Below are 115,343 nucleotides of genomic sequence, written 5' to 3'. Positions count from 1 at the left end.
ACTCGGTGGGCACTCGACCCTGTCACAGGCAGCTGACCGGACCACCGGACCGCAGGAGCGACTGGCCATCGAGTACGTCGCATCGCTCCCAGGACTCGAGATCGTTGCGGCACTCACCGGCACCGACAACAACCCCGCGGACATCGAACTGATCGCCGGCCAGATCCGGCAGACCCATCCCGAAGCCATCAACCTGGCGGCCGCCAATTACTGGCAGCACCAGTACACCCAGGCGATGACCGGCGAGCTGCAACAGGCTGGCTACCCGGCAGAGGTTGCGGCGACGGTGGTCGCCGCCTCCGCGGAATCCACCGTCGACTGGATGGACTACGCACGCGCGGTGAACAGCCCCGAAATTCGCCTCACCTTGCTCCCGGCGCTCGGCCGCGCCGCCCTGGCCAGCGGCGGAGCCGAACCCGTCCCAGGCACCAACGCCCGTTGGCAGCTCGCCGCCGAAATCATGACCGGCGGCACCCTCCCGCTCAGCCGAGCCCAGGCCGAGGCCGCCGCCGACCAACACACCCAGCAGCGGCCACACGCCGCCCACCTGGACACCTCACCGCCGCAAACCACCATGACCATCAATACATCACCCACCGGCGTCCGACTCACCGTCGCGCCCAACCACCCAGGCTATGCCGAGCTGGCAGAACACCTGGATGCCAACCACTTCCAACCCGTCATCGACGAACTCGGCACCTGGACGATGCCGACACCGGAGGCCAACCGGACCCGCACCAACTTCCGGCTATCCGCCGTCAAAGCCATCGGCCCGCACCTGGGCTTCTCGCTCCTGGAAACCGCCGGGGCGGCACCGGCCGGCCCCAGTTACGCAGCCACCACCGCCCCGAGCATCACCGAATCGATTCACCGCGCCTTCCCGCAACGCTGACCCCAACCCCGGAGCAGCGACCAACCGAAAGGAACCCGTCATGACCTCACGGATCACCGCCACCGGCCACATCGCCGGCGACATCAACTTCGGCTATAGCGCCAACGGACGCGCCTGGGCCAACGCCCGCCTCGCCGTCAACCAGGGCTACACCGACCGCACAAACAACAAGTGGGTCGACACCGGCACCGACTTCTACCCCCTCGCCGCCTTCGGACCCAACGCCGAACGGCTGATGGAACACCACAAGTCCGGCGACCGCATCACCATCGCCGGCCGACCCGAACTGGAAGTGTTCACCCGCCGCGACAACACCGCCGGAGCCGAAATCAAAGTCACCGTCGACACTCTCAAAGCCGCACCGCTGCGCCCGAGCACACCGGACAGCACCGTCGAACGCGCGCTGACCGCCGAAACCCCCGAACCAGCGGCCCTCCGAGCCGAGGAACCCCACGTCATCCACGGCCCCGACACCATCCGCGTTGCCGGCGTCTCCAAAGACGACACCGACCTGCATGCCCTGCTCAAAGCCGACGGCTTCAAGTACGCCGCCGCCACCAAGTCCTGGAACCTGCCCGCCGACCTCGGAGCCGAACGCAGCCAGTTCAAGGTCAACCACCTGATCGCCGCCGCCGGCGAAGTCGGCATCTCCATCCCCGAACACATCACCCCCACGACGGCGGCCGCCGCGACTGCCGGTCCCGCCCCGTCCGTCGACCAGGCCCGCGCAGCAGAGCAGACACTCACCCGTTGACCCGCTCCAGCCCCAACTCCGGCCCGGCACCGCTGCACCACAGGTGCCGGGCCGGTCGCGTTTTCCACCCAAGCGCGTAGCACACCGCCCACCCGCGCATTCCGACGTGAGCACAATCCGAAGGAGGAACAGTTGTGACCGAGCCGATCGAAGATGCCGCACCAACCCCGATGCCAACCCCGATCCTCTGGGACACCCTGGACGCCTTCGACTACCAGAGTCAGATCACCGACCTCGCGACGTGGATCCGGTGGCTCGTCACCACCTACATCGTCCCGGAAGGGACCATCCCGCCCTGCTGGTTCTCCCACCCCAACCTCCGGGAAGAACTCACCCACCTCTGGCTCGGCTGGCAACAGGCCCATCACCCCAGCATGGGACTGGGCCGCACCGGGATGGACTGGGACGCCGGCCGCGAACAGGCATTCGACCGGCTACGCCAGATGAGCGGAAACTGCAACACCAGCCGTGGCCACACCCCAATCGACACACCGCGCCTACCGGAATGGTCCATCACCCTTTTCCACGAAGCCCTCCAGCAGGAGCGAACGACCCGCACCGGACGCGCCGTACACGCCGCCCGCCAGGCAGCAGCGGCTGAAGTACTCCAAGACCACGTCGACGCCGTCCACCAGCACATCGACGAAGCACTCACCGCTGGCGGTGACGACCCCGCCAACCCATCCCCAGAAGCCGTCACCCGCGCAGTGCACGCAGTCACTGACGCTCTGCACGATGTTGCCGCCGCCGCCGGCGAAGCCGCCGACACCGCCACCGACTCGCTCATCGGGGAAGACCAACGGATCCTGGACACCCAGCAGCTCACCGCCGCCGAAACGATGCTCGCCGCCCACATCAGCAACCGCAACCCGGAGACCCCGAACGCCCAAGCCCACTGGATTCGCACCCTGCTGCGCCTGGAAGACCCGGCCACCACGGTGAAAAGGGTCATCACCAAAGCAAAACGAGCGGCCAGAGCGGCGGCGAAGACACCGCCGGATCTCAACCCACCCGACTGACTACGCCGATCCGGCAGGCGACGGCGAGCGCCGCGTCACTGCTCGTCGGCCTCGTCCGCGGCGAAGGCCGGTCGCCGAAGCCGGCGCATCTCAGCGGCCATGGTCGCCACCAACGCCGGCGACCCGACCGCCCGTGGCAGCCGCCGCCACTGCGGTGAACTATCCCAGATCAGATGCAGCCGTTCATGATCGGATTTGCACAACGCCACCAGATCACTGTGCCGCTCCGCACCCATCCGAACATAGTCGTGGTGATGCAGCTGCAATCGTTCCGTGGAACCGCAGACAGCGCAACGGCTTTCACCGTTGCGCTCGGCGTCGGTTTCAAACCACTGCGACCGCCGGTCCTGCCACGCCCGCGACCGCATGTACCGGTCGTACTCGGCCCGGATTCCCGGCCGCTCCGCTGTCCACTTCGATCCCTGCCGCGGCGGTCTCACCACCCCCGATCACTCCTCGCGGACGACACGGGACACCGCCCCGATCGCCGTCTGCACGGCCAGGAAATACGGCATCCCCGGCATCCGCGCCTCCATCGACTGCAGCTCCGCCGCGATCAAAGCTCGGCAGCGCCCGCACACCGCGACCACTTCATTCACCTGCTCGAATCGGAAGTTCTGGAAGTCCACATGCAGCAGGTCGACATCATCGGTGGTGAAACAACAGGTACATCTCGGCAGTCCGCCGAACTGTTCGTCGTACCACTCCAGCCACCAACCGCGCCGCTCGTGCCAGGCAGCCGATGCCAGGTACTGCGCCACCACATCGTCACCGGGGTGACCTGACATCGGCACGTTCCTTCGCAGCCTCAATGATCTTGTCCTCCCAGAAGTCCTGGGACGCACGCCATTCTCCCAAGTAATCCTTCCGCTGGTAATACGGCTCCATCGTCACGATGATCGGTGCGGCGCTGCCCACCATCATCAGCGCCACCCCCTCAGGGAGCTGCACGATCTCCGACGCCAGCAGCACCGGCACCGACCGGACCGAGGACGACACCGAAAACGACGACCCACCACCACCGGAATCACTGCGCGACTGCGACCACGTTTCCTCATCGCGGACCCCGACCAGCGTCTCCAGATCCTTCAAGTCCGACGCGACCGCGCCGCCCCGCAAGAACACCTTCACCGTCGCCGACCCGAGCATCGAAGCGGCTCGTTGATCACCCCACTTGTCCCGACCCTGCGCCAACGACTGCAGGTACGCCCTAGTGATGATCCCCGACCCGCCGTAGGCCGACAGATACTCCGGGAGTTTCGGCAACGGCGAGAAGTTGGCGATCTCATCCAGCACCAACGTCAACGGCGGGTCCAGCCTCGACTTCAGCGACCCATCAGCTTCCCGCCGCGCTACCCGCACCACATCAGCGATCAACGCCGACAACAACTTCGACGCCGGATGCCCCTCATCAGCCAACAGATACAACGTCCCCTTGGCGTACAGGAACGCCTTGACGTCGAATTCTTCGCCCGGACCCGGGTTGAACCGCTCCCGCACAGCAGCAATGTCCAAGCCCTCCAAGGCGGAAACCACACCGCCCCACTCGTTTTCCAGCTTCGTGTGGTTGCCCTCCAACTTTTCCCGCAGAATCTGCGCCCAGCCCATCTCTGCCCGCTCCGGCATGCTGTCCAAGATCCGGACGGCCTCCATCGCCGCCAGCGGCGACTTCGTCCACATCCACAGGTCGTGGATCGACCTGCGGCCCAAGGCCGCCGCGTGCAGCAGTGTCTTCAACGTCTCCTTCGTCTTCCCCTCCCAGTACGAGGCGTTTTCCACTCCCTTCCCGCTGTCGGCCGCCAGCACCTCCGCACGGATCTGAGCGGTCTCGCCGTCCTCGCACCCCCGAATCACCGACCAGCGGAACGAATTCGGCAGGCCGCTCACCGCGCCGTCGGCCGACAACACCGCCACCGGCCCGACCTCTCGCCGCGCCTCGAACGTGGGAGTCAACGCATCCGGACGGGTCGAAGTGACAATGACCGCGCCCGGCGCATCCAAAATGGCGTTGATCACCGTGAAGACGCCCTTGCCCGCCCCGGACGGCGCACACACCAAAACCGAATCACGGACCGAGGTCCACACACCCTCCCCCCGCGAGAATCCCCACCGCCACCCCAGATCGGTGGGCTGCACCTTCCCGGTGCCCAGCAGGTACCGGACCATCGCCGATGTCTCCTGCGGCATCAACGGCGGGTCGAACCGCCGCGGCAACCCCACCGACTCACGCGCATCAGCCAACAGCTTCGGCCGCAACGACTCCGCCTTCTTCACCAACGTCATCGGTCCGACCTCACGACGCAGATCCGCGGTCGTCGCGACACCTTCACGGTCCAAGAGCTTCTGCGTCCGCTTCTCCGGCGTCTCCTCGCTGACCCGGGCCCGCCACCACCGGACCACCCGGACCACCCCGTACGCCGCGGCGCTCACCACCACGATCTGAACTGGCCAATAGACAGCGGGCCCAGCAACCTGGGAAGTCCAATCCCACCCGGGCCGACCCGGTTTCAACAACCCCGCAAAGCCGGACAGGAACCCTCCGGAGGCGAAACCGTGCCCGGCCAGCAGCGCCGCGACCTGCCCACCGAGCCACATCAGCGCGACAAAGCTGAACAACGACGCACCAACCACGCAGGCCAGCACCGCCTTCGGCGACAGCACCGGCTCCTTCGTGAACGACTTCGCCATGTTCACAGCAGACCCTTCGCATGCTTGCCCGTCGCCGCCGGCCGGTCATGATGACTCGGGCGATGTCGGGGTATCCGAATCGGCCAGCCGCCGCCGGAGTGCGTCGAGGCCAAACCGCCCAGCACCAACGCCGCCGCCGCCCGCACCCGTTCCGCATTCACGATCGGGTCGCCCCACGGCACGGCCGGCGGCGACCAACTCAAACCGTGCGCCGACCGCACCGCGGCCGTCACCGAATCCACCAACGCCGAGTCGCCGATCGCTCTGCCCTCCAGCTGCAACGCCCGCCGACACACCGCAGCCAACAGGTCACCAGAGCCCGACTCCAACTCGATGTCCCACAGCTGCGCCAGCACGTCAACGCTGGACACGAACCGCTGCCCCACCCGCGCCGGAGCCCGCTGCTCGCTCACCAACACCGGCATAACAGCGTCCGCACCGCCGTGCGGCAGCGGCAGCCCAGCAGCGGCAAGAACGGACGGTCGCCACACCCACACCGCGGACGGATCGCCGGCACCAACGCCTCCGCCTGCGATCCTCCACTGGGCGACGCTGCCCACCGTGGCCGGCGGAGCCGGCGCACGCTGCGCGCACACCAGCAGCACGTTCACGCAGTGCAAACCGTGGAAATGGCCCAGAGCACCCACCAACGTCGACCACGTCGCCGGATCGCCCGCGGAATCCACGCAAGTCCGAGTCAGCTCACCAAGCCAAATCGACGTACCGACCTCTGCCGCACCGAACACCTCAGTCACGCTGCCCACCTCCACACCACCGGCCGGCCGCTGCTGGCCACCGTCCACCACTGGTGCAGACACAACGATGCGAGCTAGCACAGCCGAACCCCGTTTCACCGCAACATGAACCAACAACGTTCACACCCCGTCACCGGTCAATCACCTACCACCTCACAAGCACCGGCAACAGCGGTCAACCCGGACCCCGATTCCCACCCCTAACGTCCCGGGAACCCACCGCCGCCTTCACCAGGACACCCCCGAATCGCCACACCGGACCGCCGACCACTCGGCGGAGCCGGCTCCGCCGACGCATCCCCACAACAAGCACTTTTCTTCCCCGCTGGCCCCCGATTGTCGGGCCGCGGCAATTCTGTCAACCCACACTCCGTTCTCCGGGGCTGACAGAACCGCCTTCCACGGCCCAACCTTCGGTCTCTTGCCAGCGGGAAAGAAAAACGGTCAGCCAAGGACCACCCGCAACACACCAGGAGGCCACCATGAACCGCATCGCCCTCACCACCGAACAGACCACCACCATCCTGGACGCAATGGACCTGCTGGCCGCCGACCAGCACAACGCCCTCACCGCCATCACCGCCGCCTTCGGAGCCGACCACCCCTACACCCGACGCCTGTCCACCACCCTCGACAACACCTGGGCCACCGCCACTCTCATCGCCATACAAACCAACGACCCCACCCCGAACCCGACGCTCTCACCCGGCACCCGCGATGACGCCCACGCCTACAACGAAGGCTGGAACGCCCACCACAACGGCCGCACCCGCGCCGCAGCACTCAACCCCGCCGTCATGGCCATGATCGGCGACGCCCCCGTCGGCGACCCCCGCACCACCCGCCTCATGAAGGCATTCAGCAGCGGCTACAACGACCGCCAGCAGCTCACCGACAACACCCCAGCCGATCTCCAAATCTGATTCCACGGAATCACCACCCGACACCCGCCCACACCGAACGGAACCGACCATGACCCCCCGCATCACCCCCACCGGAAACAAGATCATCGACCCCGCCGAACTCGCCGACGCCATCAGCCACCTCATCAACACCTGGACCGACAGCGCCCTCGCCGACAGCATCGGAACCCAACTCACCTGCACCGAACTCGAAGCCCTCACCCAACTCTTCGACGCCGCCGGAGCCGACGAACCCGCCGCGATCTGGCGGACCCACCACGCCACCGGGGACGACGAAGGCGACGACCACAACCCCGACGGGACCGTCCGCCTTCATTGAGACCGACCGGTTCACCGCCACGGACCTACCTAGTCCGAGCATCCACAACGCAACTCGGCAGCCGTTTCGGCATGCACCTCGAGGTGCCCTTCGCCGTGATTCCACCGAATCAGCCGTGCGAGGTCGACCGGTCGGTTGATCATCGGCAGCGACTCCGGAGCATCTCCCGAATGACCAGCATCGTAGGGCCCACCGTCCCCGAGCAGTGTCCGATAAACGATCGATTCTGAGACGTCCACGACAGGACCTCGACACGCCGCCGCGAAACGTCCACAACCCATCTCACAACACAGCGATCACTACTGGCGTTGTGAGATGGGTTGTGCGACAGTGCGTGCGTGGCAATCCGGAAAGACAGCAAACTGATCGGGTACTGCCGCGTCTCCACCGCCCCGCAGACCGTCGCCCTGCAACGCGACGCCCTCGAGGAGGTTGGCTGCCAGCGAATCTTCCAAGACAAGGTCTCGAGCCGCGTCAAGGACCGCACCGGGCTGCTCGCCGCCCTGGACTACCTCCGCGCTGGCGACACCCTGTGCGTGTGGAAACTGGACCGCCTCGGACGGTCCGTCAAGGAAGTACTCACCATGGCCGACGACCTGCACAGCCGCGGCGTCGGCCTGCGCATCCTCACCGGTCGGCTCGCCGGCACCTACACACCCACCGGCGAAGGCAAATTCTTCTTCACCATGATGGCCGCCTTCGCCGAACTCGAACGAGATATGCTGCAGGAACGGACCTTCGCCGGTCTCGCCGCCGCCCGCGAACAGGGCCGCACCGGCGGCCGACCCACCGTCATGACCCCCGACGCCCTCGCTGCTGCCCGAGCCCGCCGCGCCAACGGCCAAACACCCACCCAAATCGCCAAAGCGCTCGGCGTCTCACGAGCCAGCATCTACCGGCATCTCAACTCTCAGTAACGCGCTGCTACACACGGCTACTCTGCACTTCGTCGGACGTTCCCGAGTCCTGGGCCATGTTGGCGCGCCGATTTCGCGTTCCGAGCACCGGCGCACCGACGGGCACAACGCATTCACGCACCCTCCGCGCTACCGTGCCAGCAGCTTCAGCAGAATCAGAACGCACGTCGCGGCCGACACGCCTTTTTGCCAGCCCTTCGGCAGCAAACCGACCGACACCGCCGCCCCAACCACCACCAGCAACTTGCCGGCCAGCTGAAGGTCCGTTGCCTTCGCCATAACAATCACCTCCCTCCCACTCGAATCTGTCCTTCAGTCTCACCGAACCTCGCCGCCCACGCCACGACCCAGACCGATCAATATCGTGTAACTTCCAAACCATGGACTGGATCACCGGACCCGGCACGATCGAAGACCTTGTCGCCGACTCCAAACGAGTGGGCTACCTCGCAACCGTCCGACTCGTCCGCGACTGGACCGAAGCCGGACTGCTCGATGTCCCGCAGCGGCGGCCGGCCGGCAAAGGCCACGGATCCCACCGCGCCCTCTACCCGGCGAACCAGCGCCGCCTGCTCCTGACCCTGCTGCACCACCGTCAGACACACCGCATCCGTACCCTCGCCCGGATACCCGTCTCCCTGTGGACCTACTGGGGCAACGACTACGTACCCACGCGGCAGGCCATCCGTGCCCTTCGCACCTGGCTCGGCGACGCCCGCAGCACGCAGAAGAACGCCCGCATCTCAGCCGGTCAGATCCTCGGCACCTTGGACCACCCCGACGCCACCGACGAAGCCCGGCAAGAACTACGCGACGCGCTGACCAACGTCGCCTGGACCGGCCGAATGGACCCCGAACTGGACCGCAAGATCCGCAGCGTCTTCGAACCGCACACGGTCAAGATCCGCCGCGCCCTCGGCCACCCCTCAGCCCCGCTGACCAGCGACACGATCATCGGCCTCATCGACGCACGCCTCAAAGCCGTCACGCTCCTGAACGACCCGGCGGCCGATCCCGAACCCCTACTCGAGGAGGCCAGGCAACACCACCTGCAGTCCCTCGCCGAATACGCCGGCCAGCAGAAACAGATGGCCCGAGTCGCCCCCAGCAGCAACCCAGACATGTACGCGCCGCTGACCTTGCCCGGAATGATCGACACCGTCTGCATCGACCTGCTGACCGTCCTCGGACTCACCGTGGCCCGTCGTCACGCTCACGAAACGCGGTCCGCGACTCCCGATCAGTCCGTGATCTGAATGACCGCCGTACGAGATGCGACCGGATGAAGCGTCGTCCCGGGCGGATAGGTCGTCAAGAACCGGCCATCGGGCAATAGTTGATGCACCATCAGCTCCGGGAACAACTCTGGACTGAGCGAGCTTTCGCACCAGGGGTTGATGAACAGATGTAACCCCTCCGCGAACGTCTCCAGATCAGTCGCCGGACGCTCCCCAACCCGGTACGTGAACCCCTTTGGCGTCGAAGCGTTCGGATCGAGGTCGTACTCGAAACCCACCCGCATCGCCAGCACTCGATCATCGCCGTAGCCGCGCTCAAGGCCGATCCGCAGGAACTTCGGAGCCGTGTGCTCGTTGCTGAACAGCACTCCTGCCAAGCGCTGGGCTTCCGGCTGCCTGAAAAGACCACTGGGTATCGGATTCTTGTCCCCGCAGTGATGCTCGATCAGCGGCTCCGGAGTGAGAATCAGCTTCCCGTCGACGTAATCGACCCGATCGGTCTGGCCGTACAGGTACTCCGCGATCGCGTTGCCGCTAAGCCATAAGGCCGCGGAGTCGTGGAAGGCGCCGTACGCGACGACGAAAGGCAGATCCCGCGTGTGCGGGAGCTCCCAGTAGCGCTGCCCGACCCCGTTGCTCCACTGCAGCTTCGCCCGCACGACCTTGCCGAATTGGAACACCAGCCGGCGGCGCGCCTCCATCGCATCCGATGGCATCAGGTCCGCCAGGTCCGCCGGCACCTTCGAACCGACCGCCGGCGAACCGTGGGTCGGGTTCGACGTCGTCACCTCGACGGCCACATCCCGTCCGCCGCCGATGATGAAGTCCGGATGGTGGTCGCGCCGGCCGGCCGGCGGAACCAAGCCGAACTCGTCCAGGTAGGCGAACATAGCCAGCTCGAAAAGCCGCGGAGAGAACCCGGTCGTGGCGAAATCCCGACCGAAATTGCCGTCGACATCGACCATCGTCTGAAACGTCGCGTCCAGCAGTCGACGCGCCGCGGCGTACGCCGGAGCGTGAAGATGTGCGAACTGCGGATCCCACTTGTCCTTCGGCCACCGCGGATCGAACAGTGACGGCTTCACTTCACACCCCCGAAGGTCAACGCCAAGCCGGCTAGCAAGTATGTCCGGCTCCGGCAACTCTAGTTCTGCGGAATCAGGCTACGGCTGTCCCTCGGTGGCGTGTCAGGTCGCGACCGGTAGCCCCGCAGAGTGGCCTGGTAGACGATGTGGGACTTGAATCGCCCGAGGTCAGACACAGTGTAGAGGCGGTTGATCTGGTCGGTGTCCCACAGATCCCAGAGCCGTGAGATCCGCCTGACGGGAATGCCGACCCATCCCATCGATGACCGCACGGGACTGCCGACCGCCAGGAGCTCACCGACAATGCCCAGGCCGAGCTCCACCGCTGATTCTACGGAATCAACACCGACACCCACGCTCCTACCGAACGGAACCCACCATGAACCCGCGAACCACCACCATCGGACACAAGATCATCGCCACCAACGCACTGGCCCACACCATCTCACCTCGTCGACGCGTGGAACGACGTCGAACTCGCCGACAGCATCGGAACCCACCTCACCTGCACGCAACTCGAAGCCCTCACCCAACTGTTCGACTCCGCCGGAGCCGACGCGACCGCCACGATCTGGCGCGCCCACCACGCCGCAGGCGACGACCACCCCCGAGATTGCGCATAACTGGCCATCTCATTTCCCGCACCGCGATTCCTACGTTCAGAAAGGCCGTCGCGTGGACACGGCGCGCCACGGTTACCGATTCGCGGCACCGCGCCAGTTCTCACCTCACGCTGCGCGGTTGCCGTACGGCCGTGTCCGAATCCGTCGTGCTTCTGTTGCGCGCCCCGGCCATGAAGGAAGCGGTGCTGCCGTGCGTCTACTAGTCGCGAGTCAGTGCTTCGACCAGTTCGGCGAGCGAATCGAAGTGCTTCGCCTTCAACTTGCCTTCGTCATTGAGGCCCCAGCGGGTGTACCCGTCGGGGCCTTGGTTGACCAGGTCGTGGTCCCAGAAACCGTCGGTGACGAACTGGATATCGAGTCGCCGGGCCGCCTCAGGGTGCGGTTGGATGTGCAGCAATTTTCGGCCCGCCGTCTCTCGAACGAGATGGCCGCCCTTCGTATCTACGCAGATCACGCGCGTGTCCGTCCAGATCAAGAAGTCCGGGTAGAAGTTCGACGTCGCGCCGATAGCAACCAGAGGTAGTCCGTAGCCCACCCGTGACGGGTTCCTGCACCAGGTCAGCCCCGTCTGGTCGACGGCCCGCGCGAACGGCAACTCCAAGCTGTTCAACCCGGCGTACCCGGAATGAATGGCGTTGATGAATGTTGTCACCTCATCTGGCCGGGCCTGGTCGGTCTTGGGAACGTACGGGTTTGAGAGACGCTGCTTGATCCGTACTTCGTCTATGTACACATTGACAATCTTCTCCGCAAGCTCGCGGACCTGTTGGAACGCGGGGCTATTGACGCCAACCTGCGCGTTGAGCTTCCCGTCTTTCAGATCCACGACGTCCAACGCCTCCCGGAACCTACGCTGAACCTCGCGGTGAAGCACCCACCGGGCTGAAACCTTGGAAGCCTGCTCAAACGTCTCCCATACACCATCGACGGCGTCGCCGCCAATGACTTGACGCGACACCTTCCGACTGCCGGTTCCCGTGGTGTTCACAGACGGCTCCCTGTAATCCGCGAAGGTTGCGGTCAATTTATGGATCGGCTTCTGCGCGTCAACGCTATTGAGCCCGGTATAAGGGACCTCCATCATGACCTTCACCGGAAAATCGATAGGCTTCTTCTTACCCGGCGGAGTGGTCGTAATTTTGATAGCGCCTCCGCTGGCTGCGCCCAGCTCTTTCTCGACCTCGTCCGCGACTTCGGCGAAGACCTCGTTTCGATCCACGCGCACGTAGAAGTACGCGGTGTTCAGGTGCGCGCCGGCGTAGCGCATAGCGTTAGGCTGTCGAAGCACCCGTCCGATCACCTGAGCAATCTGGATCCGCGAATCCATCGACTTGTCGATGTACGCGAAATACACTTCCGGATCATCCCAGCCCTCTTGGAGCCCCAAGTTAAAAATGATGTGCTTGTAGTTACCCTCGGTGAATGTCTCGTAGTCTTTATCGGCACCCCTATATAGAATAAATTCGTCAGGTAGCGGGTACTCAGCGTGGACCTTAAGACTGGCGTACACGGCGACCGTCGCCGGATCGACTCCAAGCTGCTCGACAAGATAGCGCCAGATCAGAATGGGCGGCGCTTGCCGCTGCTCGAACAGTTGCTTTGGATCATCGGCGACGTAGGCGTCGTCGGCAGTCATGTTGGTATTGCAAACGTACATTGCCTTTGGCTGGAACGGGTTGGGAAGTGCTGCGGCCTCCACAGTTGCCTCGCGCCAAGCCTCGATCAGTTGAGACACTGTCTCCTCCATAGGAGTGTTGTAGCCGGCCAAATCCACGGCAGCCTTGATCAGGCCCGACTCCACCACCGCCTTCGAGGACATACGCGTGACCAAACGGTCATCCGTCCAGCCCGCGCGGCCTAGCGCTTCGTACTCCCGGGCCAAACGCGACGGGAGCTTCATCGTTGCGCTGGCCAACAGAAAGGCGTCAGGTTCGAGCTCCAACAGTAGCTCGGTCTGGGGGTCCGTAAGTCGATGGCCCTCGTCGTAGACGATGAATAGCGGTCGTCGGACACCGTCACTGCTGACCCTGACCTTCAGTTCTTCCCATATAGACGTACCAATCTGGTCGACATCGGATTTGAAAATCGACAGTGTCGAATTTTCCTTCTCAGACCGATTGAATGTTCCAACGGTTGCGAAGCACAGGAGCGCAGATGTCGCATCCAGAGCCTCGCTGGGGGTGAAGTCGGCAAGCGTTACCACTCGTGTGTTGTCCAAGAGCGTGTGGTACTTCCCTCCCGGCGAGAGATTCGCGAAGGCCTGCCGAACGACCACCTTTCCAACGGACAACCAGATGATGATCGGTCGCACCGCCATCGTGGACGCAACCTGGGACACCGCCTCCGCTAGTACAACGGTCTTCCCGGCGCCTGTCAGCGCGGAAAGAGCCTGAAAGAACGGGGTGAATTTCGGATACTTCTTAGTGCCCCCACCCTGCGGCGGGTCTTCGAGGTATTCGAGGAAGCGATCGGCGACCGTCGCCGCTGCTTCCTCTTGAAACTGAAAGAGCGTCGTCACTGATCTTCCTCCGAATCGAACGACTCCGTACGAACATCGAGGCCAAAGTCTGCGAGGATGCGGTCAGGAATCTGATAGAAGCGAACTCCTTCGGTGGCGAACAGGTTGTATCGGGCGTACACGTGGTAGTGCGGCCTCAGCTGAGCTTTAACACCTTCCGCTACGATCTCTTCGTAAACGTCCTCGGTCATGTCGGTGTTCTTATCTGGGCCACCCCAGATCAAGTAAAAACCCTCTTCGTCCTTGTTCTTGGCGACGAGGTGAACGTAGTCGGCAGTAAGCCGCTCCAAACTTCCGGATCGCCTGCGGCCCGCGTCGAAGTAGGAAGCAATGACCGTATCGACCATCTCGTCCCGTTCCATCTGAAGTAATGCAGTCGCATCGACGGTCTTGGTGAGCTGCTGAAAGGAGAACCCGCCGCCGGTCGGGACGCCTTCTCCGTTTTTCCAATCCCCATTGATGACTCTAGTCAGCCGGTCTGCAGTCAGGGTCCGTGCGTATGAATCACCGCGCTGGGGGGCACCCTGCTCGATAAGAATGAATCGCCGGTCCGCTCCCGTCTGATGGTTCAGACCGAGAACCGCATGACCCGTCGTCCCTGAGCCTGCGAATGGGTCAAGGACCAGCCCATCGGGAGGACACCAAATCTGGATGATCTTCTCCATCAAGCGGACGGGTTTCGCCGTTCGGAATGCGTGGTCCCTGCCGACTACGGCACTCAATTCGTTGATCCCCGTCTGTGAGTGACCAGACTGGGCATGCGGCCAAGATATGACGCCCAATGCTTCGGGGAACTTGTGGTCATCGTCGGCCCAGTAGGTCATTGGTACCAACCCCGCCTTGACGTCCTCCAGGTAACGCTTGTGAGCGGGTCGCCCGGCTCCACCAATCCCGAAATAGACAACTGGCCAAGGACCTACCTTCAAGACCGCTGTTGCCGCCGTCTTGGCTGCCTTCGGGCTCCCCTTGACCATAAGAGCTTTGACCCCGCGTTTGACCTCGGACACGGGAACACCGGCAATCCTTGCTCGTTCTGAGGCATCATTCAGGTCCCGTTCGACATATTCAACGCCCCACTGTTCAAGAACTTTCCTCAGCGCTGCCCGACCCATGGACCAGCACCGGTTCTCCGGCGGGTAGTGAAGCTCCCCCGTAAAGGGAGACTGGATGGCATAGACCATCGGTTGATGCGAGGCAGCTTCACCAGCGGACAGATCACCGGATTTCCAACGGCGCCGATCTCCATCACGCGCCTGATACCTGGAATCCATCAGATCCGTACGGTCGAGGAGGTTCGTCTTGGCGCGGTCTTCTTCCTTCGCGTAGACCAGGACGTACTCCGTTGCAGTACTCACGTGGTCTGAGTCGCTTTTGGGAGAGTACGACTTTTGCCAGTTGATGATGGCCAATCGGTTTTTCTCGTGAAACAGCTCGTCCAACATCCCGCCTAGATGAAACAGCTCACGTTGATCGATGCAGATCGCCAGGACTCCCCCTGGCTTGAGCATTGCCCGCATCATCTGCAGCCGGGGCCACATGAATTTCATCCACTTCGTGTGCTTAGCCTTGTCGTCGGCGGCGACGAATTCGCCCAGGCCAGGGTCGTTGGGGTCCGTATCCCACTTGTCGTTGTACCGGAAGTCGTTCCCGGTGTTGTAGGGAGGATCAGTCACGATCAAGTCCGCGTGACCGCGCTCCTTGAACAACGTGACCAGCGCCTGAAGGTTGTCGCCTTCAATGAGATGGTTCCGCGCCTGCTGCTCAGGTGGGCCTACCGACAACTTCGCGATGGTTCGCTGAATCCGAGGACGCACCCTACGCGCCATCCGCCGGGTGACGGCCTTGCCGGGGAAGGTGATGTTGACTCCGGCGTCGGCACGCTCGCTTAGCATCTCGATCAGCTCGTCCTTGCTCAGCAGTTCGAGATCGTCCAGGTCGTCCACGCTTGTTGCCCTACCCTCGGTCGCAGAAGAGAACCCCCAACCTAGCGGAGGGGCTCGGCGGTAGCACAGCAGACGGCACCGACAGCGACTGGTTCGGCGCAGTCAGCGGCTCGCGCCTACCAGACGCTCGCCCGGTCTATCTGTCCGGTGTTGCCTGGTGCGGGGGCATTGCGTGATTCCGTGGAATCAGCCGGGACGTCCCCTGTCAAGTAGGGCGAGGACTGCCAAAGAGGCACGGTCCACACATCTTGCGGTGTCGGAAAACGGTCGTTGCTTGACACGGGCAGCGGACACAACGAGCCAAGCAGGAGAACTATGTCGGGACCCCGTGTCGAGAACCAACGTCGACATATTCGGCGACTCGCCTAACACTGAGCCTGAAATCAGTGGCGATCCCATATAGAGCCGGCGGCGAACCCGTTGGCGTAGCCACGGCGCTTGGCTGCGGCCAGGTCGCCGTTGACGGCGTCTTCGGCGTTGGCCTGTCGGTTGACTGCCGCGACGGCGGCCTGCCAGAACTGGTCGTTCGGGCCGCGCAGTTCGGCGGGCGGGACCGGGTACGCCCCGTAACCGCGGCCGTACCAGTCCTGGTTGAGCAGGGTGCGGTAGGCCGCTTCGTACCGAGGGGTGCGGGCGATCCGGCGCTCATTGCGCCTGCCCCAGACGTTCAAGGCGATCCAGCAGGCGACCAGGAAGAAGACGACGTAGCCGAACACCATGCCGGTCAGGTTGTGCGGGGACGACGGAGGGTAGCCGGAGTCCTGAACGGTCGCTGCGGCCGGGTGGGTGGTGACCATGTTGTAGATCATGTTGGCCACGCCGTTCGGCGAGTTCACCGGATCGGTCGGATCGGTCGGAGTGTCGGTGAGGTAGGTGACAATCATGGATTGGTTCTCCACTTTTTTCAGTATCGGCAGGCGTTCACGTTCGGCCTAACGCCGACTGTAGCGACCAGCCCACGCCCTGTCCATGCATACCGGAACACTTGTTCGACGACAGTTGTCATGCGGCGGCGACACCGGCCCAATATCGGTACGCGGCGTTGTCGGGTGTCTCGGCATTCCCGACCGGGGTGATCTGGATGAAGTGGTGTGAGTCGGGTGCTTCCAGTTGCATCCGGATGCCGTCGTACACGCCGATGAAGGTGGTGACGTGACCGGAGTACCCGACGAGGTCACCGGGTTGCGCCGCGGTCCAGGCGACCGCCTTGGACGGGTCGCGCTGGTCTCCGGAGATCTGCGGTATCGCGACTCCGTACTTTCCCGCGATGTACCGGGTGAGACCGGAGCAGTCGAATCCGACGATGTTGCAGTCGTTCTCGGCTCCGTTCGGTCCGCAGATGCCCAGGCTCGGACCGGCCGCTCCGCCGCCGCCCCAGCTGTAGGGGGTGCCCAGCCAGGTCAGGCCGGCGGCCAGCGCCGAGGCGACCTTCGCATTGGGTGCCACGATTACCCGGCCGACCAGGTTCGCAGGTACGTGCGGGTTCGCCGGGATGGTCACCGAGTTGCCGCTGAACGTCACCGGGACCGGACCGATCGCCGCGCCGGTCGCCGTTTGCACCGGGCCGGTCAACGCGACCTGTTGGGCTCCGCCGGCAGGTTGGGCGGCCACCAGGCCGCCGCCGGTGTCGCCGAAGTACTTCTGGAACATGCGGAAGAAGTTGCGGTTGCCATAGGAGCTGCACGTGTCGCCGGCACCGGGGTAGGCGGCTAGCGACGCGGCGTTCGGCTGGTACGGGGTGTACACGTACAGCGAAGCGGTCGCGATGTTGGCGATGTTCACCGATCCGCTGCCACAGCCGGTGTTCTCGGTGTTCCACAGGATGTTGTAGGTGCCGACCCCGTAGTTCCATTGGTGCAGCGGGATCGTCGCTTTCAGTTTCGCCCAGGTGTTGCTCATCCCCTGCAGCTGGTTGACGAACCCGGCATGGGCGGGGTCGCAGTTCGCGGAGCCGTTGGCCGCGTCGGGGCAGTTCCAGCCCCACGCGGCCGCGTAGTTACCCTCCGTCGGATCGGCGCGGTCCAGTCCCTGCGATTCGGTTTGCAACTTCACCAGCATTACCTGCGGGTTGATCCCGCACGCTTGCGCCGCATCCCAGATCGCCTGCGCCGCTGAGGCTCCAGCCCCGGCCGGGATCGGTTTGCAATACGCCGACGCCGGTTGCACCGGATACGTCAGTTTCAGGTTCTTCAAACACCACGGATTCGTCCCGGAACAGGCGGCGTCCTGGGTGGTGACGAATGCGCCGATCTGGGCGACGGTCATGGCGGCGGTGTTGTAGAACGTGGCGTCGGAGATGATGTTGCCCGGGTCCCACCCTGCGGTCGCACCGCCGGTGCGGTTCCCGGTCGAGACCGTGTAGGCGGCGGTGCAGGCAACGCCAGTCCCGGCCGCGGTGGCGGCGGCCGGCTGGGCCAGTACGGTGCCGGCGGTCGTGGAACCGGTCCACAGGGTAGGGACCAGCGCTGCGGCCATGCTCTGCCACTGGATCACGTTTTGGCCGACGCCCGATTCCTGGACGACTTCGCCGACCTGGTAGTCCTGGCGGCTGTCGGTGTCATAGCCCGGGACCCGGGTGACCAGCTGCGTGAGGAACATCCACGCGGCCCCGGCCGGGTCGGTGCGGCTGTACTGGGTGTAGATGCCGGCACCTGGTGGCGACTGCTGGAACAGGCCGACGAACTGTTGGTTGACGGCGTTCGGGTTGAGCGTCGATTCCTGCATCGAGACGGCCACCGCGATCCGCGCGGCCCGTACCGTCAGCTTCATTCCCTGCGCGACCGCGACGATGGTCTGCGCCATCTTCATCTGATCCGCGGTGAGGGTGACGCCGGCGAACGTTCCGCCGGCCGCCGGGGTGAACGTCACCGCATCAGGGTTGAACGCCGCCGCGCCGGCGATGGTTGGGACTGGGATGGTCGGGACGGGTTGGGTTGCCGAGGCCGCGCCGCGCAGTGCTTGCACCGTGGTGGGTGCGGCCGGCGGGATGGTGACGTCGGCCGGCTGCGCGGCGGTGGTGCCGACGGCTTGGGCTCCGCACGCGGTGGCGGTGGCCTGGGTGTTCCCGGTCATGGCCTGGACGCTGAGCATGAGCAGTCCGACCACCAGGGCCGCGACGAGCCCGGCGAGCCGTAGTTTCCATTTGAATGTCCTCATCCGGCGTTCACCGAGATGTCGACGAACCACTGTCCGTTGCTGGCTCGAAGGACCCGCCGGGTTTGTGCGAGGTTCTGCTGGCCGACGATCTTTCCGTTGCCGGCGACGTAGGCGCGGCGGGTGAGCAGGGACACCCATCGCATTCCGTCGGCGGTCGGCGCGTCCGTCGATTCCGTGGCCTGCACGGGCCCGCAGATCGATGTGAGGCCGGCTTTCACGGTCTGCTCCCACATGTCCCCGGTGATGCCCCGGCTCTTGTCCTGCGCCCAGCCGAGCGCGGTCATCCACGGCATCACCTGCGCGATGTTCTGGTTCGCCGGTTTCGTCAGCGGTTGGTAGCACCACGCCGCCAGGTAGGCCGCCGCCACCGCTGTCGGGGACAGGAAGTCCGAAGGGTTCGGGGTGGTCCTGGGCGGGCGCGGTGCCGCGGTCAGCACCTGAACACCGCCACGGGCGACAGGAGTTGTACTGGACAGACTTCGAATGCTCACCCCACCGGGGGTCGCCGCCGACGTGGACGCCGTTGTGCCCGGCGATTCCGTGGAATCACCGGTGCTGCTTGATTCCGTGGAATCAGCGGCGCTGCCGGCCGGTGACGACACTGCCGCCCGGGTTTGGATCAGCGGCGTTGGTGTGATGGTCACACCTGGCTTCCCCGCCGAAGTTTGCGGCGAGCTGGTCCACGTGCAGCCGACCAGCACCGCCACAGCGACCACCAAGCCGCCGAGCGCGGCGATTGTGCGGTTCACGTCCGCAGATCCCGCAGGTCAGTGCCGGAGGCATCGGCGAACAACGCCGACTCCGAGACCGAGGCCAGCGACCGGTAACTGTCATCTAGTACCTGGTCGGTTTCGATCACGTCCCATTCGGTCCACGGTCGGTCGACGCCGGGGGTGCCCCGCAGTTTCGGGGCCATCAGGTGATCGACCAGGTACGCATCGCCGTCGACGACGTGGACGGCGCGGCCACGGGGCAGTGTCGGCAACTGAGCGGCCACCGTGTTGGACATCGGCACCATCGCGCGGGTCGCCTCGATCGCATCGGCCCGCTGCCGATAGATGATCTTCGTTGCACAGTCGGTGATCATGTCGAGCATTGCCCGTTGGGCGACCTCACCGCCCATCAGCGAGTCGGTCACCCGGTGAGAGATCAACACCGTGCCGGCACCGGTGGCGCGGGAACGTCGTTGACCGGAGTTCATCCGCTGCAGCAGCGGCCCGAACCGCGACATCCGCCACACCTCGTCGTAGGCGATCCACCACTGCTGCACCTGATACAGGAAGGCCAGTTCGATGATCGACTGGGTGCAGGCCATCGACATGGCCACTGCGGCGTCGTTCTGCTGAACCCGGGACATGTCCACACACATCGCCGGCTTGGACAGATCGATGCGATTGGCGTTGCCGACGCCGTCGACCAGCCCTTTCATGGACCCTTCGGTGAGGCGGCGCAGACACAGCCCGACGTCGCGGATCTGATCCTGCAGCCGGTCTCGGTCCATCCGGACGGTGGTGGCCATCTCCTGCGTGGGTGCCAGCAGCAGCTCCACCACCGGGTGCAGGCTGATCGGCTTCACCCGGGCCAGCTGCCCGGACGCCTCGTTGTATCCGGAAGCGGCCATCAGTGCCGCCTCAATGGCGGTGGTCTCGACCGGGGTGAGTTCACGCTGGTTGGGCATCAACGTCTCGCAGAGCGATTTGAGCAGCTCCTGCCAGTGGGAGAACACCACGCCCCACCACAGCTCGTCGGTCATCCCTTCGACATTCGGGCGGGGCGGCATGGCCAGTGCGTTGAGCCGATCGGGCATACCCGGGCCCAGCCGCAACACCAGCCCGTCCATCGCCTCGACCACCGGCACCCACTCACCGCGGATGTCCGCGGGCACGACGAAGGGCCGGCCGAAGCCGTTGTGCCGGATCAGCAGACACTTCCCGCCGGCGGACTTACCAGATCCGATGACCCCGGAAATGAAGATCCCCGAGTCGCCGACGCGGCCGAGTTTGCGGTGTTCCCACGGGTCGATGTGCCACAGTCCACCGGAGATCACTTCCCGCCCGAAGATCGGACCTCGCTGCGGCAGCGGCTTCCCGGACAACCACGGATACAGCCCGCGCAACGCTTCGGTGGACTCGGTGTGCTTGGGAATGGAGATCTCCCACGGCACCCGGCCCGGGAACCGCCCGGATGGACCGGACCCGATGTACCCGAGCCGCCGGGTCAACCCGGTACTTGTGCCCAGGGTCCGGTCCTTCTTTTCCTTACCGCCGGCCAGCGCCTCCAACTGCCGCCGATCGGCGCGGTTGACCGCTTCGGAAATCGGGATGATCGGGCCGGTCTCGGTAGGAACGTCAGGTTTCTTCACTGTGGCGGTCATCAGCTGATCCCCCGCGCCAAGGGCAACGCGCCGATGTAGAACGCCTGGTCGGTTTCCACCGTCCACACCGAACCTTCCATGTTCGACCCGTTCAGCGCCGCCTCGATCTGCGCCGACGCGTCCTCCAGTTCCGGCACCGACCCGGCGGTCACCGTCACCACCACTTTCACGTGGAAGTTCGCGAACCCTTCCACCAATGCCGCTTCGTTCCGGTCGGTGTCGTGCACTTCCCGCTCGGCGGCCCGAGTACTGCGCCGCCCGATCCGCTGGTTGATCTTCTTCGCCGCGTCCTGGGTGGAGACCGCCTCTTCGATGCGGCGGGCAGCAGCGCGAGAATCCAACGGCTCCAACAGAATGGACACGGTGTGACGGCACGGGACGTTGAGCAACAACGGTTGCATGAACCCGACGATGACTCCGGATGCCGCCCGCGGGAATTCCTCGATCCACCACGTCCGAGACACCTGATTGTTGTGGTCGTAGTAGGTCCGCGCCGGCCGGCCCGTCATCGGCCCGGCCGTGGCCGGGGAAACTCCTGAGGGCAACCCGCCGTCGCCGCCGGCGGAGTCGCCCGCGCCGCCGCCCCTGCGGGCGACCATCGCATCGGCTGACGGGTCGAATGCGGATCGCAGCACAGCCGACAGGCCACGCGGCGGGAGCCACCCGACAACCTTCACCCCGGCGGCTTCCAGGTCCGATCGCACACCCGCGCCGAACCGGAACGCCACCGACGCTTTCCCCAGGTCCCCTCTGCCTGATTCGCGGACCAGCCGCCGCGCCTTCCCAGGGTTGATGCGGATGGCGATGTAGGACTCGTGGACGATGCCCCGTCCGGCTTCGGAGGCCAGCAGCGATTCGTTCGCATTTTGGGAGAACTCCGAGCCGCGGCCGCCGCGCCGGTTCCACTCTCGAGCGGCTTCCTCCCCCAGGTCGGGAATGATCCGTTCCAGACACTGGATCGCCACGATCGGGTTCTGCCGCGCCGACAGAGCATCGAGTAGCCGTTGGAACCCGACGGCGTAGGAGTTTGCCAACACCGTGTCCAGCAGCGGGTACGTCTGACCGGTCACCTCCATCACCACCACCACCGACCCGTCGGCGCGGTCGAACGCCACACCGACCTCGCCGCCGTCAACATCGCTATCACCGACGGTGAAACCCAGGATCTCCACCTTCGCCAGCGGCCCCGGCAGCCGAGGTTCCGTCCGCGGCGTGTTCGCGGTGTCCGAGGCCAACCGGCGGTGCACACCATTGCGGTACTCCCGCTGACCGGTCAGCCCGACCACCGCATTCGCGATCGCCGCGGGAGCTACCTCGGAAATGGCGCGGCCACCGAATCGGATGAAGCCGATCGGAGCGGTGAACACCGCCGCGACCAGCCACCACCACAACGGATGCGGACCGGACCGGAAAGACCGCACGAAGATAATCAGCAGCCCGATAGCCAGCGCGATGAACGCAGCCTGGCCCACCGTGCGTCCCGCGATGATCCCTCGATCACGGCGCTTACCGAAGATCACCCGCAACTCCGGCACAGAATCGCCGCTCATCGGAGCTCCTCGTCATCGTGGTCGACCGCCGACGTCGCTGTGCAGATGCCGGATGCGTCCCTGCGTGGTGAGCTGAACGGATCCAAACTCACCCACGACTTCCCTTCGCCGAGGGCACCAATCACCACCGGGCAGGCTTCGCCCGAGATGGTCCATGGGTACAACAGTGCTTGGGTGCTCATTTGCCCTCATTCCGATTGGTGGTGCCGTTGTCCGGACGGCGCGGCTGCCGCGGCGGCGGACCGGGCGGTGTCCGTCCCCCGCCGCCTGGCGGCGGGGTGAACCGCGGCGGCGCGGACGGGTTGTTGCCCGGTGGCTGCGGCGCAGCCGATGGTGGCCGCGGCGGCTGCTGCGGCGTCGGCGCAGCAGGCCGGCCCGCCGGCGCGGCCGGGGCTGGCGCTGCCGGTGGCGTTGCTGGTGGACGCGGAGCCGCTGACGGTGGCACTGCCGGCGCGGAAGGACCACCATCACCACCACCGCCGCCAGGTGAATGTGTCCCCGCTCCCGGCCGCTCTGCCGGCGGTTGACCCGAAGGTGCCGCACCAGGTGGCAGCAGCGCGGCCGGCGGGACCGCTGCCGCCGCCGGCGTTCGCACCGGTGCCGCGCCGGACCCGTCCGGAGCCGACCCCGAGGAGCTGCCCGCGGGCCGGCCCGGGGAGGCAGCACCGGACGCGGCGGGCCTGGCACCGGGAGCGCCGGCTGCCTGGCTTCTGCCGGCTGTCTGCGGGGCGTAGTTGCCCGCTCCGGCCGGCTTACCGCCGGGTTTGCCGGCATCAGCTGGGGAAGTCGAGCCGACGCCGGTGGTGCCAGCGACGCGAGGCGCTGAGGCGACATCAGTGGGGTTGCCGACCTGCGGAGCCGCACCGCCTGGTGGTTCCCTCCACTGTGCTGCCGGGTCGGGTCCGGGTGGACGATCTACGCCGCCGACACCGACCAAGGCCGCCGGCGCTGTGCTGTGCCCGACACCGCCATCGGTCGACGCGGAATCGGGGCCGGCACTTCCGCCGGCCTCCGCCGGTGAGGGTGTATTGCCCACCATGGACTTTCCTGGCCGGGTCGCCGCGACCACGGGGACGATCCCCGTTCCGCTGCTTGACCCAGCCGAATCGCCTCCGAACTTGCCGCGCCCGGTATTCCCGCCAGTGCCTGCGCCGGCACTGCCGGAACTGCCGGAACTGCCCGCGCTGCCGGAGCCGCCGCCGGGTGCCGCTTTCGGCGGCGGGCTGGGAACTTTGCTGCCGGCGCTGCCGGACAGCGTCTGCGCCAGCGATGTCGCCCGGGAGACACCGCCTTTCGCGGCAGCGCCGATACTTTTCCCGAGGCCGCCGGCGGCCTGCAGACCCTGCGCGGCGGAGAACAGTCCGCGCATCACGCCCAGGCCGCCGGCGGCGACGACGGGGAACATCTGCACGACCAGCCACGGCGCGACTGCCGCCAGCAGCAGCAATGAGACCGCACCGATGAATCCGCCCAGGGTGCCCTGGTTGGCAGCGTTGGAGGCGTTTTTCGCGATCAAGGTGATCGCCGGGCGCAGCAGAATGATCATCCACAACATGCCCCAGCCGCGGTGAATCCACTTCTGGAACGCTGCCGGGCCGGTGAACCCCGACGCCTGCAGGATCATCAGACTGATCGCCAACGGGATGAACTCATTGGAGATGGACACCACCACGAAAACGATCACCGCGGAGACCATCCCGACCAGGCACACGAACGCGACCAGCAACCATCCCAGAACGGGATCGCCGCCCAGGTTCATCGCCCCGGTCGACAGCGAATCGGCCAAGCCGCCGAGCGAGTCGTTCGACGAGGAACCTGCACCGGCGATGGAATCGGCCACCGACCCCGACAATCCGAAGATCAGCGTCAAAATGGTGGACCCGGCCCCGATGGTCACACCCCACTTCCCGAGCCCCACCGTCGCGGGAATGATCAGTCCCAGCTTCCCGGTGACGGCCGCGAACAACAGCGCCAGCAGGAACAGGATGATCGTCAGGACCGCCGAAATCCCCGCCAGTGAATTGAATGTCGCAGACGAGGTGGCCAGGTCCGGTTCGCTGGCACCTTTGGCCGCCTTCGACACCAGCCCGGTGGACACCGCCATACCTTTGGCTGCCTCTTCGGCCATGCATTTGCCGAAATCGGCGGCGCAGGACACGACACCCCAGACTTTGTCCCAGTTCCCTGACACGGTGACCGCGTAGGCGGCGGTGATCCCCAAAGCGAGCAACAGGCCGGCTCCCAGGGCCAACGAACCGGCGAAAACCGCCACACCGAGAGCGACGAGCCCGAGCACGATCGTGACGTGCAATGCGGTGGCCTGCTGCCGGCCGGCGACCATCAGCACCGCCCACTCGTGCAGCGCCGAACCCGCCGCCTTGCCCTGCTCTTCCACCTGCGCCTTCAGCATGGCGTTGAGGACCAGCATGTTCTCATTCCAGATGCGGCAGTTGTAAATGGCCGCCGCGGCCGCGCTGGTGGTGTCCTTCGGCAAGCTCGCCGGGCAGTGCAGGAACATCGCCGTCGCGCAGAACGGATTGAGGTTGTCGGTGCAGTAGTGCTGCGTGTCGGTGACTTTGAAGTCATCTGCGGACTCCCAGTCAGCGCCGCCGGACCAGAAGTCGGCAGCCGACTTGTTCGCCGGGGCCCGCATCAGGGTCTTGCCCTTGGCGATCAAGTCGTCCACCGACGCCTGGTCGGGGTTCGGGTAGAAACTGAACCCGAACGCCGATGACGTGCTCGCGGTGCCGTACGGCTTGAAATCCTTGGCGCACGGCGCGATATGGGACGTCGCCGGCTGATCCGCCGCGGCGGTGGACAGGTACGGCTGGATCTCCCCCGGGTCGTAGGTAGTGCTGTCGTGCGAGAGCACGAAACCCTTCGAGGCGTCGAACGCGGCGAACGGCACTGTCGCCGGTCCCCCGCCGCTGGTCGAGCCGGTGAAGTCGGCGAACACCCCTTGGGTGGTGATCTTGGCGACCGCCCCGAAAATCGACCCCGCGTTTTCCATGAAATTCTGCTCGTAACTGGCCACGTCGGTGCCAACTCCGCAGCCAGGCCGCGCCGTCGCTGGGTACTTCGCCTTGTACTGCGCGGTGTTCGGGATCGCCCACATCAGCTCGGCGGGCCAACCCTTGGAAGCGGCGACATCAACGGTCACCGGGTAACTGCCGCCCGCACCGAGCGGTCCGTCCGCTGCCAACGCGGCCGCCGCTGCAGCCATCGGGCTGCCCCGATCCGGTTGCGCCGCACCGGCCGACCCAGCGCAGGTCAACGTCACCCCGACGGTGACCAGCAGAGCCAGGAACACCCTCGCCGACCGGCGCAGGTTCACAGCAGCCAGCCCGGAGCAGGCAGGGTCGTCAACGCCGATCCGATCTGCTTGCCGACCAGCGAGGCTCGATCGAAGCCGGCGACCTTCCAGTCGCCCTGCCACACCAACGTCACGGTGACCACCGCGACGGTGGTACCCGGCTGGCTCGCGCCGATGTAGCCGGTCTGCTCCCACAGCACCTGCGCCGCCGCGGTCGGCACACCACCGCTGCTGTCCATGGTGACCCGCACGCCCAGCACCGCCCCGCCGAACGTCCCAGCGTTGAACGTCGAGGGCGGCGCGGCCGTGCCCGCCGTGTTGGACAGGACCTCCACGTACTGAGGACCCAGCAACCACGCCACCTGCGACTGCCCGGCAGTGATCAGCGCTGTCAGCTCGGCGTTACCCTGCGCCTTGGCGGGATCAGCTGCCAAAAAACCCATCTCCGACCACGGGTCGGACATCGTGGTGTTGAACCACAGCCCTCCGATCACCGCATTCGCCGCCGCCACCGCGGCTCCGGCCGAATCCTGCGTATACCCCGACGGCACACCCTGCGCCGACACCGCCCTGGGACCGTGGCCGGCACCGACCGGCGGAGCCGTCCACCCGCCGCCGCCGTCCGGGGTCACCGACCGCAGCTGCGGCCGAGCGACCGATCCGGTGGGCACCCCCTGCTGATACGGCGGCACCGACCCGGCACCCGTCCCAGCCGAAGCCGCAGCCGCGCCGGCCACTCCACTCGCCGGAGCTGTGACCCGGCCGATGAACACCAACACCGCCGCCACCACCAGCACACCGACGACCGTCAACGCCGAGCGGAGCCCGAACCGACGCCGTGACCAATCAGACATGCGTTGCCTCCAAAGATTGTGCGCACCACGAACTCGCCGCGATGCACCTACACCGCGCCGCCGACAAAACCCAGACTCAGTGGGCGAACCAGCCGTAGATGGTCGAAACACCGGTGGTGGACAGGGCGACCAGGCCGCCGATAGTGAAACCGCCGATGATGCCGCCCATCCCCATCGCTTTGGCCTGCGAGAAGGACAGCCGCGGCCCGAGAACGACCATCAGACCGCCGATGATGATCGCCGCCACACCGGCGACGATCGTGTACGCCGCCAGCGTGTTCGTCGCGTGCTGCATCCCGGCCACCCCCGGGGAGTTGAAGTCCGGGACGACCGCCGGAATGTTCAGCCCCTTGGCGGGGGTGGTGGCAGGCGGCGGCGGCGGCGTCGTCGTTCCCGCGGCCAGCGCGGTGCCGGGCAGGATTCGAGCAAGCGTGTTGATCATGTGCATTTCTCCTTATTGACAAAAGCTGATCCGGGCCGCGCGGCTGCGGCCGGCATTTTCACGGTGCAATGAGAACCCCTGTGTCTCAGGTGGTTCCGGGGAATTCTTAGGTCGCCACCACCACCGCCGCGGCCAATGCGAGCGCCGCGGACCCGCCGTCCCCGGGTCGTACCGGGGCGGACCGAGCGACCAGACCGGAGGTCCAACCCAGCGGCACCACCGCCGCCGAGACATCAGCGACGGCCGCCAGCGCTGCCTTGACCTGGCGGGTCCGCCGCGAATCAGCTCCGACGGCGACAACGACCGCGTTGCGGCGGCAGTTCATCGCGCCGCCCCGCGCCACTTCGCGGAGAAAGTCCGCGGTCGTCCGCAGTTCCTCGGCCGACAACCGGCACACCAACACCAGCAGATCCGGACGGATCTGCTCGGCCTGGGCCAGCATCGACTCATCGCCGCTACCACCGTCGACCAGCACCAGCGGCGCGAAACCGGCCGCGCCGCCGAGTATTCCGATATCGGACTCCGACGGCACCGGTGTCGTGCCGGGCCCGACGTCGACCAATACGCCGCCGCTGCCGGCGGACGGAGCGTTCCAGCTCTGCCCGATCTGCACGGCCAACGCCGCCACGTCCGATTCCCACGGCCGCCGGGTGATCCGATCGCCCAGCCGCGCCGCCAACCCCGGCGACCGTTGCCGGTTGCCGTCCAACAGCAGCGCCGGCACTCGCCGGTCAGCCCACACCTGATGGATCAGCGCCGTCACCGTGGAGACCCCCACGCCGGCGAACACCGATCCGACGAGCACCTTGCGGCGTGCACCGGCCGGCAACCCGGCTGACATCAACTGGGTGGCCGCTTTGCGCCGGGCCAACCCTCGCAAGGCCAGCAGGTCACCGACAGGGCAGGCCGGCGCGCCGGGCAACCGCACCGCGGCCACCGGAACGGCCGGGCGGGTCTGCGAGAGCCGCTGGTGCCAGGCAGACATCTCCACCGGCACCCCGCCCCAGCCCGCTTCCGCAGGAGAAGACCACGGGTACACCGCCGCCGCACCCGCTGCAACCGGCGACGACGCCGGCGGTTCCGGGACCTGCCGGTCCGATTCCGTGGTGGTTGCCGGCGCGGTGTCGCTGGTCGGTGCGAGGTCGTGCGCCTCCGGCGCGCCCGCCCGAAGCTGCTGCGCCTCGGTGGTTTTCACCAGCACCGGGATCGGCGCGGTGATCGGGTCACCGGTGAAAGGTGGTCCGTACCGAACGAATGGGTTCCACCCCGCCTCGTCCGGTCCGGGCGGGGTGAGCGGGGCAGCGGGTGCGGGCACCAGAGCTGCGAACAGGTCACCCTCGGCCAGCACCTGCCCCCAGGCGGTTTCCGCCGGCGACGGCGGCAGCTGAGTGCCGGCCCGTTCATACAGCCGCTCGATTTCCTGGCGGCTCGGATACTGCACGCCGGGGACCTGCACTTCCGGTGTGTCGGCGTGCCGCCCGCCCCACCTGAACCGCTTCACGGGTCTCGGGGCGTCCGACTCGGGCGGTCCCGGCGCAGCCGGACCCGCACCTGAGACCTCCCGGACGAGCGGCTCGGCGGCGATGGGCGACGGCGGCGGCGGCGGGGCGTAGGAGGGTTCCTCGCCGAGGAAGTCCAACTGTGCGGCGACGTCGGCCTTTTTGCGGGCCATCATGCCGGCACCACCAAAGAGTTGGCGCTGGAGGTATTGGACAGCGACCCGGCAGTGGTCTCCAGCCACCAGGTCACCGAGCCCCTGACCGAGGCCGAACCGCTGAAGCTGCCGCCCCCGGAAGCGCCGGATACCAACGTCACGTGCTGCGTTCCGGCCGTGCTGCGGACCGCGAGCACCACGGTCACCGGGCCACCGTCGGTTTCGACATTCGCGGTGACCTGGAGCCGCCCGGAACTGGGCGTCGCCGATCCGCCGACCGACAGGTACGTCGGGCCGGCCGGCGCGTGCGTCACCGGCTGCGGGGCAGGAGCCGGCGCCGGCGCCGGTGCCGGTGCCGGCGGGGTGGTCTCGGCGATGTGGGTGGTCACCGCCACCGTCACCGGTGCCGGCCGCGGCGCAGCGATGACCGTTGTCGTCGTCGGCTGCTCCTGCTGCTGCTGGCTGTAGGTGGTGGTCACCGGCGCGGGCGTGTCCACCGATGGTTGCTGGTGCGTGACCGGCACGGTGGTGGTCCGCGGCGTCGGCCGCGGAGTAGGCCGCGGAGTGGGCCGCGTCGTCTTGATCGCCGACGGGTGGGTCGACTTCGCGGTGGTCTTGGGTGCAGCGGTCACCGTCACCGTCGCTTTGGTGGTTGCCGGTGATGCTGTCGCGGTGCTCACCGTGGTCACCATCGAGGTACTGACCACCGGGCTGGCCAAGATGACGCTCGCCGGCGTGGGGGCGGCCTGCGCCGCCGGGGTGTGCAGCCCACCGACAGTCAGGACCCCGCCGATGGTGCACGCCACGACGGCCACCCCTACCGCGGTCCAGGTCGCGGCACGCCGTCGCGGGCGGGCCCGTTCCCGCCGCTGGATGGCTTCGACCTCGGCGTCGGTGAACCAGTCACCCAATGGGTCGCTCATCCCAGTGCTCCCCGCAACGCCGCGAGGGTGAGCCGGCCGAACGCCACCTGGGTCCGCGGCCGCAGCTGCTCCCAGTTGATCGCCCCCTGAGCGGCGGCCTTGTCGAATTCGACCACCTGCACGTGCCCGCACAGTCGACCGAAGCTGTCGATCACCTTCGTGTAGTCGCGGACCCGTACCGCGGTGCTCCGGGCGGTCAGCATCACCGTCGCCCGCGACACCAGGTCACCGAATCCTCGTGCCTGCAGCGCCTCGGTCGCCTCTTTACCCAATTTCAGGCCCAGCGGGTCCAAGTCGTAGGCCAGTACCAGCTGATCAGCCAGCGGCAGCGCCGCCGAGAAGCTCTGGTGACCGCTGGACGTGCCGCCGTCGGCGATGGTCAGCTGCACCGACCGACGCAGCAGCTTGAAAACCTGACTGACCTGCTCAAAACTGACCTCTTGAACGACATTCTCCGGGACATCGTCGTTGTGGGTGATGAAAAACCTGCCGACCGCGTCGAAGTACCGGTCCAGTTCGATCGGTGAACCGATCTCGGCCGCCACTTGCGCCAGCTGCACCAGCCGGCCCGTCGTCGCCGCCGACCGCCCACCGGCTCGACGCAGCAAAGTCCCACCGTCTGGGTTCAGGTCCACTCCGACGGTCTTGCCCGCCAGCAGCGGAGCCGCGGTCATCCCGATCGCCGACGCCGCAGTAGTTTTCGTGCCACCGCCTTTACGGCCGCCGCACAAGATGAACCGCGACCCCAGCGAAGGGGCCCACGTCGCCGCCAACGCGGTCAGCTCCGCGCGGACCGCGGCCAGTTCCTTTTCCGAAGCGCTCAAACCGAGCATGACAACCCCTCGCCCGCAACCACAATGCACCGACCATCACCGGCAGGAGCCGCGCACACGGCAACGCCGGACCCGACACCCCCACTCACAGTGACCTTCACGTCACAGGGGTGATCGCGGACGCTGCGAGCTAGGAACTCACCACGCAAACCCGCGGAGTACGCCCGCACCGAGCACCGACCAGGTACAGAAGGCCCGCCACAGGGAAACCCGAACAACCCACAACTCGGCGGAGCCGGCTCCGCCGGCACATCCCCACAACAAGCACTTTTCTTCCCCGCTGGCCCCCGATTGTCGGGCCGCGGCAATTCTGTCAACCCACACTCCGTTCTCCGGGGCTGACAGAACCGCCTTCCACGGCCCAACCTTCGGTCTCTTGCCAGCGGGAAAGAAAAACGGTCAGCAACCACGACCACCCGCCACCACCAAACAAGGGAGACCACCGTGACCGAGTCCAGCGAAGCCACCGTCAACGATTTGTACGCCGCAACCCTCAATGCCCCTGTGCTGGAGCGCACCAGCGACGACCACCGCTGCCACACCAGGTACTTCACGCTCCCCGACGCCACACCCGACACCCGCGGATTCACCGCAACAGCGGAACTGCGCATCACCCACAACAAGGACCGCAAGCAGTACCGCGCCACCCTGAGCGCCACCGAGATCCGCCTCTACCCCTCCGGCGGTTTCAGCCAATCGTTTTCCTTGCTCGGGCCACGCCTAGACGTGGGGATCCTGGTAGTCGCGACCGCCCGGTTCAACGCCGCAAAGTTCACCGACTTCATCAACGACGCAACGGCCATCGTGCAACGCACAGCCACCGACAACACCCAGCACCACGCATCCCACTGATTCCACGGAATCACCCACCCACCTATTGCGGGAGTTATCGACATGGCCAGTAACCGACACCGCACCGTTCACCCTGACTACACCGAGCAGGTCATGACCGCGATGATCCGGGAACAGACACCGCAGCCACTGCCCGGCAGTCCCGAACCGGTTGTCATCGGCCCGATCACAGCCATGCCCGGCACCGGGAACGCCGCCCGCTACGGGGAAGGGACGTTGATCGCCCACATCATCGTCACCGGCGACAGCGGAAGCAGCTGCACCACGCTGGTTGTCGAGTCCGATCCGACCGGTTGGCGACCCCGTCCGGCCTTCGAAGTGCTCGCCCGCGAAGTCGCGCAGGTGCTCACCGTCGACCCTGACGAGCAGGTCGGCGACATGTACGTCCTCCAACTGCGCCCCGACCAGGCGGAGCGGATCACCGCCCACACCATCGGCCACCGCAACCACTGAGCATCCAGTCCGGCTGTAGCTCGAACCCCCTGAACACCAACCCGAACCGTCAACGCAAACCCCACCACCCCATCAAGGAGCAGCACATGTCCGCCAACACCACCTTCGCCGGTCACCTCGCCGCCGACCCCGAGCACGGTATGTCCCCCAACGGCATCCCCTACACCCGGTTCGTTGTCATCTCCAACGACCGATACACCGACCGCAACGGCGAATGGGTCAGCGGCCCCGCCGTTGCCACCCGCGTCAGCACCTTCCGGCAGCTGGCCGTCAACATCGCCGACTGCCTGCACACCGGCTCCCCCGTCGTCGTCTCCGGCACCCTGACCACCAAGTTCTACCGCGACAAGAACACCGGGGAGCAGCGTCCCAGCCGCGACCTGACCGCCGACTACGTCGCAGCCAACCTGGCCAACGCCACCGTCACCATCACCAAGAACACCCGCACCGCCACCGACGGCCAGGGACAGGACCCGTACCCCGAAGAGCCGGCCGACCCCTGGGACAACGGCCGCTGACCACTCCAAAACCCCGCCGGTAGCGGTCAACCCTTTTCAACCAGGCACCGCTACCGGCCACCACCTCCTGCCACACCACCAAAAAACCTGCGCCAAGGAGCCCTGCCATGACCGCCCTCACCCGATCGTTCGCCTACATCGGCCATCTCACCGGAGCTGTCCCGTGCCTGATCACCAACTTCGACCAGTACATGGTGTGGGACAACAGCCGCCAACAGGTTCTGCTCGAGCGAGTGCATCTGGACCAACTCCTGGAACAGGCCAGCCGCAACGGATTGGGCACCGCCGTCGCCGGCGCGGTCAGCGACGAAATACTCGTCATCACCGGTGAGAACGGCACGCAGGGCGAGATCACCAAGCACCAGCTGCCCGGACGAAAGACGTTGCTGTCCTTCGACGCCCGCATCCTGGCACCGATCGCCGACCCGCTCTTCTCGGCCCAGAGCGCCTGGTGCCAGTGGGTTCCGGTGCACACCGAACTCATCGGCTACCTCGACGCGTTCACCCGCGAATTCCCCGACGGCGCGGTCCGGCTCAACCGCGGATACGACGCGTGCACCACAGTGCAGTTCCAATACGGCGGAATCGGTTGGGACGCAGCAGTTGACGCCGGCGACGGCGAGGACTACCACCTGTGGAACACCCCGGACGGCGACACCGACACACCGATCGAGGCGGTCTTCGCACTTCCCGGCGGAGCAGCGCTCGGCCCGACCGACGCCGCAGCCTGGGCGAAAGCCACCCTCACCGCCATCATCTGAATCAGCCAGCCCCCTGGCCACCGGGTGAGCGCCGAGCCCGCCGACGGCTGACTCCGGTGATTCCTCGGAATCAAAACCGTGCGGCCCGATAGCTCACCGGTGTGCGTCCCCTTCGCACAACACGCGGGTGACACGTTGCCCGGCCACGCCGCTACCGGCCCAACCACTTTCCCGCCAATCTCCTCGCTCACGAAAGGCCACCGCCATGCCGCCCCGTGCCCGCCCTAACCTGACAGCCGCCGCCATCGGACCGATCGACACCACCGACCAGGAAGACCCCAACGGCATCGTCGCCTCCCTCACCGGCACCACCACCGTCACCGGACCGCCCACCAAACCCGTCACCGTGCCCCTGGTCACCGTCGTACCGCACCCGGAGAACGCCCGCACCGGGCTGGGCGACCTGACCGACCTCGCCGCCTCCATGCAGACCCTCGGCGTCATCACCCCGCTCACCGTCGTGTCGATCGAATCTTTCAAAGCGGCCAACCCGAAACCCCCCCGGTTCGACCCGCAAACGCAATGGGTCATCATCGCCGGGCACCGACGCCACGCCGCCGCCGCGCAGGCCGGACTCACCGAGCTGCCCATCTCCGTCCGCAACGACCTGGCCGGCGACGAGAACGCCGTCGCCGCCATGCTGATCGAGAACATCCACCGGGCCGCGCTCGACCCCATGGACGAAGCCGCCGCCCTGCAACGCCTATCCGAGGGAGGCATGAAGCAACGCGACATCGCCACCCGCACCGGGATCAGCCAGAGCCAGGTATCCAAACGTCTCGCCCTGCTCAAACTCCCCACCGACGCGCAGGACGCCGTCCGCGCCGGCACGCTGCAACTACAGGACGCCGCCCGGCTGATGGACCTCCCGCCGGCCAACCGCCTCACCGCCTACGACAACCACATCAAATACCGGTGGAGCATCGACGTCGCCGTGAAAGAAGCGCTCCGCGCACTGGAAGTCGCCTCCGAAACATCACGGTCCAAAAGCACTCTGGCCGCCGACAAGATCCGGATCATCGACCCCCGCACCGAATTCGGCCGCGACTCGTGGTCGCACTCCCTGCGCACACCCGCCGACATCGAAGGTGCCCGCCGCCACAAGTCCCTCCTAGGCTCCATCACCGAGCGGACCGGCGAAATCGAATACTGGACGACCGCCGACAAACCCTGGCCATGGAACGCACCCACCCCCGGACCGATCACCCCCCGTGATTCCACGGAATCAAAACCCGACGACCAGCCCATCGACCCAGACGACGTCAGCAACGCCCCCACCGACCCGGAACCAAGCGACGCCGACAAGGTCGCCGCCGAACTGGCCTGGAAGATCGAGCAGGACACCGCCCGCGAAGCGCACGCCACCCGCCGCGCCGACCGAATCCGCGACATCACCAGCTATCTCGCCTCCAGCCCCTCCCCCGAGCAGACCCTGGAATACCTCACCCTTTTCGTCCTGTCGATCGCCTTCGACTACTCCGACGCCCGCACCCAGCAGTTCGCCGGACTCGACGCCGACACCTGGAATACCTTCCAGGACTGGCTCGGCAACGTCGCCCACCGCGACCCGGCCGCTCGCACCGCAGCCGCGCTCGCAGTGGCCATGAGCGGCATGGAACAAAACGTGGCCCACGAACTCGCCGACCAGCCGTTCGACGCCACCGGCCAAGCCCACCTCGCCGCCCTCATCGACTACCTGGACGACGACCAGTAGCGCCCACCGCAATCACCTAACAGCCGACGCCCGCCAACCAGAAGGAATCCCGCCGTGATCACCGAGATCCGCCCATACACAACCGGAACCAACGAACTGTTCGCCGCGATCAAACGCGAATTCACCGAGGCCGAATTGCTCGGCTGCTGCGCCACCGACACCGGCGAGGAGTGGTACGACTCAAACATCGGGTGGTGGCACCCATACAAACCGTGCGACCTCGCAGCAACCCCGACCTTCGGCCAGATCCTGTTCCCGCCGAACGACAATCCGACGATCGACCAAATCCGCGCCCAAATGCTCTCCACCCCGCCACCCGATGGCTGGACCGACTGCCTGGTATTTCAGTCGCACAGCGAAATCTGGAGCCTCTACGGCAGGGACGGTCAACTGGATCTGCACTCAGAAGGCTCCTGGGGTCGCCTCTCCTGCACCGTCACCGTTGAGGCGACCACCGCCGGCGACATCACCGCGGAAGTCCGCCGCTACATCGACGCCGTCTCCGACCAAGACGCAGCCGCCGGCCACTACGTGACCCGGCCGAACGACGGTGGGGACCACCGGCCACCAACTCACCCGACGGGTTGGTGTACCGACTCCTCAAGCCGCTCCACGGAGAACCTGCCCCAGCCGACCGACCCAACGTCAGCCTGAAAGGCCCCCCTTGTCATGACCGTGATCTCCATTGCCAACGCTTCCGGCTCCGCCGGCAAAACCACCCTCGGTGTCACCCTCGCCGCATTGATCGCCCAATCCGGGATCACCTGCGACCTGGTCGATTTCGACCCGCAGGGCAACGCCACCCATTGGGCAGGCGTCGATGTGACCGCCGGTCAACCGACCATCGCTGACGTTCTGGAAGCCGAGATCGGCACGGTGAACCTCACCGCCGCCCGGCACACCACCGCCATCCCTGGGCTTCGGGTCGTCCCGGTCAACCGGGACCGGATGGAAGGAATCGAACTTCGGCTCTCCCGTCTCACCGGAGCCGAGCAGCTGCTGCGCATCGCGTTGGAATCCGACGACGACCCAGCCCAGGTGACGATCATCGACTGCCCCGGATCCCTGGGCCTGTTAACCGTTTCCGCGTTGGTCGCCTCCGAGAAGATGCTGACCGTCACAGCACCCGGCATGAAGGAACTCGGCGGTCTCCCACTGATCGCCAAAACCTTGGACAAGGTCCGCAAGGTGTACCGGCCGGGCCTGACCCTCGCCGGCGTCGTCCCCTCGATCATTCCGCCCCGCTCCGCCGGCCGGCACTACACCGACGCCCTGGAACAGCTGCAAGGCCAATGGACCGACAAGGTCGCCCCCGCAGTCCGCCGCGCCGTCCGAGTCCCGGAGTCCTACGCCGCCCGCGAACCACTACCGCTCTACGACCCGACCGCCCCGGTCACCGACGACTACCGCCAGGTCCTCACCTGGCTCACCGCCCAAGGAGCGCTCGCATGACCCCCAAGACAACACCATCGAGCACCACGCCGAACTACGAGCTTGGGCGAACGGCATGTACACCACGGTGGCAGCCACCGAGCTGCTCATCCGCGGGTTCGGCGGCCGATTCGCCGGAGCCGAGCAGCCCTGGATCCATGCCAGTTCGTCCGAAGACGGACAGCCCCACGGTGCCTGGATCGACTTCGACGTGGTCCCCGATCGTGCCGGGCCGCTGTCCAGCGGGGAACGGGCGTACCTGCTCATCGCCGCCTCGATCGGCAGCGAACAAGTGCAGGTCAACCTCTCCGACGAGATCAGCCGACTCGGCCGGGAACACCTCGACCTCGTCCTCGCCGCCATCGCACACGCCGCCGGCAGCCACCAACACTCCGGCTTGACCTTCGACCGGGACGGCCACCCGACCGGATTCACCAAGCTGCCCAGCCTGTATCCATGGCCGACCGCGCCGGCACCCCAGTGAACATCACCAGCGTCGCGGCTGCATCCTTGGCCACAGGCGGACCGATCGACGCCGCCCGGCAGCACTATGCGCTGCTCCCGCAATGGCAGGCCATCGGCATCGCCGTCGCCCTGGCCGGATTGGGGATCTACCTGGTGCTCCGGTTCGTCCGGAAAACCCTCTGGCGGGTCGTCTGCCTGCTGCTGACCTTCGCCGGATCCACGACCGTGCACGACCTGCTGCGCACCACCTCAGGGCACATCACCCAGCTGTTCTCCTAAAGCCGCAGAAAGATTGACCATGACCACACCACCGCTAGGCGAACCCGACTCGCCCATGCCGACACCGACGGCAACAACAACCGACCCGGCGGCCTACCGGCAACTGTCGCATCTCATCGACTGCGTCGGGCCGGGCGACATGGCCTCCTACGCCTACCGGCACCACGACTACCAGCCGCCGAAGCCCGAACCCGGGACACCGCTGGCCGCCGCCTACGACCGGCAAGCCGCCGTCGGCCAGCGCATCGGCAATGTGCTGGCCGTCGTTGCCCTGCTCTTCGTCGGCGGGCTGATCGGCTACATGTTCACCGACACCCCGACCGGATGGACGTTGCGGCCCGGATGGACGTTCATCCCCGCCGCCGTCGGTGCCGTAGCCACCCTGTACTTCTGCATGACGTGGGTGCAGGCGACGGTGCAGGTACGCCGGTGTGAACGCTCCGAATGGGCGGCCCAGCGGATCTCCGGGAACCCTGCGCTGGCAGCCTTTGTCGGCGACCCCACACAGCAGCATGTGTGGGAGGCGAAACTGATTGTCGCCACCGACACCATCGCGCGACAAATCATCGAGCACCCCGCCTGGCGGACCGACTGGCTGGACACGCATCGCCTGCGACTGAACCCCCTCGAGGAATCCGAGCAGATCGCCGCCCGTGCCCTGGAGTTGCACCGGATCCGAACCGAACTCGGTCCCCGCCCCAGCGTCGAGCTCGACCACGGCCGCCCCGCCGCCGTGATCTACCGGTACGCCGCCGAACTCAACCTCGTCGCGGACGCTCTGCTTGGCCGGGCCGTAGCGCTCAAGACCTACCTCGGCCACCTGGACCTCCTCGGCGCGCTGATGCGGGGCGCGCAATCGCTGGAACGTGCCGATGGGTTGACCGGACGGATCAGCGAACTGGTCGCGAAGACTGGACTGGACACCGTCGCCACCACCGCCCTTGACGGACTGACCGAGGAACTTGCGACCGTCAGCGAAGGGCTCAGAGCTGCCATCGCATACCTGGCCGGCCCCGACGCAGCCGCCTGAACCGACGTCCCCCTTACCTCACCGGTGGCCGGCCCAATCCCTGCTGATTCCACGGAATCACCGATCCGGCGTACCCGCGCGAGTTGATTCCACGAAATCACGCCGCCACCAACCCCGCGCAGCATTCGACAAGGAGAACGAAACCCGATGGCCATCACCACGATCACCCATTCCTGCGGCCACACCGGCACGCGCGACCTCACCGCACTCAAACCGTTCGCCCGGACCGACCGGGTCAAATTTCTCAGCACCATCCCGTGCGACGACTGCGACCCGCACGCAGACAAGAAGAAGCCAAGTACACCGCCGGCAAACGCGCCGCCGAACTGAAAACAGCCCGCGAAGTGGAGGCGAAGTTCGCGTTGGACCCGCTGGTCGGCGCGCCAACGATCCTGGACTGGGCCACCCGTGTCCGCGCCGAACTCATCCAGGCCGCCTACGACGAACTCGGACTGGACGACGAAGAATTCGCCGAGGCCATCGCCGACCCCGCCTCGGAGATCAACTCCGCCGGCTGGTGGCTGGACAACCGGGAAACCGACATCACCGCTCTGCCCGACCTTTTCACCGAGGCCCTCACCGAGGCAACCCCGAGCGGCGGCAGCGAGAACCCATTCTGATCAACCCAGCACGACACCTGCCCCTGTCGTATCCCGGTTCAACAAAACACCGAGGGCCCGCCAGCTCCATCAGGAGCCGCGGGTCCTTTGTGCTTCACTTTTCCCGAGCGCTTCGCGCTGGTTCAGGTTCCGGCCCAGGCGGTTGCCGGGTTCCTGGAGCTCGCGGTCACGGTATCTCTGCTTCCCGCGCGGACCGGTCATGCGCGGCCACCGCGCGATGCCGCCTACGTTGCCTCATCAGCACCCATATCGCCACGCTCGACAGCAGCAGCGCAGCAACGCTTTCGGCGACAAAGGCACCCAGCGGGGCCGGCCACACCCCGTACGGGGACGTGTTCTGCCAGATCAGGCAGTCGGTCAACATCCACGCCGCGGCCACCTGCGCGACCACTGCCGCGAGCACCCGCACCCACCGCACCGCCCGCAACGCCACCGGAATAACCAGGACCACATGCCCGGTCGACATCCACAGCCACACCGACCGGACGTACACCGACACCAGCGGGAACCCCACCGCCACCCAGACCGCCACCACCGCGAAGGCATCCACCACCGCCACCACGGCCACCAGAAAAGTCCGGGCGATGACATCTGCAACGACGCCGCCGATCGGCAACGTCACCGCCGTCACGGCTCCCACCAGCATCGCGCTCACTGCCCCTGCCCCGCCCTCGCGGTGGCGGTGCGAAGAGCAGCATCGACCGCGGCCCGGAAAACCTCACGCCGGGCCCGTCCCTCAGCGGACGTGTCAATCCACGCCGCCGGTCGCAGCGGCACCGGCGACTCGTCCGGCACCGTCTGCAAGGCGGCGTCGCATGCCTTGGAGCGGTAGCCCATCGGCACCCGCCAGGACGGCTCGGTCGGGAACCGAGCCAAGAATGTCCGCACATTCTCGGTGCGTCGTTGCCTGGCTGTCTCGTCATCGCCGCACCCGATTCGCTCGAAGTACTCATCAGAGAGCACTTCGCCTTTCACCCAGCGGGCACTGCGGCCCAGTTTCCGGGCGATCAGCGCCCACGGAACCTCCGCAATCCGCAGCACCTGCGCCGCGAAACCCATCACGTTCTGATGGGCTCTCCCAGCAGCGGAGAAACCAGTGAATGTCAACCGCAGCAACTGATATGCATCCCACTCCCGCCCCTGGCGGTCGTCGGCCGCAGCGACATGCGGAGCCTCTGGTGCCCGGCCGGGTTGTTGCCGCTCCACTCGGTGGCCCAGCGCGGCGATGCGCGCCGCGACCTGCTCGACCGGCAAATCAATCTCCGTCTGCGGCAGGTCACCGGACCGCCACCGCCTGACCCGACCCGCGACCAGAGCACGATTCAACTGCCCCGGAGACCAGGCGGCCAGCGTCCCGTCGCCGGTGGCCAACCAGATGGTGACCTGCTCCCATACAGCGACCGCGTACCGGACCTGCGCCGCGGCCGCCGCGGCAGCCAGACACGGACCGACCACGTCACCGGTGATCTGCAAATCACCGAAATCAACGTCATCGAGCTCGGACATTTCGCTGGACCTCTGTCCTTCTCAGGCGGGGATGGCAGTGACGGCGACGTTGTCTGCGTAGCTGTGTGATCCGTTCGGTTCGGTGATCAACGGTCCGCCGCAGGTGACCAAGTGCAGTTCACGGGCTCCCGTGGACCCGGCGAACCAGTCCGGATGGTTGGCGTCCTTGCCGAACACCTGCAGGGCAGTCACTTTCCATCGGGTGAGCACGCCACCGCGAGTGAGGTAGACCAGGTCGCCGGCTTGCACCTGGTACAGGTCGTGCAGCGCGCCCGGGCCCTGGTCGATGTTGTCGATGTGCCCGTCGATGAGGATTGATCCGGTTGTGCCGGACAGCGGCGCGGAGCCGGTCCACTGGCCGACGGTGCTGACCTGCTCCGGGACGCAGAGGTTGCCGATCGGATCTGAGCTGCCGGTGCACGGAGTACTGGAGGTGATCAGGTCGACGTTGACTACCGGCGCGGTGACGTTCAGCGCGGGGATAGCCAGCTCGTCGGCGGCCGCGGGTCCGGTGGATGTCTGCGGACGCGGCCCGACCGCTACGGGTGCCGCGATGGCACCGCCGTCCGGGTTGGTGGTGGACGGGTCGGCGGTGGTCGTTGACGTTCCTTTCCCAGCAGCACCGGATTCGATACCGATGCCCGGGGCGGCTGTTCGGTGTTCGCCGGTCGCCGTGGGGGCGTTCCCGGCGGTGCCAGCGGCCCCGGCGGTGCCGATGTTCGGCTGGTTGAACTGCGCGGCGGGAAGCGGCGCGTCACGGGGTGTCTCACTGATTCCGGTACTGATCTGCCCGATCGACCAGATGGTGACCGCGATCAGCACCAGGCCAACAAGGCCGAGAAGCCAGAGGCGGCCACCGCGTATGCGCGGCGGACGCCGGTGACTCCCGCGCGTCGGGGCCTTGCGCTCGACTGGTTCGGCAGCCTTGCCGACTGGTTCTGCGGCCGCGCCGGGTGACTCGGATGGCGGTGACGTTGTTTCCGAGCGTTGCCCCGCGGCACTGTCGGCGACCTGGTTGTCGCGGCCGTGGATCAGGTCACCGAACACGGCCAATTCGCTGGCTGTCGGTTTCGACATTGTCACGATCGGATTCGCCTTCCAAGTCTTACGTTCATGAGGACCGACATCGTGTGTGGTGTGAAGCGTTCGGTCGGGGTGAGACAGGTGTGGGGACGGACCCAGTGACGAAGGTCCGTCCCCACACCGATGAAGCGGGTTTGCGTGTGTTATCTACTGCTCGCTGATGTCACCAGCCGTAACAACACGTCGACGACGCATCCACACGTACGCTCCGGCGACCAGCAGCAGCACAACGGCACCCAGACCCAGTGCGCCGGCGACGATGTCACCTGTGCTGCTGGTGTTGTCCGCACCCAACCCTGTGTTGACGCCGCCGCCCACGACGCCGCCGCCGACCGTGCCGCCACCCGGGTGGGTCACGGTCAACGCCTGCGCGGAGTCTTTGATCTGGGTGTGCGAGGCGATCAACGCGCCGTTCCCCGAGTGCAGGTATTCGAACGCGACGACGGTGGCGGAGCTACCGGCCGGGAGCAGGGTGCCGGTCAGCCGGAAGGTCACCGTCGTGCACAACGCCGAGGTCATGGCGGTGAACTCGGGGCTCGCCCCGGTGACACCGGTGGCTTTGCCCATCACTGTGCCGTCGTCGATCTGCAAGGTTCCGTCGACCCAGTACTTGTCACCGACGATGACGTTGAAGCAGGACACCTGGTCGACCAGCTTCGTGGAGCTCGCGTCGATGACGGTTGCCTTGCCGCCGCCCGGGCCGACCAGGGTGGTCTTCAAGGTCGGCATCAGTCCCTGCTCGGTGGTGTTCAGCCCGTTCAAATTGTGGCTGGCTGCGACGTGGCCGCCGATGAGCAGCTGCTCGTGAATGGTGATGGTGCACGGCGTTCCGAGTTGGTTCGGGATCTTGATGTCCACCTTGACCACACCCGACCCGGAAGCGGCCGCAGTGAACGTCGACGACCCGGTCGCGCCGGGGATCGGCGACTGCGAGCCATCACTGTTCAGGCAGAACGCCGTCCCGTTGGCGGTGGCTGTGGTGCCGGCAGGCAGCCCCGAGTAGGAGACCGCATCGACCCCGGTGTCACCCCAGGCGAAGAACTTCCCGCCGTCCTTCTTGTTCGTCAAAGTCGTTGCCAGACCGGGCATGTGGCCTTGTTCGCTGTGGTCCAACCCGTTCTTGTTGTGGTCGCTGCGGACCACACCGCCCACGATCAGCTGGTCGTAGATGGTGATGGTGCACGGCGTCATCGACGCCGGCAGCGGGATCGTGACGTTCACGGTCCCTGACCCGACCGCGGCGGCGGTGAAGTCGGTGGACCCGACCGCACCCGGAATCGGCGTGAGACTACCGTCGCTATTCAGGCAGGACGCCGACCCCTTGACAGTGGCCTTAGTGCCGGCGGGCAGCAGGTAGGCGACCGCGTCGACCCCGGTGTCACCAGGAGTGAAGAAACCGCTGCCGTCCTTCTGGTTGCTCAGCGACGTGGACAGCGCCGTCATGTGACCCTGCTCAGAAACATCGGTGCCGGCCTTGTTGTTATCCGATGCGACCGAGCCATTGACCACCAGCTGCTCGTAGATGGTGATCGTGCACGGAGCCAACGACGCCGGAAGCGGAATCGAAACGTCGACCGTGCCAGCACCCGTGGCCGAGGCCGTGAAGCTGGCAGTGCCCGCGGCAGTCGGAATCGGAGTCAGGCTGCCATCAGAGTTCAAGCACGAGGCGGAGCCCTTGACGGTCGCGGTGCTGCCAGCGGGCAGGCCGGTGTAGGCAACCGCGTCGGTACCGGTGTCGCCCGGCTTGAAGAACCCAGACCCATCCCGGGCATTAGTGAGAGTTGTTGCCAGCGTGGGCATATGGCCTTGTTCGGCGATGTCGGACCCGGTTTTGTTGTGGTCGGCTTGGACCGAGCCGTTGACTAGGAGCTGCTCGTAGACGGTGATGGTGCACGGGGTCATCGACGCCGGCAGCGTGATCGGGACGTTGACGGTTCCGGATCCGGTGGCCGAGGCGGTGAACGGGGTGCTTCCGACTGCTCCGGGGATCGGGCTGAGCGTCCCATCGCTGTTCAGGCACGAAGCCGACCCCTTCGCGGTCGCGGTGCTGCCCGGGTACAGACCGGTGTAGGCAACAGCGTCGACACCGGTGTCACCCGCGGCGAAGTAACCGGTGCCGTCCTTCTTGTTGGTCAGTGTGGTCGCCAGCGTCGGGATCGCCTGGTCGACCGCGGTGTACAAGCCTGTCCCCGAACCATCGAGGGTGGAGGTGACGTGCTGCGGAGCGGCCTTGGTGTAAGCCGGTGACCCGGTGTTGGTTTCGGTGAGCAGCACATCGGTTCCCGGCGGCACAGCCAGCTGGATCGTCAGGGTGCCGTCCTGATCGGTGACACCGCTGCCGAGCACCGTGAGCCCATCGCTGCTGGACGCGGTCCACGTGGTGCCGGCCAGCGGCCCGAACTTCCCGGAGATGGTGCCGACAGTGTCACTGGCACCTTTGAGCACCGACACCGCCGAGGCCTTCGGGACGACCGGTGAATCCTTGAACGTCAACACGGACGTTTTGCCGGAGGTGACGGTGAATGCCTGGCCGGCGGCGTCCAGGTTGTAGCCGGGGGCCGCTTTCGTCTCGTACATGAAGTACTGGCCCGGCTTCAACGAGGCCAACACGGGGGTCTTGCCGTCCGCTCCGGTGACCAAGGTGCCCTGATCGGTGCCGGACTTACTCGAGCCGGTGCTGACGTGAAACACCGCACCAGCCAACGGCGCACTGGTGGTGGAGGACTCTTTGATTGCCTGCGCGGACCCGGGAAGCGGGCTGTCGGCGAACTTGACCACCGATGTCTTGCTCGAGGTGACGGTGAACGTCACGTTGGGTGCGTTCTTGGCGTACCCGGCCGGGGTGCCGGTCTCGTACATCGTGTAGATGCCGGGCTTGAGGGACAGCACCGCACTCTTGCCGTTCGCCCCGGTGACCAAAGTGCCCTGATCCGCCCCGCCGGTTGAGGAGCCCGCGGCGACGTGGAACACCGCGCCAGCGAGCACCGCCCCGGAAGCGGAGGAGACTTTCAATGCCTGCGCAGAACCGGGAAGCGGGGAATCTTTGAAGGTCAGCACCGAGGTCTTACCTGTGGTCACGGTGAACGTGACGTTGGGTGCGTTCTTGGCATAGCCGGCCGGGGTGCCGGTCTCATACATCGTGTAAGTGCCCGGCTTGAGGGACAGCACACCGGACTTGCCGTTTGCCCCGGTGACCAGGGTGCCCTGGTCCGCCCCGCCGGTGGTGCTGCCGGCGGCTACGTGGAACACCGCACCCGCGAGCACGGCACCGGTCGCGGAGGACACCTTCAACGCCTGAGCGCCGCCGTTGGGCACAGCTGGCCGGGCGTAGTTGGCGGCTCCGGATCCGGCGGCGTTGCCGGCACCGACGATCAGCCGCTGGTAGGCACCATTGGCCGGGTTGTAGGTGACGTAGTTGGTCGGCGGCAGATCCGTTGCGGAGCCGGTGATCTTTCCGGTTGAGCTGTTCGCGGCGGTGAAGCCGACCTTGACGGGGGCAGCTCCCGAGGTCACCGTTGCCGGCAATCCCGATGCACCGGACAGATGCACCACATAGCCGGCCTGGTCGACGCCGCCGGAGTTGATGACCTCGACGGTGGCGACTCCGTTCGGGTTGGTGGCGGTCGGGCTGGTGGTGACCTTGATACGCACCGTCAGCGGTCCGGAGTGGGCTGCGGCTTCAGCTCGCAGCGAGTTGATCCTGGCCTGGATCCCCGACACGTTCGTGACGTGTTTGGTCGGGTCTGCGAAGTTGATGAATTCATACGGGGCGGCGTCGTTGTGCGGAAGCTTGGTGTCGGCGTGCACCAGCCACGCCAACGCCGAACCGGTGGTGGAGTCGCCGGTGGTGGAGTACTTCCACACCAGGTACGCCATCTCCGGGTCGGCGCTGGATGTGGAGGTGCTGTAGGTGGTGCCACCATCGGGCTGGGTGCGTTGCGCATCAATGCAATAGCCTTGCACCCCACCGGCAGTCAGCCGCCACGCGCCGAAATTGTGGGTGCCGCCGTCTGAGAACACGTCGACCTGCCCGGCACCAGGGTGCGAGCCCGGGTTCAGCCCGGCCGAGGCCGCGCCGGCTCCGAGGACCATCGTCGCCAGGGCCAGCACAAGGGCCATCAGCGCGGCCAACAGTTTGCGGCTCGTGGGCCCGGTGCCGGTGATCCGGTGCCGGCCCACCGCCAATGCTGCGGAGCCGGGGCGCTCCGGAGTGGCGGGATTCATCGGATTTGCATCCGATGGATCGAGTGGAAACATGCTTGTCAAGGGAGTTCGTCCTTCGCTTGAAAGGGCCGCCACATCGGTGTCGTGGTTGCGCCGCTGTAAGCGGTGCTGTGGCCGCGAAGGGGTGAGCTAAGCGCTTCTGCGCGCGGGGAGCTGGGTCAGGGCGCAGGCTCCCACCTGGCTCGGACATGCTGAAACAGAGTTTTTTGGGGGGATCAGACGCAGATGCGCTCGGACGTCATCCGGACGTAGACGGCTGGCCGTCAAAGTGAGCATTCCGGGCGGGGGACGTCGACCTCCGCGTGTTCAGCACCGCGGCTTGTCCGGCCTTCCATATGCAGCAGCAACGCCAACACCGACGCGTTGATCTCCTGCTCGGTGGGAGGGGTGTACTCCGGTCGCTCCGCATCGGTGCACTCCACCCAGCGGGTCGGAGGCCATCCTGCCGCACCATAGTCGTCAGCCTTGGCGGGCCAGGGGCGGTCAGAGGTCAACGGATCGACTTCCGGCGGATCAAACGGAAACCCGCTGCTCAATTGACTTTCCTTCGCTCGACATCGACCGACACTCGGCGGAGATGTGGCTGTTCAACGATCCCTTTGCCGGGCCAGGTGGCCCGCAAAGGGGAACACGGCTATCAGTTGGGCACCGTGACCACACGGGTGTTCAGCACGGCGGATTGACTGGCGGTGGCGGTGGCCAGGGCGGTCACCGTCAACGTGTAACGGCCGGGCGGCTCCTTGACCAGGACGTCGAAGCCGTGCGTCCCGGACGTTTTGAACAGGCGGTTCACATCGGGCCGGTTCACCGTGGTCCGGACCGTTGCCACCGGGTGCCCGTTGACCTTGATCTGCGCGTACTCCCCGTACAGCAGATGCAGCGGATCAACGACCCACCCGGCAACGCGGATCCCGCCCTTCACACCGGAGCCGATGTCGACGTGGCCGTGCATCGCTGGTCGCTGCGGCACAGTCACGCTCTGGCAGGCACCCAGGAAACGGGCGATGCTGGTCGACCCGTGAGCGGCGTGCGCGGCCACACACACCGCATACCGGCCCGCCTTCGCCGGAATCCGCACCGAGAAGCTGTGGCCGCCCAGCAAGTGACGGATCCGGTCAACCGCTGCGCTGGGTCCGTTCGCAGTGACCGTCACCTGGTGACCACCTACCCACAACGTCACCGTGTTCGACCAGCCCACATGCGCAGGATCAGCACTCCAACCGGTCACGGTGATCCCGGTCGACCAAACACCGGTTGGCCGGTTCACTCCGCCGATCACCAGCAGCCGCGGCTTCGGGGCCGGCGGAGCCCACGGCTTCACCCCGACCCCCAACGCCGCCACAATGCCCCGGGCGGCTTGCCCGGTCAGGTACGACGAGCTCGGCGACCAGTTGAACTCCACCGTGATCGCCACCGAGGACGTGTAGTTGGTCAGCCAACCGGTCATTGACCCGTGGCAGCCCCCGAAACAGGTGAAAGGGACCTCCGGCAAACCCAGGTTCGCCGCCAGCGCATCCCGGAACGCCCGTCCCTGGGCAAGACCGCCACCGTCGGTGGTGTCCACCCCGTCCAGCGGCTGATGCATCGACACGACCCGGGCCGGCTTGAGCCACCGCAGGAAGTTGTACATCGCCTGGGTTTCCGGCTCCGACAACGCATACGGTCCCGATGCGTGATTGTCCAGCGCACTGCCCGGGTTCCCCGCGTTGTACTGCCACAAATTCGGCCAGTTCCGGTTCAAATCCACATTCGCAGCATTCGCATGCTGCCCCAACACATCCCCATCAGGATTGATCGTCGAGATCACCCACAGATCCAGGTCGTTCGGGATCGCCAAACCTTTGATCCCGGCAACCACCTGCTCACCGGCCTCCTCGTAAAACCCATGCATACTGCCCAACACCAGGTCCTTCGTCGGCGCGGCAGGGTTACCCAGCTCGTACGCCACGATCGCCCGATGCTGCCGGGAGTATCCGATCGTCTTCACCTGACGAACGCCCGACATCGTGGAGCTGGCTGTCAGAGCTGCCGCCTTGATCGGTGTCGACGCGGAGGCGACCGGAGAGGCGACGAACGCACCGAGCAGCAGGACCAGAGACGCCAACCCGGCAGTCACGCCCCCCTTGCGACCCTGACCGCCGTTGCCGCAGCGATGCCGACCCACCGCCTCATTGCGTGTGTCGTGGGTGCTGGCTACTGCACCAGACTTGCGGCGAAAACTCGAAGTCAGTTGCACTGGCCATCTGCCTCTCTCGTGGACCGGAACCTGCAACCCGGCAACGGCCGGCGATTCCGCTGATACCCGCAGTCGCGGATACCAGCTCAAACTGCGAACAACGTACAGCGAGCTAGGCCGACCGAGATCATCTACCCCTGAATGGCGGTGCTTGCGACACTGCGAACGGGTCAATGCGAGATCTGTGGCAGGCACCGGACTGTCCTGCGTGAACCATCCGCCGCCGACGCTCGGCACGGTCCGCAACGCGGGAGTTCGAAACACCATCGGGGCTCGACGCCATGGCCAGCAACGACACATCCAGTCGTTCATCGGGCACCTCCGGCGGTTCGTTTGCCTCGGGTGCGCTCCGCCATCTCTGCCATGAATCGGCGGAACTCCTGCCGGGCCGGGGAATCCTCACTCAGGATCGGGGTCGGTTCCCGGAGCGGTCCACTGCCGCCGCCCAGTGGGTGGCACCGGGGGCAACGCATCACACCGCCGGCAGGCGCGGACACGAACCGGGTCCGAGTGCTGTCGCACAGCCCGCACCACGGCAGTCGTTCCACGCGGCCAGGTTTCGCCGGTTCGGGTGGGCCTAGTCCTCGCAGGAACTGCACGACCAGGCCGCCGGAGCGCGCACCCTCCCAGCCCCGGCCGGCGACGACCTGCCCCAACGCCACGGGCTCCCACCCGGCACCAGCAAGCTCCTGGCAAATCTCACCGACCGTGCGCCGGTCCAGTTTCACCCGCAGACCCTCAGGCAACGCCAACGCCACGGCCCGCGCCAAAGCCGACGCCAGGGTCTTTCTATCGTCAAGATCGTCCACCACCACCAGCGGCCCGCCAGGGCCGCCCATGCCCGACCGCAACGAAGCGGCACTCGCCGGACCAGCCGGGCGCTGCTGGTGGTGGTAGTTCTCTTGGTCTTTTTTCTTATTCCTTATTGGATGGGCACTGTGGTGCTCATCGATGGTGCATTCCTGTGCCCATTGCTCCGGGTTATCCACAGCCCCGTCAGAGCAACGTGCACTGGAATGCTCATTGCTCTGAGCTGCGGGAACACCGACCGGTACCGGGTTTCCCTGCGCCGGGCCACCCCAACGTGCACCAGAATGCTCATTGCTCCCACCTGCGGAAACACGCCCACCCACCACGGCCGCTACCGGATCGCTCGGCACAATCGAAGCGGTCGGTTCGGAATCGAGAATCGCTTTGCGTTCCCATTCCAGGATGTACAGGTTCGGTTGCTTCCCGCCGGTCCCCCGATGCCGCGGCCACACCCGCGACTCCACAGTCAGCCAGCCACCGTCGGACAACTCCCGCAGATACCGGTCCACCGACCGCACCGACTTGAACCCGCACCGCACCGCCAGGTCCGCCCGCGTCGGATCACCGCGCACCTCATCGGTGCGGTACGTGAAGCCTGACAACACCAGCCACAACCGGACCGCCTGCGAGGACATCGGCGGCGACTCGTCGTCCTCCGCCTCGAACAGCGCCTTGGGGATCTGCGCGAACGGATGCTTGCGACGCGACCGCACCCGAAGAGAGGCATCCTCAGCCACCACACCCGCCGGCATCGACCGATCGTGCAACTCCGTCGTCATCGGCCGGGACCTGCCTCGTCCGAGCCGAACAGGCCAGGCTGGGCGGTGTCGTCGCGGAACGGGCGGTTGGACCACAGCACCTCGGTGCGGGCCGCCCACACCGACCCCTGCCCGGTTGCCGACGCGATTTCCCGTCGCCACCAGCCCGCGTACAGCCGGTCATACAACGGCGAGGAATAACCCGACACCACAACCGCCGCCGCGCAACTGGTCACCGCCTCTGCTAGGACTCGGTGCTGACCGGGGCCGCGCATCTCCGTCCGGTAAGTGTTGTTCTGCGACGTCCGCGTCGAACCCAGATACGGCGGATCGCAGTACAACAAAGCTTTCGGCTCCGCCCCGTACTTCCCGATCAGCTCCACAGCCGGCATGCACTCCAACGACACGTTGCCCAACCGAGCCGCGACATCACCGATCCGACTCGCGTAGCCGGCCAGACGGCCCGGCATACCCTGCGTCGACCCTCCCGGATCGACGTGGTGCCGCCACCCGGCCCCCCGCTGCCCACCAGCTCGGCCCTGCGACAACCGAATCCACACCCGACGGGCACGTTCCAAGTCATCGCACCCGTCACCGGGTCCCGCCGCAGACATGTACTCGCCGCGAGAATGGGGCGTCAGCGCACACACCCTCTCCAGGTCGGCCGGGAAGTCCCGGAGCATCCGCCAAAACAACATCAAGTCGCCATCCAAGTCATTGACCGTCTCGAATAGGACGGGCGATTTCGCCAACAGCACCGAAAGGCCACCGCAGAACGGCTCCACATAATGCTCATGATCAGGCAACAACCGGACAATCTGTGCCGCGACACGCACTTTCCCACCGAAATACGCGAATGGCGGTAACAACACACCATCCGACGTTGAACCATCAGACGCGTCAACAGTCAACGAACTAACCCACTCACCGTAGAAAGTCCCCTATGGCAACCGCCCTACCTCGCCCGCACGGCGCGGCGAACCCACGGAGATCCGCCGACACCTCCTACAGAGCAACGCTTCTGCAGCTCCCCGCGATAGCCGCCGGCGGACGTACCGGAAGACCAGCACGCGCCCCCGGCATAATTCGTCCCTACCAGGCGAATTCCTCGATACGAGCGCCGATCCCTTCCCACAGGATCAACGCCTCCGAAAGGCGCTGCGCCATTTGCTGACGAATACCGGCAACAGACTCACGGATCATCATTTCCATACCGGCACTGGGAAATGCGATCTCATTGTTCGCGCACAGATAGTCCAACGCCGCCGAGGCGTCCTCCGCCAACGAATCCAACCCGTCGAGCTCATCGCGGAAATCCGTGAACCGCTGGACCGCCTCGCCCAACCTCGTAAGAACCGCCAAACTCTCGTCCGAAACGTCATCGCCGCCAATGTCGTAGCTGCCAGCCAACCCGTCATCAGCACCCTGATTCGGATCACCTGATTCCACCGAATTAGACCGGCCATACACCTGACCGGTATCACCAGATCCCTCAGCAGCAATCACCAGGTACGGACACACCGCCACCTCCGGTGGATGCGACCCGCCGCACGTATCGCACTCGATCAGATCGTCGACATCATCCGCAACGATCTCGGCATCGATCACATCGTCAGCCGAAACGTCGGCAGGTACAGGCCGCGGCGATGTTGGCTGATACGTCTTGCCGTTCACCCCGACGACCGGTTGGTCTACTGGGGCATTTGCCCCAGTAGAGTCTGCCGACCGCCGGATCGTTCGTGACGACATGTCAGTCGCAGATTCGATGGCGCGGTAGGAAAGACCAGCCTCCCGAAGGGACCGGACCACCGTCTCCCGTTCTTCCTTGGGGATCGGGATACGGGTCTCGCCGAACTCCCGCGCGCAGTAGTCGTCCCACGACGGGTACCCCAGGGCCGCCCACGCGCGATCGACGTAGGCGGACTCCAGCAGCTGCCACACTTGCGCCAAGCCGATCCGAATCCGTTCGGTCAGGTACCGGGCTTCCACCTCGGTGATCGGCTTGTGCCGACGTGACACGCCCTGTCCCTCAACCACGTCCTGCACCCCTGCGGCCTCCGTGATCTGGACGCCAATCAGCACCGTCGTCGTGCTTCCGCTAGGCACCGACGCTGTCATGCGGACACCGCCAGCCGCGGCCGCCCGGCCCTCGTCGGGCGACCAGCCACAGCGGCGCGCACGACCCGCAAGATTTGGTCGTCCGACCGCAGCCCACTGTCGCCATGAAGACCCCATACCGCTGCCGCAGACGGCGGTCGCCGGTACCGCAGCCCACCGGGACCACCGCCGAATATCAGCAACTCCAGAGCGCCCCACGTCTCCGCAGGGACACCCGTGTCGTGGAACGCCATCGGCGATCGCCGGCGGCGGGCAGTTTCAGCCACCGACGACATCACGTCAGCGATGCAGCCCAGCGCAGGGACAGGCCAAGACCAACCCTCCTTCACCAGCAGCACGCCCAGCAGGACCGCCCACCTCGGCAGGCTCTCCGAGCTCGCCGCCCCGTGACTGGTAACCAAGGTGTCAGGAAGCTCGGAGAGCCTGCCGACCTTCTTGTCCCGCACCGCCGCGACAAGCCCACGAGTCCGCTCCGAGCCGATGCCCGACTGCGCCATCGCCGCCGTATGGGGTGCGGAGCGCTTCACTGCGAAACGTGCGATCTGCACGGCATTTTCAATCTCATCGCGCATGATCAGACCGCGCCAGACTTCCCACACACGCGACACCAGGTCACGCTCCAGCGACTCACCAGCGGTCCTCGACCACGCGGCAGCGACGTTGCGGACCAGCATCGGAGCATGCACCGTCAGAAGCTCACGCCCGGACGACGACTCCCACCCAGCAACCGCCACTTCGTGAAGCAGCGACTCGACATGCTTGTTGTCTACTCGGCTCATGACGCTTCTGCCGAGCGGCCCGCAGACTTCGATGGCGTCATCAGTGCGTCGAGGTCTTCTGGCCGGAACTTGAGCCGCCCAGAAGGGAGCTGCACAGCAGCAATCTCGCCGTCGTCGTAGTAACGGCGCAGGGTCGCCGCACTTAGTCCGATGTACCGAGCTGCCTCAGTAGTGCCCAGAAAGGCCGAAAGTGGTGTCATGCATTACATGCTTGCAATTCAGCCGAATGATGTCAAGCACCACTGGCGCGGCGATTCGTCCGCAATGACGCAAAACTTGATAAGTTGCTGTCATGACAAGGCCCGTATCTGAGGAAGCACCCACCTTCGGCTGGATCCCCGAGTCGACGTCCTTCGGAGCCCGGCTGGCGCTCCTGCGCCAAGCGATGGGCTGGGGAAATGTCAAAGAAGCCGCCGCTGCCTGCGGCCAACCCGTCGAGAGCTGGCGGAACTGGGAGCGTGACGGGCGCCAGCCACGGAATCTCGTTCAGATCGCTCGACAGATCAGCGACGTCACCGGCGCGGACTACTACTGGCTTCTTGACGGTTCGACGTTCGCCGCGGCGCGAGCAAACGTCCACGAGATACGAAGAAGCCCCCGTCGACCTGAGTCGGCGGGGGCTTCCCGTGGTGCCGTGGTAGCGGGGACAGGATTCGAACCTGTGACCTCTGGGTTATGAGCCCAGCGAGCTACCGAGCTGCTCCACCCCGCGTTGGCGGTAACACCACTGTAGCAAGTGGTGTCCCCGAAGCCAAATCGGCTGGAACACAAGAGTTCCTACCTCACGTCATCCACCGCTCGAGGTGACGGCGGTCGTTGCCGCCGGGGCACTGGTCCCGGTGCCGGCGATCTTCAGGTAGTTGTTGACCGCATCCTGGAGCTTCTGGCTGGCCGCACCGATCTGGGCCAGATCGCCGGAGGCCTTGGCCGCGACCAACGCCTGGTTGGCCGTGTTCATCTGCTGCACGGCCTGGTTCACGTTGGACGGAAGAACGGCAGGGGTCCCCGGCGTCGTCGGCGAAGTCACGCTGACCGAGCCGGACGGCGGTGTCGTGGCACTGGTGCTGCCACCCGTACCGCCGGTGGCGGGAGTCGCTACCGGCGCCGCGTTCTGCAGCGCCAGCGTGAGGCTGTCACCGACACCGACCTTGCCGTCGTACCAGACCAGCACCTTGCTCAGCTGCGGGTAGGAGGACGAGGACGCCTGTCCCTGGATGTAGAACGGCTCCACATAGAGGAGACCGCTGTCCACGGGCAGCGTGAGCAGGTTGCCGAAGATGACCCGCGACCCACCCGACTGGTTGGTCGACAGCGTCACCAGACTGCTGATCTGCGACGTCGTCCGGAACAGGGTCTGCACCTGAGCCGGACCGGGCGTCTGCGTGGCCGTCGGCAACGTCAGTACCGTGATCTTCCCGTAGGTCTCCGGATCCGACGAGGCCGACATGTAGGCCGCCATGAAGTCTCGGGAGAACCCGGTCAGCACGCTGGTCAGGTTGAAGTGCGACTGGGTATCGCCTGGCAGCTTGACCTGCAGGTAGTACGGCGGCTGCTTGAGCGTGGAGTCGGACGGCGACGTGGGGTCACCCGGCACCTTCCAGAAACCGGAGCTGTTGAAGAAGTCAACCGGCTTCTGCACGTTGTAGTTGATCAACAGCGACCGCTGCACCTCGAAGAGATCCTGCGGATACTTGAAGTGTGCCCGCAGGTCCGTGGAGATCGCACTGGTGGGCTTGATCAGGTCGGGGAACACTCCCTCCCAGGCCTTCAGCACCGGATCGAGCTTGCTGTCGTCGACCGAGTACAGCGTGACCGTGCCGTCGTAGGCGTCAACGGTGGCCTTCACCGAGTTGCGGATGTACGAGACCTGGGTGTTGACCTGCCCGGCGGCGCCCTGGGCGTCCAGCGAGTTGCTGGTGGCATTACCCAGCGACACGTTCTGCGCGTACGGGTAGTTCTGCGCTGTGGTGTACCCGTCGACGATCCACACCAGGCGCTTGTCCACCACGGCCGGGTACGGTGCGGTGTCTGTCGTCAGGAAGGGCGCCACCTTCTCCACCCTGGTCCGCGGGTCACGGTTGTAGAGGATCTTGGAGTTGCCGTTGATCTCGGACGAGAACAGAAAGTTCGCGTCGCTGTACTCGGTGGCGAACACCAGTCGCTGGAAGAGGTTGCCGATGTGCACCCCGCCGGCGCCCGTGTACGCGTACGGCTGGTCGTTGGTGTCCTTCTCCCGCGGCTGGCTCCCGTTGTCCACTCCGACGATCGAGTAGTCGGTGGTCAACTGGCCGTAGTAGATGCGGGTCTGATCGACCTTGATGTCGCCCTGACCGGAGATGTCGGAAATCGTGTAGTCGGGGTAGCCGCCGTTCACGACGGTATTGGCCGGCGCGGCGACGAAGCCATCGCCGTGCGTGTAGACCATGTGCTTGTTGATCCAGTTGGTCTGATCACCGGACAGACCGGCCTCGTTCAGCTCGCGGGCCGCGACGACGTAGTCCTGGGTCTTGCCGTTGATCGTGTACCGATCAACGGCCAGCTGGTCGGGGAACCCGTACCAGTTGCGCAGCTGCTGCTGCTGGGTGAAGGTCGGCGACAACACATTGGGGTCGAGCAGACGTGCATTGGGCACCGTTCCGGTGTCATCGACGACCTGCGAGGCCGGCACCGAGAGCTGCCCGGAATAGTCCTTGTATGTCACCGTGTCCGACCCGATGTCGTAGGCGGTCCGGGTGGCGTCGAGGTTCCGCTGGATGTAGGGCGGTTCCTTCGAGATGCCGTTGGGGCTCACCACCACCTGCTGGAGGACCAGCGGCCACACGCCGCCGATCAGCACGCTGGACAGCACCAGCAGGGCCAGTGCCACCGCCGGCAGCTTGACCGACCTCAGGAACGCACCGACGAAGAACCCGACGGCGCAGATGGCCGCGATCACCATCAGGATGATCTTCGCCGGGAGCACCGCGTTGACATCCGTGTAGGAAGCACCGGTGAACGATCCACCGCGGTTGGAGAACAGCAGCGCGTACCGGTCGAACCAGTACTGGATGGCCTTGACCAGCACAAAAGCGCCGACCAACAAGGACAGCTGGAGCGCGGCCTGGGAGGTGATCCGACGTCCGGGCCCGGAGAACCGCAGCCCGCCGTACAGATACTGCGTCACCAGGACGGCGAAGAAGGCGAGCGCCACCACGGCGAACAGCCAGCCCATGATCATCTGCAGGGCAGGCAGCGTGAACACGTAGAAGCCCACGTCGTGACCGAACTGCGGGTCGGTCTGCCCGAAGCTCTGCGCATGCAGCCACAGCTGGACCGTCTGCCAGTTGCCCTGTGCGGAGAACCCGCAGATCAGACCGACGAGGATCGAGATGGACAGCACGAACGTCTTCGGTCGGCTGCTGACGATGGTGCGGTAGGGGCTGAGTGGATCGACCTCGCCCGACGGCACGAAGACCGGCCGGGATCGGAACGCCAGCAGCAGCGACAGGAACACCACACCACCGCCCCCGATCGCGCCGATGACGAACAGCACCACCCGGCTGAGCACCTCGGTCGTCCAGACCTGGCGGTAGTCGACCTCGCCGAACCACTCCCAGTTGACGAAGATGCCGACGAACTGGAACCACAACACGGCGAGCACGACGAGCACGGCCAGGGTGATCAGAACTCGTTTGGATCGCTTCGACATGCTCGGCATGCCGATCGGGGGCCGCATGGCCACTACTGGACTCCTTGCGTTCGTGGTGCAGTCGGTGTTCGAAATGCAATCTGTGTTGAAGACGAAGTGGGTGTTCGAGGTGCTGCCAAGACATGGTGCTGGGACTGCGACCCGCTTCGGTCGCATTTCACATGTGCCTTTCAAGGTCGACGCTGGGTCAACTGTAGGCGGGCGGTGTTGGTTCCCCGTCGCGCCGATCGATCCTGTGCGCACGCGTTGAGCACGATGTACCCGCCATGGAGTCCTCCCATGAGGGCATGGTGACCCGGTCGACAGCCCGGACGCGCCCGGCGGGTAGACGAGAACTGGGAGGATTGGACGGTGCCCCCCCACCAGCCGTCGCCCGAAACCGATCCGTCCGACTCCAACCCCACCACACCGACCGGCGTCACGCCGTACTGGTGGGAAGACCCTGATCTGGCGGCCGCGGTGGCCGAGGTCGAGGACTTCGCTGCAACCGCCGGCTGGGATGTACCGCCACAGATGTTCGCCCTGGTCCGGACGTCTGACCTGCTGGCCGCCCAACCTGAGCTGGCCGCCACGCTGGCTGATTCGGGCACCTTCACTCCCATCGCCCAGGACGTCCTGCCGACCGGCGACCTATCGGAGGCCCTGTCGCAGATCTCCTGGCCGCCCGAGGTGGGCGGGTGCGTGCTGGTCCAGGAGATCGTGGTGCTGCCGCCGGCCTCTCTACCGACCGTCGACGGCGTCCCGTTGGACGACGCCTCGCGGGAGAGCAACGACGTCGAGATCACCGCGGAAGAGGCCGCCGCGCATCCGGACCGCGCCGAGGCCAGGCTCGCCGCGGGCGTGCTGCGAGGGAGCAAGGGTGGTGCGTGCCTGCTGAGGGTGCGCGGCAAGGAAGACGGCACCCCGCTGCGCGGCGCCGACCTTGCGCCCAATCTGCTGATCGCCCTGCAGGCGACCTTCCAGGACTGACGCCGGCCGGGACACTTCGGTCGTCCGTGGGTCGACCGGTGCGGGCGAACGTCAGCAGGACGGTGGCGTACCGCCGGCGGCCAGCGTCTTGAGCGCTCTCTTGACCGCCGGGTCAGCAGGACGGTGGCGTACCGCCGGCGGCCAGCGTCTTGAGCGCTGTGACGGCATCGCCGAGGGTGGCGACCTTGGCCAGTTCCAGCCCGGCCGGAATGCGGGTCAAGGCTTCGGCGCAGTTGTCCGCCGGCACCAGGAACACCGACGCACCAGCAGCTTTCGCGGCGATCATCTTCAGCAGGATGCCGCCGATCGCGCCGACCGTGCCCTTGTCGTCCTCGACCTCCATGGTCCCGGTGCCGGCGATGTAGCGGCCGGCGGTCAGCCCGCCGGGCGTCAGCTTGTCCAGGATGCCGAGCGTGAACATCAGGCCGGCGGAGGGGCCCCCGATGTTCGACAGCGAGATCGAGATGGTGAACGGCGCCTTCGGCCGCTCCACGGCTCCGATGCCGAGGAATCCCTGCTTGCCCGCGCTGGGGTTGGCCATCAGCGTCACCTTGGCGTCCACCGATTTGTCCGCCCGCAACACCGTGACGGTCGCGACCTGCCCAGGCAGGGTGTTCTTGAGTGCGGTCTGCAGCGAGGTGAAGTCAGTGACCGCGGTCCCGTCGATCGCGGTGATCTGGTCCTGCGGCTGCAGCACCTTGAAACTCGGCGAGGAAGCCGCAATGGTGCCGACGTAGACGACATTCGGATACTTCAGGTACCTCAGTGCGGCGATCTCGGCGGCCGATTGGGAGTCCGAGAAGTCCTTGGTGTTCTGCTGGTTGACCTGTTCGACGGTCTTGTCCGGCGGGTAGACCTCAGCGCGCGGCACCAGTGCGTACTGGCCGGAGACCCACATCCCAAGGGCCTCGAAGAGCGGCAGCTTGTCGTACACGGACACCGTGGTCATGTTCAGGTGGCCGGTTCCATCGCTCTGCTTGACGCTGTCCGGCACAGTCCCGGCAAAGCTGATCACCGCCGTTCCGTCGACGTCGGACAGTGTGTTGTACGTCACGCCGGGGCCGAGGGCGACGTAGGGGATCGGGACGGCTGCCCCGACCACGATGAGCACCACGCTGACCGTCGAACCGACGATCAGGGTGCGCGCCCGGAGCGACAGCGACGAGAACCAGGACATGCCCAGAGAGTAAGGGGTTTCGCTGAGCGCGATAGCCGACACCGGTATTGCCTGCTTGGGTACCGTGGTCAACATGAGTAATTTGCCGTTCGGCTTCTCCAACACTGGTGACGACGATCCCGACCGTGCTGGTAGGCCGGAGGGCGTACCGGGTATGCCGGCCGGCTTCGACCTGTCCCAGCTCGGGTCGATGTTGTCGCAGCTCGGACAGATGATGTCGAGCGCGACCCCGAGCTCAGGGCCGGTCAACTACGACCTGGCCAAGCAGCTCGCCACCTCGCAGGTGCCCGCCTCGCACCCGGCGTCCTCGGTCGACGTGAAGCAGATCAAGGAGGCCGTCTCCCTGGCCGAGATCTGGCTGGACGGCGCCACTTCCTTCCCGACCGGTGCCAGGACGGCCACCGCCTGGACGCCGAAGCAGTGGATCGAGGCCACCATGCCGATGTGGGAGAAGCTCTGCTCCCCCATCGCCGACCGGGTGTCGAGTGCCTGGCTGGAGAACCTGCCGGAGCAGGCCAGGGAACAGGCCGGCCCGCTACTGGCGATGATGGGTTCGATGGGCGGCATGGCGTTCGGCTCGCAGCTCGGTCAGGGTCTCGGCCAGCTTGCCGTCGAGGTGCTGACCTCCACCGACATCGGGCTGCCATTGGGCCCCGAGGGAACGGCCGCCCTGCTGCCGCTGGCCGTGTCCGAGTTCGGCAAGGGGCTCGACCTGCCCGAGGACCAGGTCCGGCTCTACCTGGCCGCACGCGAGGCAGCGCACCACCGCCTCTACGCAGGCGTGCCGTGGCTGAAGGAACGGGTCATGACGCTGATCGCGAACTTCGCCGGCGCCATCCAGGTCGACTTCTCCGCGGTAGAAGACCTGGCCGCGAACATGGACATGTCGAACCCGGCCAGCATCGAGGCCGCGCTCGGCCAGGGCATGTTCGAGCCGAAGGTGACGGAAGGTCAGCAGGCCGCGCTGGCGGGTCTGGAGACCGTTCTCGCCCTGGTCGAGGGCTGGGTCGACACCGTCGTGGCCGATGCGGTCGGCGACCGACTTCCGGGTGCCGCCGCACTCCAGGAGACGCTGCGCCGTCGCCGTGCGACGGGCGGGCCGGCCGAGCAGACCTTCGCCACCCTGATCGGCCTCGAGCTGCGTCCGCGCCGGCTGCGTGCCGCCGCCGACCTCTGGCGCGCCTTGGAGGACTCGCGCGGGATCGAGGCGCGGGACGCCCTCTGGTCACATCCTGATCTGCTGCCCTCTAGCTCGGACCTGGACGATCCGAAGGGATTCGTCGACCGCGACAAGGAATTCGCCGACCTGCTCGCCGGTATCGACGAGGTCGACACCAGCGAACTGGACGAACTGGATGACGACCCCGATGGCACGGCCGGACCGACCGTGAAGAAGGGCGAGCCGCCCCGCGACGTCTGATCGTCAGACAGAACTCGACGGTCTCCATAGATCGATGCCGGACTCGACGGCGTGCCGCTCGATGATGGTGAGTTCGTCATCGGTGAACGGCGCACCATCGACGGCGCCGACGTTGTCCTCTAGCTGCTTGACGGACGACGCGCCGATCAGCACCGAGGTCACCCGCGGGTCCCGCAGCGCCCAGGCCAGCGCCATCTGGGCGAGGGTCTGCCCGCGGCCGGCGGCGATGTCGTTCAACGCCCTGATGTGGTGCAGCGCCGTGTCGGTCAACAGTGTCGGGGACAGCGATCCCGGGCGGGAAGCGCGCGAGCCCTCCGGAACACCACCCAGGTAGCGGTCGGTCAGCATGCCCTGGGCAAGCGGGGAGAACGCGATGCAGCCGACGCCGGTTTCGCCGAGCGTGTCCAGCAGGCCACCCTCGATCCAGCGGTTGAACATCGAGTACGACGGCTGGTGGATCAGCAGCGGGGTACCCATGTCGGCCAGGATCGCCGCAGCCTGACGGGTGCGCTCGGGCGAGTACGAGGAGATCCCGGCGTAGAGCGCCCGGCCCGAGACGACGGCGGTGTGCAGGGCGCCCATGGTTTCTTCGAGCGGTGTGTCCGGATCGGCGCGGTGCGAGTAGAAGATGTCGACGTAGTCGAGTCCCATCCGGGCGAGCGACTGGTCGAGGGAGGCCAGCAGGTATTTGCGCGAGCCGCGGTCGCCATAGGGGCCCGGCCACATGTCGTAGCCGGCCTTGGTGGAGATGACGAGTTCATCGCGGTAAGGAGCGAAGTCGTCCCTCATGTGACGCCCGAAGTTGGTCTCGGCGCTGCCGTATGGCGGGCCGTAGTTGTTGGCCAGATCGAAGTGGCTGACTCCGAGATCGAATGCTCTGCGCAGGATCTCGCGTTGAGTGTCGAAACCCTGGGTGTCGCCGAAGTTCTGCCAGAGGCCGAGCGACACGGCCGGCAGCTGCAGGCCGCTTTTCCCGACCCGGCGGTACGGCTGGCGTTCGTAGCGGGCTTCCGCCGCGGTGTATGTCATGTCCCCCATCCTTCCACCGGGCGGCCATCCGTCACGGACAGGCCCGGCCCGGCCCGTCTTTTTCAGCGTCGCCGACCTTCCCCGGGGACCCGGCCGACTGTCGCGTTGCGGGTCTGTCGCTCGACACCCCGAACCGGCTGACTGTGCCGTCCCGGGCGGAGCGCCGACCTGCGGGTACGGTTGGCCACGGTTCCGGGACGAGCGCCCGGACTTTTGCGTCCGACCAGCGGCCCCGCCGCCGGCGGCCTGAGGAGAGGAACAAGGCTGATGGCCGAGACCTACAACGGCTACTGCGTCAAGTGCAAGGAGAAGCGTGACTTCGACGGTGAGGTCCACGAGACCAACGGCCGTCGCATGGCCAAGGGGATCTGCCCTGTCTGTGGCACCAAGATGAACCGGATTCTCGGCAAGGCCTGATCCGCACGTCGCGGGTGCGTCGGGTGTCGGGCCCGCCGCACCCGTGTCCACAGGCAGGGTCGACTGTGGACAAGCCGCCTGCGGCAATCCGGTTTCTGCGACGCTCGTCCAGAGACGGGGAAGCGGTTACCGGACCACCCCCGCCCGGCACCCTGACCGCACCGACGGTCCGGTGACCACGAGGGGGCGAGATGGTGATGGCCGACGTCGTCGAACCCATCGATCTGACGGCTGTGTACACGCTGATCGGTGGATTGGTGGTGACCGCCCGCGCCGACGACACGGTACAGATCGGCAGCGAGCCTGCCCACTCGGTACTGCTGCACCATCCGCCGGCCGACTCGGTCGCCATCCTCCAGAGCCTCGACGGGACCAACACGGTCGCCGACATCCTGGACCACCACCACGCCGATACCCGCGTATGGGTCGACGTCCTGACCCGGTTGCGGGGGGCGCAACTGCTGATCCCGGCCGCTGACTGGTCTTTCCCCGGTGTCGGACCTGAACCTTTCCTCGTCCCCGAACGCGACAGCCTGGTACACCGCCACGGTGTGGCCACCGCCGGCCGCGTGCTGCAGGCCCGCCAGGACGCGGTGGTCGTCGTTCGCGGGACCGGCAGGCTGGCGACTGCCGTTGCGGTCGCACTCGGGCTGGCCGGACTCGGTCACGTCCACCTCCAACCCGATCGACCGCTGCGACCGATCGACCTGCCCACGTCGGTCGACACCCGGCGGGTCGATCCCAGGAAGGGTGGGAGCGATCCCGACGATGACGCGGCGAGACCTGCACCACAACGCGCTGGCTCATCGGGTCGCCTCACCAACGCGTGGCCGGGGCCGTCTGCGGGATCGTCGGTCCGCGCCGACGCAGCGCTGCTGGCCACCCACCTCCGCCGCAGTGTGCCGGGCATCCGCGTGCACGCACCGGCGGCGCACCACCGCGTCTCGCTGGTCGTGCTGGTCGGCGACGGCCCACCGGCACCGTCACTGGCCGCCGAACTGACCGACCGACGGGTTCCTCATCTCGCTGTCCGGGCCGGACTGACCGGAGCCGTGGTCGGGCCGCTCGTGCTACCTGGGAGGTCGAGTTGCCTGGTCTGCGCACTCCGGTACCGGACCGAGGCAGATGCCGGCCGCCCGGCGCTGGAGGAGAGCATGCGGCACGATCTCGTCGTGCCGCCGACGGCGCTCGTCTGTGCGGCGGCCGCACTGACCGTTGCCGAAACTCTCGATCACATCGACGGCATCATCGTGCCCGGCACCGTCGACGGGACCGCGGAGTGGCAATTGGGCGAGCCTGCCCCACGCCGCCGGTCCTGGACGGTGCATCCGGACTGCGGCTGTGGCGCCGCCGCTGCGGCCCGATAAGACCCGAGAAGCACCCTCAGATCGCCGTCGGCATAGGTAATCCCGTCCGCGCCGACGCAGCGGTGCGTAACAATGGTGTGGTGTCCGACATTCCTCGTGGTGCTCTCAACAGGACGGCCCGTCTGGCCAGCCTGCCGCTGTCCGCGGCCGGCCGCGTCGGGCTTGGTTGGGGGCAACGTCTGATCGGACGTGATCGGGGCGATGTCTCGGCCGAGATGCAGCGCCGGACCGCCGAGCAGGTCTTCGAGGTCCTCGGAACGCTCAAGGGCGGCGCGATGAAGTTCGGCCAGGCGCTGAGCGTGTACGAGGCGGGTATCCCCGACGAGTACGCCGAGCCCTACCGGGAGGCGTTGACCAAGCTCCAGAACGCTGCGCCACCGATGCCGCCGAGCACCGTCAACCGTCTGATGGCCGAGCAACTCGGCACCGGCTGGCGCACCCGCTTCGACAAGTTCGACGACGAGGCTGCGGCTGCAGCGAGCATCGGGCAGGTCCACCGCGCGACGTGGAAGGACGGGCGCGAGGTCGCCGTCAAGATCCAGTACCCGGGCGCCGGTGCGGCCCTCAAGGCGGACATGGACCAGCTGAACCGCCTCGGTCCGGTCCTGGGATTGCTCATTCCCGGCATGCAGGTCCGCCCGCTGCTCGCCGAGATCCGCGATCGTGTCATGGAGGAACTGGACTACGCGGCGGAGGCGGCCAACCAGCGCACCTTCGCCCGGGGCTTCGCCGACGACCCGGACTTCCTGGTGCCCAAGGTGCTGGCCAGCGCGCCGAAGGTCATCGTGTCGGAATGGGTCGAGGGTCTCGGCATGGCCAAGATCATCACCGGGGGGACCGTTGCGCAACGGGACCGGGCGGGCGAACTGCTCACCGTCCTGCACTTCTCGGCGCCGGAACGCGTGGGCCTCCTGCACGCCGACCCGCACCCGGGCAACTATCTGTTGACCGCCGACAACCGTTTGGGTGTGATCGATTTCGGGTCGATCGCCCGGCTTCCCAACGGTTCCCCGCCGATCATCGGCCGGCTGTCACGGCTCGCGCTGGATGGCAGGGCCGACGAGGTGCTGGCGGGGCTGCGGGCCGAGGGATTCATCCCGCAGAACTACGATCCCGATCCGGTCGCACTGCTGGACTACCTGAGCCCGTTCGCAGAGCCGCTCCGGCCCAAGGAGTTCCACTTCACCAGGGCGTGGATGCAGTCGCAGGCGGCACGTCTGTCCAGCCTGTCCAGCGAGGATTCAAAGCTGGCCAGACATCTCAACCTGCCACCGTCGTACCTGATGATCCACCGCGTGACCTTCGGGTCGATCGGTGTGCTGTGCCAGCTCGACGCGACAGCCCCCTTCCGCGGGATCGTGGCGAGGTGGCAGCCCGGCTTCTCCGACGCCGACCTGGCGGACGGCACTGGCATCTAATCCCGCCTCCCCACCCGTCCTAATCCCGGTCACCACCAGTCCTGATCGAGCTTGGCCTCCACCGCCCGCACGTTGTCGCGAGCGCACCGCTCGCAGTACCAGAGACCCCCGCGCCGACGGTCGTTGTCGAACATCCAGGTGATCGGTGGACCGGGCGCCGACGCCCCGCAGACCGCACAGCTGAACCATTCGTCGGCTGGATCGTCCACCATGCCGAGCTACGCTACGCGGCCCGACGCGAACGCGCGGATACCGCACCGGGACCTCTCCCGCCCTGGTGGGCGGGATCGGTTCCGGCGCGGCATCGTTTACTTTTCCTGTGCTCCGGCGCACCTCGGCGAGGCGTTCTCGTCACCGCGAGAGCTCGCCCGCCGTCAGGCGTTCTTGGCGTTGGAGCGCTGCCGGCGACTCTGCAGACGCTGACGGTGTGCCACTCGGCTGAGCTCGGCGTCCCGCCGCATGCTGCGCATTCGGTCACGGGCCAGATCTTCCAGCATGAGACTCATCTTGTTCACCTTACGAAGAGGAACCGCCGCCTTGGGGCGGACGGAAGTGTTGCAGGACAGGAAATCTCGACTTCTGAGGACGACATCCCCACTGATGCTGCCGGTCGTGTTCATGCCGCGACCTTGCGGGGACGACCCCGGGGACGCTTGCGGGCGATGACCACGCCCTGATCGAAGATCTCGCCACCCCACACACCCCAGGGCTCGGCCCTGGTCAGTGCGGCGGCAAGACAGGCAGCCCGTGCCGGGCAGTCGGCGCAGAGGACCTTTGCCTTTTCCAGGTCGTCCGGTCGTTCTGCGAAGAACAGGTCCGGATCCCCCTGGTGGCAGGGCAGATCGTCACCGAGAATCGGATCGACGAGCGCATCCGGTTCCTGGCCGAGAAGTAGGCTGATCAAAGTTCTCACCTCCGAAAGTGTGAGTGTTGTTGCCCCGGTGGGGCAGTCGTGGTGTTCGAGGCCGGATGGCCCCGCACAAGTTCTGTGGGTGGCTGTCGTCCGGGGATACACCACGGCCGCGGGTCCCGCCCTGTTGAAGGGAAGGAAGCCGCGGCCGGAGGCGAGCGTCGAGCTGGGTTCTACCTCAGCTGCTCATCCCCGGCCGGTGCCGGAACGTCGGCCTGCGGCGTCGACATCAGATGCCGCAAGGACGCGGGACCTTCGTAGACGCGCACGCGGACTCCGGCGATAACGAGACCGGTCGTGCCGAACTGGCTCTTCAGATTTTTGTTCACGGTCCGGCACCTCCTCTGGTCGTCGTTCCCCCGGCGGGGACTGTTCGGTTGGAACGAGACCGACCATATGCGCCCCTACACCGGGGGCGCAACCGAATAAAGAAGAAGTTTCGGAATTCTTTTCCGGCGCCGGAATATGGCCTGGGGCAGGCCGTTCGGAGCGGCGTCCGGTCAGCGGGTGGCGGCGACGATACCGATCACGTCGGCGCCGCAGGCATCCAGTTTGGTGCGGCCGATCCCCGGGATCGCCAGCAGCGCAGCGTCATCCACCGGCCGGCGCTCGGCGATGGCGAGCAGGGTGGCGTCGGAGAACACCACGTAGGCAGGCACCGACGCAGTGCTGGAGGTCTCCTTCCGCCAGTTCCGCAGCGCCTCGACCAGATCCGGGTCGGCGGTGGACGGGCAGTTCTCGCAACGGCCGATCTTGAGTTCCGCGGGCGAGCTGAGCGGCCCGCCGCAGAGCCGGCAGCGACCGGCGGCTCTTGCACGACCGACCGGTGACACCTCGGGTGCCAGACCCGTCAGGAAGCGACTGCGCTTGCGTCCGCGGCGGCCGCCCTCGGTACGGGACAGCGCCCAGGAGATCGACAACCGCGTCCGGGCCCTGGTGACACCGACGTAGAACAGGCGCCGTTCCTCCTCGATCTCCTCCGGCGTCTCGGCGTGCTGGATGGGCAGGGTCCCGTCCGTCAGGCCGACCAGGAACACTGCGTCCCACTCCAGGCCCTTCGCCGCGTGCAAGGAGGCCAGCGTGACCCCTTCGACGGTCGGGGCGTGCTGCGCCTCGGCCCGCTGGTCCAACTCGGCGACGAGCGCCGTCAGACCGGCGTCGGACTGCTGGTCGGCCAGTTCCTCGGCGACACCGACCAACGCCAGCAAGGAGTCCCACCGGTCGCGCAGCGCGCCGGCGGGCGGTGGTTCGTCCGTCAGCCCGACGGCTCCGAGCAATTGCCGGACCGCCGGTACGAGGGGGACGTCCACGTCCTGGGCGGCGCCCTGCCGCAGGGCGATGATGGCCTGCCGGACCTCCGGGCGGGCGAAGAATCGCTCACCGCCGCGGATCAGATAGGGCACCGATGCGTCGGACAGCGCCTTCTCGTAGACCTCGGACTGGGCGTTGATCCGGTACAGGACGGCGATCCCGGACGGCGGCATCCCGCCGGCGATCAGCGCAGCGGCCTTCTGCGCGACGGATCTGGCCTCGGTCGGCTCGTCCGGGTGCTCGTCGAACGACGCAGGCGGACCGTCGGGAAGGACGGCCACCAGCTTGAGCCGTAGCCGCGCAGCCTTTCCCTGGGCGCCGGCGATGATCCGGTTGGCCAGGGTGACGACCTGCGGCGTCGAGCGGTAGTCACGCTCCAGACGCACCACCGTGGCGTGCGGATAGCGCCGGTCGAAGTCCAGCAGGTTGGCGGGCGAGGCACCGGCGAAGGAGTAGATGGTCTGGTTGGCGTCGCCGACGACGGTCAGCTGGTCGCGGCCGCCCAGCCAGGCGTCGAGCACCTTCTGCTGGAGTGGCGTGACGTCCTGGTACTCGTCGACGACGAAGCAGCGGTACCTGGCCCTGAACTCGCGGGCGACGTCCTCGTCGTCCTCGAGGATGGCTGCCGTGTGCAGCAGCAGGTCGTCGAAGTCCAGCTGTTCGGCCTCGTTCTTCGCCTTCTCGTAACCGGAGTAGACCTTGACGACGGTGGCCGCCGCGACCGGAGTGTCGCGCTGGTGCTTCGCCACCGCGGCCAGGTAGTCCGCCGGACGGATGAGCGAGGCCTTGGCCCACTCGATCTCGCTGGCCAGATCCCGCAGGGTGGCGGCATCGGTACCGGCCCCGGCCTTCTTCGCTGCGAGCGCCACCAGCCGGAGCTTGTGCTCCAGCACCGGCCAGAGGCCGCCACCGACCGCCTTCGGCCAGAAGTACTTGAGCTGCTTGAGGGCGGCCGAGTGGAAGGTCCGGGCCTGGACGCCGGGGACCCCGAGACTCCGCAGCCGCAGCCGCATCTCGCCCGCGGCCCTGGTGGTGAAGGTGACGGCGAGGATCTCGCTGACCGGGTGCGATCCGTTCTCCACCAGGTGTGCGATCCGGTGGGTGATGGTCCTGGTCTTGCCGGTGCCGGCACCCGCAAGGACGCAGACCGGACCGCTGGGCGCGAGGACGGCAGCCCGCTGACCGTCGTCCAGCCCCGCCAGCAGATCCACCATGTCCTCATGTTCGCACGGGTGTACGACAGCCGGAAATCGGCTGGCCGTCCACCTGCCGGATTTTCGTGCAGCTGCCAAGATTTTCGTGCGGCTGCCGGGATTCTCGTGCAGCCGTCAGTCGAGCGCGGCCCAGCCCTCGACCATCCGGCGGGCGATGGAGATGCCGGGCGGCAGGATGAGTCCGTCCGACTCGCCTCCGTTGGCCAGCATCCGGCGGACGGCAGCACGATCGACCCACTGTGCGGCCTCGATCTCGCCGTCACGCGGGAACAGCAGGGATCCGGGCTCGGCCCTCGCGGCGAATCCGACCATCAGCGACCGCGGGAACGGCCAGGGCTGCGATCCGAGGTAACCAATGTCGGTGACGTGCAGGCCGACCTCCTCGGCGATCTCTCTCGTCACCGTGCCCTCGAGGGCCTCCCCGGCCTCGGTGAACCCGGCGAGCACGGACACCCGGCCCGAAGGCCAGCTCGGCTGGCGGGCCAGCACCATCTTGTCGGCGCCGTCGTGGACCAGCACGATGACCGCCGGATCGGTCCGCGGGAACTCCTCGTGCCCGTTGGGGCACAGGCGCGACCACCCGGCCGATCGGGGGGCGCTCGGCTCCCCGCAGCGGGGGCAGAACCTGCCGTTGCGGTGCCAGTTCAGCACCGCGACGGCCGCCGTCATCAGTCCGGCGTCGGTGTCCGACAGCAGGCCGCCGACCTCGCGCAGGGTCGACGGGTCCGGTGAGGTGCCGAACGACCACAGTTCTCCGCCGACGGCGACTTCACCGGGGATCGCCCAGTAGTCGATCGGACCTTCGCTGCCGACCGGTGCGACGGTGCCGAGCAGGACGGCCTCCGGCGGCGGTGCGGCACCCAGATCGGTGGCCGGGTGGTGGGACAGGGACACCCCGGTGTCGGTCGAGTCGATCGGGACCCGGCCGGCCTCGTCCACCGTCAACACCCGGGCGGTCGGCCAGGCCGCGGCCGTCCGGACCGGATCCCGCAGATCCTCCGAGCGGTCGGCCGCCGCCCGGGACAGCACGGGCATCTCGATGGGGAAGCCGCTGGAGAGCATCGTTCCGGATTTCTGCTCCAAGCTCACAGCTGCACCCCGCCGATCGCCGTCAGGGACGACCCGATGGCTTCGAGATCGCCGACCACCACCCCCGTGAACGCCGAGGGCGCAAGGAGAGTCGACGCCACCCGGGCCACGTCGTCGACGGTGACCGCGGACAGCCGGGCCGGATGCTCCCTGACCCAGTCCACGTCCAACCCGAGACCGGCGAGCGAGGAGAGGGTCGAGGCGTAACCGGCCTGGGTCGCAAGGGAGGTGGCCAGCGTGCCGAGGGCGTAGTTCCGGGCAGATTCCACCTCGGCGGGTTCCGGGGCGGTCAATGCCAGCCGGCCCAACTCGTACCGGGCCTCGAGCAGCGCGGGAGCGGTGGAGCCGGTCGTCGTGTCGAAGCTGACCGTCACCGCCGCCTTGCCCGGCCAGAACTCGAAGTTGGAGTGTGCGCTGTAGGTGTAGCCCTTGTCCTCGCGGATGTTCTCGACCAGTCGGGACGAAAAGTAACCGCCGTACACGAGATTCGCCAGTTGCCCGGCGGCGTAGTCCGGATCCGTCCGGTCGAGGGCTGCCGCCGACAGCCGCACCTGGGACTGCACTGCGCCGTCCCGGTGGAAGACTTCGACCGGACCGCCGACCACGGACGGCGGACTCTCCAGCACCCGGACAACCTCGGTGGAAGTCCAGGCAGCCATGGCCTTCTCGACCAGCTGCACGGTCTGCTCCGGGTCCAGGTCGCCGACCAGGATCAGGGTCGAGCCGCTCGGTACCAACGACTTCCGCTGCAGGGTCCGCAACGCGGCGGCACCCACCACCGCGACATCGGCCGCCTCCGGCATCTCCCTGGTCACCGGATGGGTGCCGAAGCGGCGGGTCTGCAGGTGATGTCGCGCCACCACGGACGGCTGGCTGGCCGCGATGGCCAGTTGCTCGACCAACCGGTCGCGCTCCCCCACCACGTCGCGGCGGCGGAACGCAGGCTCCACCAGCGAGGCGGCGAGGATCTCCAGCAGGACGGGGAGTCCGGTGGACAGCACCGATCCGGTCACCCCGAGGCGCTGGGGATCTACCGAGGCGTCCAGGTGGCCGCCGACCATGGCCAGTTCGCCGTCGACCTGCTCCCTGGTCCGAGATCCGGTGCCCAGCAGCAGGGTTGCGGCCAGCAGTTCGGCACGGGCGGTGTGGGCGGCGGTCGTCCCGCCGAACGGCACCCGCAGCCTGACCTCGACCAGCGGGGTGCCCGGCTTGCGCACCGCGATGACCCGCAGACCGTTGTCGATCGTTCTGGTCAGGAGATCCGGATGGGCAGCGGTCCTGGCTTCCGTCAGGGCCGGAACCGGACGCGGACCGATTGCGGTGACGGCGATCTGCTCGGCCGTGCGGGGAGCGACGGCAGTGCCGGCCGATGCCTTGTTGGTCGATCCCTTCTTGGCCGGCGCCTTCTTGGCGGGCGCCTTCTTGGCGGGCGCCTTCTTGGCGGGCGCCTTCTTGGCGGGCGCCTTCTTGGCGGGCGCCTTCTTGGCGGGCGCCTTCTTGGTCACACTCTTCTTCGTGGTCATCACTGAATTGCTCCCGGCACAACCGTCAGGATCGCGCAGCGGGTCGGATCCAAGGTCTTCGCGGCGGCGGCGATCTGGTGGCCGTCGATCTGCTCCAGCAACTGCGGGATCTCGCCGAGCAACTCGGCCCGGCCGTGCAGGAGTTCCAGGGAGCCGATCGAACGGGTCCGGGCGCTGATGCTGTCGTTCTCCCGGTAGAGACCGGAGGTGAACCGAGCGATGGCCCGTGCCCGCTCCTGCTCGGACGGCCCATCTGCGGCGAGCGCGGCGACCTGCTCGCCCGCGGCCTCGATGACACGATCGGCCGGGACGTCGATCGCGTGCAGCGCGCCGAGGACGAACACGTCCGGGTCGCGCGCGTCCAGCGGCCCACCCATCAGGCCGGGACCGGCCCAGATCTCGGTGGCCAGTGCCGCTTCGGCGACGACGGCCGACTGGAGCCTCGAGGATTCTCCGTCGGAGAGCACCTGACCGAGCAGCACGTGGGCCAGGTAGCCCGGCAGATCGGCCACCGGATCGGGCATCCGCCAACCCACTGCGAAGGCCGGGGCCGGAGCGAGGGCATCAGGCTTCTCGAGTCGGCGGACCGTGGTCGGCCACGGCTCCGAGAACGACGGCCGGACCGGGGCCGGGCGGTAGGGCACGTCCTCGAAGTGGCGATGGACCAGGTCGACCGCCTTCGCCTCGTCGAAGTCGCCGCACACCGTCAGGACCGCGTTGGCCGGTGTGTAGTACCGCTCGAAGAAGTCCGCGCAGTCGGGCACGGTCGCGGCATTGAGGTCGACGAAGTCGCCATAACCGTTGTGCGCGTTGGCAAAACTGTCGAACATGACGGGCGGCAGGTCGATCCAGGGAAAGCCGCCATAGGGCCGGTTCAGCACGTTCAACCGGATCTCCTCGCTCACCACGTCCACCTGGTTGGCCAGGTTCTCCGCGGTGATCCGCGGCGCGCGCATGCGGTCGGCCTCCAGGAAGAGGCCGCGTTCGAGCGCGGCGGCGGGCAGCACCTCGAAGTAATCCGTGTAGTCGGTGTGCGTCGAACCGTTGAAGATGCCACCCGAGGACTGCACCAGCCGGAAGTGTTCGAGTTTCGGCAGGGACTCGCTGCCCTGGAACATCAGGTGCTCGAACAGGTGGGCAAACCCGGTGCGGCCCTCCGGCTCCGAACGGAACCCGACGTCGTAGTGGACCGCCACCCCGACGACACCACTGCTGTTGTCCGGTGCGAGAACGACGCGGAGGCCGTTCGCCAGGGTGAAGCGGCTGATCGGGTAGTCCGCTCCGGGAACGCGCGGCCGAGGGGCCCGCATGCCCGCCGAGGAGGCCCTGACCGCCGGGATCCTCTTCGTGGGCGCCTTGATCGCAGACTTGCTCCCGGACTTGGTCCCGGGCTTCTTCTTGACGGGCGTTCTCGCAGTTGGACTCACGCTCCCACCCTAGCCACGCGAAGCGCGCATGCTGTGTCCCCCCTGCTCGCGCCCTGTCTGGCTGCGGCGAACACGCCGTGACGTTGTTGCTCGGCACCATGCCGGGTCGGGAGATACCGGTTCGCTACCGGTTCGCTACCGGGCCGGTCCCTCTGGCCCGCGGTGGGTGAACAGATCCTCGTCCGTGCTGATCTCGTCCCGCCGGAACGGGTGGGACGTCATGCCGGGCATGGCGATGCGGGTCGTCACGTCCGGCTGTTCTTCCTCGGCGTCGGCTACCGCGGGGATGTCCCGGTCCGGCTCTTCGACCGGCTCCGATGGCGACGGCGGAGCGGTGGGCGGCGAATCGGTGGGCGGCGGAGCGGTGGCCGATTGAGCAGTCGGGACCGGCGGCGAGACCGAGGCGGTCGGCGAGACCGAGGCGGTCGGGGTAGGGGTCGCCGCGCCTGCGCCTGCGCGCAGCTGGGCGACCGTCACCCGCGTGGCCGCGCCGGCATGGCGTGACTTCCGGCGGTCGATCATCAGGGCGATGGTGGCCACCACGGCCAGCAGACCGGCCGCCAGGATCGCGATCGGCAGCCACCGGCCGAGGGAGTTGTTCCGCGCGATGGTGGTGCCCGCCAGCCGGACCTGGTCGGTGTCGCCGGACAGGTACTGCACGGCCATCCGCTCCCCGACCCGTCGGCCGCAGGCGCTGAGCGAGCTGCGCACGGCGGGCGTCAGGCTGAGATCGATGATGGTGGAACCTGAACCGGACGTGCAGCTGGGCGAGGACACCACCACGGCATAGGCGTCGACGGGATCGGCGTCGATCGGATCGGTCACGGAGCGGACCGACCAGAGCCAGATGCCGAAGCCGATGGCCGCGAGCACCAGGACGGTGATGGACACCAACGGAATCGATACCCGGACCCGCCTGGTGGTGCTCTGACCGGCACCATGTCTGCCCATCCGCGGATCATGGCACAGTCACACAGAAAATCGCGGGCGCGCACAGAAAATCGCGGGCGCACACAGAAATCGCAGCAGCCGGTGTGCGTGAGATCCTCCGGGCGCGCCGCGGGCCGCCTACTGGCGCAGGCCGGCGCGCCCGAGGTCGGCCAGCTCGCGCCACAGGTGGGCCACCGCCTCGCATCCCTTGAGCAGCAACGACACCGGGGCAGACTCGTTCGGCGCGTGGATCTGGTCGGCGTCGGTCATCACCCCGAGGAAGACCAGTGGAGCGCCGATGACGTCGGCAAGTTCGGCCTCCGGGCCGGAGCCGCCTTCCCTCGTCATCAGCACGTCATCGGCCGGGACGTCGAACGCCAGACCGAGGGCCTTGCGGGTCGCGGTGGTCGCCGGGTGCGTGGTGTCGACGTAGAGCGGAGCCACACCGCCTCCCTCCCAACGGATCTCGACCGTGACGCCGGGACGGGCGATGGACTGCACGTAGTCGGTCACCTGCCTCATGATGGTCGCCGGATCCTGCCGCCCGACCAACCGGAAGGTGAGCTTGGCGTAGGCGTCCGTCGGGACGATCGTCTTGTTGCCAGGCCCGGTGTAGCCACCCCAGATGCCGTTGATCTCGGCGGTCGGGCGGGCGCCGACACGTTCCAAGGTGCTCCATCCGGCCTCGCCGGCGGCGACCCTGGAGGCCGCGGGACCGGTGATCCACTCCTGCTCGTCGAAAGGCAGCGCAGCGGTCGCAGCCCGCTCGGTCTCGGTCGGGTCGATGACCCCGTCGTAGAAGCCGGGCACGGCGATGCGCCGGTTGTCGTCGTGCAGGGCCGCCAGGATGCGGCTGAGTTCGGCGATCGGATTGGGCACCGAGCCGCCGAAGGACCCGGAGTGCAGATCGATGTCCGGCCCGTGCACGTGGATCTCGCCGGCCACGAGGCCACGCATGCCGATGCACACCGACGGCGTCCGTGGCCCGAAGATCCCGGTGTCGGACACCACGACGAGGTCGGCGGCCAGTCGGCCACGGTATCGCTCGAGCAGTTCCATGATGTGCGGCGAGCCGGACTCCTCCTCGCCCTCCACCAGCATGGTCAGGTCGACGGCCGGCGCAGTCCGGCCGGTGGCCGCCAGGTGCGCATCGAGGCCCAGCAGGTGCATGGCGATGTTGCCCTTGTCGTCGCTCGCGCCGCGGCCGTGCAGCACCCCGTCGATGATCTGCGGCTCGAATGGCGGGTGGGTCCACCGATGCTCGCCATCGGCCGGCTGGACATCGTGATGTCCGTACACGACCACCCGGACGGCATCGGGATCCCCGGACGGCCAATGGGCGAGCACCGCCGGCAGGTAGGGTCCGTCCTCCAGCACCTCGACCTCGGGAAAGCCCCTGGCACGCAACTGGTCGGCGAAGAAATGAGCGCTCGCTGCAACATCTGTGCGGTGCTCGGGATCGGCACTCACGGACGGGATCCGCACCCAGTCCTGCAGCGTGTCCAGCCAGCCGTCGGCTCCCCGCAGCACCGCCGAACGTTCGGCTCCCACCTCGGTCGAGATCGTTTCAGTCATGGGCAACAACCTAAACCGTGGCCGGGCGTCCGGACCGGCCGGCCTCGTTGCCCCGTGCTCGAGCCCGCCGGAGTCGGTCGACATCCGAAGCTCGCCATCAGTGGGTGGCGGTGACCTTGTTCAGTCCGGTCGGACGATCGGGGTCGAGGCCGAGCGCCACCGTCGTCTCGATCGCAAGCTGTTGACCCCGGATGACGAGCGGGATGACCGCGAGGGCCTCCCCCACCGTCTGCGGGACCGGCAGCCCGACCGCTCCGTCGACCTTCGCCCAGACCGCCTCGGCGCCCACGCCGATCACGGGTGATCCGAGATCGGCTGCCGCCCTTGCCGTCTGCGCCACATCGTCGAGGACCGGACCGGCCGCGCCGTAGGCGACGACGGCTACGTGCTCGGACGCGACCGTCAACGGGCCGTGCAGGAAGTCGGCGCTGGAGTACCCCTCGTGCACCCGGCGGCTGGTCTCCTTGGACTTGAGCGCACCCTCGAGCGCCGCGGCGTACGTCAGCCCGCGGGCCAGGTGGATGGCCGAGAGGCGGGGGCGCAGGATCTCCACCGCCGCGGCAAGGTTGTCGGTGTCGGCCAGGGTCACGGCGGCTGCGTCGGCGAGCGCGGCCCAGGCCGCGTCACCGCCGGTGTACTCGCCGATCCCGTCGCCAACGGCCTCGGCCAGCAGTGTCACCAACGCGAGCTGCCCGGTCACCGTCTTGGTGGCGGGCACGGCCAGCTCGCGAGAGGTCCCGACGGCCAGCGTCACCGCGGCCGCGCGGGCCAGCGGCGAGTCGTCGTCGTTCGTCACGGCGACCACCATGCCGCCGCCGGCAGCGAGTTGCTCTGCCACATCGACGATCTCGGGGGTCTTGCCGGACTGGGACAGCGCGACGATCAGGCAGTCCTTCGAGTCGGGGTGGTGGTGGTAGCGGGTCAGGATGCTGGGGGCGATCAGGCTCACGGGGAGACCGGTGGCCAACTCCAGCAGGTACCGCGCATGCACGGCCACGTTGTCGCTGGACCCGCGCGCAATCAGCGAGATGCCGCGCAGCCGATCCGGAAGGTGGCTGCGGACCAGTTCGTGCAACGCCGACCGCCGCTCCACGATCCTGGCCAGCACCGCCGGCTGCTCGGCCATCTCGGACCGCACCTGTTCACCCGTCATGGCTCACTCCTGTTCACCCGTCATGGCTCACTGCTGTTCGAGGCATGTTCGCGACTGCTCGCAACATAGCAGTAACGAGCATATCTGAACAGAGGTAGGCCAAGCCTCGCTCATGCGCTTCCGGCGCTCGACCTGCTGCGGCACGAAGACCCCCCAGCTGCCGGGTGGGGTGGGGAGGATTGCGCAGCTAGAGGTCGAAGCCGAGCTTGCGGAGCTGGCGGGGGTCGCGCTGCCAGTCCTTGGCGACGGTCACGTGCAGGTTGAGGTACACCCGGGTACCGAGCAGTTCCTCGATCTGCAGGCGGGCCCGGCGACCGACGGAGGACAGCCGAGAACCCTGGTGCCCCAGCACGATCGCCTTCTGCGAATCACGTTCGACGAAGATCGTGACATAGATGTCGGTCATGTCGGTGCGGCCTTCGCGCCGGCCCATCTCGGTGACGAGCGCAGCCAGGGAGTGCGGAAGCTCCTCCCGGACCCCGTCGAGCGAGGCCTCCCGGACCAACTCCGCGATGCGGGTCTCCATCGGCTCGTCGGTGAGCTCCGCGTCGGGGTACAACCGCGGGCTCACGGGTAGGCGGGAGATCAGCAGCTCGGTCAACAGACCGACCTGCTCGTCGGCCACCGCCGAGACCGGGACGACCTCGGCGAACTCGCGGACCTTCGACAGCGCCAGCAACTGTTCGGCCACCTGCTGGGGTGTGGCCTTGTCGGTCTTGGTGATGATGCCGATGACGGGCGTCTTCGGGGCCTGCTCGGACAGCTCGGCTGCGATCCGGCGATCACCGGGGCCGACCTTCTCGTCCGCCGGCACGCAGAACCCGACCACGTCGACGTCGCTCCAGACGCTGCGCACCAGATCCCCGAGGCGCTCACCGAGGAGGGTGCGCGGTTTGTGCATGCCGGGCGTGTCGACGATGACCAGCTGGGAGTCCGGCCTGGTCACGATGCCGCGGACCGCACGCCGGGTGGTCTGCGGCTTGTCGGAGGTGATTGCGATCTTGCTACCCACGATCGCGTTGAGCAGTGTCGACTTGCCCGCGTTGGGGCGCCCGACGAAACAGGCGAACCCGGAGCGGTGTGCCCCGGGCCCCTGGTCCGGCTTCGACGCGCCCTTGGCCGGACTCACGGGGTGATCCGTTGCAGCACAACACCACTGGCGTCGGCTAGCAGGACCACGCCGGTGCTCATGTCACGGGAGGCGGCCAGCGAGTCGGCGTCCAGTTCGGGGGCGCCGACGATCACGGCTGCTTCCAGCTCACCGGCACCGGAGGCGACCGCGATCGCCACCGCGGCCTGCAGGGCGGTCAGCCGAAGGGACGGCAGGGTGACGGTGGCCGCCGCGTAGGTGCGTCCGTCGTCGTCGCGGACGGCCGCCCCCGAAGTGGTGCCGGCCCGCCCCATCGCGCCCCTGGCCATGGTCACCAGCTTGGCGTCCTCGGCGGGCAGCGCCGCCCCGGCCGGTAGAAGCGGTGGGGCGGCTGTCCCATCAGTGTCGGCGGCACTCATTTCTCGACCTTCTGCTTCTTCTCGGCCCTGCTGTTCTCCGGTGGCCGCACGGGTTCGGGCTCGGACCGACCGTCCTCGAAGTCCAGTTCCGGCTCGTCCTCGGCGGAGTCCTGTACCTCGCGTTCGGTCGCCTCGTCCTCGGTCAGCCGGCGCACCAGAAGAGTCTGCACCCGCGGCCGACCCCGACGATCCACGCCCGCCTCACCGGTGAGCAGGAGTCCGCTGACCACTGCGTGAGCGCCGGGCAGTGCGACCCGACCCAGCAGCTGGGCCAGCAGACCACCGACGGTCTCCACGTCCTCCGAGGGCAGGTCGACGTCGAACACGTCACCGAGATCCTCGACGGGAAGCTTCGCCGAGACCCGGACCACCTCGTTGTCCAGCCGCTCGATCGGGTCAGGCGACTCCACGTCGTACTCGTCGGTGATCTCACCGACGATCTCCTCGATGATGTCCTCGATCGTGACGATGCCGGCTGTCCCGCCGTACTCGTCGACGACGATCGCGAAATGGGTTCGGTCCTTCTGCATGTCGCGCAGCAGCGCGTCGACGTTCTTGCTCTCCGGCACGAAAACGGGCGCGCGCATCACCTCGCCGAGCATCGGACCGCGTTCGCCGGCCCCCATGGCGAGGGTCCTGGCGATCAGATCCTTGATGTAGATGATGCCGAGGACGTCGTCGACATCCTCGCCGATCACCGGGATGCGGGAGAAGCCGGACGCAGTGGCCAGGTGCATCGCCTGCCGCAGAGACTTCGTCTCCTCGATCCAGACGACCTCGGTCCGGGGCACCATCACCTCGCGGACGATGGTCTCGCCGAGTTCGAAGACGCTCTGCAGCATCTCCCGTTCGGCTTCCTCCACCACGCCGCGGTCGCCGGCGATGTTGACCAGCTCCCGCAGCTCGATGTCCGAGGAGAACGGCCCCTCGCGGAAACCGCGGCCGGGCGTGAGTGCGTTGCCGATCAGGATCAGCAGCGAGGCGATGGGCGACAGCACCCGCCCGATGGCGCGTGTGGCACCGGCGGCGACGAGGCCGACGGCATAGGGATGCTGCCGGCCAAGGGTGCGCGGGCCGACGCCTACGGCCACGTACGAGAGCAGCAGCATGACCAGCACGACGACGATGCCGACCCAGAGCTGGAAACCCCAGGTGCTGAGGGCAACGGCCGAGACGATCACCGTCGCGGTGAGCTCGGCACTCACCCGCAGGAGCAGGAGCAGATTCGTGTAGCGGGGCTTGTCGGCGACGATCGCGAAGAGCGAGGAAGCGCCGCGCCTGCCTTCGCGCTGCATCTCGTCGACCCGTGCCGGGGAGACCATGGTGATGGCCGCGTCAGCGGCAGCGAACAGCCCGGCGATCGGAATCAGGGCTGCGGCCAGGATCAGCAGGACTACGTCCAGAGCGTCCACCGGCCTAGATCACTCCCGACCGGCTGGAACGTCGTCGGCGGGTTGGTCCCCGGCGGCCCTGTCGGCCGCCTCGCCGGGCTCGGCCGGATCCTCTGCCACCACGTCCAGCACGGCGGCGTCGACGGCGGCCAGCCGGGCGCGGTAGGCCTCGCGCTCGCGTTCCTCGCGCCAGTCGTCGAGCAATTCGTTCTGCAGCTTGAACATCTTCCGTTCGTCACCCGGTTCGACGTGGTCGTAACCGAGCAGATGCAGGATGCCGTGGACGGTGAGCAGGTGCAGTTCGTCGTCGAGCGAGTGGCCGGCCTGGCCGGCCTGCTCGAGAGCCACCGCCGGGCAGAGCACCACGTCGCCCAGCAGAGCCGGGCCGGGACCGGCCTCGTCCGGACGGCGGGCGGTCTCCAACTCGTCCATCGGGAAGCTCATGACGTCGGTTGGCCCGGGCTCGTCCATCCACTTGATGTGGAGTTCGGTCATCGCGTCGACGTCCATCAGCAGGATCGACAACTCGGCGAGCGAGTTGATCCCCATCTTCGCGAGCGCGAACCGGGACACCGACACCAACGACAGCTCATCGACACCAACCCCGGACTCGTTCGCGATTTCAATGCTCACGATGCATTCCCGCTGTCCGAGAAGCAGGTCATCTGCCGCTGCCGCGGCGGGTGTTGTTGTGGCCGAGCCGGCGATCCTGGTGGTCGGGTGCCGCGTCGGCGTTGACCTCGTCCCAGCGGGCGTAGGCGTCGACGATGTCACCGACCAGCCGGTGCCGGACCACGTCCTCGGACGTCAGGAGCGAGAACGAGACGTCCTCGACGCCCGCCAGGATGTCTCTGACCACCCGCAGACCTGACGGCTGCCCGCCGGGCAGGTCGATCTGGGTGACGTCACCCGTGATCACCATCTTCGAGCCGAAACCGAGCCTCGTCAGGAACATCTTCATCTGCTCGGCCGTGGTGTTCTGGGCCTCGTCGAGAATGATGTACGCCTCGTTGAGGGTCCGGCCGCGCATGTAGGCGAGCGGCGCGACCTCGATCGTCCCGGCCGCCATCAGACGCGGGATCGACTCCGGGTCGAGCATGTCGTGCAGCGCGTCGTACAGCGGCCGCAGGTACGGGTCGATCTTGTCCGAGAGCGTGCCGGGCAGGTAGCCGAGCCGCTCGCCGGCCTCGACCGCGGGGCGCGTCAGGATGATCCGGCTGACCTGCTTGGCCTGCAGCGACTGGATCGCCTTGGCCATCGCCAGGTAGGTCTTGCCGGTGCCGGCCGGGCCGATGCCGAAGGTGATGGTGTTGTGGTCGATCGCGTCGACGTAGCGTTTCTGGTTCAGCGTCTTCGGGCGGATGACGCGACCGCGACGGGAGATGATGTTGAGTCCCAACACCTGGGACGGCGATTCGGAATCGGTGTCGGAGGACTCGGCATTGGTCAGCATCCCGATGGTGCGCCGCACTGCATCGGGCGTGATGACGGAGCCGGACTCCTGCAGCGTCAGGAGTTCTCGGATGACGCGCTCGGCGAAGGCGACGTCGGCGTCCGGTCCGCGGAGGGTGATCCGGTTGCCGCGCACGTGGATGTCGGCGGCCAGGTGCTCCTCGAGCATCCGTAGCAGCAGGTCGCGTGAACCCAGCAGACCGACCATTGCTCTCTCGTCCGCGACCACCAGGGTGAACTCGGCCTTGCCCTGCGCCGGGGCGATTCCGCGCGGCGTCTGGGACCTCCCAGCACTCGGGTCGGGGTTCGCCTGCGCGGCCATGGGGGATTCCGGCACTGGTAGCGCTGCCTGCCTTCGTTCTCTCGTCGATGGTGCGGGGGTGGAGCGGAGGATTCGACCTACTGTAGAGATTCTATCGCCGACGACGCCACTGAGATGGCGACGATCCAGCCGAAGGCCCGACCGGCACCTCCGGCAAGTACCCGGTCACGCCATGGTCATGCGTAGTCCGGTTCCGGCGAGCAGGTGCAGGTGGGCGTGGAAGACGGTCTGGCCGGCGTCGGCCCCGGTGTTGAAGATCAGCCGATAGCCAGATCCCTCGTGTCCCTCGGCGGCCGCGATCGACTTCGCGGCGCTCACCAGGGCTCCCACCAGCGCCGGATCGGCGGCTGCGACCTCGCCGACATTCGCATAGTGCGCCCGGGGGACGACGAGCACATGCACCGGCGCCTGCGGATTGATGTCGCGGAAGGCCACCACCTCATCGTCGGTGTGGACCAGGGTCGCCGGGATCTTGCCGGCGACGATCATGCAGAACAAGCATTCGGCCATGAGCTGAAAGTACCGCGTAGCGCTCACACCATCTGCAGGAGCGAGTCCCGGCAGACCGCCCAGGCGTCGTTGCCGACGTCGACCAGTTCCATGTGCCCGACCCCGGGGAGGATGACCAGCCGCGCCGGGTCGCCGGCCCGTACGGCTGCGTCGACGTAACGCTGCGACTGCGACAGCGGGACGTCCTCGTCGGAATCGCCGTGCACGCACACCACCCGAGCGCCGTCCCCGACATGCGCCAGCGGCGATGAGTGGTGGTAGCGCTGCGGGACGGAGCGGGCCGCCCCCTGCATCAGGTCGTCCGCTGCGCCGTTGCCGAGACGCTCGTTCGACGCGCCGACCAGGTCGAGCACCCCGGCCTGCGAGACCGCCCCGATGATCGGCACGTAGTTCGAGGACGGGGTGATCGAGCCCGCGGTGCCCGAACGCAGGCTGGCCCGGTGGGTGAGCCAGGTGGCCAACTGGCCGCCGGCCGAATGGCCAACGGCCGCAACACGATCCAGCCGCAGCCGACCTTCGGCGACGTACTGCCCCGCGGTCGCCAGGTGATCGACGGCCCTGGCCACATCGGCCATCGTGGTCGGCCACCCGCCACCGTCACCGACCCGGCGGTACTCCACCGCAGCCGCGGCGACACCGTACTTGGCCAGGTCGGCCGCCAGTGGTTCGGCGAGGGAGACGTCGTACCTGGACCGCCAGAAACCACCGTGCACGACGACGACCACCGGTAACTGGTCGCCCGAGGGCAGGTGCATCCGAACGAACTGGCTGGGGTGCGAGCCGTAGCGGTACTCCTGCACGACTGTCATCTACCGATCCCCCGCACCTGTCGCTCCGTCACCCAACTTGGCTTGCCATGGCCCATCGGTGGGTCAGACCCATCTGTGACTCAACACGCCGAGCGCGCCCAGCGCGACCGCCGCTGCGGTTGATGTTCGCAGGACTTCCGGCCCCAGCCGCACCACCTGGGCCCCGGCAGCCCGGAAGGTGTCGATTTCCTGCGGCGAGATGCCACCCTCCGGCCCGACGACGAGCAGCAGATTGCCGGCCGACGGCAGCACCGCGTCGGTGATCAGGACGGATCCGGCCTCGTGGAGCACGAGCGCACCTGCGGACTCGGCGATCAGCCCGGCGACGTCGGCGGTGCTCGCCATCGACGCGACGGCCGGAACGACGGCCCGACGGGACTGCTTGGCCGCTTCCCGTGCGATGGTCTGCCAGCGCTGCACCCCCTTGGCCGCCTTCTCGGCGGGGGTCCACCGAGCCACGCACCGGGACGCCGCCCAGGGGACGAGCGCGTCGACACCGGCCTCGGTGGCCAGATCCACGGCCAACTCGCTGCGTTCGCCCTTGGGCAGGGCCTGCACCAGCGTCACGATGACGGGCGGTGGCGCGACGAGGGTGACCGGCCCGACGAGCACCTGCACGCTTCCCTTGGCGACCGCGGTCACCGTGGCCACCGCCAGCCGTCCATCGCCGGACGTGAGGACCATCGCTTCACCGATCCGCATCCGCCGGACCACCGAGGCGTGCCGCCCCTCCGGCCCGTCGAGCACGAAAGGTCCGGCGGACGGCAGGGATTCGACCAGGAAGAACGGTGCGCCGGACGGGAGTTCCGGACTCACCTTCCGACGAAGGAATCGCGGATCCGGGAGAACAGCCCACCGTGGCCACGGGTGGCCAGCTCCGGCTGCTCTTCCCCGCGGAGGGTGGCGAGCTCACGGATGAGCTCGGCCTGGCGACCCTCGACCCTGGTCGGGGTGACGACTTCGAGATGCACGTGCAGGTTGCCCGAACCGGTCCCACGGAGGCGGGGCATCCCCTGGTTCCGCAGCATGATGACGGTGCCGGACTGGGTGCCGGGTTGGATGTCGAGATCCTCCAGCGACCCGAGGGTCTGCAGGGCCATCGAGGTACCGAGCGCCGCGGCCGTCATCGGCAGGTGGACCGTGCAGTGCAGATCGATGCCGTCGCGGGTGAACTTGTCGTGCTGCAGTTCCCGGACCTCGACGTACAGGTCACCGGGAGCGCCGCCGCCGGGGCCGACCTCACCCTGGCCGGACAGGCGGACGCGGATGCCGTCGCCGACGCCTGCGGGGATGTTGGCGCGGACGGTCCGTCGGGTGCGAACCCTGCCGTCGCCGTTGCACTGGCGGCACGGCTCCGGGATGACCTCGCCGAAGCCACGGCACACGGGGCACGGACGGGAGGTGATGACCTGTCCGAGCAGCGACCGCTGGACCTGCTGGATCTCACCGGCACCCTTGCAGGTGTCGCAGGTCTCGGGGTGCGTGCCTTCGGCACAGCCGGATCCGTGGCAGACCGAGCAGAGGGTGGCGGTGTCCACCGCGATGTCCTTGGCCACCCCGGTGGCGCACTCCTCGAGGGTCAGATCAACCGGGATCAATGCGTCGTCGCCCTGACGGACCCGGGACCGCGGACCACGGGAGCGTTGCCCGCCGCCGCCGAAGAAAGCGTCCATGATGTCGCCGAGGCCGACTCCGGCGCCGCCGAACGGATCGCCCGTGCCGCCGCCGGCACCTCCGCCACCGCCGGGCGAGAGCGGGTCGCCGCCGAGGTCGACCACCTGGCGCTTGGCCGGGTCGGACAGCACCTCGTAGACCGCGGTGACCTCTTTGAACTTCTGCTGGGCGGCCGGGTCAGGGTTGACGTCGGGGTGCAGTTCGCGGGCCAGCTTGCGGTAGGCGCGCTTGATCTCGTCGGCCGACGCATTGTTGGCCACGCCGAGCAGGCCGTAATAGTCCCGTGCCACCTGGTGAACTCCTGTTTCGTTTCAATCGTCTGGTGAAGTCTGGTGAAGTAGGTGCAGGTCACCTCGGGTCGGTGGCCACAATTCAGCGTCCGGCCACGATCTCGCCGACGTACCGGGCAACCGCCCGGACGGCGGCCATCGTGCCGGGGTAATCCATTCTGGTCGGGCCCACCACGGCCAGACCGCCCATCAGCATGTCGCCGCTCCCATAGCCGGCGGACACGAGCGCGGAGGTCGATAGGTTCGCATCATCGTTCTCCTGGCCGATGGACACCATCACCGCGTCCGGAGCCTGGAGGACGGCGAGCAACTTCAGCAGGGTGACCTGCTCGTCGAGCGCCTCCAGCACGCCGCGCAGGCTTCCGGGCTGGTCGGCCCAGGCGCCGGTGGCATGTGAGGTACCGGACAGCACCAACCGTCCCTCCGGGTGCTCCACCAGCGCGTCCAGCAGAACGGACACCGCCGCGCTGACGGTCTCCTGCGACTCGGGATCCGCGGTACCCGCGAGCAGGCGCAGGCCGTCGGCGGCTTCGGAGAAGCGCCGCCCGGTGATGTGCGTCGCAAGGGTCGCCCGGAGCGAGGTGACAAGTTCGTCGGTGACCGGTTGCTCGACCTCGATGACGCGCTGCTCGACCCGGCCGGTGTCGGTGATCACGACCAGCAGCAGGCGATTCGCGCCGAGCGAGACCACTTCGACGTGACGGACGATGGACCTGGTCAGGTTGGGGTACTGCACGACGGCGACCTGCCTGGTCAGCTGCGCGAGCAGCCGCACCGACCGGCGCAGGACGTCGTCGAGGTCGACACCCTCGGCGAGGAACGACTGGATGGCCTTGCGCTCCCCCACCGACAGGGGCTTGACCTGCGACAACCGGTCGACGAAGAGGCGGTAGCCCTTGTCGGTGGGAATACGGCCCGCCGAGGTGTGGGGCTGGGCGATGTAGCCCTCGTCCTCCAGCACCGCCATGTCGCTGCGGATGGTGGCCGGTGAGACCCGGAGGTGATGACGGTCGACCAGTGCCCTCGAGCCGACGGGCTCGTGGGTGGCGACGTAGTCGGCGACGATGGCGCGCAGCACCTCGAAGCGCCTGTCCTCGGCTGACACATCTCACCTCCCGACCTTGTTCTGAAACCGACGCAGCTGCGCGATCACGGCACGGGCCGTTCGGACGGCGCAGACTCACGCCCCAGGACCGTTGTCGACCCCACGGCGATTGGCACTCTCCGGGCCCGTCTGCCAAGTGTAAGCGCCGTGGGAGGGAACCCGTGGGGCCCGGACCGATACCCTGAGGGTCGCCAGCAGCCACCGGAGGACCACGCAATGATCTTCAAGGATGTCCGCGACGGTCGTCCGTACCCGGATCACGGCTTCTCCATGCGCGACTGGGCGAAGATCCCGCCCCGGCAGATCCGCCTCGACGAGTTGGTCACCACCAAGCGCGAGCTCCGTCTCGACACCCTGCTCGACGAGGATTCGACGTTCTACGGCGACCTCTTCCCGCACGCCGTGTTCTGGGCCGGCGAGGTGTTCCTCGAGGACGGCCTGCACCGTGCCCTCCGCGCCGCACTGCAGCAGCGCACCGTCATCCACGTGCGCATCCTCAATCTGGAGGACCTTCGGGGGACCTCGATCGGTGCTTCCCCGGATCCGGCGCGGTAGCCGGTTCAGTCCAGCAGGCGGATGGCGATGCCGTCGGCCAGCAGGCGCCCCCGCCGGGTGAGTACCGCGTGGCCCCTGGCCAGCACCTCGGGGTCGAGCAGACCCTCGGCGGCGCAGAGCCCGGCCTCTATCCGTCCCGACTCCCCCAGGGTGGCCAGCGGCAGACCCTCGAGCAGCCGCAGGCGCAGGAGTACGTCCTCCGTCCGGCGGGCGTCGTCGTCCAGCACCTCGCGGGCGTACCCGGGGGAACGGCCCTGCGCCAGCGCCGTGGCGTAGGCGTGCGGGTGCTTGACGTTCCACCAGCGGACGCCACCGACGTGCGAATGAGCACCCGGCCCGACGCCCCACCAGTCGCCGCCGCGCCAGTAGGCCAGGTTGTGCCGGCACCTCGACGCCTCGTCCGCAGCCCAGTTCGAGACCTCGTACCAGTGCAGCCCGGCCCCGGTCAGCAGCCGGTCCGCGATCAGGTAGCGGTCGGCCAGCACATCCTCGGCCGGCATGGGCAGTCGTCCGGTCCGCACGGCCCTTGCCATCGCGGTGCCGGGCTCGACGATCAGCGAGTAGGCGGACACGTGGTCGACACCGGCTCCGATCGCGGCGTGCAGCGAATCCGCGAACTGGGTGTCGGTCTCCCCCGGCGTCCCGTAGATGAGGTCCAGGTTGACGTGCGCGAATCCCGCCTCCCTCGCCCAACGGACCACCTCCAGCGGCCGACCGGGCGTGTGGGTCCGCTCGAGCACCCGCAGCACCCCGGGATCGGTGGACTGCATGCCGAGCGACAGCCTCGTGTAGCCGGCAGAACGAAGACCGTCGAGCAACGCCCGGTCGGTGGACTCCGGATTCGCCTCGGTGGTGACCTCGGCACCCGGCGCCAGACCCAGCGCCCCGTCGATCCGGGCCAGCAGGCCACCGAGACGCTCGGCACCCATCAGCGACGGCGTTCCTCCCCCGACGAACACCGTCGACACCGCTCGATCGTCGCCGTCACGCCGCAGTACCTCTGCGGCCAAATCGATCTCGGCCTCGGCTGCGGCGAACCAGGAGTCCGGTGACGCCGACGTCCCGAGCTCGCCCGCGGTATAGGTGTTGAAATCGCAGTACCCGCAACGGGTCGCGCAGAACGGGACGTGGAGGTAGATCGACAGCGATCGATCCGCCGAGCCGACGTAGGCCTGGTCGGGCAGCGAGCCGTCGACGGGGACGGGATCTCCGTCAGGGAGGGTGGACGGCAAGGTCTCAGCGCCAGATCGAGTAGGCCAGGGCCACGACGAGCATGGCCACCAGTGCGATGCTCATCCACCGCCGGCTGACCGAGGGCAGCGGCCTGCTCATCCGGCCGACCCCCGCGCGTGTTCCCGAATCTCCGGAGCCAGGGTTTCGGGTACCGGGACTCCGTCACGGACGATGGCGTCGTGACGCGCAATGGCGTCGGCAGCGGCCAGCCGCATCTCCCGGCGGGTGTGCGGCCAGAGCAACTTCTCGACCACCCTGTCGACCAGGCCGGCCAACGCCCACACCGCCGGCAACAGAACGAGCAGCAGGACCGGCACCTGGATCCAGTAGGAGACGCCGGACAACCACGACTCGACGGCGTCGATACCGTTCAGGACGTTCTGCCAACTCACAGATCCAACCCTGCCACATCCTCGACGCCCGCTGCCGCGTCGTTGCAGGGCTTGGAGCCCTGCCAGTGCCCTACGGCACACTGAGGAATGCCCACCTCCGGTCCGACCTTCGTCCGCAGACCGACTCGTTCGACCTCCCGGACACCGCGCGGGAGAGCCCGCCTCCGGGGATGGCACGGCCTGACGGCGGGCTTCTTCCTTCTCTGCTCCTGCACCAGCACCGTTCCGGACGACGCGATCACACCGACGGCCGATCCCTCCCGGACCGTCCGGCCGTCGGCGTCGGCGTCGGCGTCGGCGTCGGCCACGGTGTCGGTGTCGGCGTCGGCGTCGGCGTCGGCGAGTTCGGCCATGTCCAGCACGTCACCGTCCGGCACCGCCACCTCCAGCGCACCCACCTCGAGCGCACCCACCTCGAGCACCGGCCCGGCCCGGGTCGCCGGAGTGCGGGAGATCGCGGGCGGGCTGACCACTCCGTGGGGCCTCGCCTTTCTACCGGACGGGTCGGCCCTGGTCACCGAGCGGGACACCGCCGAGGTCAAGCTGGTCACTGCGGCCGGCCGGGTCAGTGTCGTCGGGAGGATCGACGGGGTGGTACCGGCCGGCGAGGGCGGACTCCTGGGCATCGTCGTCCCGCCGGACGTGGCCACCAGCAGGCAGGTGCTGGTCTACTACACGGCCGCCGACGACAACCGGATCGCCGCGGTCACCTGGAACGGCGCAAGCCTGTCCGGACAGCGAGTCGTGCTGACCGGTATCGGCAAGGCGAACGATCACAACGGCGGGCGGATGGCCTTCGGATCCGACGGGCTGCTCTACGTCGGGACCGGCGACGCCGGACGGTCGGACGCAGCCCAGGACGTCAGGTCGCTGAACGGCAAGATCCTCCGGATCCGGGCCGATGGCACACCGGCGCCCGGTAACCCGTTCCCGCAGGCCCCGGCCGTCTACAGCCTCGGACACCGCAACGTCCAGGGACTGGCCTTCGACGAACGTGGCGCGCTCTGGGCCGCCGAATTCGGGCAGAACACCTACGACGAGCTCAACCTGGTCCAAGCCGGCGACAACGACGGGTGGCCGGCCGTCGAGGGCCTCTCGGACGGGGCCGGATTCGTGAACCCGCAACGGGTCTGGGCGACGGACGACGCCTCACCGAGCGGGATCGCGGTGGCCGGGGGCTCGGTGTGGATGGCTGCCCTCAAGGGCGAGCGGCTCTGGCAGATCCCACTGACGGCCGACGGAACCGCCGATCCCATCCCGTTGCTGGCCGGCACCTACGGCCGCCTGCGGACGGTCGAGGCGGCGCCGGACGGCAGCCTGTGGCTGATCACGTCCAACACGGACGGCCGCGGCGACCCGGCGGACGGCGACGACCGGATCCTGCGGATCACCCTCGTCTGAGGGGAGGCGCCGGAGTTGGCCGGTCAGGCGGTGATGCGGGAGACGACCTCGAACTCCAGGAGGGACGCTCCGGAGGCAACCGGAGGATGGGCCGGTCCGGCGTGTGCGGCCGGCGCCCGGTTGGTCACCCACGACTGATAGGCCTCCTCGGACTCCCAGCGCGTGTAGACGAAGTACCTCGCTTCCCCAGCTGTCGGCCGCAACAGGCAGAACTCCTCGAAGCCGGGCGAACCCTCGACGGCGCCGAGCCGGGCGGCGAACCGCTTCTCCAGCTCCGGACCGACTTCGGCGGGTACTTCGATGGCGTTGATCTTCACGACTGACATGACCCCAGCGTAGGGAACTACGCCGCGCGGCCGCGCGGGCCGAGGAGCGAGGCGACGAGCACCCGATCGATGGTGGTGAAGAACCGCACCACCGCGGGAGCCATCCACAGGACCAGGGCGCCGACGACGGCCAGCAGGACCATCCGCGGCCAGGTCTCCACGAAGTAGCCCGGCCACCACTCGAACCCGCGGTGCCTGCTCCCGTCCGCCGCGGTGACGACGGGCAGGTGGCGCTGCCACAGTCCGTAGCTCAGCCCGCCGAGGCCGGCCGCATAGAAACCGACCGCGAAGCCGAAGGAGATCGGGGCCAGCAGGATCTTCAGGCAGTGATACCCGACGGCCCGCCAGCAACCGGGGTCGGTCAGCACGCCGGTGAGCAGGCCGACGGGGCCGGGCCGGCGGCGGCGCATCGGGTCGGGCCCCGGGACCGGTGCGCCCAACAGCACCCCGGCCAACACCCGCTGCAGATGCCCACCGGCCCGGGCGACGAGCAGGCCGAGCGCCAACAAGGGGAGCCCGACGTAGACGACGGACAGTCCGACGCCGACCGAAAGCAGGGTGACCGACAGTACGAAGAAGGCGATGCTCGGCGCGAGATCGACGACGGCGTACAGCAATTCGGCCCAGGCCCGGGCAGAGAACACTCCGCCGCCGCGGCGCACGGTGACATCAGGGCCTCGGCCACTGCCGATGGATGAGGTGGACGATGCCGGCCCGTCCGCCCATGGATCGTCGAGACCGTAGAGCGGTAGGAGGGGCTGGCTGTCGAGGGTCGGTGAATTCATGTCCTGATCGTCGACCGGTCAGGGCATCACCGACAGGGGTCCGGGCACCGGAGGACAGGGGGCCCAGGCCCCCTTTTTCGGGTCGGCGTTCCTGGCCCGCGTAGCTTTTCGCGGAAGCCCTGCCGGTAGGTTCGAGCTCACCACCAGCAGCCCGGATCCATCCGGGTCGAAACGATTCGGGAGAGGTACATGAGCACGCCACGGACCACCCTGATGGACGTGGCGGTGGCCGCTGGTGTCTCTCGGACGACGGCGTCCTTCGTGATGACCGGTCGGACGGACATGCGGATCGCCGAGCAGACCCGTTCACGCGTGCTGCAGGTGGCCAGGGAGCTGAGCTACCGGCCGAACCTGCTCTCGCGAAGCCTGCGCACCAATCTGACCCAGACCGTCGGTCTCATCTCCGACGCGATCGCCACCCAGGGATTCGCCGGTGAATCGATCCGGGGTGCGCTGGCCGCGGCCCTCGATCACCAGCACGTGTTGATCCTTGGCGAGACGGAGGGCGACGCGGAGGTGGAGAAGCAACTGGTCAACTCCCTGCTGGACCGCGGGGTCGGCGGCTTCGTCTACGCGTCGATGTACACCAGGCAGGTGTCCGTGTCCAAGGTGCTGCGCTCCCACCCCCTGGTGCTGATGAACTGCCTGGCCCGCGCCAAGGGCGTCCCGAGTGTGATTCCGGACGAGAGGGAAGCCGGTCGTACCGCGGCACGCCATCTTCTCGAGGCCGGCCACACCGACGGTATCTACCTGGTCGGCGAGACTCCGCCGGACGTCATCGCCGCGCACGAACGACGGATCGGCATCGAGGCCGCGCTGGCTGCGGCCGGCGTCGAGCCGGCCGGGACGGTCGACACGCTGTGGTGGCCCCGTGCATCGAGAAACGCTGTGGCCAAACTGATCTCGTCAGGCGCCGAGCCGAAAGCACTGATCTGCCTGAACGATCGGGTGGCTCTGGGCGCCTACCAGGCGCTGAGCCAGGCGGGACTCATCGTCCCCGAGGACGTCTCGGTGCTCTCGTTCGACGATTCCGACCTTGCCGACTGGCTGGATCCCGGGCTCACCTCGATAGCCCTGCCCCACCTCGAGCTGGGCCGCCGGGCGGTCGATCTGCTGCTGTCGCCGGAGACGACCCCACAGGTGCACCGCATCCCGATGACGCTGATGGAACGAGGTTCGGTCGCGGCGCCCGGGCGGCGGAAATCCACCCGCCGGACGCGGCACACGATCCGCTGACAGGCTGTCGGCCGCCAGTTTCCGCTATTTCTTGCCGGTCGGCGCGTCGGTGGACAGCGCAGCGATGAAGGCCTCCTGGGGGACCTCGACGCGGCCCACCATCTTCATCCGCTTCTTGCCTTCTTTCTGCTTCTCCAGCAGTTTCCGCTTCCGGGTGATATCACCGCCGTAGCATTTGGCGAGCACGTCCTTTCGCATGGCGCGAATGGTCTCCCGGGCGATGACCCGCGATCCGACTGCCGCTTGGATGGGCACCTCGAATTGCTGCCGGGGAATCAGCTCACGGAGCTTGGCCGTCATGGTGACGCCGTAGGCATAGGCCGAATCCCGATGCAGGATGGCCGAGAAGGCGTCCACCGGTTCACTTTGCAGCAGGATGTCGACCTTGACCAGGTCGGAGGGCGCCATGCCGATCTCCTCATAGTCGAGCGAGGCATAGCCGCGTGTGCGGGACTTGAGCGCGTCGAAGAAATCGAAGATGATCTCGCCCAGCGGCATGGTGTAGCGCAATTCGACACGGGACTCCGACAGGTAGTCCATTCCACCCAGCACACCCCGCCGAGACTGGCACAGCTCCATGATGGAGCCGATGTATTCACTCGGCGTGATGATGCTGCACTTGACGATGGGTTCGACCGTCTCCTTGATCTTTCCCTCCGGCCAATCGCTGGGATTGGTCACCACCACCTCGGAGTTGTCCTCCATGGTGACCTGGTAGACGACGTTCGGCGCCGTGGAGATCAGGTCAAGATTGAATTCCCGCTCGAGGCGGTCACGGGTGATCTCCAGGTGCAGCAGGCCGAGATAGCCGCAGCGGTAACCGAATCCGAGCGCGGCGGACGACTCCGGTTCGTAGGTCAACGCGGCGTCGTTGAGGCGGAGCTTGTCGAGGGCGTCGCGCAGCAGCGGGTAGTCCGAGCCGTCCAACGGGTACAGGCCCGAGTAGACCATCGGGCGCGGATCGCGGTATCCACCGAGCGCCTCGGTCGCGCCCTTGACGGCCGAGGTGACGGTATCGCCGACCTTGGACAGCCGCACGTCCTTCACGCCGGTGATCAGGTATCCGACCTCTCCGACGCCCAGACCACGGGTCGGAATGGGTTCCGGAGAGATGATGCCGACCTCGAGCAGTTCGTGGGTGGCCTTCGTTGACATCATCTGGATGCGCTCGCGCGGGCTGATCTTCCCATCGATCACCCGGATGTAGGTGATCACGCCGCGGTAGATGTCGTAGACGGAGTCGAAGATCATCGCTCTGGCCGGACCGTCGGCGTTGCCCGTCGGGGCGGGGATCTGTGCGACCACCCGGTCGAGCAGCTCCTTGACGCCGGCCCCCGTCTTGCCCGAGACCCGCAGCACGTCCTCGGGGGAACCACCCAGGATGTGGGCGATCTCTTCGGCGTACCGCTCCGGCTGGGCGGCCGGCAGGTCGATCTTGTTCAGCACCGGGATGACGGTGAGGTCGTTCTCCAGGGCGAGGTAGAGGTTTGCCAGCGTCTGTGCCTCGATACCCTGCGCGGCATCGACCAGCAGAACGGCGCCCTCGCAGGCGGCCAGCGAGCGGGAGACCTCGTAGGTGAAGTCGACGTGACCGGGGGTGTCGATGAGGTGGAGCACGTGCTCCTTCGGACGCCCGTCCTCGTCGGTGATCGTCCACGGCAGCCGGATGCTCTGGCTCTTGATGGTGATCCCGCGCTCGCGCTCGATGTCCATCCGGTCCAGGTACTGCGCCCGCATCTGGCGACCGTCGACCACACCCGTCAGCTGCAGCATCCGATCGGCCAACGTCGATTTGCCGTGATCGATGTGCGCGATGATGCTGAAGTTCCGGATCAACTCCGGTGGCGTGAACGTGGTGCGGTGTGCATGCGAAGCCTGGGTCACGAGGGTCTTTCTTCTTCGGGGCCGGGAACCGGGCGGGCCGACCGGCGGGGCGGCCGAGGCGGTCGGACTCCCCATCTTCCCACGGCGGGCTGGTACCCCCGATCCCTACGGATGCCGCGGTCTGCAGCGGTCTGGACTACACGGTCTGCCGGTTGCCGCGGATCTGGTACATCCGGCGGTCGGCCGCGTCCAGCAGGGTGTCCGGCGTGCAGTCGACCGCCGAGGCCGAGGTCGCCACCCCGACCGTGACCTTCAGCACCGGTCCGGGTTCGACGTCGGTGGCTGACGGATCGGACAGGGCGTCGAGCAGATCCGACTCGTCCGGTGGACGACCGGCACCGAAGACGACGAATTCGTCCCCGCCCCAGCGGCAGAGCAGGTCGGACTCCCCTACCTTCGCCGCCAGTGCCCGCGCGACCTGCCGGAGCGCCCGGTCCCCCTTGTCGTGCCCGAACGCGTCGTTGATCGCCTTGAAGTGATCGATGTCGACGAAGGCGCACCAGAGCGGGGCCCCGTTCTCCTCGGCGTCCCCCCACACCCGACGGGCCCCCAGATGAAGACCCGAGCGGTTGAGCAGCCCTGTCAGCTGGTCGTGGTCGGCGGTGCTGCGCAGTCGCTCGATCAGGCCCTGCTGGACCCGGCGCTCGTGCCGCTGGGCGAGGAAGAAGCCGGTCGCGATCGCCGCGGCCAACGGGATCACCGGAACGAGGTGGAGGTACAGATCCATCGGGACGTGCCAGACGATCCCGAGGACGAACCAGGCTGTGATGCCGATGAGCTCGAACGCAGCGAAGAAGACGGGGCGGCGCAGGGTGGCGGCCCCGCCGACCAGCGCCAGTCCGATGTAGGCCGTCAGCGATCCCCAGGTACCAGGTGACGGCAAGGCATGGGCGAGCACACCGAGCGCCGAGGCCAGCAGGGCGCCGGCGGCGGTCAACTCGAGCGTGACCGGCGAGCGCAGGAGACCGAGCAACACGACGGCCAGCACGACCAGGCTGAGACCGCCGATGGCGAAGCCGAGGTCGGTCACCAGGGGCCCCCACCGGCCTGGCTCCCGCAGCGCCAGGTTGATGCCGAGATTGGACGCCGCGGACAGACCGAGCGAGATGCAGGTCAGCGTTCGCTCGGGCCCCGGTCGGCGGGCGGCGTCTGTGCGGGACATCGGCGGGGGGTCTGTCCCTTCGGTGAATCGGTCATGGGTCGTACTCGAGGACGATGACCGCGTCCCCGTCACGTTCTGTGAAGAAGCTGTCACACTAACCGCATGATCATCAGTGTGGAAGGACTATCCGAGGGACTGCGTCGACGAACTGCGTGACGTCCGTCGAATGGCGGCAGGACGACCGGGTTGCTCGGAGCGGTCGGCCGTCGTTCGATGCCCGCGAGTAGTTTCGAAGTCCGGTCACGGACGACGCGCCGCGCACCGCGCAACAAGGGTGCCGGGGGCACCCCGACCGCCGATTGCTGGACGAAGGAGTTCGATGAAGACGGATTTTGCGATCATCAACGCACACGTGGTGCCGATCACCGGTGACCCATTCGACGGGACGGTGGTGATCTCGCAGGGCGTGATCACCGCGCTCGGGACCGACATCCCCGTGCCGGACGGCGCCGAGGTCGTCGATGCGGTGGGCAAGTGGCTGCTGCCCGGTTTCATCGACGCGCACACCCACCTCGGGGTGCACGAGGAGGGCGAGGGCTGGGCGGGCAACGACACCAACGAACTGACCGATCCGGTCTCCGCCGGCGTGCGCGCCCTGGACGCCATCAACCCGTCCGAGATGGGTTTCGACGATGCCCTGTCCGGCGGGATCACCGCGGTCAACGTCAACCCGGGCTCCGGGAACCCGATCGGCGGCCTGACGGTGGCCATCCACACCCACGGCCGCACGGTGGACGAGATGGTGCTCCGCTCCCCCTCCGGCCTCAAGTCCGCGCTCGGCGAGAATCCCAAGCGAGTGTGGGGTGACCGCAAGCAGACGCCGGCCACCCGGCTCGGCACCGCCGCGGTGATCCGGGGAGCGTTCGTCGATGCCGGCAACTATCTCGACAAGCTGGCGCATGCGGAGCCGGACAAGGCGGCACCGGCCAGGGATCTCAGGCTCGAGGCGATGGGATCGGTCTTGCGGCGAGAGATCCCGTGGCGCCAGCACTCCCATCGCGCGGACGACATCGCGACCGCCATCCGGATCGCCGACGAGTTCGGCTACGAGCTGGTGATCGATCACGGCACCGAGGCGCACCTGGTGTCGGATGTGCTGGCCGCCAAGGGTATTCCGGTGCTGATCGGTCCGTTGTTCACCAGCCGCTCGAAGGTGGAGCTGCGGAACCGGTCGATGGCCAACCCAGGCCGGCTGGCCGCCGCCGGGGTGGAGATCTCGATCATCACCGATCACCCGGTGGTCCCGATCAACTTCCTGGTGCTGCAGGCCATCCTCGCGGTGAAGGAGGGCCTCGATCCGGTGGTCGCACTGCGGGCCATCTCGATCCATCCGGCGAAGGTGATGGGGATCGCGGACCGGGTCGGGTCGCTCGAGGTCGGCAAGGACGCCGACCTGGTGCTGTGGTCCGGTGATCCGCTTGACGTCATGCAGCGGGCCCTTTCCGTGTACATCGGTGGTCGCGAGGTGTACTCCTTCGACACCGGGACCGGTGTCGGGACGGTGCTCCGGTGAGTCCGGCGAAACGCCCGCCCGCTCTTGAGCGGGTGGCGCGGATGAGCCTGACACTGCCCGGCAGCACCGTGAAGCCGTCCCACGGCTCGGCCGCATACCAGGTGCGCAGCAAGAGCTTTGCGATGGCGATGAGCGATCACCACGGCAACGGACGGGTCGAGCTGTGGGTCAAGGGTGCCCCGGACACCCAGCAGGAGTGGGTCGCCGGCAACGGCGACCGCTACTACGTTCCCCCGTACGTCGGGCCCAGCGGTTGGATCGGGGTCTGGCTCGACCGTGACGTCGAGTGGCCGGCCGTCGCGGAACTGCTGGTGGAGGGCTACCTGGTGCAGGCGGGCCGCCGGGCGGTCGCAGCACTGGATCCGACGGTGCTGGTCGCCGATGTCCTGTCGGGCGGGTGATGGCCAGGTTCACCCGCGCCGAACTCGAGGCATTCAACGGGTCGGTGGTCCCGGACCTGCTGGGCGAGCGGGTTCGACTGTTGTTCGTCGGGATCAACCCTGGCCTGTGGACTGCGGCGGTCGGCGCCCACTTCGCCCGACGCGGAAACCGGTTCTACCCGGCGCTGCACCGCGCGGGCCTGGTCGATCGGGAGATCGACGCGTCCGACGGCTACCACCCGGAGGACCTGGACCACCTGGAGTCCCGCGGGATCGGCATCACGAATCTGGTGGCCAGGGCCAGCGCCCGAGCCGACGAGCTGAAGGTGGAGGAGCTGACCGCGGGGGCGGACCGACTCGTCGCGCTCATCGAGCGGGTCCGGCCCCGGGTGGTTGCCGTGCTGGGCATCACCGCCTACCGAGCGGCCTTTCGCCGGCCGAAGGCCGTCACCGGCCGACAGGACGAACGGCCGGGTGACGCCGAGCTGTGGGTGGTGCCGAACCCGAGCGGGCTGAACGCGCACGACACCATCCACACCCTCGCCGCGGCCTACCGGGCGGTGGGCATCGCGGCGGGCCTGGTCGCCGAGGACTGATCGGCGTCCCCGGAATCGGCCAAGGGCCGCGCGGCCACCGGACGGGAGCCGGCCGGACGCAAGCCGACATAGGCAGCCACCGCACCGGCGGCGACCAGCGCCGCGGCGACCAGGATCCCGGCACGGTAGCCGCTGAGGAAAGCGTCGACCGGGGCCGATCCGCCGGTCAGCAGAGAAGACTGACGGGCTGCGAGGATCGCTCCGATCACGGTGATCCCGAGTAGACCGGCGACCTCACGCGAGGCGTTGAAGATCCCGGAGGCGACACCCGCCTCCTCCCGTGGCATGGCATCGAGCACGCTGGCCGTGAGCGGAACCGTCAGGCCGCCGCCGATGCCGATGACGGCGAAGCTCGGCATCAGATCCAGGAAGCTCGCGCCGGCCGACAGGAGGCTGACCGAGGCGATCCCCAGGGCCATCAGCACCATCGCGAAGGCCACCACGCGGTGCGCGCCGAGACGACGGGACACCTGCTCGGAGATGACTGCACCGACCGCCATCAGCAGTGCCATCGGCAGGAACGCCAGACCGGCCTTGGTCGGCGAGAAGCCGAGCACGTTCTGCAGGTAGAGCGAGGTGAAGAAGTAGATGCCGAACAGGCCGAAGGCCCACATCATCAGCGCGATCAGGCCGCCCGAGAAGACCCGCTCGCGGAACAGCGCGACCTCGACCATCGGCTGGCGGCTGCGGCGTTCCACCGCGACGAATGCGAGGCCCAACGCCACCGCCACGGCGAAGCAGGCCAGGATCAACGGCGAGGTCCAGCCCCGCCGGTCGCCCTCGATCAGACCGAAGGTCAGGGCGAAGAGGGCCACTGCTGAGGTTGCGATGCCCGGCACGTCGAGCCGACGCGGTCCGGAGTCCAGCTTCGACTCACCGATCACCCGCCATCCGAGCGCGAAGGTGAAGATGCCGACCGGGATGTTGATGAAGAAGATCCACTCCCAGCTGGCGTGTTGGGACAGGAGCCCCCCGAGCAACGGTCCGACCGCCAGCGCGAGTGCGCCGACGCCGCTCCAGATGCCGACGGCGGCCGCTCTCCGACGCGCGTTCGTGTAGGTCGCGGAGATGATCGCCAACGTGGTCGGCGTGACCAGGGCGGCTCCGAGACCCTGCAGGGCCCGACCGGCGATCAGTGTGGTGGCATCCCCGGCCAGGCCCGCCGCGAGCGACGAGATCGTGAAGATGCCGAGACCGATCAGGAACAACCTCTTGCGGCCGAACACATCTGCCAGGCGACCGCCCGCCAGGAGCAAGCTGGCGAAAACCAGGATGTACGAGCTGACCACCCACTCCAGACCGGAGATCGTCAGGTGCAGGTCCTGCTGGATGGCCGGCATCGCGACGTTGACGATGTTGTTGTCGAGGTAGGTCATGAAGGTCGCAAGGGCGACCGCCAACAAGGTCAGCCTGGGGCGGGTGACCGTGGTGCTGACGGGCGCTGCAGTCGCAGGCGCCCGGTTGATGGACTGTGTCATCGGAACCTCTCCGTCGTCGTTGCTATACGTCGTACATGTATGTCGTATAGGGAACGCTCTACGTTGTACAGTTGTCAATATGGTTTCGGAAACTCGTTCTCGTCGCGCCCCGTCCCGATCCGGCGGCACCCGGGCGGAACGGGCGGGCACCACCGGGGAACTGACACGCGAGGCCGTCATCGAGGTGGCGCTGTCGCTCGCCGACGTCGAGGGCCTGGCCAACGTGACCATCCGGCGGTTGGCGCAGCACTTCCGCGTCACCCCCATGGCGCTCTACTGGCACGTCAAGAACAAGGACGAGTTGCTCGATGCCATGGGCGATCAGGTCTTCGCCGGGCTCCAGGTCCCTGGGACGGACGACGAGCCGTGGGACGCGACCTACCGCACGCTGCTGGACGTACTTCTGCAGTGCCTCCGCGCCCACCCCGGCGCCGTCGAACTCGCCGGACTTCGGGTGCTGCACAACGAGAAGGGCCTGGATCTGACCGAGCGTGCCCTGTCGTTGTTGCGTGGGGCCGGGCTGTCCGTCCAGGCCAGCGCCGACGTGGCCCGGACGTCACTGCAGACGATGATGATGTTGGTCTCGGTCCAGCCCGGAGTGGAACGTGGTGCGCCGCAATCGGAATGGGACGCGCTGATGGCGGAGAAGTCGGCCACCCTGGCTGCCCTGCCGACCGAGCGCTACCCGAACCTCGTCGAGTGCGCGGTGGCCCTGATCGATTGCGAGGACGAGAACGTCTACTACGACTCGGGTGTCGACCTATTCCTCGACGGGGTGAGGGCGCAGGTCGCTGCTTTGTAGCGGTGGTCCGGGTGACGGTCAGGCGCGGCCGGCGCGCCAGGCCCAGCGGATCAGCGGTGCCTGCAGCGGCAGCCGCACCCAGGCGATCACCCGGTCGCGGGTCGGGCGTCGTCCGGACCGCAGTGCCATCGAGACGTTGGCCGGAAAGACGGCGGTCAACAGGCCCGCCGAGAAGATCCCACCGACGCGCCGGGTGCGCGGGTGTGCCATCAGTGCCGCACCCACGAGTTCACCGACTCCGCTGAGGTAGACGAGATCCTTCTTCCTCGGCAACATCTTCGGCACGATCGAGACGAACGGTCCCGGCCGGACGAAGTGCAGCACACCGGAACCGCCGAGCAGCACGATCAGGAACGCCGTTGACGGCGTGGGCCGGGAGGACATCCCCCCATGGTCCTCTGCCCGTGTGGCTAGCCTGGCGAGGGTGATCAGTTCGAGCAGCCGACCTTTCTCAGACATGCGCGCTGGACCAACGACCCTCGTGACGACGCTGATCGCAATCGCGCTGCTGGCCGGATGTAGTGGGTCCGGGCCGGTCGGGAGTCCCGGTCCGGCTTCGTCAGCGGTCCACGTCTCCGTGAGCCCCATGCCTTCAGCGAGCCCCCGGACGCCGGCTGACCCCACGCCGACTCCTCCCCCCGAGTCCGTCGCGTCCTCGGGTTTGACGACCCCCTCGACCCCGACGGCGACACCCATCCCGGCATCGACCTCGAGCCAGGCGGCGCCGGGGGCGTCGACGGCGCCAAGTGATCCGCCCGCCGGCCGGGCCGCCGTCACCGGGCTCCCGTCGGTCGGCGTCACCGGTGTCAACGTTGCCGATTGCCGTTCGACACAGCGGCCGGTCGTACTCCTGCACGGCACCTTCTCGACGGTCGCGTCCAACTTCTCGGCGCTCGTGCCCGCCTTGCTCGCCGGTGGTCGCTGCGTCTACGGCCTGGACTACGGAAACGGTGGAATTGCTGCGGTCACCGCGTCCGGCACCCAGTTCGCGGACCTGGTCGGCAAGGTGCGGAAACTGACCGGCGCAGATCAGGTCGACGTCATCGGCTATTCCCAGGGCGGTCTGGTGCTGCGCACGGCCCTGCGTCTGAACGGCCTCGCGGATCAGGTATCGACCGCCGTGCTGCTCGCCCCGTCCTGGAACGGCACCACCGCTCCGCTGGCCGGCGCCCTTCCGGCAAACCTCTGCCGGGCGTGCGCAGATCAGGTGGCCGGCTCGCCGCTGCTCCGCCGGCTCGCCGTCGGCGGTGACCTGGACGGACGGGTGCGGTACGCGGAGCTGTCCACCAGGGGTGACACCGTGGTGACCCCGATCGGGTCGCAGGTGCCGTCGGGTCCGGCCGACCGGGTTCGAGCGCTGGTCGTGCAGGACCAGTGCCCGACCACGAGAATCGACCACGTCCAACTGCCGGCGGCCCGCGGTGTGATCAGCTGGGTGGTGTCGGCGCTGAACACGGACGGGCGGCCACCACCGGCCGCCATGACCTGCTGACCTCGACGATTGGTTCTCGGGACGTCCCGGCTGCTAATCTAGATCTTCGTGTGCGCTCCGCCGGGGTCACATGCAGTGTTCATGAAGTGCAGGACGCACACATTCCTAGAGACGAAACGAAGGCAATCAGGCGTGGCCAACATCAAGTCCCAGATCAAGCGCATTCGCACCAACGAGCAGGCTCGCCTGCGCAACAAGTCGGTCAAGTCGTCGCTGAAGACCGCGATCCGTCGCGTCAAGGCCGCCGCCGCAACCGGTGACAAGGCCGCCGCGCAGACCGAACTCCTCGTTGCCACCCGCAGCCTCGACAAGGCCGTGTCCAAGGGTGTCATCCACGCGAACCAGGCCGCCAACCGCAAGTCGGCTTTGGCGCAGCAGGTCAACGCGCTCTAGTTCTTCCCGGGTCGCAATAGGTGCCCAGCGCACCCGCAGCAGTTCGCACCAAGAGACGGTGTCCCTCGTGGGCACCGTCTATCTTTGCGTCCCCGGGTCGCCGTCGTCAACGCAAACGGCGGGCCCGGGACAGATCGATGACGGCCTTCTCCAGCGCGTAGTCCGCGTCGGCGGCAAGGCCTTTCACGGCGCCGTTCAGGTCGGCGACCACCTCCATCGCCCGCGCCAGGCCGGCTTCGGTCCAGTATCGCGCCGCCGTCCTCGCGCGGTCGATCTTCCAGGGCGGCATGCCCAGCTCGCCGGCCAACGCGAATCCGTTGCCCGGCCGCGCGCCCGAAACCCTGGCGACCGTGCGGATCCCATCCGCAAGCGCGTCGGCGACGAGTACGTGCGCAACGCCGACTCCCATCGCCCACCGCAGTGCCTCGAGCGCGGCCGGCACATCTCCCGCGACGGCCATGTCCGAGACTGCGAAGCCGGTGACCTCGGCACGGCCACGGTGATACCGCCGCACCGCCGACTCGTCGACCAGACCACCGGTGTCAGCGACCAGCTGGCTGGCCGCGGCAGCGAGCTCTCGCAGGTCGGAGCCCACGGCGTCGACGATCGCGGCGACCGCATCCGGCGTGGTGGTGCCGCCGGCGGACCTGATCTCGTGACGGACGAAGTCGATCCGCTCCGCAGGTTTCGTCAGTTTGGCGCACGTCATCAGGGCCGCACCGGCCTTCCGCAGGGCGTCAGCCAGAGGCTTGTTGCGAGCGCCGCCGTTGTGCTGGACGACGAGGACGACACCCTCCACCGGATCGCCGGAGTAGTCGACGAGCGCGGCGGCGATCTCCTTCGACGACTCGTGGGCCTGCCGGATCACCACCACGCGCGGCTCGGCGAACAGACTGGGCGCCACCAGATCCTCGAACTCCACTGGGGAGATCGCCGTCGCAAGGGCCTCCCGTCGCTCCACGTCCGGGTCGGCGCGGCGGGCCACCTTCACCGCCGTGCTGACGGCGCGATCCACCAGCAGCTGCTCGTCGCCCAGGACGAGCACGAGTGGTGAGGACAGCGCATCGACGGTCGGAGAGGGCACCACTGCATCCTCTCAGGCCCCACCGACAACACCTCTGAATCACGCGACGATCACTAGGGTTCCTGGTGTGCCCGCGCTGCGTGCGGCATGCGTCCGTGTACTCCGATGTCGTCCGATCTGCTGGAGGGTCTCCCCTTGCGCTCGTTCCGTCTGCTCACCGCCCTGCTGGTGTCCCTCGTCCTGGCGACCTCGTGCGCGAGTTCCACCCCGGCTCCGGCGGCCGCGGGAACGGCCACGTGCTCGTATCCCGAGAAAGGGACCGCAGCCAAGGCGGCGACACCTCCGGCGGGCGTCGAACCGAATACCGGAACCGCGACGGTCACCATCGGCCTCGGGTCGGGATCGGTGACGATCGCCATGGACAAATCGAAAACACCCTGCACCATCGGCAGTTTCGTGCACCTGGCGTCGTCGGGCTACTTCGACGGCACCACCTGCCACCGCCTGACGACCTCGGCCTCGCTCAAGGTGCTGCAGTGCGGCGACCCGTCGGGAACGGGCGGCGGCGGTCCCGGCTACAGCTTCGCCGACGAGACCAACGCCTCGATGACCTACCCGACGGGCACCGTGGCCATGGCCAACTCGGGAGCAAATACCAACGGATCCCAGTTCTTCCTCGTCTATGGCGACTCCCAGCTGAACCCGGACTACACCGTCTTCGGGACCATCACGGGTGGCCTCGACGTGCTGACCAAGATCGCCGCTGCCGGTGTCTCGGACGGCAGCGACGACGGCACTCCCGCATCCCCGGTCACCATCAGCAAGGTCACCGTTTCCTAGAGCGATTTGGAGTCGGCGCTGCGGGCCGCCCGGACCTCGCTCGGTGCGCCGCCCGCGAGTCGTGCGCTAGTCTGGCCGGACAACTGAATCTCCACTCATCCAGAGGGGCAGAGGGATACGGCCCGATGAAGCCCCGGCAACCACTGATGATGATCTCCTTCTCGTTGTAGAGGCCCAGCCTCCGACATCGAGGCCGGTCGTCAGCAGGTGCCCCGTCCGTCCCGCTCCGGCGGGAAAGATGAGACGAAAGGCCTCGTCGTGACTGCTGTCATCAGCTCTGCCTCCACCACCCCATCCTCCGTCGGATCGTCCCCGCAACCCGTCGACCTCGGTCCGGCCGTTGCGCTGTCCTGTCGCGAGTGCGGAAACCGGATCGCCCTCGGGCCCTACTACGCGTGCACCGAGTGTTTCGGCCCGCTGGAGGTCGCCTACGAGTTCAGCCTGTCCGGCGAGGCTCTTCGCGCACAGATCGAAGCCGGGCCGCAGAACATCTGGCGGTACGCGCCGCTGCTGCCCGTCCCGGCCGGCATCGCCGACACACCGAACATCAACCCCGGCGGGACGAAGTTGGTCCGCGCGGACAACCTGGCCCGCGAGCTGGGAATGAAAACCCTGTGGGTGAAGGACGATTCGGGTAATCCGACGCACTCCTTCAAGGACCGTGTCGTCGCCGTCGCGCTGGCCGCCGCCCGCGAACTCGGGTTCAAGGTGCTGGCCTGTCCGTCCACCGGGAACCTGGCCAACGCCGTCGCGGCCGCAGCTGCCCGGGCCGGTATCCGCTCCGTGGTGTTCGTCCCGTCCAACCTGGAACAGCAGAAGATCCTGACGACGGCCGCCTACGGTGGCACGCTGATCGCCGTCGAGGGCAACTACGACGACATCAACCGCCTCGCGGGCGAGATCGCCGGCGAGCAGGAGGACTGGGCGTTCGTCAACGTCAACGTCCGTCCCTACTACGCAGAGGGCTCGAAGACACTCGGCTACGAGGTCGCCGAGCAGCTCGGCTGGCGTCTGCCGCAGCAGGTCGTCATCCCGATCGCCTCGGGCGCGCAGCTGGTCAAGATCGACAAGGGGTTCCAGGAGCTGATCTCCCTCGGCCTCGTCGACGAATCCGCCTACAAGGTCTTCGGCGCGCAGGCCACCGGTTGCAACCCGGTGTCGACTGCGTTCAAGGAGGGCCGCGACTTCATCCAGCCGGTCCGTCCGGACACCATCGCGAAGTCTCTGGCCATCGGCAACCCGGCGGACGGCCCGTACGTGCTCGACGTCGTCAACCGCACCAGCGGCGGCATCGAGGACGTCAGCGACGAAGAAGTGATCGAAGGCATCAAGCTCCTGGCCCGGACAGAAGGCATCTTCGCCGAAACCGCCGGTGGTGTCACGGTTGCCGTCCTGCGCAAGCTGCTCGCCTCCGGTCAGCTCGATCCGGAGGCCGAGACGGTCATCTTCAACACCGGTGACGGACTGAAGACCCTCGACGCCATCGCCCATGTCGTCGGACCGACCGCCACCATCCCGGCCACGCTGGCCGCCTTCGAGCAGACCGGTCTTGCCTGATCGACAGGACTTCCCTGATCGACCGCACGGCAACACGGCCCGGTACCCACCTCGGTGGGAGCCGAGCCGTTGTGTCGTCCGGACTCGTCGAGGCGCAGCATTTCGACTGTGACGCGGCAAGAGCCGGTCAGTGCTGCTGGGGGCCGTCCGGAAGTTCGATGCCGAACAGCGTGTGCAGGGCCTGCAGGTACCCGGCACTGTCGCCGGTCCGGGCCAGCTCGCGGGCTCGAAGCGTGGGGGTGTGCAGGAGCGACTGGGTAACCCGGTGCATGGCGAGCTCGACCTCGGCGGCCACGTCGTTGTCGTACTTCGCCCGGAGCCGCGTCATCTCCTTCTCCACCGCGACCGAGACATGTTGCCGCAGTGCGACAACCGCCGGGTCGAGCGTGCGGATGGCCTGATCGTCCTCGAAACGGGCGACGGCGGCGATGACCACGTCCTGGGCGGCCGAGATGGCTTCCCGATGTTCCGGGGCCGCTGCGTGGGACACCGTGCGCAGGTCGACGACCTGGACTCCGGGCAATGCCCGCACGCCGGCCGAGACGTCGGGCAGCAGCGCCAGATCCACCACCTGCAATGGATGTTCGCGACCGGAGAGGGCCGCGGTGACCGTACTGACGTCGAGCACCCCGCCGGTGGTGCCGCTGCAGGCCACCACCAGATCTGCCTTGCCGATGGCCTCGGCGAATTGCCCCGGCGCAACGATCTCGGCGTGGTGGGTGGCCGCGAACGAGTCGGCCCGTCCACTGGGCGAGAACACCTGGAGTCGGGTGCAGCCACGGGCCCGCAAAGCGGCCGCCACCACCCTGGCGTAGGCGCCGGTGCCGATGATCAGGCAGGTCGCGGTGGAGAGCGAGTTGCTCGGCCGGTCGTCGTCATCCGTTACGGATGGCAGTTCGGCCACCGCGATGTCGATGGCCACGGACGCAACCGACCGACCGGCCGAGCCGAGTCCGGTGCCGGCGGCGACCTGCTTGGCCGTCCGGGCGGCGGACTGGAAGAGCGCGTTCAGCACCGGGGTGGTGGTGTGGGTCTGCTGGGCGGAGGACAAAGCCCTGGACACCTGACCGGAGATCTCCGCCTCGCCGACGACCATGGAGTCAAGACCGGCGGCGACGGTGAACAGGTGCGCGGCCACCGGAGCGCCGACCCGAACCTTGAGCAGGCCGGCGACGTCGGCCGGTGAGATGCCGGCGACCTGAGCCACCCGATCGGTGACGGCGTCGATCGCGTCGTGGAACCGATCGGCGTCGACGTAGATCTCGAGTCGGTTGCAGGTGGCCAGCAGGACGGTGCCGGAGATGGCTCCGTCGGGCTCGGCGCCGAGCTGTCGCAGGGACTGCGCCAACAACTCGGGACCGGCCGAGAGACGCTCCAACTGGGTCAGCTCAAGATCGTGATGGCTGGCGCCGAGAACCATGAGCATGTTCTCCATCGTACCGTTCTGACCAGCCACAACGAGGAAAGGTGATGCTCACCCGGCAGTACCCGGACCCACCAGGGAAACCCGGTCGCACCCCGGCGTGACGTGCAGGATCTCTCGCCTTGCGCGTCAAACGGAACGCGCGGGAGAGGTAGCTCACCAAGGGTCACCTAAGTCGACGACCGACCTCGGTCGGCTGCTCCGGCCAGGTGGGACGATGGCAGCATCATGACGACGCATGCATCCGGTTCCGATCAGGACCTCCACACCGACCTCGCGCTTCCGGCCGCCCACCCGTTGCGGGACGGCCGCACCGGTGCCGCCCCGCTGCTCACCGCCTACCGTGGCGAGCAGACGACCGGGCATCCGGTCTGGTTCATGCGGCAGGCCGGCCGGTCGTTGCCGGAATACCTCGCCGTCCGCACCGGGACCGGAATGCTCGAGGCCTGTCTGACGCCGGACCTGGCCGCCGAGATCACCCTGCAACCCGTCCGACGCCATCACGTCGACGCTGCGATCCTGTTCAGCGACATCGTGGTGCCGCTGAAGCTGGCCGGGATCGGGGTGGAGATCGTCCCCGGGACCGGACCGGTGGTCGACTCCCCCATCCGGACGGCGGCCGACGTCGCTGCGCTACCCGAACTTGACCCGACCGCGCTCGCACCGATCATCGCCGCCGCGGCGAACTGCGTCGAAGCGCTCGGCGGCACCCCCCTGATCGGTTTCGCCGGCGCACCGTTCACCCTTGCCTCGTACCTGGTCGAGGGTGGCCCCAGCCGGGAACACCTGCGCACCAAGGCGTTGATGCACGCCGACCCGGACACCTGGCACGCCCTGGCCGGCTGGGTGGCGCGGGTGACCGGGTCGTTCCTTCGAGCGCAGATCCTGGCGGGCGCCTCTGCGGTGCAACTCTTCGATTCCTGGGCGGGCGGCCTGTCCCTGGCCGACTACCAGCGCTTCGTCGCCCGTCATTCCGCAGACGTCTTCGCCGCGGTCGCCGATCTCCCGGTGCCCAAGGTGCACTTCGGCGTGAACACCGGCGAACTGCTCGCCGCCATGCGCGACACCGGTGCCGACGTCATGGGTGTCGACCACCGGGTGCCCCTCGACGTGGCCAACGCACGTCTCGGCGGGACGACGCCACTGCAGGGCAACATCGATCCCGCGCTGCTCTTTGCCGGCGACAAGGCTCTGTACGCCGCCACTCTCGAGGCGATCGCGGCTGGCGCGACGGCGCCGGGGCACGTGCTGAACCTGGGCCACGGGGTGCCGCCGGATACCGATCCGGACGTGCTCACCCGGCTCGTCGCGTTCATCCACGACCAACCATGACAGGTCCGGTCGCCCTGCGGGGAGACCTGGCCCGGACGGTGCCGGTCGTCGTCGGGGGCGGCATCGCGGGCCTCGTCGTCGCCTGGGAACTGGCCAGGGCCGGCCGTCCCCCGCTGCTGCTGGAATCAGGCCCCACCGTGGGTGGATGCATCGCGGCCCACCTGGTCGGCGGCCTGGAACTGGATGCGGGCGCCGAGTCCTACGCCACGGCGACCACCTCGGTGGCCGACCTGATCGACGACCTGGGACTGGGCGATGCGATCGTGTCGCCGAACCCGGTCGGCGCCTGGGTCCGGTACGCCGGAGGCTCCGCCCCGTTGCCGACCGCCGCGCTCCTGGGCATCCCGGCCCATCCGCTGGCCGCCGACGTGCGGCGGGTGCTGGGTCTCGGCGGCTCGCTCCGCGCCGGGCTGGATCGTCTGCTGCCAGCGGGATCAGGCGCCCATTCCGCCAGTCTGGGCGCCCTGGTGGGCAGCCGGATGGGCCGCAGGGTCGTCGACCGTCTGGTCGAGCCGGTGGCCGGCGGTGTGTACTCCACCGATCCCGACGAGTTGGACGTCGATGCGGTCCAACCCAGGTTGCGCGGCGCCTTGCGCGAGGCCGGATCCCTGGCCGGTGCGGTGCAGCGGCTGCGCGGCAGTGGCGCGCGTCCCGGCTCGGCCGTGGCCGGTCTGCGCGGAGGCCTGTACTCCCTGGTGGTGACGCTGCGCGAGCAAGTGGAGGCGCTCGGCGGCACCGTCCTGACCGGGGTCGACGTGGCCGGTGTCCGGCCTCGGGAGGACGGCTGGCAGGTGACCACCTCGGTCGGTGACCGTCTGGCCGACACCGTGGTTCTCGCAGTGCCCGGACCCGCCGCGGTGTCCCTGCTCGACTCCGCCGGCATCCCGGCACCGGCAACGTCTGCCGCCACCAGCGACGTGCTGCTGGTGACGTTGGTGGTCGATCACGCGGGGCTTGATCGGCATCCGAGAGGCACCGGCATCCTGGTGTCCCGGCACGCCAGAGGCGTGAGCGCGAAGGCCCTCACCCATGCCACCGCCAAGTGGGCCTGGCTGGCGGAGCGGGCCGGGCCGTCCCGGCACGTCCTGCGCCTGTCCTACGGACGGGGCACCACAGTTGCCGAAGAGGCCCATCCGCTCGACGAAAGAGACCTGACCACGCTGGCGCTGGCCGACGCAGGGACGCTGACCGGGGTGCGTCTCGACCACTCGGCGCTGGCCGACTCGGCCCTGGTCCGCTGGAGTTCGGCGTTGCCACGACCGGAACCGGGACATCGGGCGGAGATGGACCGGCTGCGTACGCAGGTCGCAGCCCGGCCCGGCCTCCACCTGGCCGGTTCGGTGGTCGCCGGTACCGGTCTCGCAGCCGTGGTGTCCGACGCCAGGACCGTCGGCCGAGCGGTGTTGTCCTCGGGCCAGGGCGCTCAATCCCGCTGACGACGTCAGGTACGACACACGGCCGGGGGCGGACGTCCGGCGGCGACTGGGGGAGGATGGAAAGCATGAGCAACGACGATGCCGTCACCTCCGCCCCGGCCGGCGCGGTGACCGAACCTGCAACCCGGGCCAAGACGAGCGCGCGGGCGATCAACGAGGGGATCCGCTACACCGGGTTCTCCGTGTACTCCCGCATCGGCGAGCTGGACGCCCCGGACGACAAGGCCACGGCAGAGCTGACCGAACTGGTCGGCACGTTGGCCGAACAGGACGTGCAGATCCGCGGTTTCTACGACGTCTCCACGCTGCGCTCCGACGCGGACCTGATGGTCTGGTCGCACGCGGGCAGCGCCGAGGAACTGCAATCCGCCTCGCGCGCCCTGCGACGGACGGCCGTCGGGCGGAGCCTGAAGCCGGCCTGGTCCGCGATGGGCCTGCACCGTCCGGCCGAGTTCAACAAGGGCCACGTACCGGCGTTCCTGACCGGTGCACCGGCCAAGGAATGGGTGGCGGTCTACCCGTTCGTCCGCTCCTACGAGTGGTACCTCCTGCCCGAGAAGGAGCGCCGCGGCATGCTCGTCGAGCACGGGATGATGGGTCGCGAATACGACCAGGTGCTGTCCAACACGGTGGCCGCCTTCGCTCTCGGCGACTACGAGTGGCTGCTCGCCCTCGAGGCCGACGAGCTCCACGACATCGTCGACCTGATGCGTCATCTCCGGGCCTCCGAGGCGAGAATGCATGTCCGCGAGGAGGTCCCGTTCTACACCGGGCACCGGATCGACGAGGCCGGTGTGGTCGAGGTGCTGCGATGACGACCTCCTCGGACGGCCAGGTCGCCGGCGGGGTGGGCGCGCAGACTCTCGAGTACGACGCCGTTCTGCTGGCGGGCTTCGGTGGACCCGAAGGTCCCGACGACGTGATGCCGTTCCTGCGCAACGTGACCCGCGGTCGGGGCATCCCCGACGAGCGGCTTGTCGAGGTCTCGCACCACTACCTGGCCCTCGGCGGTTCGTCACCGATCAACGAGCAGAACCGTGACCTGCGCGCCGCACTCGAGGTCGAGTTGCGTTCGCGCGGTGTCGAACTGCCCGTGCTCTGGGGCAACCGCAACTGGGATCCGTTCCTGGCCGACGTGATCAGCACCGCAGCGGCGGACGGACAGGTCCGGCTGCTCGGCCTGGCCACGTCCGCCTACTCGTCCTACTCGGGCTGCCGCCAGTACCGCGAGGACTTCGGTCTCGCGCTGGCCTCGACCGGACTGGTCGGCACCGTCCGCATCGACAAGGTCCGGCCCTACTACGACCGGGCCGGCTTCGTGGCACCCTTCATCGACGATACGAAAGCCGCGGTGCAGGAAGCGCTCTCGGCGGGACTGGGACTCGACGAGATCGAGATCGTCTTCACCACGCATTCCATCCCGATGACGATGGCCGTATCGTCCGGTTCGGATGCCCTCGGCGATCACGACGGCACCGGCGCCTACGTGAACCAGCACCTCGCCGTCTGCCGGGTGATCATGGACGAGATCCAGGCCCTCTTCGGATCGACCGTGTCGTGGCAGCTGGCCTATCAGTCCCGGTCGGGGCCACCCTCGATGCCGTGGCTGGAGCCTGACATCAACGACGTCATCACAGCTCTCAAGACCCAGGGCCGCCGCGGCGTGGTGGTCGCTCCGGTCGGCTTCGTCTCCGATCACGTCGAGGTGGTCTGGGACCTCGACAACGAGGCCCTCGAAACCGCTGCGGCCCAAGGCGTCTGGTTCCGACGTGTGGCCACACCGGGCACTGACCCGAGGTTCGTGTCGGCGCTGGTCGACCTGCTGGTGGACCGGCTGGAACCGGGCTTGGCGCCGGCCGAACGCACCTCGCCGACCGGCCTGCCGCCGCGGCCCGACTTCTGCGCGGTCGGCTGCTGCCGCAACGCCCGCGGCACGAAACCCACGACGGCTGCGCAGGACTCGGCGTCGGACTGGCAGGAACTGGCGGTCGACCCGCGAGCGTTGATCGCCTCCGGCATTCCGGGCGTCGACATTCCGGGCGTCGATATTCCGGGCGTCGGCTGAGGCGTGGTCAACACCTTGCGGGTCGGTACCCGTGGCAGTGCGCTCGCCGTCGCGCAGTCGGGCCTGGTGGCGGGGGCGATCTCCCAGTCTTCGGGCAGCGGCTCGGAACTGGTGACGATCAGGACCCAGGGCGATGTGAACCTGGGCCCGCTGGCCTCGATCGGCGGCACCGGTGTCTTCGTCATCGAGGTCCGATCACGGCTGCTGGCCGGGGATGTCGACGTGATCGTGCACTCGCTCAAGGACCTCCCGACCGCCGAGGCGCCAGGCATCACCCTCGCCGCCGTCCCCGACCGGGAGGACCCGGCCGATGCCCTGTGCTCACGGAACGGGCTCACGCTGGACACGTTGCCGCGAGGCGCAAGGGTCGGCACGGGTTCACCTCGCCGGGCCGCCCAGCTGCTGCGCCACCGGCCGGATCTCGCGATCTCGGCCATCCGCGGCAACGTGGACACCCGGCTGGCGATGATCGGCAGCGGAGCGATGGACGCGGTGGTGCTGGCCGCGGCGGGCCTGGCCCGGCTGGGCCGTTCCGCGGCGATGACGCAGCGGCTCGGACCCGACCTGATGCTGCCCGCGCCGGCCCAGGGCGCGCTGGCCGTCGAGGCCCGGTCGGACGAGGCCGGAACCTCGTGGTACGCCGCCGCTCTGGCTGCACTCGATCACGGCGCGACCCGCGCCGCTATCACCGCCGAACGCAGTCTGCTGGCGGCTCTGGAAGCCGGGTGCACTGCACCGGTCGGCGCCTTCGGCACCGTCGAGGACTCGGTGCTGACCCTCGTCGGCGCGGTCATCGCGACGGACGGCAGCCGGGAGATCCGCGGCGCCATCACCGGGCCGGTGGCTGACGCACACCGCCTGGGCAGCGATCTCGCCGCCCAGCTGATCGACGACGGGGCGGCCACGCTGCTGAGTGCGGGGTCATGAGCCCTCTCGACGGATGGCGGGTCCTGGTGCCGAGACCGCTGGGTCGCGGTGCCTCGCTCGTCTCCCTTCTGTCCGCGGAAGGCGCGGTGGCGCAGGCGGTTCCGATGATCGCGATCCTTCCGCCCGACGACCTGGCCGCCCTCGACGCGGCCGTCATGGCCCTGGCCGCCGGCGAGTACAGCTGGGTCGGGTTCACCTCGGTGAACGCACTCTCCGCCGTGACGGACCGGGCCGGTCATCTGGCCCTGTCCCCGGCGGTGCCGGCCGACACCCGGGTCGCCGCAGTGGGACCGGCCACCGCCGCCGCCCTGCGTACTGCGGGCCTGCCCGTCGACCTGCTGCCCGAGCACGGCGGATCCGCCGCCGCACTGGCCACCATCTGGCCCGCCGCCCACCCGGACGAGTCGGTGCTGCTCCCGCAGTCCGAGATCGCCGGGCCGATCCTACGGGAACGTCTCCGGGACAAGGGTTTCCGGGTCGAATCCGTGACCGCCTACCGAACCCTGCCACAGCCGCTGGCGGAGAGCGTCGCCGCCGACCTGGTCGACGGCGAATACGAAGCCGTCCTGCTCACCTCGCCCAGCACGGCCGAGTCGCTGGCTCGGGTGCCGATCGCTGCGGGCACCGTCCTTGGCGCGATCGGCCGATCCACCACGACGGCCGCAACGGCCGCAGGACTCGACATCTCCTTCACCGCAGCCGATCCCACCGACGCCTCGCTCGTCGGCGGGCTGGCCGCATTCGCCACCCGACATCCCCGCAGAAAGCCGTGAACGATGACCACTTTCCCCCCGCCCAGCTCGACCGCTTTCGGCGCCCAGTTCCCCGTTTCCCGGCCCCGGAGGCTGCGCCGCACGCCTGCCTTGCGGCGGCTGGTCGCCGAGACCCGTCTGCATCCGGCTGATCTGGTGCTCCCGATGTTCGTGAAGGAGTCCCTCTCCGAGCCCTCACCGCTGGGATCGATGCCCGGAGTGCTGCAACACACCCGCGATTCGCTCAAGGCCGCCGCCGCCGAGGCGGTCGCCGCGGGGGTCGGCGGTCTGATGATCTTCGGTATCCCCTCGGTTCGTGATGCCCAGGGCAGCGCGGCCACCGATCCGAACGGCATCCTGAACCTTGCCCTGGCCGATCTCGAGGCGGAGGTCGGCGACGCGACGGTGCTGATGGCCGATCTGTGCCTGGACGAGTTCACCGACCACGGGCACTGCGGGGTGCTGGACGAGAACGGTGCGGTCGACAATGATGCCACCCTGCTCCGTTACGCCGACATGGCGCTGGCCCAGGCCGAGGCGGGGGCCGATCTGCTCGGCACCTCGGGGATGATGGACGGGCAGGTGGGCGTCGTCCGTCAGGCCCTCGACTTCGCCGGGATGACGGACACCGGCGTCTTCGCCTACGCCGCCAAGTACGCCTCGGCCTTCTACGGCCCGTTCCGAGAGGCAGTCGACTCGGCGCTGATCGGCGACCGTCGGACCTACCAGCAGGACCCGGCGAACCGTCGCGAAGCTGCCCGCGAGGTGGCCCTGGACGTCGCCGAGGGTGCGGATCTACTCATCGTCAAACCCGCGATGAGCTATCTCGATGTGCTGTCGGATACAGCGGCGAGCGTGGACATTCCCGTTGCCGCCTATCAGGTCTCCGGTGAGTACGCGATGGTGGAGGCGGCTGCGCAGCACGGCTGGATCGACCGGGACCGCGCGATCACCGAGACCCTGACCTCGATCCGGCGGGCGGGTGCCTCGATCATCCTGACGTACTGGGCCACCGAGGTCGCCACCAAGCTGAAGGCAGGAATCTGACGTGAACGACCACTTCGACACCGCCGACGTCCCGGCCAGCGCAGCCCTGTTCGCGCGGGCCTCGAAGGTGACTCCGGGCGGAGTCAACTCCCCCGTGCGTGCCTTCCGATCCGTCGGCGGCACACCACGTTTCATGGTGTCGGGGACCGGCCCGTACATCATCGACGCCGACGGGAAGCAGTACGTCGACCTCGTCGGATCCTGGGGGCCGATGATTCTCGGCCACTCCCATCCCGACGTGATCGAGGCGGTGAGGGCCGCCGTCGGCCGCGGGCTCTCGTTCGGCACCCCGGGTGTCGGCGAGGTGGCGCTGTGCGAGGAGATCGTCTCGAGAGTGGCTCCGGTGGAGCAGGTCCGCCTGGTCTCCTCCGGGACCGAGGCCACCATGTCCGCCATCCGGCTGGCCCGCGGGTTCACCGGCCGGTCGAAGATCGTCAAGTTCGCCGGCTGCTACCACGGGCACGTCGACGCGCTGCTGGCCTCCGCCGGGTCCGGCGTCGCCACCTTCGCCCTGCCGGACTCCGCCGGAGTGACTGCCTCGACCACCGCCGAGGTGATCGTGCTGCCCTACAACGACGTCGAGGCGGTGCAGGCGGCGTTCGACGCCGAGCCCGGACGGATCGCCGCGATCATCACAGAGGCCTCCGCGGCCAACATGGGCGTCGTACCGCCGCATCGCGGTTTCAACGCCGCCCTGGCGCGGATCGCCCACGCCGACGGAGCCCTCCTGATCACCGACGAGGTGATGACCGGTTTCCGGCTCAGCCGTTCTGGGATGTTCGGACTCGACGGCGAGATCGAGGGCTGGGCGCCGGATCTGATGACGTTCGGCAAGGTGATCGGCGGTGGACTCCCGGTCGGGGCCTTCGGCGGCCGCGCCGACATCATGGGTCTGCTGGCCCCGCTCGGGCCGGTCTACCAGGCCGGGACGCTGTCGGGTAATCCGATCTCGACCGCCGCCGGCCTCGCGAACCTGATCGGCTGCACCGACGCCGTCTACCGGCACTTGGACGAGACCGCTTCGACCGTCGGCGATCTGGCCTCCGAGGCGCTGGCCGCGGCCGGGGTGCCGCACCGGCTCCAGCGGGCCGGGAACCTGTTCTCGTTGTTCTTCGCCGCGGACGAGGTCCACAACTACGACCAGGCCCGGCTGCAGGACACCACGGCGTTCGCCGCGTTCTTCCACTCGATGCTCGACTCGGGCGTCTACCTACCACCCTCGGCGTACGAGGCGTGGTTCGTCTCGGCGGCGCACGACGAGGCTGCCATCTCGCGTATCGCCGACGCCCTGCCGGCGGCCGCCCGGGCCGCCGCGACGGCCGCCGGGGTCTGAGCCTCTCCTCGTGGAGGGGGTTTGGCGCGTCCTCGTGGTGCCTCCTGCGCGGCGCGAGGGCGCTGTCGGTGCCGGCTGGCAGGATCAGCACCAGTCCCCCCGACCCTGAGGAATCCCATGCCTGCACGCCGTCCGACCCGGCCCGCCCCACCCGATGTCGACGCCCTGCGCACCGCTCTCGGCCAGGGCAAGGTGGTCCGGGTGGGCATCGCCCCGTCCGGCCAGTTCCCCGACGGCGTCACCGGTCGGGTTCGCCGCATCGGTGATCCGGCGATCGACGGAGACGAGTACCTGTTCGTCGAGGTACCGGTCGGCGGGTCCAAGGACGTCCTCCCCTTCGCCGCCATCGATCTGACCGGTCCGCCGGCCCGGCGCGCAGCCAGTACCGCTGCACCCGCCGCGGTCGGAACTCGGCCTGGTACATCCTCCAAGCCGCGGGGCGGTTCCCGGACTGCCGTCCGGGCGGCGGGTGCGCCGCTGGAACTGGTACCGGCGCAGGCCAGTTCGCCGGTCGCTGCCCCGGTGCTCACCTCGGTCCCACGGGACGGGTCGGGTTCCTCGACGCCGACCACAACCGGCGCCACTGCGCCCTCGCTCGCCTCGGCACCCTCGCTGGTCCCCGTACCCTCTGCCGGCCCGCCGCCCAAGGCGACCGGGCGCGCTGCCGGTCCCGGTCGTTCACCCGGTCAGAGCCCCGGCCGCACGACCCCCACCGGCAGGGGTAGGCGCCCGCCGGTGAGCATCACCATCAGCACGGCCGGCGACGACTCGGCATCCTGGCGGATCGAGGCGAAGATCGGGGCGAAGTCGGCGGTCCGGCCCACCGTCATCCCGCCGTCGCGGGTCTGGTCGATCGTCGAATCGCTGGGCGAGCCGGCTCTGACTGCGGTGGTGCACACGTTGTTGGAGGATCACCGACGGTCCACCCAGGCCAGGGCCGATGCGCTCGCCGCGGAACTGGCCAGTCTCCAGCAGGAGTTGGAGTCGTTCCCGGACAACGACTCCCGCTGATCGGTTACGCACCATCACCGCTCCCGCCCTTCCCGGACCCTTCGGTCAGGAACGCACCGCGGGTGACGGTCGAGATGCGGCCGTCCTTGACGCAGACCACTGCGTCACCCTGCAGATCGGTCCGCAGGATCGTCGTCCCGATCGCGGTGAGCTGGGCCAGAGCTTTGGGACTCGGCTGCCCGTAGTCGTTCCCGAGGCCCACCCCGATGGCGGACACGGTGGGGTGGACGGCGGCCACGAAGGCGGGCAGCACCTTCGCCGAACCGTGGTGTGGCTGCTCCATCACGTCCGCCCGGAGATCCACCCGATCGTCCAGCAACTGCTGCTGGGCCTCGTTCTCGATGTCACCGGTCATCAGGATCCTGATGCCCGCGATCTGCGCCATCAGCACCACCGAGTCGTTGTTCTCGTCCGAGTCCGTTCCACGGAAGGCGCCCTCCGGGCCGAGCACCTCGAAGCGGAGTGCCCCACTCCCCCAGGTCGTTCCCTTCGGTAGGCCCACCACCGGAACGCCCTGCGCTGCGGCCAGCTGGTTGATCTTTCGCCAGGCGGGTGGGGCGTCGCGATCAGGTCCGACGCCGATCGCACCGACGCTGCGTCCGGCCAGCACGCCGGCGAGTCCGTCGACATGATCGGCATGCAGGTGGGTGAGAACGATCAACGGAACCGTGCTGATGCCCAGCCGGGTCAGGCAGGCATCGATCAGGTCAGGATCGGGCCCCGCGTCCACCACCACCCCGGTCCCCGGTTCGCCGGTCGAGAGCACCATCCCGTCTCCCTGGCCGACCTCGCAGGCCGTCAGCACCCAGTCCGGCGGTGGCCATCCAACGGAGATGACCTGTGCGGGAACAAGAATCATGGCAGCTCCGACCACTACCG

108 protein-coding genes, 1 tRNA gene and 1 riboswitch (2 of these 110 running past the window's edge) are annotated in these 115,343 nt (G+C 67.7%); of the genes, 44 read left to right on the top strand and 65 right to left on the bottom strand.

The features are described 5' to 3' along the window. The 3 genes from ABIB25_RS04760 to ABIB25_RS04750 all read left to right on the top strand — a co-directional run. Positions 1-892, top strand: the 3' portion of a protein-coding gene (locus tag ABIB25_RS04760) for a hypothetical protein (protein ID WP_354527269.1). The gene continues 545 nt to the left of window position 1, outside the view; only the last 892 of its 1,437 coding nucleotides appear in the window; the start codon falls outside the window, past its left edge; the stop codon is at positions 890-892. Positions 893-932: 40 nt separating this feature from the next. Beyond that, complete coding sequence (locus tag ABIB25_RS04755; RefSeq protein WP_354527268.1) at positions 933-1,646, top strand: single-stranded DNA-binding protein; 714 nt, start codon at positions 933-935, stop codon at positions 1,644-1,646. A gap of 134 nt (positions 1,647-1,780) precedes the next feature. Continuing rightward, complete coding sequence (locus ABIB25_RS04750; protein WP_354527267.1) at positions 1,781-2,665, top strand: hypothetical protein; 885 nt, start codon at positions 1,781-1,783, stop codon at positions 2,663-2,665. A gap of 35 nt (positions 2,666-2,700) precedes the next feature. Here the strand turns inward: ABIB25_RS04750 and ABIB25_RS04745 are convergent, their stop codons facing one another. The 4 genes from ABIB25_RS04745 to ABIB25_RS04730 form a co-directional block, all read right to left on the bottom strand. Then, positions 2,701-2,901, bottom strand: a complete 201-nt coding sequence (locus tag ABIB25_RS04745) for a hypothetical protein (RefSeq protein ID WP_354527266.1) — start codon at positions 2,899-2,901, stop codon at positions 2,701-2,703. A gap of 213 nt (positions 2,902-3,114) precedes the next feature. Further along, positions 3,115-3,453 carry a hypothetical protein gene (locus ABIB25_RS04740; protein ID WP_354527265.1) on the bottom strand — a complete coding sequence of 113 codons (339 nt, stop codon included), beginning with the start codon at positions 3,451-3,453 and terminating at the stop codon, positions 3,115-3,117. Further along, positions 3,434-5,353 carry a type IV secretory system conjugative DNA transfer family protein gene (locus ABIB25_RS04735; protein ID WP_354527264.1) on the bottom strand — a complete coding sequence of 640 codons (1,920 nt, stop codon included), beginning with the start codon at positions 5,351-5,353 and terminating at the stop codon, positions 3,434-3,436. Before ABIB25_RS04735 ends, ABIB25_RS04740 begins: the two co-directional genes overlap by 20 nt. Before the next feature lie 2 nt (positions 5,354-5,355). Continuing rightward, complete coding sequence (locus tag ABIB25_RS04730) at positions 5,356-5,964, bottom strand: hypothetical protein (RefSeq protein ID WP_354527263.1); 609 nt, start codon at positions 5,962-5,964, stop codon at positions 5,356-5,358. A gap of 626 nt (positions 5,965-6,590) precedes the next feature. Here ABIB25_RS04730 and ABIB25_RS04725 point away from each other — a divergent pair. The 3 genes from ABIB25_RS04725 to ABIB25_RS04715 all read left to right on the top strand — a co-directional run bounded on the left by ABIB25_RS04725 (position 6,591) and on the right by ABIB25_RS04715 (position 8,267). Then, complete coding sequence (locus ABIB25_RS04725) at positions 6,591-7,031, top strand: hypothetical protein (protein ID WP_354527262.1); 441 nt, start codon at positions 6,591-6,593, stop codon at positions 7,029-7,031. Positions 7,032-7,080: 49 nt separating this feature from the next. Next, the gene (locus ABIB25_RS04720; protein WP_354527261.1) at positions 7,081-7,350 is read left to right on the top strand and encodes a hypothetical protein; all 270 of its coding nucleotides are present in this window, start codon (positions 7,081-7,083) and stop codon (positions 7,348-7,350) included. 338 nt (positions 7,351-7,688) lie between these two features. Then, positions 7,689-8,267 (top strand): recombinase family protein, encoded by a 579-nt coding sequence (locus tag ABIB25_RS04715; RefSeq protein WP_354527260.1) that lies wholly within the window; start codon positions 7,689-7,691, stop codon positions 8,265-8,267. A gap of 129 nt (positions 8,268-8,396) precedes the next feature. On the opposite strand, the gene ABIB25_RS04710 is transcribed toward ABIB25_RS04715, so the two are convergent. Beyond that, a complete protein-coding gene (locus tag ABIB25_RS04710) occupies positions 8,397-8,546 on the bottom strand; it encodes a hypothetical protein (RefSeq protein ID WP_354527259.1) in 150 nt (49 codons plus the stop codon). 101 nt (positions 8,547-8,647) lie between these two features. On the opposite strand from ABIB25_RS04710, the gene ABIB25_RS04705 reads away from it, so the two are divergent. Beyond that, positions 8,648-9,523 (top strand): hypothetical protein, encoded by an 876-nt coding sequence (locus tag ABIB25_RS04705; RefSeq protein ID WP_354527258.1) that lies wholly within the window; start codon positions 8,648-8,650, stop codon positions 9,521-9,523. On the opposite strand, the gene ABIB25_RS04700 is transcribed toward ABIB25_RS04705, so the two are convergent. The 15 genes from ABIB25_RS04700 to ABIB25_RS04630 all read right to left on the bottom strand — a co-directional run bounded on the left by ABIB25_RS04700 (position 9,508) and on the right by ABIB25_RS04630 (position 30,764). Next, complete coding sequence (locus ABIB25_RS04700) at positions 9,508-10,647, bottom strand: hypothetical protein (protein ID WP_354527257.1); 1,140 nt, start codon at positions 10,645-10,647, stop codon at positions 9,508-9,510. The genes ABIB25_RS04705 and ABIB25_RS04700 overlap by 16 nt on opposite strands. Positions 10,648-11,412: 765 nt before the next feature. After that, positions 11,413-13,731, bottom strand: coding sequence for a DEAD/DEAH box helicase (locus ABIB25_RS04695; RefSeq protein ID WP_354527256.1), 2,319 nt, complete (start codon positions 13,729-13,731; stop codon positions 11,413-11,415). Next, entirely contained in the window at positions 13,728-15,674 is a 1,947-nt protein-coding gene (locus ABIB25_RS04690) for a site-specific DNA-methyltransferase (RefSeq protein ID WP_354527255.1), read from the bottom strand. Before ABIB25_RS04690 ends, ABIB25_RS04695 begins: the two co-directional genes overlap by 4 nt. Before the next feature lie 383 nt (positions 15,675-16,057). Further along, positions 16,058-16,558, bottom strand: a complete 501-nt coding sequence (locus tag ABIB25_RS04685; protein WP_354527254.1) for a hypothetical protein — start codon at positions 16,556-16,558, stop codon at positions 16,058-16,060. Between the two features lie 118 nt (positions 16,559-16,676). After that, positions 16,677-18,830 carry a C40 family peptidase gene (locus ABIB25_RS04680; protein ID WP_354527253.1) on the bottom strand — a complete coding sequence of 718 codons (2,154 nt, stop codon included), beginning with the start codon at positions 18,828-18,830 and terminating at the stop codon, positions 16,677-16,679. Further along, positions 18,827-19,579, bottom strand: a complete 753-nt coding sequence (locus tag ABIB25_RS04675; RefSeq protein ID WP_354527252.1) for a hypothetical protein — start codon at positions 19,577-19,579, stop codon at positions 18,827-18,829. The genes ABIB25_RS04680 and ABIB25_RS04675 overlap by 4 nt, the downstream gene beginning before the upstream one ends. Then, the gene (locus ABIB25_RS04670; RefSeq protein WP_354527251.1) at positions 19,576-21,204 is read right to left on the bottom strand and encodes a putative type IV secretion/conjugal transfer ATPase; all 1,629 of its coding nucleotides are present in this window, start codon (positions 21,202-21,204) and stop codon (positions 19,576-19,578) included. Before ABIB25_RS04670 ends, ABIB25_RS04675 begins: the two co-directional genes overlap by 4 nt. Next, positions 21,204-22,754: an SCO6880 family protein gene (locus ABIB25_RS04665; RefSeq protein ID WP_354527250.1), complete on the bottom strand. Its 1,551-nt coding sequence runs from the start codon at positions 22,752-22,754 to the stop codon at positions 21,204-21,206. The genes ABIB25_RS04670 and ABIB25_RS04665 overlap by 1 nt, the downstream gene beginning before the upstream one ends. Continuing rightward, positions 22,751-22,936 carry a hypothetical protein gene (locus ABIB25_RS04660; RefSeq protein ID WP_354527249.1) on the bottom strand — a complete coding sequence of 62 codons (186 nt, stop codon included), beginning with the start codon at positions 22,934-22,936 and terminating at the stop codon, positions 22,751-22,753. Before ABIB25_RS04660 ends, ABIB25_RS04665 begins: the two co-directional genes overlap by 4 nt. Beyond that, positions 22,933-26,088 carry a hypothetical protein gene (locus ABIB25_RS04655; RefSeq protein ID WP_354527248.1) on the bottom strand — a complete coding sequence of 1,052 codons (3,156 nt, stop codon included), beginning with the start codon at positions 26,086-26,088 and terminating at the stop codon, positions 22,933-22,935. Before ABIB25_RS04655 ends, ABIB25_RS04660 begins: the two co-directional genes overlap by 4 nt. Next, a complete protein-coding gene (locus ABIB25_RS04650; protein WP_354527247.1) occupies positions 26,085-26,921 on the bottom strand; it encodes a hypothetical protein in 837 nt (278 codons plus the stop codon). Before ABIB25_RS04650 ends, ABIB25_RS04655 begins: the two co-directional genes overlap by 4 nt. Before the next feature lie 76 nt (positions 26,922-26,997). Further along, positions 26,998-27,363, bottom strand: a complete 366-nt coding sequence (locus ABIB25_RS04645; protein WP_354527246.1) for a hypothetical protein — start codon at positions 27,361-27,363, stop codon at positions 26,998-27,000. Between the two features lie 106 nt (positions 27,364-27,469). After that, entirely contained in the window at positions 27,470-29,038 is a 1,569-nt protein-coding gene (locus tag ABIB25_RS04640; RefSeq protein WP_354527245.1) for a hypothetical protein, read from the bottom strand. Next, on the bottom strand, positions 29,035-29,940 hold the full coding sequence (locus tag ABIB25_RS04635) for a hypothetical protein (RefSeq protein ID WP_354527244.1): 906 nt from the start codon (positions 29,938-29,940) through the stop codon (positions 29,035-29,037). The genes ABIB25_RS04640 and ABIB25_RS04635 overlap by 4 nt, the downstream gene beginning before the upstream one ends. Continuing rightward, complete coding sequence (locus ABIB25_RS04630; RefSeq protein WP_354527243.1) at positions 29,937-30,764, bottom strand: hypothetical protein; 828 nt, start codon at positions 30,762-30,764, stop codon at positions 29,937-29,939. Before ABIB25_RS04630 ends, ABIB25_RS04635 begins: the two co-directional genes overlap by 4 nt. Before the next feature lie 453 nt (positions 30,765-31,217). On the opposite strand from ABIB25_RS04630, the gene ABIB25_RS04625 reads away from it, so the two are divergent. The 12 genes from ABIB25_RS04625 (at position 31,218) to ABIB25_RS04570 (ending at position 38,896) form a co-directional block, all read left to right on the top strand. Continuing rightward, positions 31,218-31,625, top strand: coding sequence for a hypothetical protein (locus tag ABIB25_RS04625; RefSeq protein WP_354527242.1), 408 nt, complete (start codon positions 31,218-31,220; stop codon positions 31,623-31,625). Positions 31,626-31,667: 42 nt separating this feature from the next. Further along, complete coding sequence (locus ABIB25_RS04620; protein ID WP_354527241.1) at positions 31,668-32,078, top strand: hypothetical protein; 411 nt, start codon at positions 31,668-31,670, stop codon at positions 32,076-32,078. Between the two features lie 86 nt (positions 32,079-32,164). After that, entirely contained in the window at positions 32,165-32,596 is a 432-nt protein-coding gene (locus tag ABIB25_RS04615; protein ID WP_354527240.1) for a single-stranded DNA-binding protein, read from the top strand. A 107-nt stretch (positions 32,597-32,703) separates the two neighbouring features. Continuing rightward, complete coding sequence (locus tag ABIB25_RS04610; RefSeq protein ID WP_354527239.1) at positions 32,704-33,357, top strand: hypothetical protein; 654 nt, start codon at positions 32,704-32,706, stop codon at positions 33,355-33,357. Positions 33,358-33,562: 205 nt separating this feature from the next. Then, on the top strand, positions 33,563-35,071 hold the full coding sequence (locus ABIB25_RS04605) for a ParB/RepB/Spo0J family partition protein (protein WP_354527238.1): 1,509 nt from the start codon (positions 33,563-33,565) through the stop codon (positions 35,069-35,071). A 54-nt stretch (positions 35,072-35,125) separates the two neighbouring features. Then, complete coding sequence (locus tag ABIB25_RS04600; RefSeq protein WP_354527237.1) at positions 35,126-35,725, top strand: hypothetical protein; 600 nt, start codon at positions 35,126-35,128, stop codon at positions 35,723-35,725. Positions 35,726-35,740: 15 nt separating this feature from the next. Beyond that, positions 35,741-36,523: a ParA family protein gene (locus ABIB25_RS04595; RefSeq protein ID WP_354527236.1), complete on the top strand. Its 783-nt coding sequence runs from the start codon at positions 35,741-35,743 to the stop codon at positions 36,521-36,523. Between the two features lie 55 nt (positions 36,524-36,578). Further along, on the top strand, positions 36,579-36,986 hold the full coding sequence (locus ABIB25_RS04590) for a hypothetical protein (protein ID WP_354527235.1): 408 nt from the start codon (positions 36,579-36,581) through the stop codon (positions 36,984-36,986). Continuing rightward, complete coding sequence (locus tag ABIB25_RS04585) at positions 36,959-37,246, top strand: hypothetical protein (protein WP_354527234.1); 288 nt, start codon at positions 36,959-36,961, stop codon at positions 37,244-37,246. Before ABIB25_RS04590 ends, ABIB25_RS04585 begins: the two co-directional genes overlap by 28 nt. A 19-nt stretch (positions 37,247-37,265) precedes the next feature. Next, complete coding sequence (locus ABIB25_RS04580; protein WP_354527233.1) at positions 37,266-38,276, top strand: hypothetical protein; 1,011 nt, start codon at positions 37,266-37,268, stop codon at positions 38,274-38,276. Positions 38,277-38,423: 147 nt separating this feature from the next. Then, complete coding sequence (locus ABIB25_RS04575) at positions 38,424-38,606, top strand: hypothetical protein (RefSeq protein ID WP_354527232.1); 183 nt, start codon at positions 38,424-38,426, stop codon at positions 38,604-38,606. A gap of 14 nt (positions 38,607-38,620) precedes the next feature. Continuing rightward, positions 38,621-38,896 carry a hypothetical protein gene (locus ABIB25_RS04570; protein WP_354527231.1) on the top strand — a complete coding sequence of 92 codons (276 nt, stop codon included), beginning with the start codon at positions 38,621-38,623 and terminating at the stop codon, positions 38,894-38,896. A gap of 166 nt (positions 38,897-39,062) precedes the next feature. Here the strand turns inward: ABIB25_RS04570 and ABIB25_RS04565 are convergent, their stop codons facing one another. The 11 genes from ABIB25_RS04565 to ABIB25_RS04515 form a co-directional block, all read right to left on the bottom strand. Continuing rightward, entirely contained in the window at positions 39,063-39,551 is a 489-nt protein-coding gene (locus tag ABIB25_RS04565) for a hypothetical protein (RefSeq protein ID WP_354527230.1), read from the bottom strand. Continuing rightward, positions 39,548-40,402, bottom strand: coding sequence for a hypothetical protein (locus tag ABIB25_RS04560; protein WP_354527229.1), 855 nt, complete (start codon positions 40,400-40,402; stop codon positions 39,548-39,550). Before ABIB25_RS04560 ends, ABIB25_RS04565 begins: the two co-directional genes overlap by 4 nt. 21 nt (positions 40,403-40,423) lie before the next feature. Beyond that, complete coding sequence (locus ABIB25_RS04555; protein ID WP_354527228.1) at positions 40,424-41,479, bottom strand: class F sortase; 1,056 nt, start codon at positions 41,477-41,479, stop codon at positions 40,424-40,426. Positions 41,480-41,632: 153 nt separating this feature from the next. After that, complete coding sequence (locus ABIB25_RS04550; protein WP_354527227.1) at positions 41,633-45,709, bottom strand: SpaA isopeptide-forming pilin-related protein; 4,077 nt, start codon at positions 45,707-45,709, stop codon at positions 41,633-41,635. 637 nt (positions 45,710-46,346) lie between these two features. Beyond that, a complete protein-coding gene (locus ABIB25_RS04545) occupies positions 46,347-47,825 on the bottom strand; it encodes a M14 family zinc carboxypeptidase (RefSeq protein WP_354527226.1) in 1,479 nt (492 codons plus the stop codon). A gap of 1,705 nt (positions 47,826-49,530) precedes the next feature. Continuing rightward, the gene (locus tag ABIB25_RS04540; protein WP_354527225.1) at positions 49,531-50,424 is read right to left on the bottom strand and encodes a DNA adenine methylase; all 894 of its coding nucleotides are present in this window, start codon (positions 50,422-50,424) and stop codon (positions 49,531-49,533) included. A 181-nt stretch (positions 50,425-50,605) separates the two neighbouring features. Continuing rightward, positions 50,606-51,631 carry a hypothetical protein gene (locus tag ABIB25_RS04535; RefSeq protein ID WP_354527224.1) on the bottom strand — a complete coding sequence of 342 codons (1,026 nt, stop codon included), beginning with the start codon at positions 51,629-51,631 and terminating at the stop codon, positions 50,606-50,608. Beyond that, on the bottom strand, positions 51,628-52,410 hold the full coding sequence (locus ABIB25_RS04530) for a hypothetical protein (protein ID WP_354527223.1): 783 nt from the start codon (positions 52,408-52,410) through the stop codon (positions 51,628-51,630). The genes ABIB25_RS04535 and ABIB25_RS04530 overlap by 4 nt, the downstream gene beginning before the upstream one ends. After that, the gene (locus ABIB25_RS04525; RefSeq protein WP_354527222.1) at positions 52,407-52,610 is read right to left on the bottom strand and encodes a helix-turn-helix domain-containing protein; all 204 of its coding nucleotides are present in this window, start codon (positions 52,608-52,610) and stop codon (positions 52,407-52,409) included. The genes ABIB25_RS04530 and ABIB25_RS04525 overlap by 4 nt, the downstream gene beginning before the upstream one ends. 435 nt (positions 52,611-53,045) lie before the next feature. Beyond that, a tRNA-Met gene (locus ABIB25_RS04520) sits at positions 53,046-53,122 on the bottom strand. Positions 53,123-53,197: 75 nt separating this feature from the next. Then, on the bottom strand, positions 53,198-56,131 hold the full coding sequence (locus tag ABIB25_RS04515; protein WP_502919746.1) for a UPF0182 family membrane protein: 2,934 nt from the start codon (positions 56,129-56,131) through the stop codon (positions 53,198-53,200). Positions 56,132-56,449: 318 nt separating this feature from the next. Here ABIB25_RS04515 and ABIB25_RS04510 point away from each other — a divergent pair, with 318 nt between their 5' ends. Beyond that, positions 56,450-57,067: a PPA1309 family protein gene (locus tag ABIB25_RS04510; RefSeq protein ID WP_354527220.1), complete on the top strand. Its 618-nt coding sequence runs from the start codon at positions 56,450-56,452 to the stop codon at positions 57,065-57,067. A gap of 112 nt (positions 57,068-57,179) precedes the next feature. On the opposite strand, the gene ABIB25_RS04505 is transcribed toward ABIB25_RS04510, so the two are convergent. Continuing rightward, positions 57,180-58,244, bottom strand: coding sequence for a YlbL family protein (locus ABIB25_RS04505; protein WP_354527219.1), 1,065 nt, complete (start codon positions 58,242-58,244; stop codon positions 57,180-57,182). A gap of 73 nt (positions 58,245-58,317) precedes the next feature. Between ABIB25_RS04505 and ABIB25_RS04500 the strand changes: the two genes are divergently transcribed. Then, positions 58,318-59,664 (top strand): zinc-dependent metalloprotease, encoded by a 1,347-nt coding sequence (locus ABIB25_RS04500; RefSeq protein WP_354527218.1) that lies wholly within the window; start codon positions 58,318-58,320, stop codon positions 59,662-59,664. 3 nt (positions 59,665-59,667) lie between these two features. On the opposite strand, the gene mgrA is transcribed toward ABIB25_RS04500, so the two are convergent. Then, entirely contained in the window at positions 59,668-60,693 is a 1,026-nt protein-coding gene (mgrA, locus tag ABIB25_RS04495) for an L-glyceraldehyde 3-phosphate reductase (RefSeq protein ID WP_354527217.1), read from the bottom strand. A 267-nt stretch (positions 60,694-60,960) separates the two neighbouring features. On the opposite strand from mgrA, the gene ABIB25_RS04490 reads away from it, so the two are divergent. The 3 genes from ABIB25_RS04490 to ABIB25_RS04480 all read left to right on the top strand — a co-directional run bounded on the left by ABIB25_RS04490 (position 60,961) and on the right by ABIB25_RS04480 (position 63,895). Further along, on the top strand, positions 60,961-61,110 hold the full coding sequence (locus ABIB25_RS04490) for a DUF5679 domain-containing protein (protein WP_187091641.1): 150 nt from the start codon (positions 60,961-60,963) through the stop codon (positions 61,108-61,110). A gap of 197 nt (positions 61,111-61,307) precedes the next feature. Further along, on the top strand, positions 61,308-62,477 hold the full coding sequence (locus ABIB25_RS04485; RefSeq protein WP_354527216.1) for a hypothetical protein: 1,170 nt from the start codon (positions 61,308-61,310) through the stop codon (positions 62,475-62,477). An 80-nt stretch (positions 62,478-62,557) separates the two neighbouring features. After that, a complete protein-coding gene (locus ABIB25_RS04480; RefSeq protein ID WP_354527215.1) occupies positions 62,558-63,895 on the top strand; it encodes an ABC1 kinase family protein in 1,338 nt (445 codons plus the stop codon). A gap of 29 nt (positions 63,896-63,924) precedes the next feature. Here the strand turns inward: ABIB25_RS04480 and ABIB25_RS04475 are convergent, their stop codons facing one another. The 20 genes from ABIB25_RS04475 to hrcA all read right to left on the bottom strand — a co-directional run bounded on the left by ABIB25_RS04475 (position 63,925) and on the right by hrcA (position 84,089). Continuing rightward, complete coding sequence (locus ABIB25_RS04475; RefSeq protein WP_354527214.1) at positions 63,925-64,107, bottom strand: hypothetical protein; 183 nt, start codon at positions 64,105-64,107, stop codon at positions 63,925-63,927. A 162-nt stretch (positions 64,108-64,269) separates the two neighbouring features. Continuing rightward, the gene (locus ABIB25_RS04470) at positions 64,270-64,401 is read right to left on the bottom strand and encodes a hypothetical protein (protein WP_354527213.1); all 132 of its coding nucleotides are present in this window, start codon (positions 64,399-64,401) and stop codon (positions 64,270-64,272) included. Positions 64,402-64,511: 110 nt separating this feature from the next. Next, on the bottom strand, positions 64,512-64,799 hold the full coding sequence (locus ABIB25_RS04465; protein ID WP_354527551.1) for a WhiB family transcriptional regulator: 288 nt from the start codon (positions 64,797-64,799) through the stop codon (positions 64,512-64,514). 506 nt (positions 64,800-65,305) lie between these two features. After that, positions 65,306-67,330 carry an ATP-dependent DNA helicase UvrD2 gene (locus tag ABIB25_RS04460; RefSeq protein WP_354527212.1) on the bottom strand — a complete coding sequence of 675 codons (2,025 nt, stop codon included), beginning with the start codon at positions 67,328-67,330 and terminating at the stop codon, positions 65,306-65,308. A gap of 114 nt (positions 67,331-67,444) precedes the next feature. Next, on the bottom strand, positions 67,445-68,419 hold the full coding sequence (gene nudC / locus ABIB25_RS04455; RefSeq protein ID WP_354527211.1) for an NAD(+) diphosphatase: 975 nt from the start codon (positions 68,417-68,419) through the stop codon (positions 67,445-67,447). Continuing rightward, a complete protein-coding gene (locus ABIB25_RS04450; RefSeq protein WP_354527210.1) occupies positions 68,416-69,942 on the bottom strand; it encodes a M16 family metallopeptidase in 1,527 nt (508 codons plus the stop codon). Before ABIB25_RS04450 ends, nudC begins: the two co-directional genes overlap by 4 nt. Continuing rightward, positions 69,942-71,252 (bottom strand): M16 family metallopeptidase, encoded by a 1,311-nt coding sequence (locus ABIB25_RS04445; protein ID WP_354527550.1) that lies wholly within the window; start codon positions 71,250-71,252, stop codon positions 69,942-69,944. Before ABIB25_RS04445 ends, ABIB25_RS04450 begins: the two co-directional genes overlap by 1 nt. 252 nt (positions 71,253-71,504) lie before the next feature. Continuing rightward, positions 71,505-72,320 carry a hypothetical protein gene (locus tag ABIB25_RS04440; RefSeq protein ID WP_354527209.1) on the bottom strand — a complete coding sequence of 272 codons (816 nt, stop codon included), beginning with the start codon at positions 72,318-72,320 and terminating at the stop codon, positions 71,505-71,507. 117 nt (positions 72,321-72,437) lie between these two features. After that, the gene (locus ABIB25_RS04435) at positions 72,438-73,874 is read right to left on the bottom strand and encodes a M20/M25/M40 family metallo-hydrolase (protein ID WP_354527208.1); all 1,437 of its coding nucleotides are present in this window, start codon (positions 73,872-73,874) and stop codon (positions 72,438-72,440) included. A 97-nt stretch (positions 73,875-73,971) separates the two neighbouring features. Further along, positions 73,972-75,027, bottom strand: a complete 1,056-nt coding sequence (locus tag ABIB25_RS04430) for an SIS domain-containing protein (protein ID WP_354527207.1) — start codon at positions 75,025-75,027, stop codon at positions 73,972-73,974. 187 nt (positions 75,028-75,214) lie between these two features. Beyond that, positions 75,215-76,156: a GTPase Era gene (era, locus tag ABIB25_RS04425; protein WP_354527206.1), complete on the bottom strand. Its 942-nt coding sequence runs from the start codon at positions 76,154-76,156 to the stop codon at positions 75,215-75,217. Further along, positions 76,153-76,536, bottom strand: a complete 384-nt coding sequence (locus ABIB25_RS04420; RefSeq protein WP_354527205.1) for a cytidine deaminase-like protein — start codon at positions 76,534-76,536, stop codon at positions 76,153-76,155. Before ABIB25_RS04420 ends, era begins: the two co-directional genes overlap by 4 nt. Then, a complete protein-coding gene (locus ABIB25_RS04415) occupies positions 76,533-77,948 on the bottom strand; it encodes a hemolysin family protein (RefSeq protein WP_354527204.1) in 1,416 nt (471 codons plus the stop codon). Before ABIB25_RS04415 ends, ABIB25_RS04420 begins: the two co-directional genes overlap by 4 nt. A gap of 9 nt (positions 77,949-77,957) precedes the next feature. Next, the gene (gene ybeY, locus ABIB25_RS04410; RefSeq protein ID WP_354527203.1) at positions 77,958-78,560 is read right to left on the bottom strand and encodes an rRNA maturation RNase YbeY; all 603 of its coding nucleotides are present in this window, start codon (positions 78,558-78,560) and stop codon (positions 77,958-77,960) included. A gap of 28 nt (positions 78,561-78,588) precedes the next feature. Next, the gene (locus tag ABIB25_RS04405) at positions 78,589-79,701 is read right to left on the bottom strand and encodes a PhoH family protein (protein ID WP_354527202.1); all 1,113 of its coding nucleotides are present in this window, start codon (positions 79,699-79,701) and stop codon (positions 78,589-78,591) included. A gap of 165 nt (positions 79,702-79,866) precedes the next feature. Then, on the bottom strand, positions 79,867-80,211 hold the full coding sequence (locus ABIB25_RS04400) for a histidine triad nucleotide-binding protein (RefSeq protein ID WP_354527201.1): 345 nt from the start codon (positions 80,209-80,211) through the stop codon (positions 79,867-79,869). A 23-nt stretch (positions 80,212-80,234) separates the two neighbouring features. Next, entirely contained in the window at positions 80,235-81,020 is a 786-nt protein-coding gene (locus ABIB25_RS04395) for an alpha/beta hydrolase family protein (RefSeq protein WP_354527200.1), read from the bottom strand. Between the two features lie 63 nt (positions 81,021-81,083). After that, positions 81,084-81,836, bottom strand: coding sequence for a 16S rRNA (uracil(1498)-N(3))-methyltransferase (locus tag ABIB25_RS04390; protein WP_502919745.1), 753 nt, complete (start codon positions 81,834-81,836; stop codon positions 81,084-81,086). Further along, a complete protein-coding gene (dnaJ, locus tag ABIB25_RS04385; protein WP_354527199.1) occupies positions 81,833-82,984 on the bottom strand; it encodes a molecular chaperone DnaJ in 1,152 nt (383 codons plus the stop codon). The genes ABIB25_RS04390 and dnaJ overlap by 4 nt, the downstream gene beginning before the upstream one ends. Positions 82,985-83,066: 82 nt before the next feature. Then, positions 83,067-84,089: a heat-inducible transcriptional repressor HrcA gene (gene hrcA, locus ABIB25_RS04380; RefSeq protein ID WP_354527198.1), complete on the bottom strand. Its 1,023-nt coding sequence runs from the start codon at positions 84,087-84,089 to the stop codon at positions 83,067-83,069. A 216-nt stretch (positions 84,090-84,305) separates the two neighbouring features. On the opposite strand from hrcA, the gene ABIB25_RS04375 reads away from it, so the two are divergent. Further along, positions 84,306-84,644 (top strand): type II toxin-antitoxin system VapB family antitoxin, encoded by a 339-nt coding sequence (locus ABIB25_RS04375; protein ID WP_354527197.1) that lies wholly within the window; start codon positions 84,306-84,308, stop codon positions 84,642-84,644. 5 nt (positions 84,645-84,649) lie between these two features. Here ABIB25_RS04375 and hemW read toward each other — a convergent pair whose 3' ends face one another. The 3 genes from hemW to ABIB25_RS04360 form a co-directional block, all read right to left on the bottom strand. After that, positions 84,650-85,876 carry a radical SAM family heme chaperone HemW gene (gene hemW / locus ABIB25_RS04370; RefSeq protein WP_354527196.1) on the bottom strand — a complete coding sequence of 409 codons (1,227 nt, stop codon included), beginning with the start codon at positions 85,874-85,876 and terminating at the stop codon, positions 84,650-84,652. 96 nt (positions 85,877-85,972) lie between these two features. Then, a complete protein-coding gene (locus ABIB25_RS04365) occupies positions 85,973-86,269 on the bottom strand; it encodes a hypothetical protein (RefSeq protein ID WP_354527195.1) in 297 nt (98 codons plus the stop codon). Further along, positions 86,266-86,646 carry a hypothetical protein gene (locus ABIB25_RS04360; protein WP_354527194.1) on the bottom strand — a complete coding sequence of 127 codons (381 nt, stop codon included), beginning with the start codon at positions 86,644-86,646 and terminating at the stop codon, positions 86,266-86,268. The genes ABIB25_RS04365 and ABIB25_RS04360 overlap by 4 nt, the downstream gene beginning before the upstream one ends. On the opposite strand from ABIB25_RS04360, the gene ABIB25_RS04355 reads away from it, so the two are divergent. Next, complete coding sequence (locus ABIB25_RS04355) at positions 86,621-87,670, top strand: PQQ-dependent sugar dehydrogenase (RefSeq protein WP_354527193.1); 1,050 nt, start codon at positions 86,621-86,623, stop codon at positions 87,668-87,670. The two genes, ABIB25_RS04360 and ABIB25_RS04355, sit on opposite strands and share 26 nt — an antisense overlap. A gap of 23 nt (positions 87,671-87,693) precedes the next feature. Here ABIB25_RS04355 and ABIB25_RS04350 read toward each other — a convergent pair whose 3' ends face one another. After that, entirely contained in the window at positions 87,694-87,996 is a 303-nt protein-coding gene (locus tag ABIB25_RS04350; protein WP_354527192.1) for an antibiotic biosynthesis monooxygenase family protein, read from the bottom strand. Positions 87,997-88,013: 17 nt separating this feature from the next. After that, entirely contained in the window at positions 88,014-88,781 is a 768-nt protein-coding gene (locus ABIB25_RS04345) for a sensor domain-containing protein (protein WP_354527191.1), read from the bottom strand. Positions 88,782-88,970: 189 nt separating this feature from the next. On the opposite strand from ABIB25_RS04345, the gene ABIB25_RS04340 reads away from it, so the two are divergent. Next, on the top strand, positions 88,971-90,017 hold the full coding sequence (locus tag ABIB25_RS04340) for a LacI family DNA-binding transcriptional regulator (RefSeq protein WP_354527190.1): 1,047 nt from the start codon (positions 88,971-88,973) through the stop codon (positions 90,015-90,017). A gap of 24 nt (positions 90,018-90,041) precedes the next feature. Here ABIB25_RS04340 and lepA read toward each other — a convergent pair whose 3' ends face one another. Together lepA and ABIB25_RS04330 are read right to left on the bottom strand one after the other, a co-directional pair. Further along, positions 90,042-91,976 (bottom strand): translation elongation factor 4, encoded by a 1,935-nt coding sequence (lepA, locus tag ABIB25_RS04335; protein ID WP_502919744.1) that lies wholly within the window; start codon positions 91,974-91,976, stop codon positions 90,042-90,044. 61 nt (positions 91,977-92,037) lie between these two features. Beyond that, a complete protein-coding gene (locus ABIB25_RS04330) occupies positions 92,038-93,063 on the bottom strand; it encodes a GGDEF domain-containing protein (RefSeq protein WP_354527188.1) in 1,026 nt (341 codons plus the stop codon). Between the two features lie 319 nt (positions 93,064-93,382). Between ABIB25_RS04330 and ABIB25_RS04325 the strand changes: the two genes are divergently transcribed. From ABIB25_RS04325 to ABIB25_RS04315, 3 genes are read left to right on the top strand one after another with little or no spacing between them, the layout of a single operon-like run. Then, complete coding sequence (locus ABIB25_RS04325; protein ID WP_354527187.1) at positions 93,383-94,576, top strand: amidohydrolase; 1,194 nt, start codon at positions 93,383-93,385, stop codon at positions 94,574-94,576. A gap of 41 nt (positions 94,577-94,617) precedes the next feature. Beyond that, positions 94,618-94,977 carry an MmcQ/YjbR family DNA-binding protein gene (locus ABIB25_RS04320; RefSeq protein WP_354527186.1) on the top strand — a complete coding sequence of 120 codons (360 nt, stop codon included), beginning with the start codon at positions 94,618-94,620 and terminating at the stop codon, positions 94,975-94,977. Next, a complete protein-coding gene (locus ABIB25_RS04315; RefSeq protein WP_354527185.1) occupies positions 94,977-95,552 on the top strand; it encodes a mismatch-specific DNA-glycosylase in 576 nt (191 codons plus the stop codon). The genes ABIB25_RS04320 and ABIB25_RS04315 overlap by 1 nt, the downstream gene beginning before the upstream one ends. Here the strand turns inward: ABIB25_RS04315 and ABIB25_RS04310 are convergent. Then, a complete protein-coding gene (locus ABIB25_RS04310) occupies positions 95,507-97,030 on the bottom strand; it encodes an MFS transporter (protein ID WP_354527184.1) in 1,524 nt (507 codons plus the stop codon). The two genes, ABIB25_RS04315 and ABIB25_RS04310, sit on opposite strands and share 46 nt — an antisense overlap. A gap of 79 nt (positions 97,031-97,109) precedes the next feature. Between ABIB25_RS04310 and ABIB25_RS04305 the strand changes: the two genes are divergently transcribed. After that, entirely contained in the window at positions 97,110-97,832 is a 723-nt protein-coding gene (locus ABIB25_RS04305; RefSeq protein ID WP_354527183.1) for a TetR family transcriptional regulator, read from the top strand. An 18-nt stretch (positions 97,833-97,850) separates the two neighbouring features. Here the strand turns inward: ABIB25_RS04305 and ABIB25_RS04300 are convergent, their stop codons facing one another. Further along, a complete protein-coding gene (locus tag ABIB25_RS04300; protein ID WP_354527182.1) occupies positions 97,851-98,216 on the bottom strand; it encodes a DoxX family protein in 366 nt (121 codons plus the stop codon). 277 nt (positions 98,217-98,493) lie between these two features. On the opposite strand from ABIB25_RS04300, the gene ABIB25_RS04295 reads away from it, so the two are divergent. Together ABIB25_RS04295 and rpsT are read left to right on the top strand one after the other, a co-directional pair. Then, positions 98,494-99,324 carry an esterase/lipase family protein gene (locus ABIB25_RS04295; RefSeq protein ID WP_354527181.1) on the top strand — a complete coding sequence of 277 codons (831 nt, stop codon included), beginning with the start codon at positions 98,494-98,496 and terminating at the stop codon, positions 99,322-99,324. A 132-nt stretch (positions 99,325-99,456) separates the two neighbouring features. Beyond that, positions 99,457-99,717, top strand: a complete 261-nt coding sequence (gene rpsT, locus ABIB25_RS04290; protein WP_354527180.1) for a 30S ribosomal protein S20 — start codon at positions 99,457-99,459, stop codon at positions 99,715-99,717. Positions 99,718-99,823: 106 nt separating this feature from the next. On the opposite strand, the gene holA is transcribed toward rpsT, so the two are convergent. Then, positions 99,824-100,801: a DNA polymerase III subunit delta gene (gene holA, locus ABIB25_RS04285; protein WP_354527179.1), complete on the bottom strand. Its 978-nt coding sequence runs from the start codon at positions 100,799-100,801 to the stop codon at positions 99,824-99,826. Positions 100,802-100,906: 105 nt separating this feature from the next. Here holA and ABIB25_RS04280 point away from each other — a divergent pair, with 105 nt between their 5' ends. Beyond that, the gene (locus tag ABIB25_RS04280; RefSeq protein ID WP_354527178.1) at positions 100,907-101,581 is read left to right on the top strand and encodes a peptidylprolyl isomerase; all 675 of its coding nucleotides are present in this window, start codon (positions 100,907-100,909) and stop codon (positions 101,579-101,581) included. A 92-nt stretch (positions 101,582-101,673) separates the two neighbouring features. After that, a riboswitch (SAM riboswitch) is annotated at positions 101,674-101,826 on the top strand. 25 nt (positions 101,827-101,851) lie between these two features. Further along, positions 101,852-103,138 carry a threonine synthase gene (gene thrC / locus ABIB25_RS04275; protein WP_354527548.1) on the top strand — a complete coding sequence of 429 codons (1,287 nt, stop codon included), beginning with the start codon at positions 101,852-101,854 and terminating at the stop codon, positions 103,136-103,138. A 127-nt stretch (positions 103,139-103,265) separates the two neighbouring features. On the opposite strand, the gene ABIB25_RS04270 is transcribed toward thrC, so the two are convergent. After that, on the bottom strand, positions 103,266-104,564 hold the full coding sequence (locus tag ABIB25_RS04270; protein WP_354527177.1) for a glutamyl-tRNA reductase: 1,299 nt from the start codon (positions 104,562-104,564) through the stop codon (positions 103,266-103,268). 225 nt (positions 104,565-104,789) lie between these two features. Between ABIB25_RS04270 and hemE the strand changes: the two genes are divergently transcribed. The 9 genes from hemE (at position 104,790) to ABIB25_RS04225 (ending at position 114,464) form a co-directional block, all read left to right on the top strand. Further along, entirely contained in the window at positions 104,790-105,893 is a 1,104-nt protein-coding gene (gene hemE, locus ABIB25_RS04265; protein WP_354527176.1) for a uroporphyrinogen decarboxylase, read from the top strand. After that, the gene (hemG, locus tag ABIB25_RS04260) at positions 105,890-107,329 is read left to right on the top strand and encodes a protoporphyrinogen oxidase (RefSeq protein WP_354527175.1); all 1,440 of its coding nucleotides are present in this window, start codon (positions 105,890-105,892) and stop codon (positions 107,327-107,329) included. Before hemE ends, hemG begins: the two co-directional genes overlap by 4 nt. Before the next feature lie 65 nt (positions 107,330-107,394). Beyond that, a complete protein-coding gene (gene hemQ / locus ABIB25_RS04255; RefSeq protein ID WP_354527174.1) occupies positions 107,395-108,144 on the top strand; it encodes a hydrogen peroxide-dependent heme synthase in 750 nt (249 codons plus the stop codon). After that, positions 108,141-109,394: a ferrochelatase gene (locus ABIB25_RS04250; protein WP_354527173.1), complete on the top strand. Its 1,254-nt coding sequence runs from the start codon at positions 108,141-108,143 to the stop codon at positions 109,392-109,394. Before hemQ ends, ABIB25_RS04250 begins: the two co-directional genes overlap by 4 nt. Positions 109,395-109,397: 3 nt before the next feature. Next, complete coding sequence (gene hemC / locus ABIB25_RS04245) at positions 109,398-110,321, top strand: hydroxymethylbilane synthase (protein WP_354527172.1); 924 nt, start codon at positions 109,398-109,400, stop codon at positions 110,319-110,321. Beyond that, the gene (locus tag ABIB25_RS04240) at positions 110,318-111,094 is read left to right on the top strand and encodes a uroporphyrinogen-III synthase (RefSeq protein WP_354527171.1); all 777 of its coding nucleotides are present in this window, start codon (positions 110,318-110,320) and stop codon (positions 111,092-111,094) included. Before hemC ends, ABIB25_RS04240 begins: the two co-directional genes overlap by 4 nt. 3 nt (positions 111,095-111,097) lie before the next feature. Beyond that, a complete protein-coding gene (gene hemB / locus ABIB25_RS04235; protein WP_354527170.1) occupies positions 111,098-112,120 on the top strand; it encodes a porphobilinogen synthase in 1,023 nt (340 codons plus the stop codon). Between the two features lies 1 nt (position 112,121). Beyond that, complete coding sequence (gene hemL, locus ABIB25_RS04230) at positions 112,122-113,453, top strand: glutamate-1-semialdehyde 2,1-aminomutase (protein ID WP_354527169.1); 1,332 nt, start codon at positions 112,122-112,124, stop codon at positions 113,451-113,453. A gap of 117 nt (positions 113,454-113,570) precedes the next feature. Further along, on the top strand, positions 113,571-114,464 hold the full coding sequence (locus ABIB25_RS04225) for a hypothetical protein (protein WP_354527168.1): 894 nt from the start codon (positions 113,571-113,573) through the stop codon (positions 114,462-114,464). Between the two features lie 4 nt (positions 114,465-114,468). On the opposite strand, the gene ABIB25_RS04220 is transcribed toward ABIB25_RS04225, so the two are convergent. Beyond that, positions 114,469-115,343: the end of a ComEC/Rec2 family competence protein gene (locus tag ABIB25_RS04220; RefSeq protein WP_354527167.1), read on the bottom strand. The gene runs 1,540 nt beyond the window's last position; 875 of the gene's 2,415 nt are visible here — the last part of the coding sequence; its start codon lies off the right edge, out of view — the gene reads right to left on this strand; its stop codon occupies positions 114,469-114,471.

Source organism: Nakamurella sp. UYEF19, assembly GCF_040546275.1.
In the GTDB taxonomy this organism is placed as follows: Bacteria; Actinomycetota; Actinomycetes; order Mycobacteriales; family Nakamurellaceae; genus Nakamurella.
This window is presented reverse-complemented; position numbering and strand designations above follow the sequence as displayed.

Coding starts and splice junctions, on each gene's coding strand:
- ABIB25_RS04720 (WP_354527261.1), top strand. CDS start 7,081: ATGACCCCCCGCATCACCCCCACCGGAAACAAGATCATCGACCCCGCC.
- lepA (WP_502919744.1), bottom strand. CDS start 91,976: ATGGGGAGTCCGACCGCCTCGGCCGCCCCGCCGGTCGGCCCGCCCGGT.
- ABIB25_RS04405 (WP_354527202.1), bottom strand. CDS start 79,701: ATGGCCGCGCAGGCGAACCCCGACCCGAGTGCTGGGAGGTCCCAGACG.
- ABIB25_RS04725 (WP_354527262.1), top strand. CDS start 6,591: ATGAACCGCATCGCCCTCACCACCGAACAGACCACCACCATCCTGGAC.
- ABIB25_RS04355 (WP_354527193.1), top strand. CDS start 86,621: ATGTCCAGCACGTCACCGTCCGGCACCGCCACCTCCAGCGCACCCACC.
- ABIB25_RS04685 (WP_354527254.1), bottom strand. CDS start 16,558: ATGATTGTCACCTACCTCACCGACACTCCGACCGATCCGACCGATCCG.
- mgrA (WP_354527217.1), bottom strand. CDS start 60,693: ATGACATACACCGCGGCGGAAGCCCGCTACGAACGCCAGCCGTACCGC.
- ABIB25_RS04315 (WP_354527185.1), top strand. CDS start 94,977: ATGGCCAGGTTCACCCGCGCCGAACTCGAGGCATTCAACGGGTCGGTG.
- ABIB25_RS04500 (WP_354527218.1), top strand. CDS start 58,318: ATGAGTAATTTGCCGTTCGGCTTCTCCAACACTGGTGACGACGATCCC.
- ABIB25_RS04470 (WP_354527213.1), bottom strand. CDS start 64,401: ATGAGTCTCATGCTGGAAGATCTGGCCCGTGACCGAATGCGCAGCATG.
- ABIB25_RS04340 (WP_354527190.1), top strand. CDS start 88,971: ATGAGCACGCCACGGACCACCCTGATGGACGTGGCGGTGGCCGCTGGT.
- ABIB25_RS04590 (WP_354527235.1), top strand. CDS start 36,579: ATGTACACCACGGTGGCAGCCACCGAGCTGCTCATCCGCGGGTTCGGC.
- ABIB25_RS04745 (WP_354527266.1), bottom strand. CDS start 2,901: ATGGGTGCGGAGCGGCACAGTGATCTGGTGGCGTTGTGCAAATCCGAT.
- ABIB25_RS04430 (WP_354527207.1), bottom strand. CDS start 75,027: ATGACGGGTGAACAGGTGCGGTCCGAGATGGCCGAGCAGCCGGCGGTG.
- ABIB25_RS04240 (WP_354527171.1), top strand. CDS start 110,318: ATGAGCCCTCTCGACGGATGGCGGGTCCTGGTGCCGAGACCGCTGGGT.
- ABIB25_RS04475 (WP_354527214.1), bottom strand. CDS start 64,107: ATGGTGGACGATCCAGCCGACGAATGGTTCAGCTGTGCGGTCTGCGGG.
- ABIB25_RS04605 (WP_354527238.1), top strand. CDS start 33,563: ATGCCGCCCCGTGCCCGCCCTAACCTGACAGCCGCCGCCATCGGACCG.
- ABIB25_RS04435 (WP_354527208.1), bottom strand. CDS start 73,874: ATGACTGAAACGATCTCGACCGAGGTGGGAGCCGAACGTTCGGCGGTG.
- ABIB25_RS04280 (WP_354527178.1), top strand. CDS start 100,907: ATGTCGTCCGATCTGCTGGAGGGTCTCCCCTTGCGCTCGTTCCGTCTG.
- ABIB25_RS04445 (WP_354527550.1), bottom strand. CDS start 71,252: ATGCGGGCCCCTCGGCCGCGCGTTCCCGGAGCGGACTACCCGATCAGC.
- ABIB25_RS04755 (WP_354527268.1), top strand. CDS start 933: ATGACCTCACGGATCACCGCCACCGGCCACATCGCCGGCGACATCAAC.
- ABIB25_RS04610 (WP_354527239.1), top strand. CDS start 32,704: ATGACCGCCCTCACCCGATCGTTCGCCTACATCGGCCATCTCACCGGA.
- ABIB25_RS04665 (WP_354527250.1), bottom strand. CDS start 22,754: ATGAGCGGCGATTCTGTGCCGGAGTTGCGGGTGATCTTCGGTAAGCGC.
- ABIB25_RS04225 (WP_354527168.1), top strand. CDS start 113,571: ATGCCTGCACGCCGTCCGACCCGGCCCGCCCCACCCGATGTCGACGCC.
- ABIB25_RS04505 (WP_354527219.1), bottom strand. CDS start 58,244: ATGTCCTGGTTCTCGTCGCTGTCGCTCCGGGCGCGCACCCTGATCGTC.
- ABIB25_RS04580 (WP_354527233.1), top strand. CDS start 37,266: ATGACCACACCACCGCTAGGCGAACCCGACTCGCCCATGCCGACACCG.
- ABIB25_RS04490 (WP_187091641.1), top strand. CDS start 60,961: ATGGCCGAGACCTACAACGGCTACTGCGTCAAGTGCAAGGAGAAGCGT.
- ABIB25_RS04670 (WP_354527251.1), bottom strand. CDS start 21,204: ATGACCGCCACAGTGAAGAAACCTGACGTTCCTACCGAGACCGGCCCG.
- ABIB25_RS04440 (WP_354527209.1), bottom strand. CDS start 72,320: ATGGGCAGACATGGTGCCGGTCAGAGCACCACCAGGCGGGTCCGGGTA.
- ABIB25_RS04705 (WP_354527258.1), top strand. CDS start 8,648: ATGGACTGGATCACCGGACCCGGCACGATCGAAGACCTTGTCGCCGAC.
- ABIB25_RS04400 (WP_354527201.1), bottom strand. CDS start 80,211: ATGGCCGAATGCTTGTTCTGCATGATCGTCGCCGGCAAGATCCCGGCG.
- ABIB25_RS04450 (WP_354527210.1), bottom strand. CDS start 69,942: ATGACCACGAAGAAGAGTGTGACCAAGAAGGCGCCCGCCAAGAAGGCG.
- ABIB25_RS04615 (WP_354527240.1), top strand. CDS start 32,165: ATGTCCGCCAACACCACCTTCGCCGGTCACCTCGCCGCCGACCCCGAG.
- ABIB25_RS04660 (WP_354527249.1), bottom strand. CDS start 22,936: ATGAGCACCCAAGCACTGTTGTACCCATGGACCATCTCGGGCGAAGCC.
- ABIB25_RS04330 (WP_354527188.1), bottom strand. CDS start 93,063: ATGTCCCGCACAGACGCCGCCCGCCGACCGGGGCCCGAGCGAACGCTG.
- ABIB25_RS04575 (WP_354527232.1), top strand. CDS start 38,424: ATGGCCATCACCACGATCACCCATTCCTGCGGCCACACCGGCACGCGC.
- ABIB25_RS04680 (WP_354527253.1), bottom strand. CDS start 18,830: ATGAGGACATTCAAATGGAAACTACGGCTCGCCGGGCTCGTCGCGGCC.
- ABIB25_RS04460 (WP_354527212.1), bottom strand. CDS start 67,330: ATGGTGGATCTGCTGGCGGGGCTGGACGACGGTCAGCGGGCTGCCGTC.
- hemQ (WP_354527174.1), top strand. CDS start 107,395: ATGAGCAACGACGATGCCGTCACCTCCGCCCCGGCCGGCGCGGTGACC.
- ABIB25_RS04320 (WP_354527186.1), top strand. CDS start 94,618: ATGAGCCTGACACTGCCCGGCAGCACCGTGAAGCCGTCCCACGGCTCG.
- ABIB25_RS04620 (WP_354527241.1), top strand. CDS start 31,668: ATGGCCAGTAACCGACACCGCACCGTTCACCCTGACTACACCGAGCAG.
- ABIB25_RS04535 (WP_354527224.1), bottom strand. CDS start 51,631: ATGACAGCGTCGGTGCCTAGCGGAAGCACGACGACGGTGCTGATTGGC.
- ABIB25_RS04420 (WP_354527205.1), bottom strand. CDS start 76,536: ATGAGTGCCGCCGACACTGATGGGACAGCCGCCCCACCGCTTCTACCG.
- ABIB25_RS04485 (WP_354527216.1), top strand. CDS start 61,308: ATGGCCGACGTCGTCGAACCCATCGATCTGACGGCTGTGTACACGCTG.
- ABIB25_RS04325 (WP_354527187.1), top strand. CDS start 93,383: ATGAAGACGGATTTTGCGATCATCAACGCACACGTGGTGCCGATCACC.
- ABIB25_RS04310 (WP_354527184.1), bottom strand. CDS start 97,030: ATGACACAGTCCATCAACCGGGCGCCTGCGACTGCAGCGCCCGTCAGC.
- ABIB25_RS04345 (WP_354527191.1), bottom strand. CDS start 88,781: ATGAATTCACCGACCCTCGACAGCCAGCCCCTCCTACCGCTCTACGGT.
- ABIB25_RS04740 (WP_354527265.1), bottom strand. CDS start 3,453: ATGTCAGGTCACCCCGGTGACGATGTGGTGGCGCAGTACCTGGCATCG.
- ABIB25_RS04250 (WP_354527173.1), top strand. CDS start 108,141: ATGACGACCTCCTCGGACGGCCAGGTCGCCGGCGGGGTGGGCGCGCAG.
- ABIB25_RS04395 (WP_354527200.1), bottom strand. CDS start 81,020: ATGACAGTCGTGCAGGAGTACCGCTACGGCTCGCACCCCAGCCAGTTC.
- ABIB25_RS04585 (WP_354527234.1), top strand. CDS start 36,959: ATGGCCGACCGCGCCGGCACCCCAGTGAACATCACCAGCGTCGCGGCT.
- ABIB25_RS04270 (WP_354527177.1), bottom strand. CDS start 104,564: ATGCTCATGGTTCTCGGCGCCAGCCATCACGATCTTGAGCTGACCCAG.
- ABIB25_RS04650 (WP_354527247.1), bottom strand. CDS start 26,921: ATGTCTGATTGGTCACGGCGTCGGTTCGGGCTCCGCTCGGCGTTGACG.
- ABIB25_RS04375 (WP_354527197.1), top strand. CDS start 84,306: ATGATCTTCAAGGATGTCCGCGACGGTCGTCCGTACCCGGATCACGGC.
- ABIB25_RS04595 (WP_354527236.1), top strand. CDS start 35,741: ATGACCGTGATCTCCATTGCCAACGCTTCCGGCTCCGCCGGCAAAACC.
- ABIB25_RS04560 (WP_354527229.1), bottom strand. CDS start 40,402: ATGTCCGAGCTCGATGACGTTGATTTCGGTGATTTGCAGATCACCGGT.
- ABIB25_RS04645 (WP_354527246.1), bottom strand. CDS start 27,363: ATGATCAACACGCTTGCTCGAATCCTGCCCGGCACCGCGCTGGCCGCG.
- ABIB25_RS04305 (WP_354527183.1), top strand. CDS start 97,110: ATGGTTTCGGAAACTCGTTCTCGTCGCGCCCCGTCCCGATCCGGCGGC.
- hemE (WP_354527176.1), top strand. CDS start 104,790: ATGACGACGCATGCATCCGGTTCCGATCAGGACCTCCACACCGACCTC.
- hemG (WP_354527175.1), top strand. CDS start 105,890: ATGACAGGTCCGGTCGCCCTGCGGGGAGACCTGGCCCGGACGGTGCCG.
- ABIB25_RS04350 (WP_354527192.1), bottom strand. CDS start 87,996: ATGTCAGTCGTGAAGATCAACGCCATCGAAGTACCCGCCGAAGTCGGT.
- ABIB25_RS04525 (WP_354527222.1), bottom strand. CDS start 52,610: ATGACACCACTTTCGGCCTTTCTGGGCACTACTGAGGCAGCTCGGTAC.
- ABIB25_RS04735 (WP_354527264.1), bottom strand. CDS start 5,353: ATGGCGAAGTCGTTCACGAAGGAGCCGGTGCTGTCGCCGAAGGCGGTG.
- hemB (WP_354527170.1), top strand. CDS start 111,098: ATGACCACTTTCCCCCCGCCCAGCTCGACCGCTTTCGGCGCCCAGTTC.
- ABIB25_RS04530 (WP_354527223.1), bottom strand. CDS start 52,410: ATGAGCCGAGTAGACAACAAGCATGTCGAGTCGCTGCTTCACGAAGTG.
- ABIB25_RS04710 (WP_354527259.1), bottom strand. CDS start 8,546: ATGGCGAAGGCAACGGACCTTCAGCTGGCCGGCAAGTTGCTGGTGGTG.
- ABIB25_RS04635 (WP_354527244.1), bottom strand. CDS start 29,940: ATGAGCGACCCATTGGGTGACTGGTTCACCGACGCCGAGGTCGAAGCC.
- ABIB25_RS04550 (WP_354527227.1), bottom strand. CDS start 45,709: ATGAATCCCGCCACTCCGGAGCGCCCCGGCTCCGCAGCATTGGCGGTG.
- ABIB25_RS04640 (WP_354527245.1), bottom strand. CDS start 29,038: ATGATGGCCCGCAAAAAGGCCGACGTCGCCGCACAGTTGGACTTCCTC.
- ABIB25_RS04300 (WP_354527182.1), bottom strand. CDS start 98,216: ATGTCCTCCCGGCCCACGCCGTCAACGGCGTTCCTGATCGTGCTGCTC.
- ABIB25_RS04555 (WP_354527228.1), bottom strand. CDS start 41,479: ATGTCGAAACCGACAGCCAGCGAATTGGCCGTGTTCGGTGACCTGATC.